This is a genomic window from Mesorhizobium loti R88b (genome assembly GCF_013170845.1).
Classification (GTDB): Bacteria; Pseudomonadota; Alphaproteobacteria; order Rhizobiales; family Rhizobiaceae; genus Mesorhizobium; species Mesorhizobium loti_B.
Genome location: NZ_CP033367.1, coordinates 5870678 through 5984667 on the forward strand (window position 1 = coordinate 5870678; position 113990 = coordinate 5984667).

A 113990-nucleotide genomic window follows, 5' to 3' on the forward strand; every position below is an offset into this window, starting at 1 on the left:
GGCCAGCATGGTGGAAGCACTCGGCATCGGCATGCCGGACAATGCCGCGATCCCGGCCGTGGATTCGCGGCGCGGCGTACTCGCCCAGATGGCTGGACGCCAGATCGTCGAGCTTGTCCGCAGGGACGTGAAAATTTCCGATATTCTCACCAGGCAAGCGTTCGAGAACGCCATCCGCGTCAATGGCGCGATCGGCGGCTCGACCAATGCGGTGCTGCATCTGATCGCCATTGCCAACCGGGTCGGAGTCGATCTCAGCCTCGATGACTGGGACCGCCTTGGCCGCGACATTCCGACCATTGTCGACCTTATGCCATCGGGCCGGTTCCTGATGGAAGATTTCTACTATGCCGGGGGGCTAGCTGCGGTCATGGCGTCGCTTGATGAAGTGGGGCTTCTTCATCGCGACGTCATGACCGTCAGCGACAAGACCATCGGGGAATTGATCGACGGCGCGCCGAACTACAACAGCGAGGTCATAAGGCCGATGAGCGAGCCGCTGACCGAGCAAGGTGGCATATCGATCCTGCGCGGCAATCTGGCGCCTGACGGTGCGGTCATCAAGCCGTCGGCGGCAACGCCCGAATTGATGCAGCACCGCGGCAAGGCGGTCGTGTTCGAAAACATCGAGCACTACTATGCCCGCATCGACGATCCGGAGCTGGATATCGACGCCTCCTCGGTGATGGTGCTGAAGAACTGCGGACCGCGCGGCTATCCAGGAATGGCCGAGGTCGGCAACATGCCGCTGCCGGCCAAGCTGCTCAAGCAAGGCGTCTCCGACATGGTGCGGATCTCGGACGCACGCATGAGCGGTACCGCCTACGGCACGGTGGTGTTGCATGTGGCACCGGAGGCCGCGGCTGGTGGTGCCCTGGCGCTGGTGCGCGATGGCGATCTCATCGAACTCGACGTCGCCGGCCGCCGGCTGGAGCTTCTGGTCTCGGACGAGGAACTGGCGATCCGCCGCCGCGACTGGAAGCCGCCTGCGGCACCGCAAGGCGGCTACCAGAGCCTCTATGTCGAGCGTGTGTTGCAGGCCGACAAGGGCTGCGACTTCGACTTCCTCGTCGGCCGGCGCGATGCCGGCATCCCCCGGCATTCCCACTAGAGAGGCGCGCGATGACGGATGAAATCGGCAGCTACGCGACCTATCCCAGCCTCAAGGGCCGCAGCGTCTTCATCACCGGCGGCGGCAGCGGCATCGGCGAGAGTCTGGTCCGCCATTTCTGCGCGCAGGGCAGCCGCGTCGCGTTCGTCGATCTGGCTGAGGAGCCCTCCCGGCAGCTGGTCGATGCGATTGCGGCTGAAGGACATCGCGCGCCGCTGTTCGTTCCCTGCGACCTGCGCAATGTCGAGGCGCTGCAGGCAGCAACGGTCCAGGCCATGCTGCACAACGGCCCGATCCAGGTTCTGTGCAACAACGCCGGCAATGACGACCGCCATCAGACCAAGGATGTGACGGTCGCCTACTGGGACGACCGCATGGCGGTCAATCTGCGCCATCAGTTCTTCGCAGCACAGGCAGTGCGGTCGCAGATGGGCTCGCTGGGCGGCGGCTCCATCATCAATTTCGGCTCCATCACCTGGATGGTCGGCGATCCCGATTGCCCGGCCTATGTCACCGCCAAGGCAGCCGTCTACGGCATGACGCGCGCGCTGGCCCGCGAGCTCGGTCCTGAACGCATTCGCGTTAACTGCATGGTGCCGGGCTGGGTGATGACCGAGCGCCAGATGCGGCTGTGGCTGAACCCGGCCGGTGAGCGCCAGATCGCGGAGAGACAGTGCCTGCCCGACCGGCTGCAGCCCTCCGACATCGCGCGCATGGCGCTGTTCCTCGCCGCCGACGACAGCCTGATGTGCACGAGCCAGCAGTTTATCGTCGACGCTGGCTGGGTGTGATCCGCACCGCTCCAAGGGAAGAAGGTTTTTCATGCGTCTTGTTCAGTACACAACGATCGATGGCAGCAGGCGGGTTGGCCGCGTCTCCGATGACGGCAATCACTTGCACCCACTCGACAAGACCAGCTCCGTGCTGGAACTCGCCGAAGCAGCGATCGCTGAGGGCACATCCATCGCAGCGCTGGTCGAGAAGCGGACCAGCAAAGCTACGGTCGACTACGACGAGTTGCTGCGCGATGGCCGTGTGCTCGCCCCCGTCGACCATCCGGAGCCGGCGCGTTTCCTGGTCACCGGCACCGGCCTCACCCACACTGGAAGTGCCTCTGCGCGCAACCAGATGCACTTGCTGACACATGGCGAGGAGGCCGAGGAATCGGATTCGCTGAAGATCTTCAAGATGGGCCTGGAAGGCGGCAAGCCCGGCGTCGGCAAGATCGGCATCCAGCCGGAATGGTTTTTCAAGGGCGTCGGCACATGCGTCGTGCCGCCGGGCGCCGATCTGCCGATGCCGGCATTCGCGAAAGCCGGGGCAGAGGAAGCCGAGATCGTCGGGCTTTATCTCAATGGGCCGGACGGCCATCCCTATCGCATTGGCTATGCGCTCGGAAACGAATATTCCGACCACGTGACGGAGGGCGAGAATTATCTCTATCTCGCCCATTCCAAGCTGCGCTCCTGCTCGATCGGCCCGGAGCTTTTGGTCGGCGACCTGCCCGAGGAAGTGCGCGGCCATTCCCGCATCCTGCGCGACGGTGCCGTTGTCTGGGAGCAGGAGTTCCTGTCGGGCGAGACGCACATGTCGCACTCGATCGCCAATCTCGAACACTTCCATTTCCGCTACCCGATGCACCGCAGGGCGGGCGATCTGCACGCCTATTTCTTTGGCGCGGCGGTGATGAGCTACGCCTCCGGCGTCAAGACGGCGCCCGGCGACGAGTATGAAATCCAGGCACAGACATTCGGCAAGCCGCTGCGCAACCGGATGGTGTCGGTGCCGGACGAGGGACTGGTCACCGTCACCCAGCTGTGATGGCAAAAGTCCGGAAATTACGGTCCACCAGAACGAAATGGGAGATTGAAAAATGGGACTGAAGAAAGCCTTTCTAAGACTAGCGACCATCGGGCTCGGCATCGGCCTGATGACGTCGGCGGCACTGGCCGCGAACCTTCGCGTGCTCGCCTGGGACGGCTATGCCGACCCGGACTGGGTCAAGGATTTCACCGCCGCCACCGGCATCGGCGTCGATGTCGTCTTCATCGGCAGCGACGACGAGATCTGGGCCAAGATCAAGGGCAGTGAAGGCCAGGATTTTGACGTCTTCGCTGTCAACACCGCCCAGCTGCAGCGCTACATCAAGGCCGACCTCGTGTCGCCGATCGACGTCAGCAAGCTGACCAACCAGAAGGACGTGCTGCCGCGTTTCCGCGATCTGTCGCAGGTCAGCGGCGACACCAAGGACGGCAAGGTCTACGGCATCCCGTTCTGCTTCGATTCCATCGGCCTGATCTACGACACCGACAAGGTCAAGCCGGCGCCGACCTCGATGTCGGTGCTGTGGGATCCGGCCTACAAGGGCAAGATCCTGGCCTACGACAATGGCGAGCATAATTTCTCGTTCACCGCGCTGACCCTCGGCTACAAGGATCCCTTCAACCTCAACGCCGAGCAGATGGCGGCGGTGAAGGCCAAGTTGGTCGAACTCAAGCGCAATGTGCTGAGCTTCTACACCACCGCCGACGAGGCGCAGCAGATCTACCAGAACAATGATGTTGCGCTGATCTGGGCCAATTACGGCCAGCAGCAGGTGAAGGCGCTGCAGAAGATCGGCGCCCATGTCGCCTACGTCAATCCAAGCGAAGGCGCGCTGGCCTGGCTCGACAATTGGGTGATCTCCAAGGGCGTCCGCGACAATGCGGCGGCCGAGAAATGGATTGACTTCATGCTGACCAAGAAGATCGGCGGCGAGCTTTCCGAGCGCACCGGCTTCGGCAACACAGTGGTCGAGTCGAGCAGCGCCGGCGGCAATGACAAGCTGGTCTGGCTCAACAATGTCGAAGACCCGCTCAAGCGTTCGGATCTGTGGAACGAGATCAAGGCGACGCCCTGATCCTTTCCGTATCTGACTTCGAAGGACCCGCCGGTCCGGACATTCCGGACCGCCGCAGCGTATGCGAGAATAGTCTATGAACCAGAACACCGACCTGCTGACGCTGCGGTCCGTCTCGAAATCCTACGGCACGGTTCCCGTGCTGCACGACATCGACCTGTCGATCAAGGACGGTGAGTTCCTGACCGTGCTTGGACCGTCGGGCTCCGGCAAGACCACGGTGTTGCGGCTGATCGGCGGGCTGGAGCCGCTGACAGCGGGCGACATCCGCCTGGACGGCCAGGACATCAGCCGCATGCCGATCAACAAGCGGCCGTTCAACACCGTCTTCCAGGACTATGCGCTGTTCCCGCACATGACTGTTTCCGGCAATGTCGGCTATGGGCTTTCGGTTCGCCATATCAAGCGCAAGGAGATCGCGCGCCGCGTCGCGGAAGCGCTGGAACTGGTGCAGCTCGGGCGTTTCACCGACCGCTTCCCGGCGCAGCTCTCCGGCGGCCAGCGCCAGCGCGTTGCGCTGGCGCGCGCGCTGATCTGCCAGCCGCGCCTGATCCTGCTCGACGAGCCGCTCGCCGCACTCGACCTGGAACTGCGCCGGCAGATGCAGGAGTTCCTGAAATCCATCCAGCGTGAAATCAAGACAACCTTCCTGTTCGTCACCCACGACCAGGAAGAAGCGATCGGCATGGCCGACCGGATCTGCGTCATGCAGGCCGGCCATATCCGCCAGCTCGGTACGCCGCACGACCTCTACTACAAGCCGAATTGCGAGTTCGTGGCGCGCTTCTTCGGCGAGAACAATCTGGTCGCCGGAAAGCTCGGCCCGATCCAGGGCGAACAGCGATCGATTGAGACCGCACTTGGGCGCCTGGTCTGCTCGATCAGCGACCAGCCGCATCTGAAGACCGCACCAGACGGCGCCAGCGCCTTCGCGGCGTTCCGTCCCGAGGCCTTGCATCTTGCGGATGCCAAAGACGACGGCAACCGCTTTTCCGGTACCATCGCCGATCTGGCCTTTGCAGGCTCGTCGACCGTTGCCACGATCACAGCGGGGGCGGACAATGCCGCGCAGCGGCTGCGGCTACGCATGCCGAGCCGTATCGACGGCAGTGCGCTCAAGTCAGGCGAAACGGTCTCGCTTTGCTTTGCACCGCATGAAGGCCATCTGGTGCTGGCATGAGCGCGGCCGGCTCGACCCATCCCGCGGAAAGGCGTTTGTCGCTGCTGGTCACGGTGCTGGCCTTCGCGCTGCCGGTGATCTTCGTCCTCGTGCCGCTGGCGATCTTCCTCGTCTACAGCTTCTTCAGCGTCGACCAGGGCACGATCATCTACGCGCCGACGCTCGGCAACTATGTCAGGTTCTTCACCGACCCGATCTTCCTGCCGGTGTTCTGGAATACCATCGTGCTGTGTGTGTCGGTGGCCGTCATCTGCATCCTGCTCGCCTATCCCGCCGCCTATTTCCTGACGACGCTGAAAGGGCGCTGGCGCTATGCTTTGCTGATGCTGCTGCTGGTGCCGCTGCTGATGAGCTATGTCATCAAGATCTACGCCATCCGCAGCATCCTCGGCCTCAACGGCTTCCTCAACAAGGCGCTGGTGGCGGTCGGCATCCTGGATCAGCCATCGACGCTTTTCGTCTTCAACATGAACGCCATCCTGTTGACGCTGAGCCTGCTTTTGATCCCCTTCGCCATCCTGCCGATCTTCCTGTCGCTGGAGCGCATCCCGCAAACCTTGCTGCGCGCTTCCGATGACCTTGGCGCCAGCGGCTGGCAGACCTTCTTGCGCATCACCTTGCCGCTCAGCCTGCCCGGCGTCGCCTCGGCCGCGAGCTTCGTCTTCGTGCTGGCGATCGGCGACTTCCTGACGCCGCAGATGGTCGGCGGTATCAGCGGCTTCACCTTCGGCCGCATCCTCTACAGCCAGTTCGGCACAGCCTATAACTGGCCATTCGGCGCCGCACTCTCGGTGGCGTTGGCGATCGTGGTGATCTGCGCCATCCTCATCGGCGAACGCTTCGGACGCAACCGGGGGACGTCGTTATGAGCGCCCTGCCCCGGCCCTCGACCATCTTCCTGGCCGCGATCACGACGCTGGTCGCGGTGCTGCTCTACAGCCCGCTGTTCGTGCCGATCGTGTCGTCGTTCTTCACCATCTCGCATGGCAATGTCGACTGGTCGTCACCGACGCTTTCGACCTATGTGGCGCTGGCCGAAAACCACGACATCCTGACCGCCTTGCGCACCACGCTGATCGTCGGCGTCTGCACAGTCGTCCTCTCCGTGGTCAGCGGAACGCTGCTGGCGCTCTACTATCACGGCCGCCGCTCCGGACGCTCGATCCTGCAGTTCATCATCTTCCTGCCATTCCTGATGCCGCCGATCATCAGCGGCCTGGCGCTGCTGATCTTCTTTCGCGAAATCCATCTTGAGCGCTCGCTGCTGACGGTCGTCATCGGCCACACTGTCTTCGTGCTGGCGATCGTTTATCGCACGGTGCTGATGCGGCTGCAGTCGATGAGCCGCACGCTGGTCGAAGCGTCCTACGATCTCGGCGCCACCGGCTGGCAGACCTTCTGGCGCATCATCCTGCCTAACCTGTCGAGCGCCATGGTCGGCGGCGCCATCCTGGCCTTCGCGCTGTCATTCGACGAAACCATGATCACCATCCTGGTCACCGGCACGCAAAGCACGCTGCCGGTCAGGTTGTGGGCGATGATGCGGCTTGGCTTCTCGCCCGACATCAATGCGCTGGTGGCGCTGATCCTGATGTTCACCGTGCTGCTCTGCGTGCTCGCCGCCCGTTTCCTGATCCCCAGGCAAATGGCGACGGAACGGACCTGAGCTCTCGAGCGCCCGTCATCGCGCGGGGGCCGTTGGATCGAGATCGAAGACCCGTCCGCGGTTGAGGATGTCCTTCGGGTCAAGCGCTGTCTTCAGCCGCCGCATCGTGGCGATTTCGGCGTCGCTGCGCACCAGGTGCAACCACTGCTTCTTGTCGAGGCCGATGCCATGTTCGGCCGACACGCCGCCGCCCGCCGCCGCGACACCGCGATAGACGATGCCGTAGGCCGCCGCCGGATCCGCGGACAGGACCTGGTAGTGCAGATTGCCGTCGCCGAGATGGCCGAAGACATAAATGTCGGCGCCGGGATCGACGGCGTGGATGGCTGCGTCCGCCTCTTGCAGGAACGCGCCCATGCGCGACAGCGGGATGCTGATGTCGACGCCGATCAGGCCTTTGATCGAAAACAGGACACGGTTGGCGTCCTCGCGCACGTCCCAAAGCGCGCGGAATTCGCGCGGTGATTGCGAGACGACGACATCGTCGACCACGCCGTCCTCGACCGCCTGCATCAGAACTTCGGCGAAGCGTTCGCTGTCGCGCTCGGGCTCACTGCCCTGGATTTCGGCTAAGACATAGACGGGCGAGCCGGCCGGCAACGGCGCCGGCATGGCCATGCTGCCAACCATGATGTCATAGAGCGGCGCGAAGTTGACCTCGTAGGCTGATAGCAATGGCCCGAGCTTTTGCCGCAGCAGCCCAAGCAGCGCGATCGCCGCATCGAGCGAAGCGAGCGCGCAAAAGGCGTTCACCTCGGACGCGGGCTTGGGATACAGCCTGAGCGCGGCGCGGGTGACGACGCCAAGGGTGCCTTCCGCGCCGATGAAGAGCTGGCTGAGGTCGTAGCCGGAATTGTCCTTGGGCAGGCCCCTCAGCGAGGACAGCACGCTGCCATCGGCAAGCACGGCCTCCAGCCCCAGCACCTGCGCCCGGTACATGCCGTAGCGCAGCACGCGGATGCCGCCGGCATTGGTGGCGATGTTGCCGCCGACCGTTGCCGAACCCCGCGCGCCGATATCGACACCGAACATCAGCCCGGCGCCGTCGGCGGCCTCCTGCACCGCCTGCAGCGTTGCACCCGCTTCGGCGACGATGCTGGCGGCCTGGCTATCCGGTGCGGCAAGGCCGGTCATGCGCTCCAGCGACAGCACGATCTCGCCCGGCTGGACGCGTGCGCCACCGGCCAGTCCGGTGCGTCCACCCTGGACGACGACCGGCTGGCCGAGAGCGTTGCACCCGGCGAGTGCTGCCGCGACACCAACAGTATCGCGCGGACGCAGCACCACTTCCGGCAGCACGCCAGGCTTGCCGTCAAGAGCATCGCGATAGCGCTGGTCGACATCGGCGCCGGCAAGCACGCCGCCCGCGCCCAGCCTATCGCCAAGAGCGGAGAGAAGTCGTTGCGTTTCGGGCGACATCGGGCTCAGACGCCTGCGTGGCGAGACGCGTCTGCGTCCAGCGACCGGACGGCCCGATGCGTATTCCTGTCCGACACGCGCGCCATCCTTCCATTGCAGCCGGTCGATCCTATTCGGGATCGCCTGCCGTGCAAGCGATATCGGCCTGCCTCAAGGCGATGCCGGCACCAATCGCGATGCGATGCGATCGATGCCGGACACACTGTGTCAGTCTACTGAAGCTTGGCCTGCAGCGCGTTGACGTCGTCGGTGGTCATTTCACCGTCGGTGGTCACCTTGCCGTCGACGATCTTCCACAGCCGGAACGGACCGGTGATGTCGCCATATTTGTCGAAGGCGACCGGGCCGATGACACCTTCATAGCGGATCGGCTTGCCGTCCTTGATCAGGCCGAGCGCCTTGGCGAACTCCTCCTTGCCGGCGAAGATCGGCGTGCCGGCCGGATCGACCGCCTTGTACATCGCGTCCTTGATCTTGGCCGGATCCTCGGAGCCGGCAATGGCGATGGCCAGACCAACGATGGCGCCGGCATCATAGGAACGGTCGGCCGCCGGATTGGACGGCTCGATGCCGGAGAATTCCTTGTAGTTCTTCATGAAATAGTCGGTCGAAGCCGTCGGGCTGGTGCCCGACGAGGTGCCATAGGCCTCCTTCAGATAATCGGCGCCGACAGACTCGATGAAATCAGGGCTGTTCATGCCGTCATTGAGCAGGAATTTCTGCACGCCGCCCTGCGAAATCCAGGTGCGGGCAACCGTTGCGCCGTCGACCGGCGTGCTGACGAGATAGAGCCCGTCCGGTTCGCCCGCCATCGCCGCCGTGACCTCGGAGGCATAGCTCGACTGTTTCTCATTGTAGGGCGTGTCGGAGACGATGGTGCCGCCGAGCGCTTTGTAGGCGCGTGAGAATTCGGCGACCATGTTGACGCCGAAGTCGTTGTTGACGTGGATGATCGACAGCTTCTTGAAGCCCTTGTCGATGGCGTATTTGGCGGCAGCCACGCCCTGCAGCGCATCCGACGTGATGGTGCGGAAGAAGATGCCGTTGGTCTTGCCGTCGCGGCCGAGCGCCGTCAGCGTCGGCGAGGAGGAAGCCGGCGACACCTGGACGATCTTGGCCGGTGCGGTCACCGAAGTCAGGATCGGGATCGAGACCGAAGAGATAATGCCGCCTATGATGACCGGCACCTTCTTGACCTGGACCAGCTGGGTGGCGGCATCGACCGCTATGTTGCCCTGGCTCTGGCTGTCGCGCGTGTCGGTCGCCAGATCGCAGCCACGCACGCCGCCGGCGGCGTTGATGTCGCGAAAAGCCATTTCGACCGACTTGGCGCCGGCCTGGCCGTATTCGCCGGCCGGACCGGTCAGTTCCATGACGAGGCCGACGGTGATCTTGCAGTCGGCAGCTTGTGCGGCACCCGCCATCGTGACGAGCGCGAGCGCGGTGGTGAGTTGGAGTATCGTCTTTGTCATTGTTGTTCCCCTTTCGTTACTCGACTCTAATTTGATCTCTGGAGCCTGTTCAGCGTTCCGGCACCCGCAGCCAGGTTTCATGCAGATGCCGCCATTCGACGCCGTTGGGCGCCGATGAACTGGTGGTAAAGACGGCGCTTGACTGGCGGCGGCTATGCTTGCCGCCGCGCAGCTGTGCCTCGACGTAGAAGACGACGATCGTGTCGGCGCTTTGCCAACCGGGGCGGATGTCCTCGATCGAGATGGTAAAGCTGTCATCGCAGGAGGCCCGGCTTGAGCGGACATGGTCGACGACCTCAGCCCGATCGAGCACAATGCCGTCCGGCGTGACCATGCCGAGGTCTTCGCCCATGACATGCTCGAAGCGGTCGAAATCCACCGTGTCGGCACGCGCAGGGACAAACCAGTCGACGAAGAAGCGATGCAGGTCGACGACCTCGGCGCTGGCACGCGAAAACAGGGAGGGTCTGCCGCTCATTTCTTCCCCGCATTGAGGTTGTAATGCATGATCGAACCATGGCGGCCATGGCGGTCGCGCTCCAGCGTGTAGACATCGCCGTCGAGCCCGGTCCCTTGCGCAATGACGGCGGCAATTCGCGACCGGTCGTCGGCGTCGAGTACGACATCCATGATTTTGGCATTGGCCAGCGCATGCGCCTGGTTGCGGGCACCGACGATGACCGCCGCCACTTGGCGCTGCTCCAGCACCCAGGCACTGGCGATGGTGGCGATGTCGACGCCATGCCGGTCGCCAACGGATTTCAAGGCCCGAAGCAATTGCTGGAACAGGTCCCAGCCGCCGAAATCATCGATGATCAGCTTGTATTTGACCAGCGAGCGGTTTTCGAGCGGCGTCGCGGGTTCGGCCACGCCAAGCCATTTGTCGCTGAGGAAGCCGCCGGCGACCGAACCATAGCAGAGGAAGCTGACGCCATTCTGCTTTGCAAGGTCAGCAAGGCTATTCGCGGGCCGCTGGTCGAGCACCGAATATTGCAGTTGCTGGCTGACCAGCGGAATGCCGGCGGCGAGGATTTCGGCGAGCCGCGGCGTGTCGAAATTGGTGGTGCCGAGATTGCGCACCTTGCCCTCCAGCCGAAGCTCGTTGAGCCAGCCCATCGCGTCGACGTAACGAGGCTGGTCATAATCCCACCAGTGGAACTGCACGAGATCGATCCGCTCGGTCTTAAGCCTGCGCAGCGACTGGTCGACGATGCCCCTGATGTAGTCGCGGCTGATGCCGGCCAGCCGTTCGAGGTCGGGCACCAGCTTGGTGTGCACCTTCATCCTGGCGGCGACATCGAGGCCGCGCTCGCTGGCCAGCCGCAGGCGCGCGGCGCCGATCAGCTCCTCGACGCCGGTATAGATGTCGGCGCAATCATAGGTCCAGATGCCAGCATCGAAGGTGGCGATCAGGTCGGCCACCGCTTGGCCGCGATCGATGGCGCCGTGCCCACCTGCGAGTTGCCAGCCGCCGCGAATGACGCGCGAGATGGTGTAGCCGGGACCGAGTTCGAAGGTCTTGGCGCTCATGTCTGGTCATTCTCCTTCGGCAGCGGCACGGCCGTGGTTTCGGCATGGCTGAACCGCCGCTTGGCCAGCCTGACGATGCGGAGCCGGCTGGCGCAATTGGGATCGGGACAGGCGATCTCGGCGTCCGAGGTCATCCAGTCATTCCTGTCGGTCGGGCGCTGCTTTGCCGCGAGAAACGGCAATACGGAGGCAAGCGAATAGATCGAAAAACTCTGCCCCGCCGGCATCGACAGCATCTCGCCCTTGAGTTCGAAATAGTCGCCTGATTTGGCGCCGCAATAGATGGGCTTGCCCTCGGGGATAACCGCCTCGACGCGAAGGTCGAAAAGATCGAAACTGTCGTCAGCCATTCGAGGCCTCCACCAGGCTGAAAGTCATGTCGCAGGCGCCGTTGCGGCGGATGATCCCGCATGCGGCGGCGAACTGGTCGCGCTGATCGGCCCGCACCTGCGCCACGACGCTACCGGCCAGCCAACCGATCGGGAACAGCAGGCGCGCCCCCTGCCCGTAATAGAGACCGATATCGAAGATGGCGGTGGGATTGCCGCCCCACATACGCGGCGGCACGTAGGACAGCACGATGTCACCCGGCTGCGGCGTCAATGTCGCGTTCTCCGCCGGCAAGGGCTTGGCATAGGCCTGGCCCTCGAGATCAGCCGATGGAACCGGACAAGAAATTTCCGGGCCTGTCCACATCGCATGAATGCCCGGAACGACGCGTGGCGTGGCGAGATACGCCTGGAGAAACGCCGCGTTTTCCGGCGCCTTCTCGGGCAGCAGCAGGGCTGTCACGGAAAGCTTCGAGCGTGGCTCGGTGATCCCAATGGAAATCATGTCTGATCTTTCGTGGCAGCCGATTGCAGCTTGTCGCGCAGGAAAGCAAAAGGCCGGCTGATATCGGCCACCAGCGCTTCGCGCGCCGCTTGCGCGTCCTGTTTGGCTAGAGCCGCGACGATGCTGCGGTGATAGTGCGCGGTGTCGACCTCGCCGGCTTCGGAAAAGGCGTAGATGGCGACGCGGATGCAAGGTCCCGATTGCAGCCACAGGCTCTCGATCATCGGGATCAGCACGGCCGACCCGCAGCAGCGGTAGATCTCGAAATGGAAGCTCTGGTTGAGCGTCGCTTCGCGGTCGATATCCTTCTTGTGCTTCAGCGCCCGCATCTCGTCCCACTCGCCCAGCATGGCTTCAATCGAAGCAATCTGGCGCGGGCTCATGCGCGTGGCGGCAAGCGCAATCGCTTCGCCTTCGATGAGGGAGCGGGCGCGCAGAAGGTCGTCGATGCGTTCCAGTGTGATCGGCGGCACGCGCACCGAGCGGTTGGGCAGCGCCTCCAGCGCCTTTTCCGTGATCAGCCGCCCCAGCGCTTCGCGCACCGGCATGGTCGAGGTGACCAGTGCATCGGCAAGGCCACGGATGGTCAGCACCTGGTTCGGTTCGAACAGGCCGCCGATCAAGGCCCGGCGCAACTCAGAATAGACGCGATCCTGCACGGTCTCGCGGCCGACCGGCGTAAGCTGGGCTGCGATCGTTTCATTGTTTCGCTCGATGGCAGCCTTTTGCATGGCAGTCCCGGTCTTGGCCCGTTTTCGGCTTGCGGATGAAATTAAAGCCGAATAGCGTGATCAAAGCAAGTGTGATCACAAATCAAAAATCAGGAGGCGGCGACGATCGTCTTCGGCCAGAGGGTTTGATGAGCGAGGCAGCGGAGCGCCAAGGGCAGGAGACCCGGGCACCGGTTCTGACGGCAAGCCATGTCGTCAGGCGGTTCGGCGGTCTTGTCGCCGTCAATGATGTCTCGTTCGATGTCAAAGCGGGCGAAATCCTCGGCCTGATCGGACCCAATGGCGCCGGCAAGACGACCATGTTCGACCTGCTCGCCGGCAGCATATTGCCAACAAGCGGCGATATCCTGCTCAACGGCACGCGCGTCTCCGGTGAAGCCGCGCATCTGCGCATCGGTCGGGGCCTCGGCCGCACCTTTCAGATCCCGCGCCCGCTACCGAACCTGACGCTGATCGAAAACATCATGCTGGCGGCACAGGGCCAGGCCGGCGAAAGACTGCTCGCCAATTTCGTCACGCCGTGGCGGGTGACAGCACAAGAAAGGGCAGCCAGGGCGAAGGCACTCGACCTTCTGGAACTCGTCACCCTCACCCACCTCGCGCAAGAGCCGGCGCGCGTGCTTTCCGGCGGCCAGCGCAAGCTGCTCGAACTCGCCCGCGTCATGATGGCGGACCCGGCGATTATCCTGCTCGACGAACCGGCGGCCGGCGTCAACGCGACGCTGCTTGAAGTCATCATCGACCGCATCCGCGACATCAACGCACGCGGCATCACCTTCCTTTTGATCGAGCACAATATCGACATGGTGACGCGGCTCTGCCATCGCGTGCTGGTCATGGCGAGCGGGCAGCTGCTCAGCGAAGGCACGGCGGAAGAAGTCGCCCGCGATCCGCGCGTCATCGAGGCCTATCTCGGAGGCACCGCATGAGCGAGACCGTCCTCGATGTCCGCGATCTCGAAGCCGGCTACGAACCAGGCGTACCGATTGTGCGCGGCGCCTCGATTACCGTGCGCAAGGGCGAGATAGTCGTCGTCCTCGGCCCCAACGGCGCCGGCAAGTCAAGCTTCATCAAGGCAATCGCCGGTCTCGTCCCGATCACCGGCGGCACGGTGTTTCTCGACGGCAAGGACATCACCGCCGCACCCGCCCACACCATGGTTCGGCTCGGCCTTGCCTTCGTGCCGCAGACGGAAAACATCTTTCCGCTGATGTCGGTCGAGGACAATCTCAAGGTTGCCTGCGGTATCCTCGAGCGGCGCGAGATCCCCGCCCGAATCGAGGAAATGTATGCCGCCTTCCCCGATCTCGTTCGCCAACGCCGCACCGCCGCCGGCAACCTGTCGGGTGGGCAGCGGCAGATGCTGGCTGTCGCACGCGCCCTGATTGTCCATCCCAAGGTGCTGGTGCTCGACGAACCGTCGGCCGGCCTGTCGCCAAAATTCGTCTCGATGGTGTTCGAGATGCTGGCCGGCATCCGCAAGTCCGGCGTCACCATCCTTCTGGTCGAACAGAACGCCAAGGCGGCACTGGCCATCGGAGACTGCGCCTATGTGCTGGTCGAGGGCAAGGACCGGCACGAGGGCGTTGCCTCCGAACTCTGGAACGACCCGGTGGTGGCCGAACTCTATCTCGGCCAGCGGCCGCTCAAGGCCGAAGGAGGTGCGGCATGAGCCTGCAATTTGTCGTCGACGGATTGCTGACCGGCTCCATGATCGGGCTTGGCGCCATCGGCGTGACGCTGACCTATTCGATCCTGCGCTTTTCCAACTTCGCCCATGGCGACTTCATGGCCTGGGGCACCTATGCGACGCTCGCCGTCGTCAGCGCCATTGGCGCGACATTCGGCAAGGTGGCGCCCATTGGTCCGCTGTCTTTTGGCTGGCCGCTGTTGGTTGCGCTGGTCGCCGGCATGGCCTTCACAGCCTTGCTGGCGTTGCTGCTTGACAGAGTGCTGTTTTCGCGGCTGCGCTCGCAGGGGCAAGCGATCATCGTGGTGATGGCGAGCTTCGGCGCCTCGATGGCGCTGCGCAGCCTGCTCGAATTCACCTTCACCTCGCGGCCGACCTATTTTAGCCGGGCGATCCAGATCGCCATGCCGGTCGGCTTCGGCATCCGCATCACCCCCGACCAGATCGCACTTCTGCTGCTGACCGCCGTGCTGGTGCTCGGCGTCCATCTGTTGATGACACGCACGCAGACCGGGCGCTCCATGCAGGCGCTGAGCCAGAATGCGGCACTGGCCCGCATTGTCGGCATCGACGTCGCCAGCGTGGTGCGCGTCACCTGGGTCATTGGCGGGGCGCTGGCCTGCGTCGCCGGCGTGATGATCGGCATTCTGGTGCAGATTCGCCCGTTCATGGGCTTCGACATGCTGCTGCCGATGTTTGCAGCCGCCATTCTCGGCGGCATCGGCAGCATTCCGGGCGCGGTGCTCGGCGGCCTGATCATCGGGCTCGCCGAAGCCGGCGCGGTGCAGCTGATCGGCGCCGAATGGCGCGCCGCCGTCTCCTTTATCATCCTGATGGCGGTGCTGTTCGTGCGGCCGATCGGCCTGTTTGGTGTGGGGGAACGCTGATGGACCTGCTCGGCTACGGCGCCTTCTTCCTGACTACAGCGCTGATCTTTTCACTGGTCACGCTGGGGCTCAATCTGCAGTGGGGGCTGACCGGCCTGTTCAATGTAGGCCTCGCCGGCTTCGTCGCCATCGGCGCCTATACGTCGGCGCTGCTGACCACGCCGGACGATGCGGCGCGGCTCGGTGGCTTCGGCCTGCCGATCCTGGTCGGCTGGCTGGGCGCCATGGTCGTCGGCGGCATCGCGGCAGCGCTGACCGGCATGGCAACGCTGCGGCTCAGGTCCGACTATCTCGCGATCACCACCTTCGGCGTCGCCGTGGTCGTGCAACTCGTCGCGCTCAATGCGCAGAAACTGACCGGCGGTCCGTTCGGCATTGGCTTCATCCCGCGCCCCTTCGGCAGCCTTGCCGAGACGCCGCTGCTGTTCAACCTGTCGAACCTTGCGGTCGTTTCGGGCGTCACGCTGATCGTCTATCTCGCGCTGGCGCATCTGTCGCGCAGCCCCTGGGGGCGCGTGTTGAAAGCTCTTCGCGAGGATGAGCGCGCGGCGATCTCACTCGGCAAGAGCGCGCGCTTCTACCGCGTCCAGGCTTTTGCCGTCGGTGGCGCCATCATGGCGCTGGCCGGGGCATTGCAGGCGCATTTCACCGGCTTCATCGCGCCCGACAATTACCTGCCGATCCTGACCTTCCAGATCTGGGTGATGCTGATCGTCGGTGGCTCGGGCAGCAATCTCGGTGCCGTCGTCGGCAGCATTCTGGTGTGGGGCATATGGGCCGGATCGGGCACGCTGACCAGTGTGCTGTTTGCGCCCGAGCAACAGGCACGCGCCGCCTCGCTGCAGATCGTCGCCATCGGCGTCATGCTCTGCGTCATCCTACTGATCAGGCCGAACGGATTGTTCGGCGACAGGGCACAGCGCCGCTTCGGCAAGCGGGCGAAGGCGGTCGTAACCAAGACCAGTTCCGGCTCATGACCGCTGCAATCCGCCAGGAGGCGCATAGCGCCTCACTCTGGCGCGCCGTCAGCCGCAACCGCCTCGACAGGCCGGCATTGCAAGGCCAGCTCGACGCAGACCTTGCGATTGTCGGCGGCGGCTTCTCCGGTCTTTCAACCGCCCTGCACGCGGCCGAGAGAGGGCTTCGCGTCGTCGTTCTCGAGGCGGAAATCGTCGCCTGGGGCGCGACCGGCAGGAATGCCGGATTCGTCGTGCCGAACTTTGCCAAGATGGACCCGGACAACATCTTTGCGCATCTCGGCCAAGAGCGCGGCGAGAGGCTGATCGATTTTGCCGCCGGCAGTGCCGATCTGGTCTTCGGCCTTATCGAACGGCACGGCATCGACTGCGACGCCGTGCAGAGCGGATGGATCCAGCCGGCGCATTCGCCTGCCGCTTTCGAGAAGGTCAAATCGCGAGCCGGACAATGGGCACGGCGCGGCCGGCCAGCCGTTGTTTTGGACCGGCAGGAAATCGAAATGTTGACGGGCATGCGCGGCTATGTCGGCGGCTGGATGGACCGTTCGGGTGGTGTGCTCAATCCGGTCGCCTACGCGAACGGACTGGCCAACGCAGCGGAGAAAGCCGGCGCTGGGATTTTCGAGCGCACACCGGTCACCTCCGTCGATCGCAAGGCTGATGGCTGGATGCTGAAAACGCCGTCGGGCTCGGTGCGTGCCGGTAAGGTGCTGATCGCCACCAACGCCTATGGCGGGTCGCTCAATCCCCTGCTGCAGCGGACCTATATCCCGCTGAAGGTTTTCCAGATGGCGACCGAGCCGCTGCCGCGCGAAGTGCGCATGCGGCTGCTCCCCGGCGGGCAAGGCGCTGGCGACACCAGGCGCAATCTCTTCACCTTCCGCTTCGACGCCGACAACCGGCTGATCAGCGGCGGCATGCATATTCTGGGTGCCGGTGCAGACACGCGCGTGCCGCAAACCATCTGGCGACGGCTTGGCCATCATCTCGATCTGCCTGACCTCCCGCGACTTGCCTACAGCTGGTCGGGAATGGCGGCGGTCGAACCGGATTTCCTGCCGCACCTTCTGGACCTCGGGCCGGGCCTCATCGCCGGCCGCGCCTGCAATGGGCGCGGCATTGCGATGACGACGGCGATGGGCAAGGTGTTGGCCGACTGGGCAAAGGGAATCGAGGCGCGTGATTTGCCGCTGCCCTTTGCGCCGCCGGCGCCGATCCCGTTCCACGCGCTGCTGCGGCACGCGCCCAACATGCTGCTGGTATGGAGCATGCTGCGCGACCGGCTGGACGAGGCCAGATAGGGCGGTCGCGTCTCGCCGCGCGGATCAGTCGGCCGTGCGGAGATTTTCGGAGAGAATCGCGGCTGCCACGGTGATGTCCTGTTCAAGGGAGGCCCGGACAGCAGGACCATTGCGCTGCTCCAGCGCGGCAACAATCCTGCGATGCGCGTCGTTGGACTGCGGAATGTAGCGATCAGCCCGCATCAAATGCTTGAGATAAGGACCGACCCGGCCCCAGAGATCGCGGATCATGTTCAAAACGATCGGTGCGCCGGCATGCTGGTAGATGGCGAAGTGGAAGGCTTCGTTCAGCGTGAGGTAGGCCCGGGCGTCGCCTGCCTCGACGGCGTGCTGCATGCCGACCAACATCGCCTGGATGTCGACCAGCCCGCTTTCGCTCATCCGCGATGCGGCCATCTCGCCAGCCAGCCCTTCGACGGCGATGCGTATATGGGTCAGCTCCTCGAAGGCGGCGGCCGACAGCAAGGGCACGATAACCGAGCGGTTGTTCTGCATCTCCAGCAGCCGCTCGGCGACCAGCCTTTGCAGCGCCTCGCGGATCGGTGTCGTCGAGATGCCGAATGTCTCGGCGAGCTTGCGGATGACCAGTGTCTGGCCCGGGCTGAAACCGCCTGAAATCAATTCCTGCTTGAGCGCGCCATAGGCGCGGTCGTTGAGGGTTTGATGTTCAAGCTTCAGCATGCGCGGCCCGCTCCGATCACCAGTTCGACAAAGCGCCATCAAGCGTCTCGGCCAGTTGCTCGGCATTGTCCCTGGCAAAGGGCAGCGGTGGCCTGATCTTGAGGACATTGCCGCGCGGACCGCAGGACGAGATCAGCACGCCATCCTCGCGCATGGCTTCGACAATCGCCGATGTTTTGGTGGCGGCCAAGCCGTCGTTGCCTTCCGCCGTCAGTTCGACGCCGAAATAGAGGCCGTTGTGCCTGACGTCACCGACCATGCCGTGCCGGCTCTGCAGCGCGTCCAAGAGTTCGCCCGTATAGACGCCGACATTGCGCGCGTTCTCGATCAGCCCTTCGCCTTCGATCACGTCGAGCACGGCGATGCCGACAGCGGCCGCGACCGGATTGCCGCCGAATGTGTTGAAGTAGCCGGTGTTCGAGCCGAAGGATGAAACAAGCTGCGGCCGCACGAGCACCGCCCCCATTGGATGCCCATCGCCGATCGGCTTGCCCATGGTGACGATGTCGGGCTCGATGCCATAATTGGCAAAACCCCACATGCCCTGGCCAAGCCGGCCGAAACCGGACTGGACCTCGTCGGCAATGACGATACCGCCAGCCTTCCTTACATGATCCGCCGCCTCGCGCATGACAGCCGCATCGGGGAAGAAAATGCCGTCGCTGGAAAAGGCCGAGTCGAGCAACAGCGCGGCGGGACGGATGTTTTGTGCGCGCATATCCTCGATGGCGGCGGCGACATTTCTGGCGAAATCCTGCGCGGCACGGCCATGGTCGCGGAACGTGTCCGGCGCTGCCACGGTCCGGTGGTGCGCGGGCACACCCTTGGCGCCAACTGCCGCCGGCGACAGCTGCGCCGTGGCGATCGTGGCGCCGTGATAGGCGAAGTCGGTGATGATGACGCCCGTGCCGCCGCTCGAATGCTGGGCGATGCGGATGGCGAGGTCGTTGGCCTCGCTGCCAGTGCAAGTGAACATGGCGTGGCCAAGATGGGCCGGAACGGTGCCGAGCAGTCTTTCCGCGTAGTCGAGGATGATCTCGCTCAAGTAGCGCGTGTGCGTGTTGAGCGAGGCGGCCTGCCCCGACAGGGCCTCGACGACGCGCGGATGGCAGTGCCCGACCGAAGCGACATTGTTGTAGGCGTCGAGGAATCTGCGTCCCTGCGCATCGTAGAGCCAGACGCCGCTGCCGCGCACCAGATGGATTGGGTTGCGGTAGAAGGCACGATAGGTCGGCCCAAGCAGCCGCGCACGGCGCTCGAGCAGGGCTTGCTCGGATGCCGTCGGGCCGGCATTTGCAGGATATGGCGAGGACTGGGACAAGAGCATCTACTCCGGATTGGAATGGTCGAGAAAATAGCGGCGGGCCTCATCGGACGAGAGCCCGTCCAGCCGTTGGAGCGAGACCCAGACCTCGGTGATGAGGCGCAGCACATAGTCGCGCTTGGCCGGAAACCGCTCGGCCTGCCAGCTGGCGATGTTGGCGATGAGCGCAAGGCGAGCACGGATCAGATCGAAAAGAATGCCGATCTCTTCGACCTCCAGAGGCTGCACTGATTGATAGGCAGCGACGAAGCGCGCGGCCGGGGCCAGCGGATGGCCTTGCGCCGGCCAGCGGTAGACGGCGCCGATGGCGAGATCGCAGATCAGCGGCGAATGGATCATGTCGCCGAAATCGAGGATGCCGGTCACGACTTCCGGCCGCGAGGCGTCCATCACCACATTGTAGGAATTCATGTCGTTGTGGACGATCTGGGCGCGCAGGGTCGGGATGACCGGCGCAGCATGCTGCTCGAAAGCGTCCATGACGCGTTCGACCATGGCCCGGTGGCCGGTGTCAGTGATGTCAGCCAGCATCGGCCGTGTCTTGGCGACCTTGCGGATGTCCCAGAGCAGGTCGCTGCCGGCGGCCGGATGGAAGAAGCCGCGCAGTGCCCGGCCAAGCCGGGCGAGGAAGATGCCGAGATTGCGATCCTGCGCTGCTGAGGTCGGAGATCGCGCAAGCAACTGGCCGGGCAGATAGGTGACCAGACGGATGATGCGCGGCGCCGATCCACCGACGCTGACCGCGAACTGCGCTTCGCCCGCAAGGCTCTTGCGTACCGAAGGGACCGGCAAGGTCGGGTCGATGGCGAGGATGTGGTCCAGCGCCTTGTTCTGGAAATCGGTAAAGCCGGCTTCTTCCGCCGGGTGGGAGACCTTCAGGACGAACTGGCCCTCGCCGTCGGTCTGGATGTGGAAATTGTGGTCGCGTTCGCCGGGTAACGGGCGCGCACTGCCGGTGAGGCCGTAGTGCCGGCGCAAGATGGCCAACGCGTCGGCGATCGAAACGTCAGGCGCGTCCTCGGCGAGCGTTTCTCCGAAGCCGTCAGTCACGGCTGCGTTCATGAGCTCATCTCCGGATCGGTGGGCTCAAGACCGCACCAGTCGGCGATGAACAGCGCAATGGTCTGGGTGACCTTGCGCACCGAATCGAGATCGACGGCCTCGTCATAACCATGCGGCATGCGGCAGATCGGGCCGTAGACGATTGCCGGCGTGTCGGCATAGAGGCCGAAGAAGCGTGCATCCGTCGTCGCCGAGGTGACATGCTCCTGCAGCGGCTCGCCCCACACGGCGGTATGGCTACGGCGCAGCACGGCTTCCATCTCGTCGGCACCCTCCAGCACATAGCCCTCGGCCATGAAGCCGTTGTAGCTCATTGTGGGCGGGCGATTGGCAAGGAACGGATCGGCGCGCGCCGCTTCGGCGATGCAGGCTTCTAGCTCGGCCCTGGCATCTTCGAGGCGTTGGCCGGGATAGGTGGCGACACGCATCTCGAAGACACAGCGTGCCGGAACGCTCGATGTCCACTCGCCACCCTCGATCTTGCCGAGGTTGAAGCGGATCGGGTGCGGGTGATTGCAAAAATGCGGATCATCGATCTTGCGCGCGTTCCAGACGATTTCGAGCTGCTTCAGGGCCTGGATGATGACGAAGGCTTTCTCGATGGCATTGGCGCCGGCCGAGAAAGCCCCTGACGCATGCTGCGGATCGCCGTCAACCTCGACCCTGAACCAGATCGGCCCGACCTGCGCGCGCATCAGCCTCGGTTCCAGCGGCTCGGGAATGAAGGCGGCATCGGCGCGGTAGCCGCGCTGCAGACAAGCGAGCGCGCCATTGCCGGTGCATTCCTCCTCGACCACCGACTGGAGGTAAACATTCGCGGCCGGCTGATAGCCAAGGCCGCGCAAGGCGGCCAGCGCGTAGAGACAGGCGGACAGGCCGGCCTTCATGTCGCCGGCGCCGCGGCCATGCATCCAGCCATCCTCGATCGCCGGATCGTAGGGATCACGCTCCCAGCGGTCGAGCGGTCCCGTCGGCACCACATCGATATGGCCGTTGAGGATCAGCGAGCGGCCGGTGGCTTTTCGCGGCGTGTGGGTGGCAACGACATTGAAAGCGTCATCGTAGGAAACCGCCACCGGCGAAAACCCCGGCAGGTCGCGGATCGCATCGACATCGACACGCCACATGTCGACCGCATAGCCATCGGCCTGGTAGGCAGCCGCCATGAAGGATTGCGCAGCGTGCTCCTCGCCACGCTGGGAGGGAAAGCGCACGAGGTCGGCCAGGAACGCGACTTGCCGCGCGAAGCCGTCATCGACCGCGCTTAGAATGGCTTCGTCGGCAATTCGCTCAGGCATGATATTCCGCTTTCCCGTGAATGGTGTATCATATCTCATATGCCATTTCCCGCGAATTCAAGAGACAGGTCGGGCCAAAATCATGGCCCAACCCGGGAAGCTCTTGGCAGGCGAGCACAGAGTTGGCATCAGCTTCCACCATGCCGGCAAAGCTGCGCGGCAGAGATCGAGGACAGATGCTGGTCACAGAAGGCCCATTGCCGGATGAAATCACCGATCTCACGTCCGGCTACCGGCGCGTGCCGGCCGGCAAGATCGTCAATGCGGTGACGTGGATGGAAGCGCGTGCCCCGGTGCCTGACCTCGCGCAACCGCTGGCAATGACCCGCATCACAAACCCCGACAGCGCCGCCTACCGCGCGATCTTCCTCGAGATCGGCGCTCCCTGGCTTTGGGATCGCGCCGCCGAAATGTCGGATGCCGAAATGTCAGCGCATTTTGCCGACCCTCGCCAGCATGTCTATTACGGCCATGATGAACGCGGCGACCATGTCGGCATGGTCGAATTCTCCGTGGCCGACGACACAGAGATAGAGATCACCTATTTCGGCCTGTTTCCCTCCTTGACCGGCCGGGGCCTTGGCAAAAGGCTGATGGCCGGCGCGCTCGACCAGGCATGGCGCCTCGGCCCCGGCCGCATCTGGCTGCACACCAGCAGCATCGATCATCACAGCGTCATCGGCTTCTACCGGGCTTGCGGGTTCGAGCCTTATGCGGCCGGTTTCGAAATCACCGAAGATCCCCGGATCAAGGGAACCCTGCCGCGCGACGCAGCCCCGCAAATCCCGTTGATCGAAACGGAATGGGTGCCCGGCGCCAGATGAGACCATCGTCGCAACCTGCCAGCCAGGCATCACCCCACCATCGCCGGTGGGTGCGGCGCGAGAGCATCCTGTCGAGGCTGGAGCGGCATGTCGACACACGCATCGTTTTGTTCGCCGCGCCTGCAGGCTTCGGCAAGTCGACGACGATGGCGCAGTGGGCCGCCGAAGTCGCGCGGCTCGGCCGGCTGACCGCATGGCTGTCCTGCGAGACGACAGACAATGACGAAGGCGCCTTCCTATCGCATCTGGTCGGCGCGCTGCGCCATCTCGTCCAGAACCCGGCCGAACTCGACCTTGCCTTCCAGTCGAGCCCGATCCCGCAGCTCGATGTGGTGCTCGCCGCACTTGTCGCGGGTCTTGCAGCGCGCGACGCCGACATCACGCTGTTCTTCGACGACTACCACGCCATCGAAGCGCCGGCGGTGAAGCGGTTCATGGAGCGCCTGACCCGGCAGGCGCCCGCCAACGTCGCCTTCGTCATTGGTTCGCGCAACCTGCCCGACCTGCAGCTCGGCAAGCTCAGGGTGCTCGGCGACGTTTTCGAGATCGGTCCGGACGATCTGCGTTTCGCCTCTTCCGAAGCCGAAGCCTTCTTCAACGACAAGCTGGGCCTTAGCGTCAGCAGCGGCACGGTGGAAACCTTGTGCTCGCGGACCGAAGGCTGGGCCGCCGGCCTGCAACTCGCCTCGCTGTCGCTCAGTGCCGCGCATGCTCCGGAAACCGTCATCGGCAATTTCACCGGCGCCAACCGCAACGTCGCCGATTTCCTGATGGGCGAAGTCTTTCTGGAGCTGCCGCCGGACCTGGCGAAATTCCTGCTCCACAGTTCGATCTTCGAGCGCTTCAGCGCCGAGGCCTGCCGGGCAGTCTTGCGCGCGGCTGACGCCGAGGCCGACATCACCGAGATCGAGACCCGTAATCTGTTCCTGGTGCCGCTCGACGAGGAGCGGCGCTGGTTCCGCTACCATCATCTGTTCCACGACTTCCTCAGCCGTGAACTGGAACGGCGCGAGCCGGAGATGATCGCCCCGCTGCATCTGGCCGCCGCCGAATGGTTCGGCGAACGCAAGATGCTGACCGAAGCCATCGGACACGCGCTCGCCGCCGGCGACCAGGCGCGTGCGGCGGTGTTCGTCGAAAACAACGCGCTCGAGCTCATCGCCCAGTGCCAGTTGCTCTATGTGCGCCAGTTGCTGGCACTGCTGCCGCGGAAACTGGTCGACCAGCGCATCCGGCTGCAGCTCGTGGTGCTGTGGCTGGCGGTGCACTCAAGCCAGCCCGAGATCGCACAGCAGACGCTGGCCAATGCGCGCAAGCTGGTCGAAACCGGGCCGACGGATAGCAATGATCCGGGCACGCTGACCGGCACCACGATCGAAGCCGAGATCGCTGTCCTCGATGCCGCCGTGCACAGCACGCTGGAGCGGTTCGAGGCCGCGCGCGATACCGCGCTGGCCGCCCTGCGCATCATCGCCCCCGATGCCTGGTTCATGGAGGGTGCCACCGCCAATGTCATCGGCTACAATCTCTACGCGCTGGGCGACCTCGAAGGCGCACGCGCGGCAGCAGACGCAGCACGCAAGGCGCATGAGCGGAGCGGCAGCCTGCTCGGCGTCACCATCGCCAATTGCTACATGGCCGTCATCGAACGCTCGGCCGGCCGCCTGCCCGCCGCAGAAAGGCTGCTGCGCAACACGATCATCGAGGCGAGGACGCGGATCGGCGCGAACTCCTATGCCGAGGCGCTGGCCGGGACGCTGCTGGCCGAACTTGCCTACGAGACCAACGCGTCCGGCGAGGCGCTGACGCTGGTCGAGAATCTGGGACCACTGATCGAGGGCGCGGCGGTCATCGTCTATCCCCTAGCCAGCGTGCCAACCTATGCCCGCGTGCTGCAGCTGACCGGTCGCGGCGACGCCGCACTCGACATGCTGGAGCGCGTCTACCAGCGCGTGCGCGGCTCGGTCTACCGTCGCCTCGCTTCGGTGCTGGTGCATGATCGCATCCGGCTGCTGCTGGACCAGAACCGCGTCACCGAGGCGCGCGCATTGCTGAGCGAGCATCGCCGCGAAAGCGCTGAGACCGCCCCTACTGTCGCCAACGAATTCGAGTTCTTCGCCGAGGGCAGGCTGCTGACGGCGGAGAAATCCTACGCGGCGGCGGCGACGATTTTCGACACGCTGCTGGAGCGAACGAAAAGCAGCGGGCGCATGCGCCGCCACATCCTGGCGCTGATCCTGCGCGCCAAGAATGCCGGCCATGACCCGCGCGAGGCCGACCGCCATCTCCTCGAAGCGCTGCGTCTTGCCCAGCCCTCCGGCTTCATCCGCTCCTTCGTCGACGAGGGCAGGCCTGTCGTCGACGGGTTGATGCGGCTGCGGGCGGCGCAGGCAAAGACCGATCCCGCCCTGTCGGCCTATGCAACGCGCATCATCGATGCCGCGCAGACCATGCCCATGGCGACGCGCAAGCCCGCCGCACCAGCCGAGAAGGAACAGCTCACCCAACGCGAATCCCAACTGCTGCACTGCCTGTCGGAGGGCATGTCCAACAAGGATATCGCGGTTGCGCTGTCGGTGAGCGAAACAACGGTGAAATGGCATTTGAAGAACATTTTCGGCAAGCTTTCGGTGTCGAACCGCGTGCAGGCCGTGCGCGCCGCGCAGGCCGCCGCAAACCTCCGTCCCCCTCCGAAAGGAGGGGCATAGATAACTGAACAGCCCTCCTTTCGGGGCGGGCCATGCGATTGTTAGCCTGCTAGCGTCGTCTGGATTTCAGGGGACGCTAGCTTATGGCGACAGGTTACGTTTTTCACGAACAGCTGATGTGGCATGACACCGGCTCCAGCGCCGACATGATGCCTCCCGGCCGTTTCGTGGAACCCGGACGGCACCTGGAATCACCTGGATCGAAGCGCCGGCTTAACAACCTCATCCAGGTCAGCGGCCTGTCACGCCATCTGGTGCCAATCATTCCCGAACCGGTTTCGGTGGAGGACCTGCTGCGTGTGCATACGCAGCGCCACGTCGACGACATCAGAATGCTCAGCGAGCGCGGCTCCGGTTTCGCCGGGCCGCAGGCGCCGATCGGCCTCAACAGTTTCGATATCGCGCTATTGTCCGCCGGCACCACCTATGCGGCGATGCGCGCGGTGCTCACCGGACGGGTCGACAACGCCTATGCGCTGGCGCGGCCGCCGGGGCACCATGCCGAGCCCGACCAGGCGATGGGCAACTGCCTGTTCTCCAACATCGGCGTCTCCGTGCGCCGGCTGCAGCATGAGGGCCTGCTCGGCCGCGCAGCGATCGTCGACTGGGACGTGCATCATGGCAACGGCACCGAGACGGTGTTTTATTCCGACCCATCAGTGCTGACCATTTCCCTGCACCAGGACAATCTCTATCCGACCGGACGCGGCGCGCTGGCCGACAATGGCAAGGGCGAAGGCGAAGGCTACAACATCAACATTCCGCTGCCGGCCGGCAGCGGCACCGGCGCCTATGAGGCAACCTTCGACCGCGTCGTCGCTCCTGCCTTGCGCGCCTACAGGCCGGACCTCGTCATCGTCGCGTCCGGCTTCGACGCCTCGGGCTTCGATCCGCTCGGCCGCATGATGCTGAACAGCGAATGCTTCCGGCGCCTTGCCGCCCGCATGGTGGCGCTGGCCGCCGAGACATCGAACGGGCGCCTGATGATGAGCCATGAAGGCGGCTATTCCGAGGGCTATGTGCCATTCTGCGGCCATGCCGTCATCGAGACGCTGGCCAATCACCGCACCGAAGTGATCGACCCGCTGTCGGACCATATCGACGAATGGGCCGGGCAGGACTTGCAGCCGCATCAGGCAGCGGTGATCGATGCCGCCGAGGGCCTGCTCGCCGGCCTGCGTCAACGCCTCGCCAGTGCTGCCTGACACGATGGATTTTCTGATCACCACGCTCCTCAATGCGCTGACGCTGATCAGCATCCTGATGCTGGTCGGGCTTGGGCTGGCGATCAGCTTCGGCCTGATGAACGTGACCAACCTGGCGCATGGCGAGTTCGTTACCGTCGGCGCCTTCGCGGTCTATTTCGTCCAGAGCATCGGCGGTTCGTTCTGGCTGGGACTCGCCGCCGCGCCCATCGCCGGCGCGGTGGTCGGCTGCATCCTGGAATTCGCCATCATCCGCCATCTCTATTCGCGGCCGGTATCGACCGTGCTTGCCACCTGGGGCGTCAGCCTGATCCTGCAGCAAGGGCTGGAACTGATCTTCGGCATCGGCGCCAAGCCGGTGACGCCACCAATCGAGGGCACGCTCGACCTTTTCTTCACCGTCTATCCCGCCTATCGGCTGATCCTGATCGCCATTGCCATGCTGACCTTGCTCGGCGTCGTCCTGCTAATCAGCCGGACATCGTTCGGGCTGGATATCCGCACAGTCATCCAGAACCGCGAGATGGCCGAGAGCGTCGGCATCAACACGCGGCGCACCTACGCCATCGCCTTCACCTTCGGCGCGGCCATCGCCGGGCTTGCCGGCGGGCTGGTCGCACCGCTGGCAATCGTGCTGCCGCAGATGGGCGTGAACTATCTCGCCAACGCGTTCTTTGTCGTCATCGTCGGCGGCGTCGGCTCGATCGGCGGGCTCGTCGCCGGCAGCGTCTTCGTCGGCGGGCTGACCAGCGTGCTCAACTACCAGATCTCGCCATCGCTGGCGCAGGCGATCGTGCTGCTCGCGGCCATCGTTGCCGTGCGGCTGCGGCCCAACGGCCTGTTCAACGGAGCGTCGCGATGATCGCCCGCGACCGCAACTGGCTGCTGATCTTCGCCGTCTGCGTGGTGCTCGCGGTTCTCTATCCGCTCTTCGCCGACGGCTACCAGCTGACTGTCATCCGCGACGCGCTGATCTTCGGCCTGTTCGCTGCCAGCCTCGATTTCTTCTGGGGCCGCACCGGCATCCTGTGTTTCGGCCACGCCGCCTTCTTCGGCATTGGTGGCTACATCATGGCGCTGGTCACGCTCAACGACGCCATCCCCTTCGGCAGCCAGCTCGGCATTTTGGGCGCGGTGACGGGGGCTGGCTTCGTCGCCGCCATCATCGGCTACTTCCTGTTCTTCGGCGGCATCCGTGGCAGCTACTTCACCATCGTCACGCTCGCCATGGGTGTTATCTGCCAGCAGGCCGCGGTCTCCTGGAGCTCGGTCACCGGCGGCGACAGCGGCCTGATCGGCATTCCGCCAATCGAGTTCGATATCGGCGGGACGCATGTCGATCTCAGCCAGGACATGCCCTCCTACATCTTCGTCGCCGCCATCGTCGCGGTGGTCGTGCTGGCACTGTGGTCGATCAGCCGTGGCCGCTGGGGCACGGTGCTGACCGCCATCCAGGACAATGAGGTTCGGGCAGCAGCGCTCGGCCACAACGCGCCGCTACGACTGCTCGTCACCTTCGTCCTGTCCGCCGCCATCGCCGGGCTTGCCGGCGCGCTCTATGTCTGCATGGCAGGGCTGGTGGCGCCCGACCTCTCCGGATTGCTTCTGTCGACGGAAGTCATCGTCTGGGTGGCCGTCGGCGGGCGCGGCACGCTGCTTGGCCCGGTGCTGGGCGCGATCGCCATCCAGCGCGCGCAGCAGACGATCTCAAGCTTCAACCCGAGCCTGTGGCCGCTGCTGCTCGGCTGCGTCTTCGTTATCATCGTCTTCGTCTTGCCGGACGGCATCCTGTCGATCTACGCGCGGCTAAAGAGTCTGTTCAAAGGCCGGAGGCGCGCGCTATGAGCGATGTCCTGCTCCAGGCCGAAAATGTCGGCATCCGCTTTGGCGGACTGCAAGCGCTGGAAGGGTTGAACCTGACCGTGCGCGACAAGGAACTCTGCTGCATCATCGGGCCGAACGGCGCCGGCAAGAGCACTTTCCTCAATGTGCTGACCGGCACGCTGCGCCCGACCAGCGGCAGCGTGCGCTTCCTCGGCCACGATATAGCCGGCCTGCCGCTGCACCGCATCGCCCGGCTCGGCATCGCGCGAAAATTCCAGATCCCGTCGATCTTCCCGAGCCTCTCGGTCGAGGACAATCTGAAGGTAGCGCGGTGGGGGGCGCCCTCGCCGGTTCGCCCGGCCCGTGAGTTGCTGGAACTGGTCGCGCTCGGCAGTCGTGCCGCCACGCTGGCCGGCGAACTCGCGCATGGCCAGAAGCAATTGCTGGAGATCGGCATGGCGCTGGCGATCGAGCCAAGGCTGCTGCTGCTCGACGAGCCCACCGCCGGCATGACGCCGCAGGAAACGCTGGCAACCGCCGAGATGCTGCTGCGGCTCAAGGGCGAATTCTCGATCGTCGCCGTCGAACACGACATCCGCTTCGTGCGGGCGCTGAACTGCGAGACGCTGGTGCTGCATCAGGGGCGCCGGCTGCGCAGCGGTCCTTTCCACGACATCGAGACCGACGAAATGGTCCGCGACGTCTATCTGGGGAGGCGCTGACCATGCTGCGGACACTTGCCGTCTCGGCCGGCTACGGCCTGCTCCCGGTGCTGAACGGCATCGACCTTAGCGTGGCATCAGGCGAAATTGTCGGCTTGCTCGGCCGCAACGGCGCCGGCAAGACGACGCTGCTGCGCGTCATCGCCGGCGGCCTGAAGGCGAGCGGTGGTGCAGTGGTTCTCGGCGATCAGGATCTTACCAACGCACCGGCCTTCCGCCGGGCGCGGGCGGGCATCGCGCATGTGCCGCAGGGGCGCGGCATCTTCAACCAGCTGACCGTGCGGCAAAACCTCGAAGTCGGCACCCGTGCCGCCCGGGATCGCGGCGACGGCGGCATTCCCGACGATATCTTCGGCTATTTCCCAATCCTGCGCGAACGCGAAGCGCAGGTCGCCGGCACACTTTCGGGCGGCCAGCAGCAGATGCTGGCGATCGGTCGCGCGCTGTGCGGCCTGCCCTCGGTGCTGCTGCTCGACGAGCCTTCGGAAGGCATCCAGCCGAACATCGTGCAGTCGATCGCCGAGCTGGTGCCGCGCATCGCCCGGGAGCGCGGCATCGCGATCGTTCTGGTCGAGCAGAATCTCGATCTCGTTCTCAAGGCGGCGGACCGCTGCCTGGTGATGGAAAAGGGCAGGATCGTACACGAGGGCACGCCGGAAGCATTCGCCGACGAGACCCTGCTGAAGGACCTGTTGGCCCTATAGGCGCGCCTGAAGCGCGCCTGGGAGCTTTTTGACTTGTAAGGCGTGCATGGGGCGCGCCTGGACTGGAAGGGAACATAACAATGATAAGCAGAAGAACGATCCTGAAATCCGGCGGCGCTGCCGCTGCCTTTGCCATGGTCGGCGCACCGTCGATCTTGCGCGCCGCCGACACCGTCAAGGTCGGCCTGTCGATCCCGATCACCGGGCTGCAGGCGATCCTCGGCGAGACGCTGCTCAATTGCTACAAGCTCGCCGCCGCCGAACTCAACGCTGCCAACGGCATTGGCGGGCGCCAGGTCGAATTGTTCATCGAAGACAACCAGACGACGACCAAGGGCGCCATCGACAAGGCGCGCAAGCTCATCAACGAAGACAAGGTCGACGTGGTCATGGGCACGATCATTTCGCCCGAACGAAGCGCGACATTGTCGGTGACCTCGAAGGCCAAGAAGCTTTTCTTCTACCCGACCAATTTCGAGGGCGGCGAATGCAACCGCTATTTTGTCGCCACCGGTCCGATCCCGATGCAGCAGGTCGACCCGATGATGCCGTGGGTGGCCGAGAACCTCGGCAAGACCATCTATGTCATGGCCTCCGACTATGCCTGGCCGCAGAAGATGACCGAGGCGATCACGGCAGCCTATGAGAAGGCCGGCGGCAAGATCATCGGCGCCGACTACTATCCGTTCGGCACCACCGATTTCGGCCCCGCCTTCCAGAAGATCAAGTCGCTGAAGCCCGACGTCGTCTGGTCGATGGTGGTCGGCAACGACGCCGTCACCCAGCTCAAGCAGTATCGTTCTTTCGACATCAAGCAGCCGCTGATCGCGCCGCTCGACGAAGTCTTCAACAAGGATGCGCTGCCGCCCGGCGTCGCCGCCGGCACCTACGCGCCGCAGCCCTACTGGATGGCCCTCGACAATCCGGTCAACAAGAAGTTCATCTCGAGCTTCCGCGAAAAATTCGGCCAGGAGAAGATGGTCAACGGCATTGGCGAGGCGGGCTATAACGGCCTGCATCTCTATGCGCTGGCTGCCGAGAAGGCCGGGTCGGTGAAGGACGACGATGTGCTCAAGGCGCTGCCGACGATCGAGTTCGACGCGCCGCAAGGCAAGATCCGCGTCGATGCCAGCAACAATCACACGCTCTGCCATTCCTATGTCGGCAAGGCGGCGGCGGACGGCATCAGCTACGAGATCGTCAAGGATTTCGGCACCATCGCGCCGGTCACGCCTTACTGCAAGGTGTAGGGTCTTACGCCCAAACGATCCTGACGGCGGCTTTGCCGCCGCCGTCAGGGCGTCCGCGGCGCCGGCAGCCGCTCGCGCAATTCGTCGACGAGCACCCTGGTGTTTTCGGAATAGTCGATGGGCACCACGACGAGATGCACGCCGCCGCCGGCAAAAGCCTGTTCCAGCGCCGGCCGCAAGTCGGCGATCTCCGCAACCCTGGTTCCCTTGGCGCCATAGGCCTCGGCGTATTTGACGAAATCGGGATTGCCAAAGGTCATGCCGAAATCCGGGAATTCGTCGACCGCCTGTTTCCAGCGGATCATGCCATAAGCGTGGTCTTCGAGCAGCAGCACGACAAGGTTGAGCTTGAGCCTGACGGCGGTCTCCAGTTCCTGGCTGTTCATCATGAAGCCGCCGTCGCCGCAAATGGCCATGACGCGGCGCTTGGGATAGAGCAGCGCCGCCATCATCGCCGACGGCAGGCCAGCGCCCATGGTGGCCAGCGCATTGTCGAGCAGCAGCGTGTTTGCCATCCGCGTGCGGTAGTTGCGCGCGAACCAGATCTTGTACATGCCGTTGTCGAGGGCGAGGATCCCATCCGCCGGCATGATGGCGCGCACGTCATGCACGATGCGCTGCGGCGTAAAGCGGTCTTCGGTGGCGCGCGCGGCGATCCGGCTCAAAATGCCTTCCCTGAGCGGCAGCAGGGTCTGCGCATTGGGAATCTTGCCCTCGATGCGGTCGGCCAGCAGCGCCAGCGAAGGGCCGAGGTCGCCGACGATCTCGGCCTGCGGGAAATAGACCTGCTCGACGTCAGCTGAGTGGTAACCGACATGGATGACCTTCGGCCCGTTGGCGCCCATGATGAAGGGCGGTTTCTCGACCGTGTCATGGCCGATGGTGATGATCAGATCGGCTTGCTCGATCGCCTCGTGCACATAGTCGCGCTCCGAAAGCGCCGCCGTTCCCATGTAGAGCTCGGTGCCGCCGGGCACGGTGCCCTTGCCCATCTGCGTGGTGAAATAGGGAATTTGGGTGCGCAGCACGAACTGCGCGACATCGGGGGTCACGCGCGGCCGCGACGCCGCCGCGCCGAACATCAGCAGCGGACGCTTGGCTTCCAGGATCATGCGGGCGGCGCGATCAAGCGCGCCTGGGCTCGCCAGCGGCAGCTCGACCGGGTGCGTCGGCACCAGTGCCACCGGTTCGCACTCCGCCGCCGCGATGTCTTCGGGCAGTTCCAAATGCACGGGGCCGGGACGCTCCTCCTGGGCAACGCGGAAGGCTTCGCGCACCAGCGAGGGGATCATCTTCGGCGAGACGATCTGGCGCGAAAGCTTGGTCAGCGGCTTCATCGCCGCGACGATATCGACGATCTGGAATCGCGCCTGCCGCGATGACAGGATGCCTTTCTGGCCGGTGATCATGATCATCGGCATCGCGCCGAGCAACGCATAGGCCGAGCCGGTGGTCAGATTGAGCGCGCCGGGGCCAAGCGTGGTGATGCACACGCCTGCCTTGCCGGTGAGCCTGCCATAGGTGGCGGCCATGAAGGCGGCCGCCTGCTCGTGGCGGGTCAGGATCAGCTGGATCGACGAGCGGCGGATCGATTCGACGATGTCGAGATTTTCCTCGCCCGGAATGCCGAAGATCCGGTCGACCCCCTCATTCTCCAGGGCCGCCACGAACAGATCCGAACCTTTGGTCATCAACCGTCTCTCCTGCAATGCGTACATTCCTTCGGCCACCTTCATATGGCACCGGAATGCGACACCTCAAAGAGGCAGTCTTCGACGCCAGGTCAAAGGCGCGTGTTGCAGCCCGCCGCCATGGGCGACGCAAAGAGCTGCGCCGGCGCCGACCACTGGCTGGCCGGGGCGCCGCGCGTGCCGGTGATCAGGCCATCAGTTTCGGCAAGGCTGCCGCCAGCGCGTCGACAGCCAGCCGCACCTTGCGCGGCAGATGCGGCGTTTGCAGCCAAAGCGCGTGACAGTCGTAGGGATAATGCGGCTGGCCCGGCAACAGCGCCACCAAGGCGCCGGCTTGAATGCGCTCGCGAACCAGCCACCAGGGCAGCCACGCCAGTCCCATGCCTTCGACCGCTGCGTCGGCGATGGCATCGAGATCGTCGAGCCGCAGCCGACCGCCGGGCATGATCTCCTGCGCTGGTTGCCCTTCACGCACGAACAGCCACGGCTGAACGATCTGGCCGAGCCGGCGATAGACGATGGCCTGATGGTCGGCGAGGTCTTCGGTCCGCCGGGGCTCGCCATGATTTTTGAGATAGGCAGGCGCGGCACAGACAATCATGTCCTGGCGCGCAACGCGGCGCGCGATCACGCCGGCCTTGTCGTCCAATTCACCGGTTCGGATGGCGAGGTCGAAGCCATCCTCGGCGAGATCGGCGAAACGGTCGCTGAGCGACAAATCGAGTTCCAGCATCGGATATTGCCGCGCGAGCTTTAGCAGCACGGGAGTAACGCAGTGGCGGCCGAAATGCGCCGGCATGGTGACGCGCAGTTTCCCGCGCGGTTCGGACAGCTGGTCGGCGGCGAGCGCATCGGCTGCCTCGGCCTCGGCCAGCACGACCCTGCAGCGTTCATAATAGGCACGGCCGAAATCGGTCAGGCTCTGGCGGCGCGTGGTGCGGTTGATGAGACGCACGCCCAGCCGCTCCTCGAGAAAGCGGACATGCTTGCCGACCATCGGCCCGGACAGATCGAGCGCGACCGCCGCGGCCGCGAACGAGCCAAGGTCGACCGCTTTGAGGAACACGGCCATGCTCTCGAGCCGATCCATTCGGAACTCCTGGTTTCTACTTCCTTGCCTATATAACCATTTATCCCTGCAAACCTTGGCTGCATAGCTCATTCGGTTCAGATAATTTGGAGTGTCCCGAATGTCCCGTATTGTCCGCTTCCACCAGCATGGTGGCCCCGAGGTTCTGCGCATCGAGGATGTAAACCTCCCCCCACCGGGTCCGGGCGAGGTGCAGATCCGCGTCAAGGCGCTCGGCCTCAATCGCGCCGAGGCGTTGTTGCGCGAGGGCATTTATATCGAGACGCCGACACTGCCGTCCGGGCTTGGCCTGGAAGCAGCGGGCATCGTCGAGGCGGTCGGTACAGGCGTGAAGGATTTCACGCCCGGCGACGCGGTCAGCATTATCCCGCCGCAATCGATGGTTCGCTGGCCAGCCTATGGCGAATTGATCACCTATCCCGCCGGACTCGTCGTCAAGCATCCGCAGTCGCTCGACTGGCAGACAGGGGCCGCCGTCTGGATGCAATATCTCACCGCCTACGGCGCGCTGATCGACATCGCAAAACTGGGCCGTGGAGATGTCGTCGTCATTACAGCGGCCTCAAGCAGTGTCGGGCTCGCGGCGATCCAGACCGCCGACAGCGTCGGCGCGACAGCGATCGCGGTGACACGGACATCGGCCAAAAAGCAGGCCCTGCTCGATGCCGGTGCGGCTGAAGTCGTGGTCCTCGCCGAAGAGAGTCTTGCCGTGCGGCTGAACGAGATCGCTGGACAGGACGGAGTGCGGGTCGTGCTCGATGCAATCGGCGGTCCGATCTTCGAGCCGCTGACGGCCGCGATGTCAAAGGGCGGCATTCTGATCGAATATGGCGGCCTCAGCAGCGAGCCGACGCCGTTCCCCCTGCCTGCCGTGTTGGGCAAGACGCTGACGTTACGTGGCTACCTCGTCCACGAGATCACCGGCGATCCGGTGAAGCTGGAGGCCGCCAAGGCATTCATCCTCGGAGGCCTGGAGACGGGCACGCTGAGGCCGATCATCGACCGGACCTTTGCCTTCGACCAGATTGTCGAAGCGCATCGCTATCTCGAATCGAACGAGCAGTTCGGCAAGATCGTAGTGACGATCTGAGATCGTGGTGACGATCTGAGCGACGCAACTCGAACAAATCATTGTTCGCGGCAATACTGCTCTTGAAGGCACGGCTCTGCATTCCTAACTGTCCGGTGCGGGCCGGGCCCCTCTGACGATCGCTTCTGGTGATTGTGATGTCGGACCGCTTTAACGGGCCCGTTTCCATTCTTTTTGGTCAGGCGGGCTCATTTCTTTCGGTTGGAGCCCCGTATGACATCTTCCCTGCTTGGCCTGGTTTGCCCCTCCTGCCGCGTCGCGCTCACAATGAGCGAACGCCAGGGTATCGAAATCGACTATTGTCCGCAGTGCCGCGGCGTCTGGCTTGATCGAGGCGAACTCGACAAGATCGTCGAGCGCTCCGGCAGGGAGGCGGCGCCTGCGGCGCAGCCACACCCGGCAGCGTTCTCGCAGCCGCAACACGGCCGCGACGACGATTATTCCCGCTCGCAGGGCCACCGCTATCCCAAACGGAAGAAATCATTCTTCGAAGAATTGTTCGATTGACCGCAGGACGCCAGGCGCCTGCCGAACATTTCTAAAAACCACATCGACAAAGGTTCATCTCCGATGATGTCTCGCACAAGCCGATTTGCAACCCTCTTTGCAGGACTGTTCCTGGCATTCTCCATGGTCGCGATCGATCATGCCGAGGCTCGGCGCGGCGGCAGTTTCGGCAGTCGCGGCACGCGCACGTTCCAGTCGGCACCGCCGACCAGGACCGCGCCAGCGCCGACCGCTCCGGTCGAGCGTTCGATGACGCCCAGCACCGGAGTGAACAATGCCGCCCGGCAGCCGCAGGCCGGCCCGCAGAGGCCAGGCTTCATGAGCGGCTTCGGTGGAACGATGATGCGCGGCCTGCTGATCGGCGGCCTGATCGGGCTGCTGCTGGGCCAAGGCTTCGGCGGCCTGGCCGGCATGTTCGGCTTCCTGCTTCAGGCCTTGCTCATCGGTGGCGCGATCATGCTGGCCATCCGTTTCTTCCGGTCGCAATCCGCGCGTGGCCCTGCCCCCGCGCTCGCCGGTGCCGGCAATGGCCAGGCTTCGCGGTTTGAGAACCGCGCGAGCGATGCGGACACCGCACGTCCGTTCACGATTCCCGGCTTTGGCGGCGGTTCGGCCGGGGGTTCTTCGGCCGTCGCCTCCGAGGAGATCACACTGGCCCAAACCGACCTCGACGCGTTCCAGCAATTGTTGACCGATGTGCAGGAAGCATTCGGGCGCGAAGACCATGCCGCGCTGCGCCGGGCGACAACGCCCGAAATGGTGTCCTATCTCTCGGAAGAGCTGGCCGACAATGCCCAGAAAGGCCTCAGGAACGAGGTCTCTGATATCACCTTGCTGCAGGCCGATGTCGCGGAAAGCTGGCGCGAGGATGACCGCGATTTCGCCACGGCCGCATTGCGCTACGAGTCCCGCGACGTGACGCGCGAGCGGGCCAGCGGCAAGGTCGTCGAGGGTGACGAGGATCATCCGACCGAGACGACCGAGCTGTGGACATTCACGCGTCAGAATGGCTCGAACTGGAAGCTCTCGGCAATCCAACAGGCTTGACACCAAGCGGTATCGACCCGCCGCTCTGACGACAATGATTGCCGGCAATCACTGTACGATCTTGACGCACATCGGCGTGCCAACCTCAATGGCCCGGCCGGTGTCGGTCAGCAGGCCGCTTGCCGCGTCGCGGGCGAAGATCGAGATGCGGTCGGCATTCTGGTTGGCGGAGAACAAATGGCCACCGGACGGCGTCAGCGCCAGATTTCGCGGCGTCGCACCGCCACATGGGATATGGCCGACAAGGCTCAAAGCACCAGTCTCCTGATCGACCGCCATGATGACGACGCTGTCGTGGCCCCGGTTGCCGCCGTAGACAAAACGACCGTCCGGGGAAATCTGGATATCGGAGCCGTGGTTGGTCTCGCGTGCCTCTTCCGGCACTGCCGGCTTGACATCGATGAGGGAAAGCCTGCCGGTGGCTTCATCGAGCGCCATCGACACAATTGTCGAATCCAGCTCGTTCATGACAAAGACGAAGCGTCCGTTTGGGTGCAGAGCGATATGACGCGGGCCCGCGCCAGGCGGCAGTGCGGATTCCGCCAATTTCGTCAGGCTGCCATCCCGCCCGATCCGATACGACACCAGCCGGTCGATGCCAAGGTCGGCGACGATTGCCATTCCGCCGGCAATGGTTTCGGTGACGCTGTGAGCATGCGAGCGCTCCTGCCGCGCCGCGTTAGGACCAGTGCCTTTGTGAGAGACGCTGGCCACAGGCGGCGACAGTGCGCCGTCCTTGTCAAAAACATAGACCGCAACGGCCCGATCCGGACCGCCCTCCCCGGCGCCGTAGTTGGCAACCAGAAGTTTTGTCCCGTCACGGGTGATGGTGTTGTGCGCGGTGATGCTGCCCAGCGATGGCTGCTTGTTCAGATAGCTTAGCCTGTTCGAGGCTCGATCGAAGCCGTAGGCGGAAACCGTTCCCTCCCGCCAGGTCGACACCTCCGAATTGGCATAGAGCCGCGACCCATCCGGGGTGACCGACAGAAAAGTCGGATTGTCGACGTCGTTGGTCTCGGCCAGCTTCTGGACGGTCAGCGTTCGTTCATCGAAACTGTAGACGCCAAGACCGACACCTCGGGCGCCCTGAAAATAAGGCGCCTCCCGGTTCACGCTGCCGACAAACACCAGACAAGCATTCCAGACGCTGCGCATGATTTCCTCCCCTGCCCGCCGGCGCTTCGGCGCCTGGATTGGGCCAAAATTTCACCTGTCCTCGCTTGCAACGCAACCCCATATGTGAAAATACTATTTACAAAAGAAGATTGACAGGAGGAGACATCGTGCAGTCAGGCGCTACGAGGCGTGTTCAGACGGCTGCCCGGAATATTCTGCGAGACTGCCGGAGCCAGCCATGAACGACTTCGCCCCCACTGTCGGCGTCGCCTCGACGTATCCCAAAAACATGCCCGAAGATCATGCCGCGTTGCCGGTGTGGAATGCCGAGAACTGGTTCTATGAGGACTGGCCGGTCGGCCAGAAAATCCGCTCGTTGCGGCGCACCATGGCAGAGGGCGATAGCCATCTGTTCAACACGCTGGTGCTGGACATTCACCCCTATGTGCAGGACCAGATGTTTGCCGAGAGCGAAGGCATTTTCGGTAAAAGGCTGATCGCCGGCGCGTTCGTCTTTTCGGCGGGGCTGGGGCTGGTCGCCACCAACTGCGTCAACGCGTTTTCCTATGGCTACGACAAGCTTCGCTTCATAAAGCCCGTCTTCATCGGCGACACGATCTATTCGATTCGCTCCAACCTCGACAAGAAGCCCCGCTACAAGGAGATGGGGCTGATCCGCGCCAGCTATGAGGTATTCAAGGGCGAAGGCGAGCTCGTTTTGTATTGCGAGCATCTGCAGACGGTGAAGTATCGCAACCCGGCCGATTACGTCGGCAAGACGGAGAAATGAGGATGCCGGCCGCAGCCGAATTGCCGCTTGCCGGCCTCACCGTCGTCGACATGAGCCAGTTCCTGTCCGGGCCCTATTGCTCGCTGAGACTGCTCGATCTCGGCGCCCGCGTCATCAAGATCGAGCGTCCGGACGGCGGCGACCTGTCGCGCCGGCTCTATCTCAGCGACACCGAGATCGGCGGCGATTCCACCATCTTTCACGCCATCAACCGGGCCAAGGAAAGTCTTGCCATCGACCTCAAGAACGACGCCGATCTCAAGGCTTTGCGCGGACTGCTGGCCAAGGCCGATGTGCTGATCCAGAATTTCCGGCCAGGTGTCATCGAGCGCCTCGGCCTCGACTATGAGGCGGTGCGCAAGATCAACCCACGCCTCGTCTATGCGTCGATCAGCGGCTACGGCGAAGAGGGCCCATGGGTCAAGCGGCCCGGCCAGGACCTTCTGGCGCAGTCGCGCTCGGGCGTGATGTGGCTGAATGGCGACGAGGACCAGGGGCCGGTGCCGTTCGGGCTGGCCATCGGCGACATGCTGGCGGGTGCGGCCTGCGCGCAAGGCATTCTGGCGGCGCTCGTGCGGCGCGGCATCACCGCCCAAGGCAGCCATATCGAGACCAGCCTTTTGGAAGCGCTGATCGATTTCCAGTTCGAGGTGCTGACGACGCATCTCAACGATGGCCGACGCTTGCCCAGGCGCTCCAGCTTCCGCAGCGCACATGCCTATCTCTCCGCGCCTTACGGCGTCTATCCGGCCAATGACGGCTATCTCGCCATCGCCATGACGCCGATCCCCAAACTCGCCGACCTGCTGTCGCTCAGCGAGCTGGCGCCTTATCGCGACAAACCGGCATCGTGGTTCACCGCGCGCGACGACATCAAGGCGATCATCGCGCAGAGGATTGCGACGAAAACCATCGACGAGTGGCTGGCCATTCTGGAGCCCGCCGACATCTGGTGCGCCAAGGTGCTGACCTGGCCGGAGATGCTGGCCAGCGAAGGCTTTCAGTCGCTCGACATGCTGCAGACGGTGACGCGGGAAGATGACGTCTCGATCCTCACCACGAGTTCGCCGCTGAGGGTCGATGGCATCAGAGCCAAGGTCGATCGGGCGGCACCGCGCATCGGCGAACACAGTGCCGCGATCCGCGCGGAGTTCGGCCTGTGACTACGCTCAAAGGCATGACCTGGACCCATCCGCGCGGCTACGATCCGATCGTCGCCTGCTCGTCCTTCTGGCAGCAGAAGACCGGCGTCGCCATCGAATGGGACAAGCGCTCGTTGCAGGATTTTGAATCCTTCCCGGTCGAGGAACTGGCGCGCGCCTACGACCTCATCGTCATCGACCATCCGCATGTCGGCCAGATCACGGCCGAACGTTGCCTCGCGCCGCTGGATGTTGCCGGCCGCGAGGCGGAGCGCGCAGCCCTTGCCTCGGGCAGCGTCGGCCAGTCCTATCCGAGCTATAACTGGCAAGGGCAGCAATGGGCTTTCCCGATCGATGCGGCCAGCCAAGTTTTGGCGTGGCGCCCAGATGCGCTAGAGACACCGCCGGCACGCTGGAGCGATGTGCTCGATCTCGCCCGCCAAGGGCGCGTGCTGTTGCCGTTGCTGCCGCCTCACTCGTTGATGGTGTTCTACACACTGGCCGGTAATTTTGGTCATCCCTGCGCCACCGATCCGTGCCGCGATCTCATCGATGCCGACGCCGGCAGAGGAGTCTTCGAGATGATGAGCGAGATCGCGGCATTGGTCGACCCGGCGTGTTTCGAGATGGACCCGATCGCGGTTTCGGAGCGTATGGCGGAGGCCAGTTCCCGGATCGTCTGCGCGCCGCTGATCTATGGCTATGTCTCCTATGCGATATCAGGATTTCGCGCGCACCGGCTGGCCTTCGCCGACATCCCGATCGCCGGCTCCAACGGCCCGATCGGTTCGGCGCTCGGTGGCACCGGCATAGCGGTGTCGGCCTTTTCCAAAGCCAGAGAAGCGGCGATCGATTTTGCCTACTGGGTCGCCAACGGCGATATCCAGCGCGGTCCTTATGCCGCCGCCGGCGGACAGCCCGGCCATGCGGCGGCCTGGGAAGACCAGGCGGTCAATGAAGCGACCGGCAATTTCTATCGCAACACGCGCGCGACGCTGGATGGCGCATGGGTGCGGCCGCGCCATGACGGCTACATGGCGTTCCAGCAGGCGGCGTCCGACCGCATAATTTCAGGCATGACCTCCGGGCATAAAGCCGCAGAGGTGGTTGCCGATCTCAATCACCTGTTCCAGGAGAGTTCTCCCACACAGGTGTCCGGCGCTGCCGGTGGAGGAGCCTGAACGAAACCGAATGGAGGAGAAACTTCCGCAGGCCACGCCGCGGCGAGACGCTGATGCAAATCCAACTATTTCAGCCGCCACAGCTTGCGGGCATTGCCAGACAACAAGCCCTCGCGCTCCTCTGCGCTACAGCCTGAAAGCAGCGCATGGGTCGCCGCCACCCAGGTCGAGAGGCCGCCGCCGAGCGTGCAGACCGGCCAGTCGCTGCCCCAGACGACACGGTCCCAGCCGAACGCAGCGATTGAGTGTTCGACATAGGGTCGTAGTGTCTCGACCGTCCAGTTGCCGGCATCGGCGTAAGCGACGACACCGGAAATCTTGGCGATCACATTTGGGCGCCGGGCGATCTCGCTCATGTGCTCGCGCCAAGGGTGTTCGTCATTGCCCTTAATGTCGGGCACGCCGCAATGGTCAAGGACGAACTGAACGTCGGGCGCCAGGTCTGCAAGCGCGATCGCCTTGGGGATCTGGTGCGGCAGCACGACGAGATCAAAGGTCAGGCCGGTGCCGCCGAGGCGCTTGATGTTGTCACGAAACAGCGCACTTTCCGAGAGATCGTCCGGCACAACGTGGAGCACGCGGCGGAAGCCTTTGACGAAAGGGTTGGTCTGTTGGCGTTCGAGATAGGCGGCGAAATCAGCCTCTTCCGGCCGGCAGGATGCGATCACACCAGCCAGCATGCTGCCGGGTTGCCGCGACAATCCTTCGACACGAGCTGTCTCGGCTTCGATGTCGGCAGGATCGACATCGACCTCCATATGCAGCACGCGCTCAACGCCGACACGCCGCGCCTCGGTGGCATATTCCTCATAGGAGAAATCGCGGTTGAGCGCTGGCACGCCGGTTAGCCAGGGATAGCGCAAGGCAGAGCGATCGATGAGATGTAGATGAGTGTCGATGATCATGGCGAGGCTCCTCCTCCGGCTTTTTCAAATCATCTCACGGAGGAATTCTTCATTCAAATAAGAATTTATGCCGATGAACCGACAGTCGAGCCTGCCAGGTGCGACAGCTTCTCGCACGTTGCCAGCAACAGCTCGATGGTCCGAGTTATGTCGGGTGCGGCAGGCGTGTTGATGACGGTGATGTAGGGGATCGACAGCGCGGCGATCGCCTTGCCATCGGAACTGCGCACCGGTGCCGAGAGATTGAAGACGCCGGCGGTCTGCATCGAGGCCATCATCTCATAGCCGCGGTCGCGGATCTGGTCGAGCCGGGTGAAGAACTCCGCCGACTGCGGCGTCTTGTCGGTGCTGCGGACGTATTCGGAAATCATCATCTGCCGCTCTTCCTGCGAGCGGAAGGCGAGCAGCACATGGCCAGATCCGGTGTCGAACAGGCTGATGTGCGAGCCGACCCGGATCGAGATTCCCCAATAGTCCGGCGCCTCCTGCTGGGCGATGACGACGGCGGAACCGCGATCAAAAACAACGAGTTGGTTGGCCTGCTGCGAGGTCTCGGCCAGTTCCCGCATCAGCGGCGTTGCATAGGAGACCAGCCGCCGCACCGGAGCGTGCAGTTGCGCAAGGCCGAACAGTTTCAGCGTCAGCGAGTAGCGGTCGCCGTCGAGCCGCGTGACATAGCCGCGTCGCACCAGCCGGTCGAGCATGCGGTAGAATTCATTGGGGCTGCGGTCGAGTTTCTTGGCGATTTCGGCCTGGGTAAGGCCACCGTCGACGCCCGCCAGTAGCTCAAGGATGTCGAGCCCCTTGTCGAGCGCCGGCGCGCGGTAGCGCTCGTCTTCGCTGTCATCCATGGGCCATCTCTCCAGTGAATTCTGCCCTTCATATACGCAGGAACGCAGCCGGCGGAAACAAATTTCGCCTTGACGTATCCATGAATGTTTTGTTTGTATATGAATGTAGCACTTCTTGTCATCAGACGAGTTGCGGTCGCCTGCCAAGGCGCACCAAGGGAGGATACCAATGAACAGACTGCTTTCCGGCGTGTCCGCCGGCGCATTGTTGCTTGCATTCGGTGCAGGCACGGCCCTTGCCGGCGACCTGCCCGGCAAGTTCGAAGGCGTGACCGTCGACGTGAAACTGATCGGCGGCCAACAATATGAAAAGCTCTACGAGCGCATTCCCGAATGGGAGAAGGCGACCGGCGCCAAGGTCAACATCCTGACCAAGAAAAATGGCTTCGACATCGACAAGGAGCTCAAGTCCGACATCGCTTCGGGCAGCACCAACTGGTGCGTCGGCTGGAACCATTCGTCGTTCGCGCCGCAATACACCGGCCTCTACACCGACCTCAGCAAATTGCTGCCCAAGGAAGAGATCGACGCCTTCGTGCCGTCGACGATCAAGGCCGCGACCATCGACGGCAAGCTGGAAATGCTGCCGCGCGCGCAGTTCGACGTCTCGGCGCTCTACTACCAGAAGAGCCTCTACGAGAACGCCGACAACAAGACCAAGTTCAAGGCGAAATACGGCTATGACCTGGTGCCGCCGGACACCTGGAAGGAAGTCACCGACCAGGCCGAGTTCTTCGCCAACCCACCCAATTTCTACGGAACGCAGTTCGCCGGCAAGGAAGAGGCGATCAACGGCCGTTTCTACGAAATGGTGGTCGCCGAGGGTGGCGAGTATCTCGACAAGGACGGCAAGCCCGTCTTCAACTCCGAGGCCGGCATCCGGGCACTCGACTGGTTCGTCAACCTCTACAAGGCCAAGGCCGTGCCGGCCGGAACCACCAATTACCTCTGGGACGATCTCGGCCAAGGCTTTGCTTCGGGGACCGTCGCCATAAACCTCGACTGGCCGGGCTGGGCCGGCTTCTTCAACGATCCGAAGTCGTCGAAGGTCGCGGGCAATGTCGGCGTGAAAGTCGCGCCGAAGGGTTCTTCCGGCAAGCGCACCGGCTGGTCCGGCTTCCACGGCTTCTCGGTGACCGAGAACTGCCCGAACAAGGAGGCTGCTGCTTCACTCGTCTGGTGGCTGACCAATGAGGACAGCCAGAAGCTCGAGGCCGCCGCGGGCCCGCTGCCGACCCGCACCGCGGTCTGGGATTGGGATCTGAAGCAGGCCGAAAACGATCCTTACAAGAAGGAGGTTCTCTCCGCCTTCCAGGAAGAAGCCAAGCACGCCTTCGCCGTGCCGCAGACGCCTGAATGGATCGAAATCTCGAACGCCGTCTATCCAGAACTGCAGGCGGCGATCCTTGGCGACAAGACCTCGAAGCAGGCACTGGACGAAGCCGCCGCCAAGGCGACGCAGATCCTCCAGGACGCCGGCAAGCTCTAACCAGCGCTCGCAAGGCTGCCTCCCCCATCATGATGGGGGAGGCGATCGCGGCTTGCCGGTGCGGACCCGAGCCTTACCCCAGCTAGGGCTCCACGAACGGGCGGCTGACACTTGGACGCAAACCCCAAAGGACTCTGATGAAGGGCTTCAAGCCATCGGCGCCGTTCCTGCTGCTGCTTCCGGCCTTCATCGTGCTGGCGGCGGTTGTCGTCGTGCCGCTGCTGCTCTCGCTCTATTCCAGCTTCACGCCCTTCCGTCTGACCAAGCCCGAGACATTCTATGTCGTCATCGGCTTCCGGAATTATCTGTCGATCCTGGCCAACACCGATTTCTGGTGGGCTTTCGGCCGCACGGTTCTGCTGCTGACCATCGCGCTCAATCTCGAAATGCTGCTTGGCCTTGGTCTTGCCATGCTGGTCGAGAAGGCAACGCGCGGCCAACGCATCCTGCGCACGCTGATGATGTTTCCGATGATGTTCTCGCCGATCCTCGTCGGCTTCCAGTTCAAGTTCATGTTCAACGACAATATCGGCCTGGTGAACAACGCGCTGCAGTCGCTAGGGCTCACGCAGGACGCCATTCCGTGGCTGATCGAGGGCCATCTCGCCTTCATCGCCATTTCGATCGCCGAGATCTGGTCGTCTACGGCGATCTTCGCCATCCTGATCCTCGCCGGCCTGCTCGCCATGCCCAAGGAGCCGATCGAGGCCGCACGCGTCGATGGCTGTACGCCGTGGCAGACATTCCGCTATGTGACGTGGCCGTTCGTCATGCCCTTCGCCTACATCGCCATGACCATCCGCTCGCTCGACGTCGCGCGCGCCTATGACATCGTCAAGATCATGACCGATGGCGGGCCGGCCGGGCGTACGGAGCTTCTGTGGACGCTGGTGGCGCGCACCGCCTACAGCGACGGACGTATGGGCATGGCCAACGCCATGGCCTATTTCTCGATCCTGCTGTCGATCGCCTTCACCGTCTATTTCTTCAACAAGCTCGCCGCGGCGCGCACGCAGATCGGTGCGGAGTGGTGATGGACGAGAATTCTTCCGCCCGCCTGAAGCGCCGGCTGCTCGGCATCGTCTATCGCATCGGCCTGTTCCTGGCGATGCTGACCATCTGCCTGCCGGGCCTGTGGATCGTCATTTCGTCACTGCGGCCGACCGTCGAGATCATGGCCAAGCCGCCGGTGTGGATCCCGCAGGAGATCTCGTTCGACGCCTATGTCTCGATGTTCTCAGGCATCGGCAAGGGCGGCATCCCGGTCATCGAATATTTCCGCAACTCGCTGATCATCTCGGTGACCTCGACGGTGATCGCGGTCGCCATCGGCATGGCCGGCGGTTATGCCTTCGCGCGCTATCGCTTCCGTGGCAAATCGAGCGTCTTCCTCGGCCTGATGCTGACGCGCACGGTGCCCGGCATAGCGCTGTCGCTGCCGCTGTTCTTCCTCTATGTGCGGCTCGGCATCATCGACACGCATTTCGGGCTGATCCTGGCCTATGTCGCGCTCAACGTGCCGTTCACCATCTGGCTGATCGACGGCTTCTTCCGTCAGGTGCCGAAAGACCTTGCCGAAGCCGCGCAGATCGACGGCTGCACGCGCTGGCAGGCGTTCTGGCAGGTCGAGTTCCCGCTTGCCGGGCCAGGCATCGCGTCGGCCGCGATCTTCGCCTTCCTGACCTGCTGGAACGAATTCGCGCTGGCCTCGCAACTGACGCGTTCGGTCAGCGCCAAGACGCTGCCGGTCGGCCTGCTCGACTACACCGCCGAATTCACCATCGACTGGCGCGGCATGTGTGCCCTGGCGGTGGTGATGATCATCCCGGCGCTGACCCTCACCTTCATTGTCCAGAAACACCTTGTCGGCGGCCTGACCTCCGGCGCGGTGAAAGGCTGATCCCATGGCAACGGTTTCCCTCAAAAAACTGACCAAACGCTATGGCAATATCGGGATCGTGCATGGCATCGATCTCGACATTGCCGACCGCGAATTCATCGCCCTGGTCGGCCCGTCGGGCTGCGGCAAGTCGACGACTTTGCGCATGATCGCCGGGCTGGAAGAGATCAGCGCCGGCTCGATCGAGATCGGCGGGCGCATCGTCAACGATCTGCCGCCGCGCTCGCGCAACATCTCGATGGTGTTCCAGTCCTACGCGCTTTATCCGCACATGACGGTACGCGAAAACCTCGGCTTCTCGTTGAAGATCGCCGGTGCCGCCAAGGAAGATATGGACCGCCGCGTCGCCGAAGCGTCGGCCATTCTGGGCCTCGACACGCTGCTCGACCGCCGCCCGTCGCAACTCTCCGGCGGCCAGCGCCAGCGCGTCGCCATGGGCCGCGCCATCGTGCGCGATCCCGACGTGTTCCTGTTCGATGAGCCGCTTTCGAATCTCGACGCCAAGCTCAGAACGCAGATGCGCACCGAGATTAAGAAGCTGCATGCCAAGGTGCAGTCGACGGTGATCTACGTCACCCACGACCAGGTCGAGGCGATGACGCTGGCAGACCGCATCGTCATCATGCGCGACGGCCACATCGAACAGGTCGGCACGCCCGACGAGGTTTTTCGGCGGCCGGCGACACGCTTCGTTGCCGGCTTCATCGGCTCGCCGCCGATGAATTTGCATGAGGCGACGATAGACGACGGCCAGATGGTCTTTTCCAGCGGCGAGAAATTGCCCCTGCCCGGGCAGTTCAAAGCCAATGTCGCGACCGGCGACAAGGTCGTGTTCGGGCTGCGGCCGGATGACATCTATCCGGCTGGCCACGGCATCAGTTCCGGCGGAGCGGCCGACGTCCATGAGATCGAGCTGCCGGTTACCGTCACCGAACCCCTCGGCAACGAGACGCTGGTGTTCGTCGAGTTCAACGGCACGGATTGGGTATCGCGCATGCTGAATCCACGACCGCTTAGATCGGGCGAGCGGGTCGCCATGAGCCTCGACATGTCGCAGGCGCATCTGTTTGCCACCGACACCGGAAAGACATTGCGGAGCTGACCGACATGGCCAAGATCGAAAAGATAGAACTGCGGATGGTGGACCTTGTGCCCAAGGTCAAGCGCACCGATGCCATCCAGAGTTTCGTCAGCCAGGAAACGCCGATCGTCACCATCACCGATTCCGACGGCGCGGTCGGCACCGGCTACAGCTACACGATCGGCACTGGCGGCTCGTCGGTCATGCGGCTTTTGTCGGACCATCTGGTGCCGCGCCTGATCGGCCGCGACCCCGACATGATCGAGGCGATCTGGCACGATCTCGAATTCGCCACGCATGCCACCACGATCGGTGCGATCACCGCCATCGCCATCGCCGCGATCGACACCGCACTTTGGGATCTCAGGGCGAAGAAGCAGAACCTGCCGCTGTGGAAACTGGCCGGCGGCGCCAAGGATCGCTGCCCGCTCTACACGACCGAGGGCGGCTGGCTGCATATCGAGACGCAGGCGCTGGTCGACGATGCGCTCGCGGCCAAGGCCGAGGGCTTTCGCGGCTCGAAGGTGAAGATCGGCAGGCCGCATGGGTCGGAGGATCTGGCGCGGCTGTCGGCGGTGCGCAAGGCTGTCGGTGACGGCTACGAGATCATGACCGACGCCAATCAGGGGTTTTCGGTCGACGAGGCGATCCGGCGCGCGGCAAGGCTGCGCGAGCTCGACCTCGCCTGGATCGAGGAGCCGCTGCCGGCCGACGACATCGACGGGCACATCAGGCTGTCCAACTCGACGCCGACGCCGATCGCCATCGGCGAGTCGCTCTATTCCATCCGCCATTTTCGCGAATACATGCAAAAAGGCGCCTGCTCGATCGTGCAGGTCGATGTCGGCCGCATCGGCGGCATCACGCCTTGGCTCAAGATCGCCCATGCGGCTGAGGCCTTCGACATTCCGGTCTGCCCGCATTTCCTGATGGAACTGCATGTCAGCCTGACCTGCGCTGTTCAGAACGGCCGATATGTCGAGTACATTCCGCAACTCGATGCGTTGACCGGCAAGCACATGCGCATCGAGGATGGGCATGCGCTTGCGCCAAACGAGCCCGGCCTCGGCATCGATTGGGACTGGGACGCGGTCAAGGCCATGAGCATCGCCGAATTCACCACGGCGATCACCAAACAGGGGAACTGATATGCAGCGGATGGGGATGATTCTCGGGCTGAAGCCTGAAAAGGTGGCGGAGTATGTCCGCCTCCATGCCGCCGTCTGGCCGGACGTGCTGACCATGATCTCGGCCTGCAACATCAAGAATTATTCGATCTATCTGAAGCGGCCCGAGAACCTGTTGTTTTCCACCTTCGAATACCACGGCACCGACTATGCGGCCGACATGGCCAAGATGGCTGCCGACCCCAGGACGCAGGAATGGTGGGCTGTCTGCATGCCATGCCAGGAGCCGCTGGCGACCCGCAAGGAGGGCGAATGGTGGGCTGACATGGACGAAGTCTTCCATCATGACTGAGGGCGGTTTCGACCCTAGCTCGCTCATCCAGTCCTGGCCCAGACCCTCGAAGCCTCGGCCGATCGTCACTTTCGGCGCCGGGTCGATCGTCGGCGACGCGCATTTCCCGGCCTACCGGAAGGCAGGGTTTCCGGTTGCCGGTCTCTATGATCCGGACGAGGCCAAGGCACGGACACTGGCCGAGACATGGGGCGTGACGGCATTCCGCTCGGTCGACGAAGCCACAGCCGTCAAGGATGCGATCTTCGATCTGGCGACGCCGCCGGGACGGCACGCCCAAATCCTGAGAGCCTTGCCCGATGGTTCGGTCGCACTGATCCAGAAACCGATGGGTAACTACCTCGGCGAGGCGACCGAGATCCTCGAAATCTGCCGCGCCAAAGAGCTCAAGGCGGCCGTGAATTTCCAGCTCCGCTTTGCGCCGATGATGCTGGCGCTCAAGGACGCCATCGCCAAGGGCTGGCTGGGCGAAGTTGTCGACTTCGACGCCTGGCTGGCGCTGGCGACGCCATGGGAGCTGTGGGAGTTCCTGCTCAAGGCACCGCGTGTCGAGATCGCCATGCACTCGATCCACTATATCGACCTCATCCGGCAGTTGCTTGGCGACCCCAAGGGCATCCACGCCAAGACGCTTGGCCATCCCAACCACAAGGTTGCGCAGACGCGCACCAGCGCCATTCTCGACTATGGCGACACGGTGCGCTGCGCGCTGTCGATCAACCACGACCACAAATTCGGCCGCCGGCACCAGGCCTGCGAGTTCCGCATCTGCGGCACAGAGGGTGCTGCCTATCTCAAGCTCGGCCTCAACCTTGACTATCCCCGGGGTGAGCCGGATATTCTGGAAATCTATCCGAAGGGCGGGACAGACTGGATTACCGTGCCGCTCGCGGGCGAATGGTTCCCTGACGCCTTCGTCGGGCGCATGGCGAATGTGCAGCGCTTTGCTTCGGGCGAAGACGATGCGTTGATCAGTTCGGTTGAGGACGCCTGGAGCACCATGGCGCTGGTCGAAGCAGCCTATCGTTCGAGTGCGGCACCAGCGACGCCGATCGCGGAAAGACCCTGATGGAACAGATCACCTATTTCGAGGATTACGAGATCGGCTCGTCGCGACTGACCAGCGGCCGCACCATCACCGAGACCGACTTTATCGTCCATGCCGGGCACACCGGCGACTTCTTTCCGCACCATATGGATGCCGAGTACATGAAGACGACGCCGTTCGGCCAGCGCATCGCGCATGGCACGCTGGTGTTCTCGGTCGGCATCGGGCTGACGGCAAGCATCGTCAACCCCGTCGCCTTTTCCTACGGCTACGATCGGCTGCGCTTCATCGCGCCGGTGTTCATCGGCGACACGATCCGCACGCGCACCACCATCACGGCCAAGGAGGACGATCCCAAGCGACCGGGTTCAGGACGGGTGATCGAGCGCTGCGAAGTCATCAATCAGCGCAATGAGGTGGTGCTGGCGGCCGACCACATCTACATCGTCGAACGCAAGCCGGCCTGAGGCAGTGTCTGCTACGCGCCGGTGGCGCGCTTGGTGATACGCTCCAGCCCAAGCAGCAGGACCAGCGTCGCCGCCACCAGCATCATGGTGAGTGCGGCGCCGGCAAAGATGTCGCCACGGTCGGTGAGGCTGAAGATCGACACCGGCAGCGTCACCCAGCCCGGTGGATAAACCATGACGGTGGCGCCGAGTTCGCCCATGGACAGCGCGAAGCTCAGGCCGAAAGCGGCGACCAGATAGGGTGCGAGCAGCGGCAGCGTGACGTGCCAGAGCCGGTAGGTGGGCCGCGCGCCGAGGCTCGACGCCACTTGCTCGAAGTCGGGCGACTGACGTGCCAGGCCAGCCGAGACATTGCCGAAGGTGAAGGCCGAAATCAGCACGAAATGCGCGATCATGACAATCGCGATCGTGCCGTTGAGTAGCAGCGGCGGATGGCTGAAGGCGACCAGCAAGCCGAGGCCGACAGACACCGAAGGCACCGCGCTGGGGATGAAGAACAGCAGGCCCAGCAGCCGCTTCAAGGCAGGCCCTTGAAGGCGCAGCGACAAGGCCGCCCAGGTGCCGCTGACCAGCGCCAGCGCGCTGGCCAGGAAGCCAGTGATCAGGCTCGACTTGACCGAGTTCCACGCCGCCCCGCGCACGACATCGGTGTAGTGCTCCGTCGTCAAACCATTGGGCAGCACGCCGTTCCACTGATCGGCAAGGCTGGACAACAGTATGACCGCCAGCGGCGCCAGGAACAGCACACCGAAGATCAGCGCGAACAGCACCCACAACGCGATGCGACCAGGGCGCGACCAGACCAGCATGGCTAGACTCCCAACCGGCCGGCGGCGAAACGGTAAAGGCCGAACAGGCCGAGCGACAGCGCGATGTTGACCACGGCGATGATGCAGGCGACCTGATAGGCCGATTCCTGGATCGCCTTGCCATAGATCAGCAGCGGCAGCGTGATGACGCCCTTGGCGCCGATGAACAGCACGATGCCGAATTCATTGACGGTCAAAAGCAGGCAGAGGCTGCCGCCGGCGATGAGTGCCGGAATTGCGGCGGGCAGGATGACCTGACGGACGATGCGGAACGGGCGCGCGCCAAGCACGCTTGCGGCTTCGATCTGGCCGCGATCGACCAGCGAAAACGCGGCAAGCAACGGCCGCAGGATGAAGGGCGTGTAGACGGTGACCTCGGCCAGCACCACACCCCAGGTCGAATAGAGGAAATCGACCGGCGGCAGCGGCAGCGAGAAGGTCTCCATCAAGCTGGCATTGAGCATGCCGGCCGAGCCGTAGAGGAAGGTGAAGGCGAGCGTCACCAGGAAGGTCGGCAACGCGATGAACGTGTCGATCAGCCGGGCGATGAAACCGCTGCCAGGGAACGGCACAAAGGCAAGGATGAGCGCCAGCACGAGGCCGACGATCAGGCATCCGGCCGTGGCGGAAACCGAGATCGTCACCGTGTTGATCAGCGCGTTGAGGAAGAAGCGCGAATGCAGGACGCGGATGATCTCGGCGGCATTGGCGACGCCGCTGTCGTCGAGGAAGGCCTGCCGGGCAATCAGCGCCAGCGGATAGAAGAACAGCAGCGCCAGCAGGGCCGCCGGCGGCACGATCCAGAATTTGCCGGGTTCCCGTCTGATCGCCGGCGCGCGAAGTGCGACCGCCTCAGACACCGGCGTCTTCCGGAAGCAGCGACGTGTCGGCGGGCGAGAAGAACAGCGGCACCTTGGTGCCAGGTTCTGGCAATTCGATCGGCAGTTTCGTTGCCGAGACGCGCACCGGCGTGCCATCGACGTCGAGCACGAGGTGGGTGAGCTCACCCTGCCAGTGCACTTCCCTCAACGTGCCGATGATGCGGTTGGTGTGCTCGCTGTCGGCCGTCAGGCTGAGATGCTGCGGCCTGATGCAGAGCAGGCTCTTGTCGCCGGCCTTTTCGTCACGACCGGCGCCTGTCAGCACCACATCACCATGCCTTGCCTTGGCAAAGCCCTTGGACCCGGCCGCCTCGGCAACGGTTACCGGCAGCAGGTTGGCACGGCCGAGGAATTCGGCGGTGAAGCGGTTTGGCGGGCGGCGGTAGAGTTCCGTCGTTGGTCCATGCGAACAGACCCTGCCGTCGCGCATGATGGCGATCTTGTCGGCGAGCGTGAGCGCTTCCGTCTGGTCGTGGGTGACATAGAGGATGGTCAGGCCCGGCAGGCTGCGGTGCAGGCGAGCGATCTCCTCGACCATGTTGCGGCGGATCTGCGCGTCGAGCGCCGACAGCGGCTCATCGAGCAGGAGCACGCGCGGCCGCACGGCCAGTGCCCTGGCGATCGCGACACGCTGCTGCTGGCCGCCCGAAAGCTCGCGTGGATAACGCCGGGCAAAAGTCGCCATGCCGACGGTGGCGAGCGCGTCCTTGACCCGCTCGGCGATCAGCGCCTTGTCGGCGCCTTGTGCCCTGAGGCCGAAGGCAACATTGTCTTCGACCCGCATATGTGGAAACAGCGCGTAATTCTGCACCACCATGCCGAGGCCACGCTCGTAGGGTGGCAGATCGGTCACGTCGGTGGCGCCGATGCGGATGCGGCCGCTTGCCGGCCGCACGAAGCCGGCCACGGCGCGCAGGGCTGTCGTCTTGCCGGAGCCGGACGGGCCGATCATCGCCAGGATTTCACCGGGCGCGATATCCAGGGTCAGCGGATGCAGGACGACATGGGAGCCGTAGGCGACGCTGACCTTGTCGAAGTGGACATTGGAACCGGCGCCGCGAATTTTCGCGGCGTCGATATCCATGACACTGGTACCAGTAAAGGCGACAGCCGACATGGCTTGGTCCTCCGGATTTCTGTCCTCGGGTGTCAGCTTCCGGTCGCCTCGTTCCACTTCTTGACGTAGTCGGGCAGCTTGCTCAGAGCCTCGTCCCAATTTGGCGACCAGATGGTCAGACCCTTCATGGCTTCCTGCAGCTTGGCGAAGTTGGCATCGGACGGTGTCACGTCCTTGCGGGCAGGTACGCCGATGGCAATGGAGCTTACGGTCGACTGAGCTTCCTTGGAGAGCAGGAAGTCGATCAGCTTCTTGCCGTTGTCGGCATTGGGCGCACCGGTGACCAAGCCGATTTCATAGGGCAGCGCGAAGGTGGAGCGCACGCCGTCCGGGCCGGCCGGCCAGAAAACCTTGATGTTCGGATTGCCGGCCATCTGCGACATGTTCATCTGCAGATCGCCATTGGCGACATGCAGTTCGCCCTTGTTGACCAGAGCGGTCAGCTTGCCGGTCGAGGCGGACGGGCCGACATTGTTGTCCTGCAGCTTCTTCATGAATGCGAAGCCGGCATCCTCGCCGCCGAAGGCATGGATGATCTGCAGCATGACGGCGGTGCCGTCACCGGCCTGGCCGGGGGTCGAATACTGGATCTTGCCCTTGAACTTGGGGTCCAGCAGATCGTCGTAGCTCTTCGGCGCTTCCGAAAGCACGGCGCTGTTGTAGATGAAGTTCATGTAGTTGTTGACGACAGGACGGTACTTGTCGGTGCCGCCATCGATCTGGTCAGCGCCTTCCGGCTTGTAGTCCTGCAGCAGGCCGTCAGCTGCGGCGCGCTGGACGAAGGGCGGCAAGGTCACCAGCACGTCGGCCTGCGGGTTGGACTTTTCCTTGGCGACGCGCTCGACGACGCCGCCCGAGCCTGCCTCGATATACTGCACGGTGATGCCGGTGGCCTTGGTGAAGGCGGCGAATTCGGTCTCGTACCAGCTGCCATTGCCGTCATGCAGGCCATCGGCGGAATAGATGGTCACGACGCCGTCGGCAAGCGCTGGTGCGACGAGGGCCGACGACGCCAGCAGCGACGCGGCGAAGGTCATGGCTATGGTTACATTTCGCGATTTCATGGATCAGTTCCCCTGTGATTGATGGCACATTCTGCGATGCACTAGGACCGACCGGCTTCGTGTCTCTGGCGGACGTTGAGCCGATTGGATGTCGTCGTTGTGACAACTCTGGGGATTGGCGATCGATAAGTAAAATCTATTTATTTTATGACAGAAAAGCTTCTGCTGATATTTGTCATGGAACTGTCGCATCCCTGTCGTGGGTGTTATTGCCGCTCCACGCAAGGCGTCTATCAATTTGAAAAATAAAGACTATCAGCTGAACATAACGCCAGCCGTCTGCACCCGCAAACGCGGGTCGTGCGAGCGAACGGTCACCGGCCGGCCGTCGAGGATCTCGAAACAGCGGGCGAGCGTGTCGTCCTCGAGCCGGCGCATCGCCTCATGCGTGAAGAAGGTGAGATGCGGAAACAGGATCACATTGTCGCGATCGAAAAGCGCACTCATCGGGTGGCCTGACCTGGCCAGTGGCTCGACCGAATAGACGTCGAGCCCGGCGCCGCCAATGCGCCCGGCAACGATCGCCTCGACAAGTGCCACCTCATCGATCAGCGCGCCGCGCGACACATTGACGATGATGGCGGAGGGCTTCAGGCAGGCGAGTTCCGCCTTGCCGATCAGGCCGCGGGTCTTGTCATTGAGCACGCAATGGAGGGAAACGAAGTCGCAGACACGCAGCATGGCCTGAAGATCGTCGACCTTCTCTATACCTGCGGTATCCATCGTTACGGCACCGACACCGGGATCGAAGCCGAGAACCCGGGCGCGAAACCCTTGGCCTGCCATGCGCGCCATGCTGCGGCCGATCTTGCCGCAGCCAACGAGGCCGAGCGTGGCGCCGGAAATGTCACGCCCCAGCCAGCGTTGCGCGGGCCAGATCCAGCCATCGCTCGACACCGCCGCCGTAATGGCCGGCAGCCGCTTGGCCAGCGCGATCATCAGGGCGAAAGCACCTTCGGCGACAGTCTCCTCGGCATATTCAGGCACGTTGACAACGGGAATGCCGCGCCGCATCGCGGCAGGGATGTCGATGGCATCGACGCCGACGCCATATTTGACGATGCCCTTCAATTTCGGCGCTGCGTCGATCATCCGCGCGGTGATCGGCGTGTAGCACATCAAAAGAAGATCGGCGTCGGCGACCGCGGCGATGAGATCGGCCTCGGGGATGCCATCCGGCAGCGTCAACAGTTCGACGCCTCTCGCCCGCAGACCGGCGTCGATCCCTGGACACTCGAGTTCCCTGTCGGTGCGGACGGCCTTCATGGTCAGGCCGCCAGCACGGCGGCCTCGACAATGTCGAGCGCGCGGTCGAGATCAGTCTTCGAAATGACCAGCGGCGGCGACAGCGTCAGCACATTGCCCTGGCTGATCTTGAAGCTCAGGCCTTGTTCAAGGCACGTGTAGAAGACGCGCTCGGCCAATTCGCGCGCTGGCTGACGCGTGGCGCGATCCTCGACGAGTTCGACGCCGACCATCAGCCCCCTGCCCCTGACATCGCCGACATGAGGCGAGCGCGCCATCAGGTCCTGCATGCGTCCGAGCATATGCCTGCCGAGTTCAGCCGCGCGTTCGACCAGCCCTTCCTCCAGGATGATGTCGATGGTGGTCAGGGCGGCGCGCGTCGTCACCGGGTTCTTCTCATGGGTGTAGTGACCAATGGCGAAGCCACCGGTGACGTCGAGGTCGCGGCGCGCGATGACGGCGGCGATCGGCAAAATGCCGCCGCCCAGCGACTTGCCAAGCACGACGATGTCTGGTGTCACGCCATCATGCTCATGGGCGAAGAACTTTCCGGTCTTGCCGAGACCGGTCGGGATCTCGTCGAAGATCAGCAGCGTGCCGTGCCGGTCGCAGGCCTCGCGCACCCGCTTCCAGAAGCCAGGCGGCGGTGGATTGGGCGTCGCCCGCATCGGCTCGGCGACGACCGCCGCGACATCCTGCTCGCGGCCCAGCACATAGGCTATCATATTGGCGCAAGCGAGCCCCGACGCTTCCAGGGAATCGTGGCCGTATGGACAGCGATAGCCGTCCCATGGCGCGACATGCTCGGTTCCGGTCATCATCGGGCCGGCAATATGTGAGCGGAAGGTCGCCTCGCCGCCGACGCTTGCGGCGCCGAAGCCGGCACCATGAAACGCATCCCAGAACGACACCGTCTTGAAGCGGCCGGTCGCGGCACGCGCGATCTTCAGCGCCACCTCGATGGCGTCAGAGCCGCCGGTGGTGAACAGCACCTTGCCGAGATCGCCGGGCGCCAGTGCCGCCAGCTTTTCCGCCAGTTCGACCGCCGGCTCGCAGGTGAAGCGGCGCGGCGCAAAGCAGAGGTCGTCGAGCTGCTTCTTGATCGCAGCGACCAGTCTGGGATGGCCGTAGCCGAGGTGGTGCACGCTGTTGCCATGGAAATCCATGAAGCGGCGCCCGGCGGTGTCCTCGATCCAGATGCCTTCAGCCTTGGCGATGGTCGAAAGACAGGGGCTGGACAGGCTCTGGTGCATGAAGGCCGCCGCGTCGCGGTCGAGCAGGCCTCGGATGTGGGGATCACTTTGGCCGGCGTCCCAGCGACTGCGTGCGGCCGTCGTGTTGGAATCGCCCTCGGTGTGCACAAGCTCAGATATCGCGGCCATCATGGTCTCCGAAACGCGAATGAGGGAGCGTCGAAACGCCCCCTCGGTTGGTCTGCCAGTTGGTTTGATCCTGTCAGGACCAGGGCAGCGAGAATGTCTTCACATTGGTATAGCTCTTCATCGCCTCGATGACGCCTTCCTTGTAGCCATTGCCCGAATCCTTGATGCCGCCGAAGGGCGACATCTCGATGCGGTAGCCCGGCACTTCCCAGATGTTGACCGTGCCGACCTGAAGGCCGGCAATGTATTTCTGCATGCGCGGAAACGAGTTGGTGCAGACGCCCGACGACAGGCCGAAGGCGGTCGAATTGGACAGTGCGATCAGCGCCTCGTCATCGTCCGGCGCACGCACGATCGGGATGATCGGCCCAAATGTCTCTTCCATCACCAGTTCGGAAGTATGCGGCACGCGGTCGACGACGATTGGCGGCAGCAGCGCACCCTGGCGGCCGGGATTGTAGAGGATGTCGGCGCCCTGCTCGGCGGCCATGTGAACGCGGGCTTCGAAGAGTGCTGCCGCCTTCTCGTGCACGACGGTGCCGAGGTCGGTCGAGCGGTCCATCGGATCACCGAAACGGATTTTTTTTGCCCGCTCCAGCACCATCGGCACGAAACGGTCGGCCACGCTTTCCTGGACAAGGATGCGCTTGACCGCGGTGCAGCGTTGGCCGGAGTTTTTCGTCGCTCCGGCCACTGCCAGGTCCGCCGCCTTCGCCAGATCGTCGTCCGACAAATCATTGAGGATGATCAGCGGATCGTTGCCGCCAAGTTCCAGCACCTGACGCTTGTAGCCGGCGGTGCGGGCGATCATCTTGCCGACCGGTACGCCGCCGGTGAAGGTGATCAGGTCGATATTCTCGTTGGTGATCATCTCGTTGCCGATATCGGCCGGCCAGCCCGTCACCACCGACAGCATTTCCGGCGGCAGGCCGGCTTCGTAGAGAATGTCGGCCAAAAGCAGCGCCGTCATCGGCGTCAGTTCGGTCGGCTTGACCACCACGCAATTGTTGGTGGCGATCGCCGGCGCCACCTTGTGCGAGACCATGTTGAGCGGATGGTTGAACGGGGTGATCGCCGAGATCGCCTTCAGTGGCTCGCGCGTGGTGAAGATCTTACGAGCCTTGCCGTGCGGGGTGAGATCGCAGGAAAATATCTGGCCGTCATCCTGGATGCACATCTGCGCCGACAGCGTGAACACATCATAGGCGCGGCCGACTTCATAGAGCGAGTCGGCCTTGGAGATGCCGAGTTCCAACGTGATGAGATCGGAGATTTCCTCGCGGCGCGACGCCAGTGCTTCAGCCGTGCGAAACAGGATCTGCTGGCGCTCGTAGCGCGTCAGCTTCGACTTGTAGCCGGCGGCGATCTCGAAGGCTTGGCGCGCATGCTCGGCGCGGCCGGCCGGAACGGTGCCGATAACAGTGTCGTTCCAGGGGTAGCGCACCTCGACGACGCCATCGGCATCGACTTTCCTGCCGGCAATGCGCATCGGCTCGTGGCGAACTTTGATGGCAGGGTCAAGCTTGGTCATGTGAGTCTTCCCGGTGCTCAGTGAGCCACATTGATCTTCTATCGGCTAGGCCATCGCGCCTCGGCAATGGCTTCCCCCACTTCTCCCCCTCCGGAGGGAGGAAAGGGAGCCAAGTCTGGCGAGCTCAGCGCCCTTCCTCTCCCCCCGTCGATCGGGGGAGAGGTGGCCCGAAGGGCCGGAGTGGGGGTCGACCAGTGCCATCAAGGACGGCTACCGCCACTCAACTCACCCATCACGCCAACGCCGCCGCCATCGTCGCGTAATAGAACGCGTCGAAATTGCGCAGCGTCGGTTCGTTGGGCAATTCCGGCAGCACGCGGTTGACGATGAACGGCACCTCCTGCTCGGTCAGCCCGCCATGCGAGCGCAGCGGCTCGTTGAGCGCTGCCAGATCATGGCGATGCTCCGAGGTGCCGATCGTCTTGTTCTCGGTCGAGATCAGCACGATGTCGCCGATGCGGTCGGCCGGCAGTTCGAAGCGCTCGCAGGCCGTCGGGCTGTCGACGACCAGCATGATGCCGTCGATCTTTGCCAACTGCGCCATGATGCCGGCCTGATCGGCACCATCAGGCAGATAGGCGGTGGCAAACGAGCCGAGCGCGCCGTGGTGAACGACATAAGGGTCGGTGATCGGCAGGATGACGCGCGCGGCGTCCTTGCCCAGCCACTCATCGAGCAGGTCCTGGACATAGACGACGTCAGGCGAACCGTCCGCCTTGTGTTTGGGCTTCATGCCATGGTCGGCGGTGACGACGATGGCCGCGCCCAGCGCATCGAGTTCGGTCAGGTACTTGTCGAACATTTCGTAGAAGGCGTTGGCCTGCGGCACGCCCGGCGCATATTTGTGCTGCACATAGTCGGTGGTGGTCAGATACATGATGTCGGGGCGAAATTCCTTGAGCAGTTGGACGCCGGCGGCAAAGACGAATTCCGACAGCTCGGCCGAATAGACCTCCGGCACTGGCAGGCCGAAGTGCTTCGAGGCATTGTCGATGCCGTGTTCTGCGACAGTGGTGGTGTCGGATTTTTCCGCCGAGAAGCACAGTGCACGGCCTTCATCGAAAGCGAGACCCTTGCCGAGCAGCGCGCGCAATTTGTCCTTGGCGGTCACCACGGCAACCTTGGCGCCGGCATCGTAGAAGGCCTGGAAAATGGTCGGCGCGCGCAGGAAGCGCGGGTCGTTCATCATCACTTCCTTGCCGGTCTCGCGCTCGTAGAGATAGTTGCCGCAAATGCCGTGCACTGACGGCGGACGGCCGGTGGCGATCGACAGATTGTTGGGGTTGGTGAAGCTCGGAATGACGGAGTGCGCAAAGCGCACCGTACCCTTCTGCTTGATCCTGACCAACGCCGGCATCAGCCCTGCTTTAATCGCTTCGTCGAGATAGGCCGGCTCGCAGCCGTCAAGGCAGATGGCTATGGCCGGCACGCGCGGCCAGGCGTAGGTGCGGCCGTTGACGGCGACGTTGATGGGAGACATCTGGTTCATCGAAAAATCCTCGAGATCGGCCGCTTCAGGCGGCGAGTTTGGCGCGCTCGGCGAGTGCGGCTGCGGGTGGAGCGGCGGTGTCGACGCCCATTTCATGAAGCGAGAAAGCCGCCGCCTCGACGACGCGGCGCATGACATGTTCGTCCATCTGGCCGATGCAGCCGACGCGGAAACTATCAACGGCGGTCAGTTTGCCAGGGTAGATGATGAAGCCCTTGTCCTTCATCAGCTCATAGAAGCGGTCGAAGGCGAAATTGGCATGGGCCGGGTTGAAGAAGGTGACGATGATCGGCGACAGCCAACGATCTCTCAGCAAGGTCTCGAAGCCGAGGTCGCGCATGCCGGCCACCATCACGTCGCGGTTCCTTGTATAGCGGGCGCCGCGGCCGGCGACGCCGCCTTCGGCCTCATGCTGGCGTAGCGCTTCGAGGAAGGCGGCAACAACATGTGTCGGCGGCGTGTAGCGCCACTGACCGGTCTTGTTCATGTGCGCCCATTGTGCATGGACATCGAGCGACAGCGAATGGCTGCGGCCCTTGGCGGCTTCGAGCTCGCTCTTGCGGGCGATGATGAAGCCGAAGCCAGGCACGCCCTCGATGCATTTGTTGGCGGAAGAAACCATCGCCTCGTAGCGGATCTCGTTGACGTCGAGCGCGACGGCGCCAAAGGCGCTCATCGAATCGACGAGCAGCTTGCGGCCCTTGGCGTGGACGGCCTCGGCAATCTCGGCGACCGGGTTGAGGATGCCCGAACTGGTCTCGCAATGGATGGCGATGACATGGGTGATAGCGGGGTCAGCCTCGAGGGCCGCCGCCACCTCGTCGCCACGCGGCGGCAGATAGTCGCCCTTGTCGATCAGCGTGTAGGCACGGCCGAGATACTGCATGGTCTGCGCGGCGCGCAGGCCATAGGCGCCGTTGGCCAGCACCAGAACCTTACCGTCCTTCGGGATGAACGAGCCGAGCATCGCTTCGACACAGAAGGAACCGCTGCCTTGCATCGGCACGCAGTCGAATTCGTCTTTCATGTCGCCCGTCAGCGCCAGCAGGCGGCGGCGCATGTCAGCGGTCATCCCGCGAAAATCGCCGTCCCATGATCCCCAGTCGCGCAGCATCGCCTGCTTGACAGAATAGGCCGTGGTCAGTGGACCCGGGGTCAGCAGATAGGGCTCGCCCAGCGCCGGCTTGTCCAATGGCTTTGCTAAGGCAAATTTCGTCTCGGCGAGCATGGTGTCCTCCGACAGATCGCTGCTTTTCGATGTTGGTTTACTCTCGGTCCGAACGACATATTTGTAAAATCGTTATTTCATATCGAAGTATCGATTTAGGCGATGAACAAGTTTGCCGGCTTCAGGAAGAAATTCCGCCTTGTCACGCCACGGCGGAAGCCATCTCGCCTGTCGCCTCAATGCCCCTTGCCAGCCGGCTTTCGAGCAGATCGCCGCTCTGCGTCAGCAGCGGATAGGCAACCGAGGCCATCAGCGAGTTGATTTCCTTCAATGCCCTCACCGCTTCCAAATGGATGTCGCTGGTGTCGATGCTTTGCGGCATTCCCGATTGCAGGCGCTTGAGATGGCGGTCATGGCTCATGCGTTCCAGCTTGCGCATCCGCTCCTTCTCGACGACGAGTTGCCGTGCCGACTCGAGATCGCTCGACACCAACACGTTGAGCGCAAGCTGCATGTTAGCCATGACACGGTTATGAAGCCCGGAGAGTTCGCTCCAGCCGTCGCGTGAAAAGCGCAGGTTTTTGTCACGCAATTCCTGGGTGAGCACGAGCAGGTTCTTGGCGACGATGTCGCCGGCGCGTTCGAGATTGATCGCGAAGTCGGTGAGTTCGATGCCGCGCTGGGCCTCGGCCGCGGTCATGCTGCCGCGATTGACCTCGGCAATGTAGAGTTTGATGTCGGTGTGGGCGCGGTTGACCTCGTCATCGAGCTTCCGCGCCCGTCGGATCTGCTCGGCGGTGCCGGCATCGAAGAAATCCATCACCGGGCGCAGCATCACTTCGACGACCTCGCCCATGCGCAACAACTCGCGCGTCGCGCTGGCCAAGGCGAGTCCCGGCGTGCGCATGACGCTGCGGTCGAGCGCGCTGGCGCGACGCGACATGAGGTCGGTGCCCTCCTCTGCCTTTGCCGGGGGCTTGTCGGCGATCAGCAAGGTGACCAGCCGCTCCATCAGTCCCGTGAAAGGCAGGCAGCAGACGACCAGTGCGAGATTGAAAGCGAGATGCAGATTGACCAGTTGCCGGCCTTCAGTTGCGCCGAACAGAGCCGTGGGAAATGCCACGGCCTGAAGCGCGAACAAGGCGGCGAGTGCCGCTGTGCCACGGAAGATCAGGTTGCCGAGCGGAACACGGCGCGCCTCGACAGCCTCGCCACGCGTCAGCCACACGGCAATCAGCGCGCCGCCGCAATTGGCGCCGAGGATGAAGAACAGGCCGACCTCTACGGGCAGGACACCTTGCGCAGCAAGTGTGACGAACAGCAGGATTGCTGCGACGCTGGAGTGGATCAGCCATGTGAACAGCGCGGCAGCCGCAAACGCCGTGAAATAGTCGGCGCGCAAATAGGAAATCACCAGGGGCAGCAAATTGCTCTGCCGCATCGGCGCGGTCGCCTCGCCGATCATGTGCAGCGACAACAGGACAAAGGCGATGCCCATCAGGATGCGCCCGCCTTGCTTGATGCCGCGTGCCTCGAACTTCAGGAACATCGCGCCGCCGACCAGGATCAGCAGCGGCACCAGCCAGCTGAGGTCGAACGATAGCACCTGTACGACCAGTGCTGAACCAAGGTCGGCGCCAAGCAGGATCGACAGCCCTGATGACACCGAAACCATGCCACTGGCGGCAAAGCCGGCCGCCAGGATGGCGACGGCGGTGGAGCTTTGCAGCAGCACGGCAAGCACGGTGCCGACGCCCGCCGAGCTGATCCGGGCGCCCCGGGCCTGTCTCAGCGCATCGCGCAGTGCGGGGCCGCAGGCGCGCTCCACTCCGGTGCGCACCATGCGCACCGCCCAGAGCAGCAGCATGACGGCACCCGCCAGATGCAGCAGGATGATGGAAAATTGCATGGCCACGCCTCCGATGCCAACGGCCGGCAGGGACGTCGACCCACCCTAAGGCTGATGGCCGATCGAACATAAGTCAAATCGTTCGTTTCTATCTTTTAGTTAGCACACCTTATGATAGACTGCGGACGATATCAGGATCTTGGAGGCACACAAGATGCGCTACGTTCAGCTGCGGGCCTTTCACCAGGTGGCCATCTCTGGCGGGTTTTCGCGGGCCGCCGAAGCGCTGTTCCTGACCCAACCGGCCATATCGGACCAGGTGCGCAAGCTTGAGGAAGAGTATGACGTGCTGCTGTTCAACCGGAACAAGAAGCAGGTCACGCTGACCCATTCCGGCCAGAAACTGCTCGAGATTACCCACCGCATGTTCGATACCGAGCAGCAAGCGCTCGAGCTTCTGACGGAGTCGCGCGCGCTGCGTTCCGGCACGCTGCGCATCGTCGCCGATGCCGCGCATCATCTGCTGCACATCCTCGGCAGTTTCCGGGCCCGCTATCCCGGTGTCCAGGTTTCGGTGCGCGCCGGCAACACCGAGACGGTGATCAGCAGCCTCTACAGCTACGATGCCGATATCGGCGTGCTGGGCGAGATACCGACCGGGCGTGATTTCGAGGTGCTGAAGTTGAACTCCACCCCGATCATCGCCTTCACCTCCATCGACCATCCGCTGTCGGGCAAGAAGTCGCTGACGCTTAAGCAGCTTGCGCAGGAATCGCTCGTCATGCGCGAGCGCGGCTCGAAGACACGCCAGAAGCTGGAGGACCTGGCCGCCGCTTCAAAGGTCGAACTGAGGCCGGTGATCGAGGCCGAGGGCCGCGAAGCGGTCCGCGAGATCGTCGCCTCGGGCGCCGGCATCGGCTTTGTCTCGGCGGCCGAGTTCGGCCAGGATTCGCGCCTGGTGCCGATCACCATCGACGCGCCTGAAACCTTGATGGACGAAGCGCTGATCTGCCTGCGCGAACGCAGCGGCGGCAAGCTGGTGCGTGCCTTCCTCGACATGGCAAGATCGATGTCCGTGGATTAGGCCGCCGCCCTCACCTCCACCACATCCGCCTTCACTCGCTCCGATTTCGGATCGTAGGGGCTGCGCAGATGCACTGTCGCGGCGTGGCGAACGCCGGCGAGGTCGATCTCGAAACGGCCGCCAGTGAGAAACGCCGCGTCAACACCAGCCTCGTTTTCGATCAGCCCGAGCGCCACCGAGCGGCCAAGCGTGTGGCCGTAGGCAGCCGAACGCACTTCGCCCACCGGCTTGCCGTCACGCAGGATCAGTTCTCCGCCCCACAGCATCGGTTCGGCATCGTCGAGCGTGAACAGCACGACGCGCTTTGCCGCCGCCGCCGATGGCTTTGCCTTGACCAGCGCATCGTGGCCGATGAAGCCGTCCGGCTTGTCCATGGCCACGGCAAAGCCAAGCCCGGCCTGCCAGGGGTCGATATCGGGCGTGAGCTCGCGGCCCCAGGCGCGAAAACCCTTTTCGATGCGCAAGGCATCGAGCGCGTAGTAGCCGGCGTCGGTCAGACCGAATTCACGGCCGGCGTCATGCAGCGCTTCGTAAACACCCACCGCGAATTCGGTCGGCACGATCAGCTCCCAGCCGAGCTCGCCGACATAGGTCATGCGGTTGGCATAGGCGGTTGCATAGCCGATATCGATCTCGCGGATGGTCGCGAAGGGGAAGCCGGCGTTGGAAAGATCCGCCGAGGACAGTTTGCCTAAGAGATCGCGCGAACGCGGCCCCATCAGAGCCAGAACCGCATAGGACGAGGTGACGTCGGTGAGGATGGCGTGGGCATCGGCCGGGATATTCTTCACGATCCAGTCGGCATCATGAACCGCTTGCGCGGAGCCGGTTACGATGAGGAATTTTTCCGCTCCAAGCCGCATCACGGTGAGATCGCTTTCATAGCCGCCACGCGGGTTGAGCACACCTGTGTAGACCGAGGTGCCGACCGGCACATCGACATTGCCCGCGCAGATCCGGTTGAGCACGGCGCAGGCGTCGCGGCCCTGGACAAGAAGTTTTGCGAAGGAGGTCTGGTCGAAGATGGCGACGGCTTCACGCGTCGCCTTCATTTCGCGCCTGACTGCCTCGTGCCAGTTCTGGCGGCCGAAGGCGTAGTCGTTCTCCGCCTTCTCGCCCGGTTCGGCAAACCAGTTGGCTCGCTCCCAGCCCATTTTTGAACCAGAGCAGGCACCCTTGGCGGCAAGCCGGTCGTAGAGCGGCGAGCGGCGGAACGGCCGTGCGGTATCCAGTTCGCGGTTCGGCCATGGCATGGCGTAGTGCAGGCCGAGCGTCTCTTTCACGCGATCATGCAGCCAGCGCGGATTGTTGTTGAAAGAGGCGAAACGCCTGATGTCGACCGGCCACAGATCCATGGTCGGCGCGCTGTTGACGATCCATTCGGCCAGCGCCCTGCCCGCGCCGCCGGCGCTGGCGATACCCATCGAGTTGAAGCCGGCGCCGACATAGAAATTCTTCAGCTCCGGCGCCTCGCCGAGGATGAAGTTGTTGTCCGGGGTGAAGCTCTCGGGACCATTGTAGAATTTCTTGACCTCGGCCTCAGCCAGCTGCGGCACGCGGACAAGCGCGTTCTCCATCAGGATCTCGAACTGATCCCAATCGTCGGGCAGCAGCGCGAATTCGAAATTCTCGGGAATGCCATTCATGCCCCACGGCTTGGCATGCGGCTCAAAGCCGCCCATGACCAGGCCACCGACCTCTTCCTTGAAATAGACGAAGCCGTCGGGGTCGCGCATGACGGGGAGGTCCGGATGCACGCCCTCGATCCTGCCGGTGACGATGTACATGTGCTCGGCCGAGTGCAGCGGCACCGACACGCCGCACATCAGTCCGACCTTGCGCGCCCACTGGCCGGCGCAGTTGACGACGATCTCGGCTGATATGTCGCCCCGGTCCGTCTCGACACCGCAGGCGACACCGTTTTTGACCGTGATGCCGGTGACCTTGACCCGCTCGAATATTTTCGCGCCGCCATTGCGCGCACCCTTGGCCAGAGATTGTGTGAGGTCGGTCGGATTGGCCTTGCCGTCACCCGGCAGCCAGACGGCGCCGACCAGATCGTCCGTCGCCATCACCGGCCACAGATCGCCGGCTTCCTTTGCCGAGATGACGTCGATCTCCACCCCTTGAGCACGCGCCGACGCAGCCGTGCGCTTCAGCACGGTCATGCGGTCTACGGCGCGCGCCACCGACAGCGAGCCGCAATTCTTCCAGCCCGTGGCAAGGCCGGTTTCGGCCTCCAACTCGCCGTAGAGCTGCGTCGAATATTTGATCAGGCTGGTCATGTTGGAATGGCTGCGCAGTTGCCCGACAAGGCCGGCGGCGTGCCAGGTGGTGCCGCCACTGAGCTGTCCCTGCTCGAGCAGCACGACATCGGTCCAACCGAGCTTGGTCAGGTGATAGGCGACCGAACAGCCGATGATGCCGCCGCCAACAATGACAACACGTGCTTGGGTGGGAAATTCATGTGCCATGAGTGGTCCGCCATGTTGAAGGGATGGCGAACACTACCACAGGAAAGCCAAATATCAACTCAAAAAGTCACAAAATATCACATCAAGGTTGCAACGATGAGTTCTGGCCCCTTTTGCGAAAGCGCCTGGACGAGGGCCGGTTCGGGACTGGCGTCGACGATCACGCCGGCAGCGCGTTCGAAATTCGGAACCCTGAGCGGCGTCAGCTTGCCGAACTTGCCGCTGTCGAGCACGAAATAGGCCTTGCCGGCGAGCGCAATCATCCGGCCGCGCTGCTCGGCGCCGGCGCGGGTGAAGTCGGTGACTTCGCCGCCCGGCGACAGGGCGCCGCCACCGAGAAAGGCGATGTCGACACGGAAGCGGGCCATGGCATCGAGCGTATCGATGCCGGAAGCCGCCTCCTCGCCCGGATCGATTTCGCCGCCCAGCATGTGCACGCGCATGCCGGGGACATGGCACAGATGAAGCGCAATCTTCAGGCTGGCAGTGCAGATGGTGAGATCGTGCAGTCCGGCCATGGCCTGCGCGACGGCCAAAGTGGTGGTGCCGGAATCGAGAAAGACCACCATGCCATCCCTGACTAGGCCGGCGGCCGCCTTGCCGATCGCCGCCTTGCCACCGGCATTTTCCTGGCTGCGCAGGCTCATCGCCGGTTCGCTCGGCTCGAAGCGGGCAGCACCGCCATGCACGATGCCCAGCCTGCCCTGGTCCGAAAGCAGCTTCAGGTCACGACGGATGGTTTCGCGCGAGATATCGAAGAACTCCGCCAGCTCGGCAACACTGACGGAGCCCTGGGCACTCAGCCGTCTCAGGATCTCATCATGGCGGCGCGGGGCAAGCGCGCGTGCCGGCAAGCGGCTGACGGGAGACATGGCGATCCCTCATGTCGAATTTTGATGTTGCAATATGTGGCAGTGATCCTGCGCACACGCAACCGTGCCTGATCTGGCAGATATCGATCAGCCTCAGCATCGCCTGTCGAGCCTAGGTGTTTCGCGCCAGGCCGCCGCACTCTACCGCATTGACGAGCGTGTCGCTGCCTTCGCGCAGATGCTGCCGCAGAACGCTGACGGCCTTCTTGCCCTCGCGCTGGCGGCAGGCGGCCAGCAGGTCGCGATGCTCGCTCTGCGAGCGGGTGCGATGGTCGAGATTCGACAAGAGGATGCGGACATAGCGATCGGCCGCGTTGTGATGCGCCTCGATCAGGCCGAGCAGACGGTGGTTGCCACAGGCATCGTAGAGCGAGAGATGAAAGACTTTGTTCAGGGCACCCCAGCGGCCGACATTGCGCTCGGCGTCGATCTGGTCGAGCACCTGTTCCGCCTCGTCGAGCTTGCCGCCGGACAGGGCAGGCACGGACAGCCGGAGCGCTTCGCATTCCAGCAATTCGCGCACCGCGTAGATTTCGCTGATTTCGGCGCCGTCCATCCGGGCAACATGCGCACCCTTGGTTGGGTGAATAGACACAACGCCCTCGGCTTCCAATTGGCGAAGCGCATCACGAATAGGCATGCGGCTGAAGCCGAACTGCTCGGCCAGTTCGTCCTGCCGCAGCGCGGTGCCCGCCTTCAGCGTTCCGCTCGCTATGGCCTCGCGCAGGACGTTGGCGACCTGCTCCGCCACCGTCTGCGGCCTCTCGATCAGGCTTTCCGCAAATCCGCGCAATCGATGCTCCCCTGTCACGCGGATCGAGCGTAGTGGAAAACCAATAGGGATATAAGTATCCTCGTGTACGAGCTTCGGTCCCCAGTCCCGCTGCAGACCAGCCAAAGTTAACAGCGGCATGCCCGAGCCGATATCTCCCTCTCAGATATGTTGGCAGTGCGCTGCCCCTCGGGCGCGCCGTCTATGCGGCCGTCGCGGGCTGATCCTTGAACAGGATCGGATCAGCAGATGTTGGCTCCGTATATCGCACGCGCAGGCGCAGAAATGGTGCTTCGATACAGGTGTAGCTGAGATAGCCGATCGGGATCGTCGCCAGAAAGCACAGCAAGGACCAGAGGCAGGAAATGTAGAAATTGCTGATGCTCATGACGTTCGTGTTGATGAACGCCGCAAGCTGCATGACGAAGAACAGGTGCAGAAGGTAGATCGAATAGCTGTAGGCCCCCGCCTTCTCCAGGATCTTGAACGGCAGGCCTTCTCGTTTCTTTGCGAAGCTGGTGTCGTAATAGGCGATCCCAAACGCATAGGCTGCCGCCTCCACGGTTGGCAGGATGATCCATATCCAATGCTGCGAGGGATAGTGCCCAAGCCGATAGAATCCGCCGGCGGCATCGAACCACCAGAAGAACGCCGAAAACGCAGTGAGAACGGCCAGTGCCAGCCAGTGCCGGCCCTTCGCATCGGCGCGGAGATGAAAGGCGAGAATGCCGGCCAGAAACTGATCGGCGTGACCGATGATGGTCCAGGCCGCCGCCGACTGCACCTCGCCGAGCTGCACATAGAGCGCCGACCTGAGCAAAATCGCTGCCGCGACGAACAGCAAGGGCGCGAACAGGAACCGTCTGGACGCCATCAGCAGGAACGGCAGCAGAATGTAGAAGTGGGCTTCCACCGTTATCGACCAACCGCCGTTCGGAAGGGTGGGAAAGATCACCCCCTTGCCGACGTCGGTGAAATACTCACCCAGAGGCTGGCCCGCCTCATATCTGCGGCAGGCTTCGATGGCTATCACGGCCAGCAGAAGAGGAAGCAGCCTCAGCGCCCGGTTGGCAAAGAAGGGCAGATAGCGGACCTGTTTTCCATCAAGAAGCTTGGCGAACAGGTAACCGGAGAGCGCCATGAACAGCGAAACGCCCGTGTTGCCTTCATCCAGAAGGCTGAAGACGGGCAAGGCTGGCACGAAATCATAGGGTACCGGACCCTGAGGCGACTGGTGGAGAAAATGCCAGGTGAAAACCAGGAAAGCTGCCAGGCCGCGAACATGGTCCAGCGCCGGATAGTGTTCTCCAGTCGAAGACTTCATGGTTCAGACCGAGTGCCCGCGTTTGGAATGGTTGCCACGCTGCGTTGCCCTTCACGCTCGCGCCAAGCACGGACACCCGAAACGGGATTTCCGCCTACCGTCCTCACCTTGTTCTCTTCTCGTTAATTTATGCTTCCGTTTGTTAGGAAAATTCAGTTCTGGAGCGATCTCGATCATCCCATCGAGAGCATGCCCAGACCTACCGCCATGCGGAGTTGCGGATTACCGAGCAGAAGTTGCCGCGGTGGAAATGCGGTTCCTTGTCGGCGATCACATCGGCCTTGACGTTGCCGAAGGTGGTGTCGGGCTTGCGCCTGATGCCGTCATAGAAGGCCTGGATGATGTCTTCCTTGAAGGCCGGCGTCCGCGGAAAGGCTTGCACCACCGTTTCGCGCTCCTCATCGGAATATTGCGCGTGGGTGAGCCCGAGCACGTCCATCTCGACGCCGGCCGTCACCAGCGCCACCACGGGATGCATGTGAACCGTAACGCCCGGCGTGGTGTGCAGCGCAATCGCGGTCCAGACCGTGTAGGCATCCTCTTCGGGAATGCCATGGCTGCGCAGGAAGTCGCGCGCGGCGTGAGCACCATCGACCTCGAAACGTTCATGCTGGCTTGAGTGGCTCGGCATCAGCCCGATATCGTGGAACATTGCGCCGGCATAGAGCAGTTCGCGATCGAATTTGAGCCCGCGATGCAGGCCGGCCAGCGCGCCAAAATGATAGACGCGGCTCGAATGGTTGAAGAGCAGTTCAGTTTCGGTATCGCGGATGAAGGCCGTGATGGAGCGCGCCAGCTTGCTGTCGGGAATGCCGGCGCCGGCAGGGATGGTGGCCATGATGTCGTCTCCTGTTGATCTGGCGTGACAAATAGGCTTTATCGGCTATGGCAGAAATCGTTTTGTTACGACTATTTCTGCCATAACACTGGCAAAGCGGACTTTGGCGCGGCGGATGGGAACTGACTGATGGCCTTGCGGATCGGCATCCTCGCCATGGACGGCGCGCAGTTGCTCGATGTTTCCGGGCCGCTCGATGTCTTTGCCGAAGCCAATCTAGGGGCGGGCCGGCAAGCCTATGCCCTATCGATCGTCGCAACAGCGGACGGCCCGGTAACCTGCTCCTCGGGGGCACGGCTGCTGCCTGATTTCATCATCGGGCAGGCCGGCATGCCGCGCTTCGACACGATGCTGGTGGCCGGCGCGCCGCATTTGGGGCTGAAGGCACACAGTGCGCCTGTGCTCGAGTGGCTGCGCGCCGTCAGCGCCACTGCCCGACGCTATGGCTCGGTGTGCACCGGCGCCTTCCTGCTGGCGGAAGCGGGCTTGCTCGATGGCCGCCACGCCACCACCCATTGGGCCGTGGCTGACCGGCTCGCCGAGCACTTTCCCGAGGTGATCCTCGATGTCGATGCCATCCACGTCCGCGACGGCAAGATCAGGACGGCTGCGGGAGTGACCGCAGGGCTCGATCTGGCGCTGGCACTGGTCGAGGAAGATCTCGGCGCCGAGATCGCGCGTCGCGTCGCGGCGCAACTCGTCATGTACTTCCGCCGCAGCGGCGGCCAGCTTCAGTATAGTCGCAGGGGCGCCGGCAGCCCGACCGGGCGCTCGGCGCTGCAGCAGGTGCAGCGCTGGGTGATCGCCAATCCGGGCGAAGAACATGGCGTTGACCAGCTTGCCGGCCGCGCCGGTATGAGCGCGCGCCATTTCGCCAGGCTGTTTCGCCAGGAGGTCGGCATCACGCCTTCGGCTTGGGTCGAAGCGATCCGGGTGGAGGCGGCGCAGCGCCTGTTGGAGGCAGGTGCGGCGCCAAAACTCGTCGCCGACCAGTGCGGCTTTTCGGACGTCGACACGTTTCGCCGCGCCTTCCAGCGCAAGATCGGCGTGACACCTGCCGCCTACCGGCGCGTTCAGGTCGATGAGTTGCAGGCTGTGCTTTGAAAGCGCGGCTTGCTTTCGTCTAACCTTCCACTTCGACGGCAACCACCGCCGCGCAGTCGCCGGCCTTGACCAGCCCCGGGAAATGGCGCGCCGCCAGCATGCCCGACATTTTTGCCCGGATCTCCTGCGGAGCGACGCCGGTGCGACCGATAGAATGAATGCGCGCCAGTACCGCGCCCTTCTCAACGGGATCACCGAGATCGACCATGGTTTCGATCATGCCGTCGTCCTCGGCGAAGGAGAAGCAATCGGCCGAGGGCATATCGAGCCATTGAGTTCTGCCCTTCTCGACCGCACCAGCAACAATGCCGGCGTGGCGCAGCACATTGAGAATGCCGCGCCGCGCGACGCGCACGGTTTGCGCGCGCGAGGTGCCGCCGCCGCCAAGTTCGGTGCTGACGAAGACCTTGCCCATTTCCTCGGCCGCCGTGTCGTACATGCCGACCGAGTCGATCTCGATCATGCGCATCGAGAACGGGGCGGAGAATGCGCCCACCGCGTCAAAGGCTTTCTGCTCCAGCGCCTTGTCGGGCAAAGTGTGCGCGGCACAGAATGGCACGAAGTCCAGCGTCCTGCCGCCGGAATGGAAGTCGAAGACGATGTCGGCGCGCGGCAGCAGCTCCCGTTGGAAATAGTCGGCGATTTTTTCGGTCACCGTGCCGTCGGGACGGCCGGGAAAGCTGCGATTCATGTTGCCCTTGTCGATCGGCGAGGTGCGGGTGCCGGCACGGAAGGCCGGATAGTTCATCGCCGGCACGATGATCACGGTGCCGCTGACGTCCTTCGGGTCGAGCGTGCGGGCAAGATCGTAGAGCGCCAGTGGGCCCTCATATTCGTCGCCATGGTTGCCGCCGGAGAGCAGCGCCGTCGGCCCCTTGCCATTGCGGAGGACGCAGATCGGGATCATCACCGAGCCCCAGGCGGAGTCGTCGCGGCTGTAGGGCAGGCGCAGGAAACCGTGCTGGACGCCGTCGCGGTCGAAATCGACAGTCGGCGCGATTGGTGATGGACGGAGGCTGGACATCGGGCTCAATTCTTCACCACCAGTTTGCGCGGTACATTGGCCAGGCACTCTACACCGGTTTCGGTGATGAGGATGGATTCGGTGATCTCCAGCCCCATCGTCTCCAGCCACAAGCCGGTCATGAAATGGAAAGTCATGCCGGGCTTGAGTTCGGTGCGGTCGCCGGGGCGCAGGCTCATCGTGCGTTCGCCCCAATCCGGCGGATAGGACAGACCGATCGAATAACCGGTGCGGTTGTCCTTGACGATGCCGTATTTCTTCAGAACGGCAAAGAAGCCGTTGGCGATGTCCTCACAAGCGTTGCCGGGTTTCGCCGCCGCAAGCCCCGCCTCCATGCCTTCCAGCGTCGCCTTTTCGGCATCGAGGAATTCCTGCGTCGGCTTGCCGAGGAAAACGGTACGCGAGAGCGGGCAATGGTACCTGTTATAGCAGCCGGCGATCTCGAAAAAGGTGCCCTCGCCTGACTTCATCGGCCGGTCGTCCCAGGTCAGGTGCGGCGCCGAGGCATCCACGCCCGACGGCAGCAGCGGCACGATGGCGGGGTAGTCGCCACCAATTTTCCCCTCTGGGCCGTCGACACCACGCGTGCCGGCATCGTAGATCTCGGCGACGAGATCGCATTTGCGCATGCCGATTTCTATCTTGTCGACGATGCGCTGGTGCATGGCTTCGACGATGCGGGCGGCCTTGCGCATATAGTCGATTTCGGTCGCACTCTTCACCGCGCGCTGCCAGTTGACCAGCGCGGTCGCATCGACAAAGCGGGCATTGGGCAGATGCTTCTGCAGCGAGGCGAAGGCAGCGGCGGAGAACCAGTAATTGTCCATCTCGACGCCGATGGTGAGCTTGCCCCAGCCGCGATCGGCAAGCACGCTGGACAAGAAATCCATCGGGTGGCGCTCGGTTGACTGCACGTAGTGATCGGCATAGCCGACGATGTTGTCATGCGCGAGATAGGCGGTGCGCTTGGCGCCGTTGGCGTCCTGGCCGCGGCCGTACCAGACCGGCTCACCCGATGGCGGCACGATGACGGCCTGGTGGACATAGAACGACCAGCCGTCATAGCCGGTCAGCCAGGCCATATTGGACGGATCGCTGACGATCAGGAGATCGATGCCTTTGGCTCCCATGGCTTTGCGGGTCTTGGCGAGGCGTTCTGCGAATTCGCCGCGCGAGAATTTCAGGTTTGGTTGCATTGTTCTTGATCCTCGTTTGTTGGGCCTGGCGGCCAGATGTCAGCTTTCGAAAATCGTCCCGGAACTGGCCGCTCGCGCCCGGTCGCGGGCGAGCGTCGCAATCGCCGTGTCCTGCACGCCGGTACCGGTGAGATCGGCGATGGTGATGTCGCTGGCCGAACGCCGACCATGCTTTGCGCCGGCGATGATCTGGCCAAGTTCGGTCACCTCTGCATCTCCAACCATCACGCCAGCCGCAATGGCATGATGCAGTTCACCCAGCCGCCGTGTCTGGCGGGCGCTGTCGGCGACATAGAGATCGGCCATGCGCAGGATGGCCGGTGCGATCTCGTTCTTATGCTCGGCATCCGAGCCCATCGCGGTGATGTGCTGGCCGGCGGAGACGAATCCCGCCTTGATCAGCGGCTCGGTCGACGGCGTGGTGGTGACAATGACGTCGGCGCCGGCAGCCGCCTCTGCCGCATCGGCTTCGGCGCGCACTTCGATACCAAGCTTCTCGCGCAAGGCGTCTGCCGTCAGCTCTGCCTTGGCGACATCGCGCGCCCAGATGCGCGCCTCAGTGATTGGCCGCACCAGCATAAGGGCTTCGAGCTGCAGCCCAGCCTGTACGCCGGCCCCGAAGATCGCGGCAACAGACGAATCCGGCCGCGACAGATGCTTGGCCGCGACCGCGCCTGCCGCGGCCGTGCGAATGTCGGTCAGATAGCCATTGTCGAGCAGCAGCGCCTCGACCAGCCCGGTCTTAGCCGACAACAGCACCATCATGCCGTTGACACTGGGCAGGCCGAGTTTCGGATTGTCGAAAAAGCCAGGGCTGATCTTGATGGCGAAGCCATCGATGCCCGGCACATAGGCGGTCTTCACATCGACCTCGCCGCGATGCTCGGGAATGTCGAGCCGCAGGATCGGCGGCATCGCGACGGGCAAAGTGGCCAGCGCGCGAAAAGCGTTTTCGACGCAGGCCACGGCATCGAGATCCAGCGTCACGATCTTGCGCAACTCGGCTTCGGTGAGGATCGTCATCCGGCTCATGCGGCGCGCTCCGCGATCGCCTCACCGCAGACGATCTTGCGGTGTGCGTTCATGTCGATGTTGCGGCCAGAGAGCAGCACAATCACAGGCCCGCTCGCCTTGACCTTGCCGGCGAGCAGCGCGGCGATGCCGACAGCGCCGGCGCCCTCGACGATCTCGCGCTCCTGCGCATAGGCATGGCGGATGCCGGCGGCGATCTCGTCCTCGCCGAGCAGGATGATATCGTCGAGCAGGTCGCGGCACATGGCGAAGGTCAGCTGATTGTCGAGGCCGATGCCGCCGCCGAGCGAATCCGCCAGCGTCGGCAGCTCTTCCACGAGCACTGGCTTGCCGGCATCGAGGCTCGCCTTCATAGCCGCGCCACGCGCCATCGAGACGCCGATGATCTTTGTGCCGGGGCTGACGCCCTTGACGGCGACGGCGATGCCGGAGGCCAGCCCGCCACCAGAGAGCTGGACCAGGACGAGAGCGGCATCCGGGACCTGCTCGATCATCTCCAGCCCGAGCGTGCCTTGCCCGGCGATGATGGCCGGATGATCGAAAGGCGGCAGCATCACCAGCCCCTCTTGCGTCACCAGGCGCTCGACCTCTTTCTGCGCGTCATCCTGGCTGTTGCCGACGATACGGATTTCGGCGCCAAGCCGGCGGATTTCATCGAGCTTGTTTTGAGGCACCAGCCGCGACATGCAGATCACCGCGCGCATGCCTTCGAGCTTCGCGGCATGCGCCAGCGCCCGGCCGTGATTGCCGGTCGATGCCGCGACCACGCCGCGTGTTTTCTCCTCGACACTCAGCGAAGCGACGGCATTCGAAGCACCGCGCAGCTTGAAGCTGCCTGTGGTCTGACGGTGCTCGAGCTTGAGATAAACTGGGATGCCGAAGCATTCTGACAGGCTATGGGACAAGACTGTTGGCGTCTGCAGGATCTTGCCGGCAATGCGCTCACGCGCGGCTTGGATATCGCTAAGAATGACGGTCGCCATGATCGTCAATCGCGCGGCAAAGGCAGCGTCATCAGCCGGCCGAACTCCGGATGAACTGTCTCGTCGCCACACAGGCGCAGGCAGTTCCAGGCGCTGGCCTGGTTGCTGGTCACGACCGGGCGATCGATCGCCTGTTCCATGCCGGTGACCGCAAGCGCACCACGCAGTGCCGTGCAGGACACGAACAGGGCGTCGGCCTGTACGTGCGTAGCCTCTCTTGCAAGATCGACAAGCGCCGCCGGCGGAATGCGCGCCATCTCCCGGTCGTCCTCGAAACCCAGACAAGTGAAGCTGGCGATCTCGAAGCCGCGTGCTGCGAAATAGGCCGCCATCGGCCTGGATGTCTCGACCGTGTAGGGCGTGAGGATGCTGATCTTCTTCGCGCCCAACGCTCTCAGCCCGCGCACGCCGGCCGCCGGCGGCGTGACCACGGTACTGCCGGGCTTGGCGGCCTGGATCGCCGCCTCGATCTCGGCATCGCCGATCACCACCGAGGCCGAGGTGCAGGAGTAGCAGATGGCATCGAGCTTCTCGTCGGGCAGGATCAAGGCAGCGCCCGCCGTCAGCGCAGGCTGCATCTTGCGCAGGTTCTCCGGCGTTGTCGGGTTGGCATAGGGAATGCGCGCGACATAGACGCCGATGCGCTCGCTCGCGACCATGCGGCGAAAGTCCGGCTCGCTGGTGTGGTCGGTGGCAAGGATGATCAGGCCTACGCGCCGCTCGAGCGGGCGATCATCGAGCGATGGCCGTTGCGGATGGACCTTGATCTCGGGCAAGGGTTTCATGAACTACCTCTCGATCTTGCCGTAGCGGCGTTCCAGCCAGCGCAGCAGCACGACCGAGCAAAGACTGATGACGAGGAAGAAAGCGCCGACCAGCGTGATTGGCTCGATATAGCGATAGTAGGTGTTGGCGACACTCTTCGCCTGGTTCATCAGCTCCAGAACGGTGATGGCCGACAGCAACGGCGTCTCCTTGAACATGGCGATGAAATAATTGGCCAGCGCCGGGATCATCGGCGGGATGGCCTGCGGAATGATGATGTGCGTCCAGGTCTGTCGGGCGGAGAGATTGCACGCCTTGGCGGCCTCCCACTGGCCGCGCGGCACATTGTCGATGCCGGCGCGGTAGACCTCCGCCGTGTAGGTGCCGTAGTGCAGTCCGAGCCCGATGACACCGGCGACCAGCGGCGGCAGCAGAATGCCGATGTCGGGCAGAACGTAGAAGATGAAATAGAGCTGCACCAGAAGCGGTGTGCCACGAATGAATTCGGCCGCCCAACCGACCGTGCGCGACAAAGCCTTGTTGGGCGAGCGGCGCGCCAACGCGATGCCGAGCCCGACGATCGCCGCCAGCACCGAGCCGAGCAGCGTCGCCAGAATGGTGATCTTCACCCCCTGGATCAACGTCGGCATGATCTGCCATACGAAATCCCAATCCCATTCCATCAGCAAACCCAATTCATCAGAAGGGCATTGGCCATCAGACGCGCACCCCATCAAGGCCACGCGCCATGCGGCGTTCCAGCGAGCGCACGCCCCATGAGATGAGCAGCGCCAGGATGAAATAGATGATCAGGATGGTGGTGAACGGCACCATGGTGTTGCCGGTCTGGGCGCGCACAACCTGCGCCTGGAAGGTCAGGTCGGCGAGCGAGATCAGCGAGACGACCGACGTCGCCTTGAGCAGTTCGATGGCGTTGTTGCCGAAGGTCGGCAGCATGACCAGGAAAGCCTGCGGCAGGATGACATGGCGCATGCCTTGCCAGCGGCCGAGATTGAGCGCGATGCAGGCCTCGTGCTGCTCGCGTCCGATCGATTGCACGGCGCCGCGCACCACTTCGGCGGCATAGGCGCCGACATTGAGGCCCAGCGCCAGCACGCCGGCTTGCAGGGGGGTCAATTCGAGGCCCACCAGCGGCAGCACGAAATAGGCGAAGAACAGCTGCACGAAGATCGATGTGCCACGGAAGAATTCGATGTAGGCGGTGGCGAGCGCGCGCAACGCAAAGAAGCGCGACAGCCGTCCCAGGCCGGCGAGAAAGGCCATGATCAGGGCAAGCACCGACCCCATCAGCGTCAGCTCGATAGTGACAAGCGCTCCCTGCAATATCAGGCCGAAATAGCCGGACCACTGGGTCATTGAATCGAAAACTTCCCACATTTGCGGTTGTGCGAGGCGGCGGCGAAAGCCTCCTTCTCCCCGTTTACGGGGAGAAGATGCCGGCAGGCAGATGAGGGGCAGCACTAACTTGGCAAAACCTGGCGCCGCCCCTCATCCGTCACTTCGTGACACCTTCTCCCCCTCCCCGTGAACGGGGAGAAGGCAAAAGCGCCTCACTTCGCCGAGCAGAGCTTGTCGCGTGTCGTCGACATCGCGGCCGCCGCCGAGAAACCGTAGGGCTCGATGATCTTGGCGAACTCGCCGGACTTCTTCATCTTGGCGAGTTCGACGTCGAAAGCATCACGCAGCGCCTCGTCGCCCTTCTTGAAGGCGGCGCCGTCGCAATAGACCGGCGCTCCCTGCACCGGGGCGATGACCTCGAGGGTCGGATCGGCGGCCTTCTTCATCAGGTCGTTGATCGACAGAACAGGCAGCGAGTAGGCGTCGATGCGGCCGTCCTGCACCATTTTCAGGCCGCTCTGGCCGTCTGGCACGACGATGACGCGTTCGCGCGGCACACCGGCATTGAGCGCCAGCTTCTCCTCGGTGCCGCCGCCGGGCGCGCCGATCGTGGCTGATGTGTCCTTGGCGACATCCTCGTAGCTCTTGAAGCCCTTCGGATTGCCCTTCTTCACCAGCATCGCCTCGGCGTCGCACAGCACGGGCTCGGAATAGGCGACAGCGGCGCAACGCTCCGGTTTCATGAACAGGCCGGCGGTGACGACGTCGAAACGACCGGCCTTCAGGCCGGGGATCATCGCGCCATACTCCGAAATCGAGGCGACGATGTCGGCGACGCCAAGCCGTTTGAAGATCTCGCGCGCCACGTCGGGTGCCGCACCCGACACCTTGCCGTCCGCTGCGACCGCCGTATAGGGAGGCTCGTTGGCAATCGCGACGCGGGCGAAACCTTGGGTCTTTAGCTGTTCGAGTTTTTTGTCGGCAGCCGAGCCTACGCTCGAGGTTGCGAGCACCGCCGTCAATGCAAGGCCGGCGACGCCAGCCAGAATGCCAAGTTTCTTCATTGTTCCCAACTCCTTGTTTCTTGTCTTGGTTTTGTTGATTCCGGTGTTGTCGAAAGGCGGCTGTCCGCCACCCTTTTCCACGGCGGTCAGACGCGATGCCCGGCCGCGATGATCTTCTTCAGGAAGCCTTGCGTGCGCTCCTGCTTGGGATTTCGGAAAATCTCGTCGGGCTTGCCTTCTTCGACGATCCTGCCGCGATCGAAGAACAGCACCCGGTCGGCGAAATCGTGGGCAAACCCCATCTCGTGGGTCACCAGCAGCATGGTCATGTCGGTCTCGGCGCAAAGCCGCCACAACACGTTGAGCACCTCCTCGACCAGTTCCGGGTCAAGCGCCGATGTCACCTCGTCGAACAGCATGATCTTCGGCTGCAAAGCGAGCGCGCGGGCGATCGCCACGCGCTGCTTCTGGCCGCCGGACAGTTGCGCCGGCATCGCCTTTGCCTTGTCGGCCATGCCGACCATGTCGAGCAGTTCCATCGCTCGCTTCTCGGCGGCGGCGCGCGGCGTGCCCTTGGTCAGCATCGGCGCCAGCGTCACATTGTCGATGACGCTCTTGTGCGGAAACAGGTTGAACAGCTGGAAGACCATGCCGATCTTCTGGCGCATCCGGGTCAGATGGCGCTCGTCGGCCGGCAGCAGCTGGCCGTTGCGTTCCATGTGGTAGAGTTGCTCGCCGTCGATCTGGATGTGGCCGCCATCAATCCGCTCTAGCGTCATTAGGATGCGCAGGATCGTCGTCTTGCCCGAACCGGACGGGCCGATCAGCGCCAGCTTTTCGCGCGGCATGACCTGCATCGACAGGCCGTCGAGCACCTTGAAGCTGCCGAAGCTTTTCGAGATGCCGTCGATCTTGATGATGGGCGCGGCGGTTGCGGACAAATGAATTTCCCCGTGCTGGAGAAGCCTGTGCCCTTAACGATGCGGAACGCGTCAAATCATGTCAATTGAGAAAATAATATCATGACAATTTTTCTGATTGCGCACTTTTCGAAGCATCGTCGGCCTAGATGGCGAGCAGCAAATGCTCCGGATCGCCAAGCAAGAGCTTGGTGACAACGCCGAGGCCGGCGCGCAGTTCCCCTTCGGTGGTCGACCCCAGCGAGATGCGCACGGCCGGATGCCAGGGCGCGTCGGAAATGCGGAAGGAGGTGCCTGGCGCGATCGCTACACCTTGCAGCCGGGCCTGGGCGACGAAGCTTTCCTCGGCTCGGTCGGCTGGCAGTTGCAGCCACACATGCAACCCGTCGCGCCGGGCGCGATAGTCGATCCCGGCCAACACCTCGGCGGCGATATCCTGCCGCCGCCGCAATGCCGCGCGCTGCCAGCGGACGAGTTCCATCGCGGTGCCGTCGGTCACCCATTTGGTGGCGATCTCGGCCACCAGCGGCGTTGCCATCCAGTTCGACACCAGGTGCCGGTTGGCAACGGCGGCGACATAGCGGTCAGGCGCGGCGAGGTAACCGATGCGCAGGCCGGGCACGGTGATCTTGGTGAAGGAAGTGACGTAGAGCGTGCGCTCCGGCGCGAAAGCCGCGACCGGCGGCGGCCGGTCCTCGACCAGCGGACCCAGCACGTCGTTCTCGATGATGGCGATGTCGTGCTTGCGTGCAACCGCCGCGATCTCGGCGCGGCGCCCGGCATCCATCAGCGTCGCCGTGGGGTTGATCACCGAAGGCTGCACGAAAACGGCGCGGATGTCGGAAAGCCGGCAGGCTTCGTCCAGCGCTTCGGGGATCAAGCCATTGCCGTCGATCGGCAGACCTTCGAGGTTGAAGCCGAGATAGCGAGCGAGCGGCACCAGCGTGTGGTGGCCGATCGCCTCGGTGGCAACGGTGGAGCCCGGCGGCGCAACGCTCATCAGCGCCACCGTCATGCCGGCGGTGGCGCCGTTGGTCAGGCTGATGTTCTGCGCTGAGACATCGAGCCCGCACAGTTTCAGCCATTCGACGGCGACGGTGCGGTGGCGCGGGAACACCATGTTGGGCCTGAAGGACAGTGCCGAACTCGACGGCAGGTTTTCGGCCAGCCAGCCCAAAGCCTGCTTGAGCCGCTCCAGATGCATCGGCTCGCACACCGGTTTCAGGATCGAGAGGTCGATGACCTCGCCGAGGCGTTCCGGCAGATAGGGCGGCTCCGGTTCACGGCGCTGCGTCTGGACAAAGCTGCCGCGACCGATCTCGCCTGAAATCAGGCCACGCCGGATCAATTCCTCATAAGCGCGGCTGACCGTCTGCACCGAGAGCTTGAGATCGTCCGCCAGCCGGCGATGCGTCGGCAGCCGCGCGCCATTGGCAAGGCGGCCATCATGGATGGCGCGCGCGAACTGGTCGGCAAGCGATTGATAGGCTGGCCGCCGGATGAGCGCAGGATCGGGTCGCCACAATGTCATGACTTATTAGAGATCGAAATCAGTGCAATTGACAATCGAAATATTGGGTAATCATGGTAGTCTGGACGAAAAAGTGGATACCATGACTGCTGCGAAACTCGACCCGATCGACCTGAAAATCCTCGACGTCATCCAGCGCGACGGGCGCATCACCAAGCTGGCGCTGGCCGAACAGGTCGGGCTGTCGCCGACACCGTGCTGGATGCGGCTGCGCAAGCTGGAGAAGGCCGGCATCATCTCGGGCTATCATGCCAGGATCGCCATGCGCGTCGTGGCGCCTATTGCCACCGTACTGATGGAAGTGACCCTGGCCAGCCATCGGCAGGCCGATTTCGACCGCTTCGAGCGCGTCATCCGTGACATCCCCGAAATCGTCGCCTGCTGGTCGGTGGGCGGTGGCGTCGACTATGTGCTGAAGGTCATGGCGCGCGACATCGACGCTTATCAGCGACTGGTCGACGGCCTGCTTGACCGCGAGATCGGCATCGACCGCTACTTCACCTACATCGTCACCAAGACAGTCAAGGAAGAGATCGCGCTGCCGATCGCCGACCTGCTGCCGGCGTCGGCCTGAGCCCGGAGAGATTGTCCGCCAGCGCGGCGCAATAGAGAGAATCTCTCTACATCAGGGCATCCAAACAGCCTCTCTGTCTGCGCGATACGGATAGTCTTCCCGCATAGTCCGAACCGGGAGGCCTCGACCATGTCCGCGCATTTCGCCCGCTCGCATCGCCATGAGGCGCTGGACCGCCTCGCCGACCGTCGGCTGCTGCGCGAACTCGCCTATGTCGATGGCCATTGGACGGCGAGCGAAGCGGCGGAGAGCTTCGAGGTCACCGATCCGGCGACAGGAGCCACCGTCGCTTTCGTCGCCGCGCTCGATGCGCGGCAGACGACAAAGGCGATCGATGCCGCCGCCCGCGCCTATCCGGCTTGGCGGTCGCTGTTGCCGCAGGAGCGCTTTAAAATCCTGCGAAAATGGTTCGAGTTGATTGTCGCCGCGAAAGACGATCTCGCTCTGATGATAACGCTGGAACAGGGCAAGCCGCTGCAGGAGTCGCTGGGCGAGATCGATTATGCAGCGTCCTTTGTCGAATGGTATGCGGAGGAAGCAAAACGGCTCAATGCGGAGAGCGTGACCAGTCATCTGCCGCATGCGGAAATGATGGTGCGGCGTGAACCGCTCGGTGTCGTCGGTGTCGTCACGCCATGGAATTTCCCATCGGCGATGCTGACCCGCAAAGCGGCCGCCGCGCTTGCAGCCGGCTGCACCATTGTTGCGCATCCGTCCTCCGAGACGCCGCTGTCGGCGCTGGCGCTGGCGGAACTTGGCGAGCGCGCCGGCATCCCCGCCGGTGTCTTCAACATCGTCACCGGCAAGGCCGCGACCATCGTCGGCCGGATGTGCGAGGACGCACGCGTACGTGCCATGAGTTTCACCGGCTCGACCGAGATCGGCAGGCTGATCGCAGCCCAAAGTGCGCCGACGATGAAGCGGCTGGTGATGGAGCTTGGCGGCCACGCGCCGCTGATCGTCTTTGCCGATGCCGACATCGACAAAGCGGTGAGCATCGCCATCGATGCCAAATTCGCCACATCGGGCCAGGACTGCCTCGCCGCCAACCGCATCTATGTCCAGCGCCCGCTCTACGAGCGCTTTTGCGCTGCCTTCGCCAAGCGCATCGAAGCGCTTCGAACCGGCAACGGCCTTGCCGGGGAAGTCGATATCGGGCCGCTGATGCATGAGCGCGCCGTGACGAAAGTCGAAGAACAGGTCGCCGATGCCATCGCACATGGCGCGCGTTGCCTCACCGGTGGCAGGCGTCATCAGGCCGGGCCGCTTTTCTACCAGCCGACGCTGCTCGCCGACGTCACTGACGAGGCGTTGATCATGCGCGAGGAGACGTTTGGTCCGGTCGCCGCCGTGACCCCGTTCGACAGCGAGGATGAAGTGATCGCCCGCGCCAACGCCACCGAATACGGCCTCGTCGCCTATGTCGTGACCGAGAACGGCGCGCGCCAGCAGCGCATGGGCCGCGCGCTCGACTATGGGATGGTAGCCATCAACCGCGTCAAGATCACCGGCGCGCCGATCCCCTTTGGCGGGGTCAAGCAATCCGGCATCGGCCGCGAAGGCTCGCGCCACGGGCTCGAAGCCTTCACCGATCTCAAATATCTCTGTCTGGACGTCGCGTAAGTCCGTGCGGCCACATCTCAAGGAGTAAAAAGAATGCTCGACCAGTCCAACGAACTCGCCGCCTGGGATCGCGACCACTTCTTCCATCCCTCGACCCATATGGGTACGCACGCGCGAGGCGAGAGCCCGACGCGCATCATGGCTGGCGGTGAAGGCGTCACCGTCTGGGACAACAATGGCAAGAAGAGCATCGATGCCTTTGCCGGCCTCTATTGCGTCAATGTCGGCTATGGCCGCCAGAAAATTGCTGATGCCATCGCGACCCAGGCGAAGAACCTTGCCTACTACCACGCCTATGTCGGGCATGGCACCGAGGCCTCGATCACGCTTGCCAAGATGATCATCGACCGCGCGCCCAGGGGCATGTCGAGGGTCTATTTCGGCCTCTCCGGCTCGGACGCCAACGAAACCAACATCAAGCTGATCTGGTATTACAACAATGTGCTGGGACGGCCGGAGAAGAAGAAGATCATCTCGCGCTGGCGCGGCTATCACGGCTCGGGCGTGATGACGGGATCGCTGACCGGGCTCGACCTGTTTCACAACGCCTTCGACCTGCCGCGTGCGCCGGTCCTGCACACCGAGGCGCCCTATTATTTTCGCCGCGCCGATCGCTCGATGAGCGAAGAGCAGTTCTCGCAGCACTGCGCCGACAAGCTCGAGGAGATGATCCTGGCTGAGGGTCCTGAAACCGTCGCCGCCTTCATCGGCGAACCGATCCTCGGCACCGGCGGTATCGTGCCGCCGCCGGCCGGCTACTGGGAGAAGATCCAGGCCGTACTGAAGAAGTATGACGTGCTGCTGGTCGCCGACGAAGTGGTGACGGGCTTCGGTCGGCTGGGCACCATGTTCGGCTCCGACCATTACGGCATCAAGCCGGACCTGATCACCATCGCCAAGGGGCTGACCTCTGCCTACGCGCCGCTGTCGGGCGTGATCGTCGCCGACAAGATATGGCAGGTGCTGGTGCAAGGTTCCGACAGGCTTGGCTCGCTCGGCCATGGCTGGACCTATTCGGCGCATCCGATCTGCGTTGCCGCCGGCGTCGCCAATCTCGAACTGATCGACGAGATGGACCTGGTGACGAATGCCCGCGAAACCGGCGCCTATTTCCGGGCTGAACTGGCCAAGGCGGTCGGCGGCCACGAGAATGTCGGCGACGTGCGCGGCGACGGCATGCTGGCGGCGGTCGAGTTCGTCGCCGATCGGGATGACCGGGTGTTCTTCGACGCTTCGCAGAAGATCGGCCCACAAGTGGCGACAGCCCTTGCCGCCAGCGGCGTCATCGGCCGCGCCATGCCGCAGGGCGACATCCTCGGCTTCGCTCCGCCGCTTTGCCTGACCCGCGAAGAAGCCGACATCGTCGTTTCGAAGACGGCGGACGCGGTGAGAAATGTGTTTGCCAATCTCTGAGATCGACCGATGAATGCGATGACCAAAACCCTTCCCGCAACCATGGCCGCCGTGCTGCTCACCGGGCACGGCGGGCCGGAAAAGCTCGTCTACGGCACCGATGTGAAAGTGCCCTCGCCCGCCCTAGGTGAAGTGCTGGTCAAGGTCACCGCCTGCGGCATGAACAACACCGATGTCTGGGTGCGCCAGGGCGCCTATGGCACCGAGGAGGATGCCGCCGCTGTGTCGAGCTGGCGGCGGCAAGGAAATACCCTGACCTTCCCCCGCATTCAAGGCGCCGACACGGTTGGCCACCTTGTTGCCGTTGGCGAAGGCGTGTCGCCGGACCGGATCGGCGAACGGGTGATGGTCGATTTCTCCATCTACAACCGCGACGATGATTCGCTCGCCGACATCGACTATATGGGCCACGGCCGTGACGGCGGTTATGCCGAATACCAGACGGTGCCGGCTGAAAATGCGCACGTCGTCGACACCGACATGAGCGACGTCGAGCTCGCCACCTTCTGCTGCGCCTACCTGACCGGCGAACAGATGCTGGAGCGCGCCGGTCTGAAGGCTGGCGAACGCGTGCTGGTCACCGGCGCCTCGGGCGGCGTCGGCTCGGGCATCGTGCAACTGGCACGCGCGCGCGGCGCCATTCCCTACGCGGTTGTCGGCAAGGGCAAGGAACAGGCGGTGCTCGACATTGGCGCCGAGGCCGTTATCACCCGTGGCGTCGCCGACCTACCGCAGGCTGTGACTGAAGCGACTGGCGGCAAGCCGATCGACGTGGTTGCCGATCTCGTCGGCGGCGCGATCTTCAACGACCTCTTGCGTGTCCTGAGGCCGGAGGGGCGCTATACCACCGCCGGTGCGATCGCCGGCCCGGTTGTCCAGCTCGATCTCAGGACCATGTATCTGAAGCAGCTTCAACTGCATGGCTCAAGCCAGGGCACCCGCGCCGATTTCCGCCGCATCGTTGGATACATCGAGACCAAAAAGATCCGGCCCCTGGTCGGCGGCGTCTACCGGCTCTCCGATTTCCACCACGCGCAGGCCGATTTCATCGCCAAGGATTTTGTCGGCAAGCTCGTGGTGGTGCCCGACGCCATCGCGGAGCGATCTGCATAGGTTCAGAAATCCGGCATCCTCGCCTCCGCCTGCCCTCTCGCCTCTGCCCCAATGGGAATGGCTTGCAGTCCGGCCAGCAAGCCGCCACAAACGGTGACGCCCGCCGCGCCGCTGGTCCGGGCCTCTGGTCACAGGATACAGGCGAGACATGACAGCCCGGATGATACTGCTCGACGCCAGGCCGCTCGGCGTGGCCGACGTCGCCGAGATCGCGCGCCGCAACGCCCGGCTCATGCTGGGTGAAGCGGCACTGAACCGCATCCGCGCAAGCCGCGCCCTCATCGAGCATCTGACTGGGCTTGGCAAGCCGATGTACGGCGTCACGACAGGCCTCGGCGCCTGTGTCGACACGCCGCTCGCGCAGGCCGACCTGATCGCTTTTCAGCACAGCGTGCCGCTCAGCCACAGCATGGGTATCGGACCGGCGCTGCCGACCGAGGCGGTGCGGGCGATGATGGTCGCGCGCATTTCAGGCATGGCCGCCGGCGGCACCGGCACTTCCGAGCGTGTCGTCATGGGCCTAGTGGCTGCGCTCAATGCCGGCGTCCATCCGGTGATCCCGACCTGGGGCTCGATCGGCGCGGCGGACCTTGCCCACCTTGGCCATATGGCAAGGTCGTTGCGCGGCGATGGCGAAGCAGAGTTCCAAGGCCGGGTCATGCCTTCCGCCGAGGCGCTGGCGCTCGCCGGGCTCGAGCCGCTCGACCTGCGCGAGAAGGACGGCCACGCCATCATCGTCGCCAACAGCCTTTCGACAGGAACCGCGTGCCTTTGCCTCGAAGACGTCGCCCATCTCATCGACTGGGCGCTGGCGGCTGTCGCTCTCAACTATGAGGCGTTCCGCTCGTCTCTCACCGCGATCGACGAGGATGCTCTTGCCGCGCGACCGGCCTTCGGCCAGCGCGAGATCGGCGCGCAGCTGCGCTCGGAGCTTGCCGGCAGCGGCCTGTGGAAGGACAGAGCGGCGCGGCGCCTGCAGGATCCGCTCAGCTATCGCTGCGTACCCCAGGCCTGGGGTGGCCTGCTGCACGCGTTCGAACAGGCAAAGCTGGCCACAGAGATCGAACTGACCCATTCAGGCGACAATCCCGTGATCCTGGCCGAGGGCGAACGGGTGATTTCGAACGGAAATTTCGACCTCACGGCGATGACGCTGGCCTTTGAACAGCTCGGCCAGGCGCTTGCCCATTGCGCCGTCGGCACCGCCAACCGCTGCATGAAGCTGATGTCACCTGTTATCGCCGACCTGCCGCGCTTCCTGTCGGCCAGGGGCGGCAGCCGCCAAGGCTATGCGGAGTTGCAGAAGCCGCTATCGGCGCTGGAAGCCGAAATCCGGCATCTGGCCAATCCGATGTCGCTCAGCCCGCTGGCTGTTTCCGACGGCATCGAGGACCAGTCGTCGATGGCGCCCAGGGTGGTGGCCAAGACCGCCGAGATCATCGAGCGCATGCGCTATCTCGTGGCCATGGAACTGATCTTCGCGGCCACCGGCGTGGAACTGCGCGGCGTCGTCGACAGCATGGGCGAAGGACCGCAGCGCACCTTTGCCGCTGTGCGCGCGCTCGTCAACCCGCTCGACGATGACCGCGAGATGAGCACGGACATGACGCGGATGGCGCGGATGGTGGCGGGACCGAGGGACTGAGCCAGCGCTCCTCCACCCGTACCCGTTTTCCACGGCAGGCCGATACTATTGGTACGGTCCCCTGAGATTCAGTTTCTCGGCTAACAGGCAGAAGCGGTCGATCAGCCGGACGAGTCCTTCGCCCTGCTCGGCGACGATCCTGCCGCGCTCGGTGGGCGACGTGTCCGACAGGGTTTTCCACAACCGGCTTTGCCGATCACAGACATCCGCCAGTTCGGAGCATTCGCCTGATGTCAATTTCAAAAGATGATCCGCCGTCACCGGCCCGATGCCGGGGGGCGTCGTTGCGCCCAGGGAAAGATAGCCCGGCGGCACGGTGCCTTTTGCGTTGGTCACCGATTTGCAACAGATGACATCGAACAGCTGGTCGACGGCCTGTTTGGCGCCGGCAACGCGCGAACGATGGTCCGTATCGGCGGCGGCATGCGGCAGAAGTTCGAGCCTGGCGCCATGGCGCTCGACAAGGTCGAGATAGGGCAGCATCGGCCCGGAAAGGCGCCCCGTCGAGGCGTCCCTGAACAGGTCGGCATCGATAGCTGCATGGCGCACCTGCCCTGTATCGAGGGCATCGCCAAGCGCCGCAACATCGACAAGTTCGCCACGATCGTAATTGATCAGCACTGCACCCTTGTTCATGCGGGACAGGACATCCGCGCCGACGAGCCCGGCATTGGCGTAGTGGCCGGTCTGTGCGTCCTGCTTGCCCAGGCCGACATGGACGCTGAGCACATCGGCGCCTTCAGCCGCTTCGACAAGGTCCGGCGCAAAGGCAAAGCCCTCGGCTTCTACCCAGTCGCGGTGCCGTGGCCGTGCATGGATCACCACGCGCATGCCGAAGGCGCGGGCAAGCTTGGCGACCTCGCGGCCGATATTGCCGTAGCCGATGATGGCCATCGTCTTGCCTTCGAGCTTTTCGGTCGGGAAATCACGCAGTTCCCTGCCGGTGTCGAAGGCGCCGGCCGCCACCCGCTCATGAAGCAAGTCGACCGGGAGATCCGGCAGCACCTTCAGGGTCGCCTTCATCACCATCTGCGCCGTGGCGCGGCTGTTGATGCCGGGCGTGTTCATCAGCACCGCTGTGCCGCCCTCGCCACTGCCGCCGCCCCATGAGCGCGAACCCATATTGCCGGTGCCGGCGCCAATTCGCACACCGGCCAGCGGAAAGACCGTTTCGGCGGGCAGGAAGGTCGCCGCGGCAATGACGGCGTCATAGCGCCCATCGGCAGCGGCCTCGATCAGCTCTTCCCGGGTGCTCAGGTCCGGCTGGTAGAAGAAATGCACCCGGCCACGTTCGAGACCCGCTTTGTCGCCAAGCTCTGACAGGTGAAAGCGGCCGCCCTTGGCTTCGATATGGGCGCGCACTTCGCTCGGGTCGGGCTTGCCATCGGGTCCGAAGCTCAGGCCGACTAGGTCGCAGATCAGCACGGCGTAGATCCTCTGCGGATTGATCGGCTCCGCGGCCAGTGTGCTTGTGTTCACGTCTTTTCCCCATGCAAGAACGGCAGGGCCCTGCTGCGCCAACCCTGAATAATCAGAACCTATCCGCCCGCAAGGGCGTCAGATCGACCGCCGGCGGCAAACCGGCGGCAAGTTGCGACACGATCGCGTCAGGCACAGTGCGATGCCGCCATTGGCCCCTTGAACGGCCAAGTCCGACACGCGTAACATCGCCCCATCAAAACTGAGTCTGCTTCATTCGTCCGGGCTAATGTCCGGATTGGACTGGATATTTCCTTGGCAACGGATGCAACCAGCAGCGCGGGCAAGCGCGGCAAATCATTTGCCCATGTGGCGGAAGCCTCCTGGGGCAAGGGCCTCAGCACCTTGCTGCGTATCGTGCGCATGACGCTGCGCCACCCCTGGCAGGTCGCCATCACCCTGGTGTCGACCTTCATCGCCGCGACGCTGCAGCTTTTCATCCCACGCTTGCTGGGACGCGCCATCGACCAGGCGCAAGGCGTGATGGCCGCGGGCGCCGGCACCGCGGCGGAGCAGGCGCTGTGGAATACCGCGCTGACGCTGCTCGTCGTCAGCATCCTGCGCGGCCTCTTCACCATGGCGCAGAACTATTATGGCGAGGCGGTCGGCCATCGCACCGGTTATGAACTGCGCCTGGCCTTCTACGAGAAGATCCAGCGCCTGAGCTTCGCCTACCACGACAAGGTCCATACCGGCGACCTGATCACGCTCGGGCTGCTCGATCTCGACGGCGTGCGCATGTTCTTTTCCACCGGCATATTGCGCGTGGTGCTGCTTGGCGTGCTGATCGGCGTTGGCGCGTATCTCCTGATCAGCACCGATCTCGTGCTCGGACTGTTGAGCCTCAGCTTCGTGCCGTTCGTCGCCTGGCGCTCCTCGGTGACGCAACTGGCACTGCGCAGCACCTGGCTGACACTGCAGGAGCGGCTGTCGGTGTTGAGCCGAGTGATGGACGAGAATCTCGGCGGCATCCGTGTCGTGCGCGCCTTCGCGGCGCAGCGCCACGAGTTGGCAAAATTCGACCGCGCCAAGCAGGATGCGCTGCAGCTGGCCAATGAACGTGTCGACATCCGCGTCTCCAACACCAGCGCCATGAATTTTTCGTTCCTGGCCGCCATGGGCCTGGTGCTGTGGTTTGGCGGCCAGAAAGTGATTGCGGGACAGATCAGCGTCGGCACGCTGGCGCAGTTCCTCACCTTCATGACCATCCTGCAGATGCCGGTCCGCCAGCTCGGCCTGATGGTCAACTCGTTCGCGCGCGCCTCGACCTGCGGCACGCGGCTGTTCGAACTGCTCGACACCGAACTCGACATCCAGGATGCACCCGATGCCAGGGATCTCGTCATCACCGAGGGCGTGTTGCGGTTCGACAATGTCGGTTTCCGCTATGCGGGCGCGGGTGGCCGGCCGACCCTGTCCGGCATTTCCTTCGAGGCGAGGCCTGGCGAGACAATCGGCATTGTCGGCCCGCCTGGCAGCGGCAAGTCGACCATCGCGCATTTGATCCCGCGCTTCTACGACGTCACGTCAGGCGCTATCACCATCGATGGACACGACATCAGCAAGGTCACGCTGGAATCGCTGCGCAAGGCGGTCGGCGTCGTGCAGCAGGACGCATTCTTGTTCACCACCTCGATCGAGAACAACATTGCCTATGGCAATCCCTGGGCGCGCGAAACCCGCATCGGGCAGGCCGCCGAATATGCGCAACTGCACAACTACATTATCGGGCTTCCGGCCGGCTACACCACGGTCGTCGGCGAACGCGGCGCCTCGCTCTCAGGCGGCCAGCGGCAGCGGCTGACCATCGCGCGCAGCCTGATGCTGCGGCCGTCGGTTCTGGTCTTCGACGATTCCACCGCGGCCATCGACGCCGGCACCGAGCAGCGGATCCGCGCGGCGATGAAACGCTTCGCCAAGGATCGTGTCACGCTCATCATCTCGCACCGGCTGAGCTCGCTGATGCATGCCGACCAGATCCTGTTCGTCGAGGGCGGCCGCATCGTCGAGCGCGGTACGCATGAGGAATTGCTGGCGCTCGGTGGACGCTATCGCGCGCTTTACGACCTGCAGCTGCGGCCGGACGACGATCGGCTCGAGGGAGCCGCATGATGTCGACGCAGCACGACGACGAGAAGGAAGACAAAAGCGGGCGGCCGACCAAGGCGGTTGTCGGCTCGCATCGCGACGAGGAAGAGGTTTTCGGCAAGGCCTATGATCCGCGCATCATCAGGCGCATCTGGAGCTTCGTCAGCCCTTATCAGGGCCGGATCTTCATCTCGGTCGCGGCGGTGCTGGTGTTCACGCTGACGCAGCTGGCGATTCCGCTGGTCATCCGCTACGCCATCGACCATGGCATGGCGGCGGGCAGGCTCGACCATTCGGTAATGATCTCCGCGATCATCGCTTTCACCGTCATCATCCTGATCAACTACGCCGCCAGCCATGTGCAAGAAAGCGTCGTCGGCAAGGTGGCCGAGAATGTGCTGTCAGACCTGCGCCGCGCCATGTTCAGCCATCTGCAGCGCGTGTCACTCAGCTTCATGGATAAGACTGAGGTCGGCCGGCTGATGTCGCGTCTGCAGGGCGACGTCAATTCGATGCAGGAATTCCTCGAGACCTCCGTCATGTCGGTGGGCGACATCGTGCTGCTGTTCGGCATCGTCACCGTGCTTTTGTGGCTCGACTTCCGGCTCGGGTTGCTGACGCTGTCGACCATGCCGGTGCTCTTCATCGTGCGCCTGTTCTGGCTGCCGCGCGCCAAGGTTGCCTTCATGGCCGCGCATGAAACCAACTCGATCGCCAATGGCGCGCTGGCCGAAGGTATCCACGGTGTGCGCACCGTGCAGAGCCTGGAACGACAGCACGTCAATTTCGACCTTTATGACGAGAAGGTGCTGGCCAATCTCAACGCCCATCTGCGGTCGGCCAGATACGCGCAGGTGATGGTGCCGATCGTCGATACGCTGACCGGCATCGCCATGGCGACGGTCATCGTCGTCGGCGGTTCGATGGTGCTGTCGCACAGCCTCGATGTCGGCGTCATGGTGGCGTTCCTGTTCTACATCCAGCGTTTCTTCGACCCGATCCGCTCACTCACCATGCAATACTCAGTCATGCAGCGCGCCATGGCTTCGGGCCAGCGCATCTCCGAAGTGCTCGACGTGCCGGTGGATGTCAGCGACAAGGACAACGCGGTGGCGCTGTCGCGCGACATGGATGGCTCGGTCGAATTCAGGAACGTCACTTTCGGCTACCGGCCGAACCAGCCGGTGCTGAAGAACATCTCCTTCCGCGTCAATCCGGGCGAGACCGTCGCCCTTGTCGGCCCGACCGGATCGGGCAAGTCGAGCTCGATGGCACTGGTGCACCGCTTCTACGATGTCTGGTCGGGCGAGGTCCTGGTCGGCGGGCACGATGTGCGCGACCTCACGCAGGATTCGCTTGGCGACCAGGTGGCCATGGTGCTGCAGGAGCCGTTCCTGTTCTCGGGCACGGTGCTGGAGAACATCCGCTACCACAAGACGTCAGCCAGCCGCGAGGAAGTGGTGCGCGCGGCACAGGCCGTCGGCGCGCATGACTTCATCGAGCAATTGTCCGATGGCTACGACACCGAGCTCGAACAGCGCGGCGGCAACCTCTCGCTCGGCCAGCGCCAGCTGATCAGTTTTGCGCGCGCATTGGTCGCCGACGCCAAGATCCTGGTGCTCGACGAGGCCACCGCCAGCATCGATTCCTACACCGAGATGCTGATCCAGAAGGCGCTGATCAAACTGCTGGAGGGCCGTACCGGTCTGGTCATCGCCCACCGGCTGGCCACCATCCGCGGCGCCGACCGCATCATCGTCTTGCAGAATGGCGAGATCGTCGAAAGCGGCAACCACGAACAACTGATGCAGAGGAAGGGCCTTTACGCCCGCCTCTACAACATGAACTACGCCTCTTTCGACGACATTTCGCAGGAAGAGATGGCAATGGACGCGGCGGTCGGCAAAGCGACGTGAATGGTGCCGTTCCAGCGAAGATCAGCGTATCGGCCGACAATTCAGCGGCGCGCGGAACGACTCGCTAACTGACTGTCGGAAGCGTACAAAGCAGGTGTCGCCAGCCTGTGAATGGGCGCTGGCGATTGAAAGAGTCGATCACGCTTTCGCCCTTTGACCACGGCAGAAGCGCTGCGTTCAGGATCAGCTATTCCTTCGGTGTCGAAGACAAAGATACTGGTCGACGCCCTGCAAGGTGACGAGCCTGTCAGGGCCAGGTTCCGATCGTGGGCGACTGTGCCGCACCAGACACGCCAGGCCAGTTGGTTGCTTGGTGAACCCCGGACATGTTTTCTGAAACCTTTCCAGCGGAGATGACAGGCCAGCGGTTCCTGGGTTGATCATGCCCGATAGGTCCATTGGAACAAGAATGCCATGCGAACGTTGGTGGATGTCACAGTCACAGGATCAATTCACGCCCTACAGGGCAAGAGCGACGAACGGTGAAAACCGCCGGGCGCGCTCATAGGAGGCGCACATGAGTATCACCACAATTCTGGTCATCGTTCTGATTGTTTTTCTGGTAGGCGGCGGCGGCTTCTACGGCCGTGGACGCTGGTACTAGGTCCGGTATGGATAGTCAGCACAACAGCTTCCTGGAGGTTCGCTGGCTTCTTGCCGTACCTCTGTGACTTGTTTTTGCGGTCTTTTGGCCAGCTTCGTCGTTGCCTGAACCGACGCAGTCAGTAAGTCATCCTTCGAGGCTTTCAGGAGCTTTCAAGAGTTGTGGGTTGGCAGTGCTGCCGCCCGATCGGAATCCCTGCTCCAAGGGCCCGCGTCCTCCGCCAGAGGCGCGGGCCTTTTCGTTTTATCCTCGAACAGACCTGATCTGCTCGGCCGATTGAAAGACGATCTTTTGGACCTGTAGGCACTGAGCACAGCGGCGGCGACCCAGCCAACTTAGCTGGCTCCTGCTTGACTGAATACAACCGTGCCATCGTCCTTGCGAACTTCCACCCCGACGATTCCGTCGTTCTGCTTTCGAGCAAGAAATGTCGCCAGCGCGTGATCTCTTGCGGCTCTCTCGGCATCGAAGGGCGTCTTCTCAACGATGCCCTCTTTCCCGTACCAAATCACCATATAGGCCACCGCTAGGACTCCCTCTGCAGGCGCTTCGAAGCTTTCCGGTTGTCTATCCAGTACAAATGCCTGACAAGCTGAAGGCGGCTCACACGGTCCGTACCGGGCGCGCGAAGCCGGAGAAGGCTACACAGCCGCTCGACCAGAAAATTGATCATAGCCCGGACCTTCGCCGGCTGCCATCGCGCCCGGGCAAACAGCGCATAGGCATGCATGAGGCTGGTAGGATGGGTCTAGCTCGAGGGCGACGAGCGCACCGCTGCGCAGATCATAGGACCTATTTGCGCAATCCCCGGACGTGACCGCTGACCTGCACGCCATCCTCAGCGCCCAGATACAAAAATCCGGGAATGGAGATCAGCGGGATGATCGCGGTCAACAGAAACACCTGGTGAAAACGTTCCGGCGTCACGGTGTGGGTTTCGCCTGCAACCAGGCCCAGCACCATGGCGGCGATCGAAACACCCAGCGACACGCTGAGCTGCTGCAGAACGCCGCCAAGGCTGGTGGCGCGGCTGAGTTTTTCGCCCGGCAGGTCGGCATACGACAAGGTGTTGGAGGTCATGAACTGCGCTGAACGGATGATGCCGAACAGAAAGACGTAAACACCGATCATCCAATGCGGTGTATCGGCCCCGATCAGGGCGAAACCCGCCACGGCGGCGGAGCCGACGATCGCGCTGCCGATCAGCACGACACTGAAGCCGAAGCGGCGCAGCAGCGGCGACAGCAGCGGCCGCATAAGCAAGGCGCCGAAGCTGCCGACGAATGTCAGCGAGCCTGATGTGACCGGGCTCATGCCGAAGCCGACCTGCAGCATCAGCGGCAGCAGGAACGGTACGCCGTTGAGACCGACACGGCAGAGACCACCGGCGAGCGTGCCGACCCAGAACGAGCGAAACCGAAACAGCGTCAGGTCGACGGCCGGCGCCACGACGCGGCGCGCATAGCGCCCGAAGGCGAGCAGCAGCAGGACGGAGGCGACCAGGACCAGCACCGTCGCGGAAACAGGAATAATCGGCCGGCCGATGCTTTCCAGTCCCAATTGCAGCAGCGCCACGCCGCATCCCACCATTAGAAATCCGGCGAAGTCGAAGCGCTGCACCGCTTCCTCGTGGAAATCGTCGACGAAGCGCAGCGCCGCCAGAATGCCAACGCAGCCGAACGGCACGTTGACATAGAATATCCACCGCCATGACGCGTAGGTGGTCAACAGGCCGCCGAGCAGCGGCCCGATGACCGGCCCCATGATGGCCGGCAAGGTCATGTAGGTCATGGCGGTGACCAGGCCGCTGCGTGGAAAGCTGCGCAGCAGGATCAGCCGCCCGACCGGCGTCATCATGGCACCGCCCAGCCCCTGCAGGGCGCGCATCGCCAGCAGCATGCCGAAACTGTTGGCCATGCCGCACAATGCGGAGCCCAGAGTGAAGGTGAAAAGCGCCAGCGCGAACACCCTGCGCGCGCCGAACCTGTCGGCAAACCAGCCGCTGACGGGAATGAAAACCGCGAGCGTCAGAATGTAGGTGGTGATCGCAAGGTTGAGCCGGACCGGCGTCGTGTCGAGGCTGTGCGCGATGGCCGGGATCGCGGTGGTGATGATGGTGGAATCGAGCTGCTCCATCAGAAAGGCGATGGCGACGATGATCGGGATGATCAGCCTCAGCCTCGGATCACGCTCGGTGGCAAATTGCGGCTGTTCCAATGCTTTGGCCAATTCCGTCATGCAGGCGGCTTAAATGCTCTGGCCAAAGTGGCGCATCCCGGTTCAAAGACAAGATTGCCTTACATGTGCCAGCCAGCGGGGGCCGGATCGCACGGCCCGTCTTATGGTCCGACAAATAGGTCAAGGGTAGTCATTTCCGCCTCGCTGGAAGTCAACAAATCTTGACCGGTGCCATGGGGGGACAGAGACATCGGCAAGGCAGGCCACCGCATCCCGATGTCATCTCGAGACACTGAGCTCAGCGAGCGCCCGTCCCGATTTCGTGAAGGAACGTGTCCAGTCAGGGGCCGCTTTCCTCCCCATATCTCTGGAGCGGAAAGGAGACATTCCCATGAAAAGGCAACTCGTATTCATCAGTTCTGTCGTGCTGGCCTTGGCCACGAGCGCGATCCCGTTTGCAACCGTCGCGGATGCCGCTGTCGTCAGGCACCATTTCGTCCACTACACCGCCGCCCATAGTGGTGGCGGCCATGCGCACGCCGCGCACGGCGGACACGCAAACGGTGGCAATTGGATCGACCGCGGTTGGACCGCCGACAATTCGACCGGGGATAATGGCTGGATGGACAGCTACTACAATGGCTATGGCAGTTACCGTGGCTACGTCGGCGACTCCTGCGGGACCATCGCCTGGACGCTCGACCTGTGCGGTCCCCATGGCCCCTGATGGCTGACCACGGCGCGCAGCTCTCCGTCCCGATTTCGTGAAGTAACGTGTGCAGCAAGGAGGCCGTTTTTCTCCCATGCGCAGTGTCGCAGAACAAAGTGGAGTAACGCTCATGAAACGGCAATTCGTATTCGCAAGCTCGGTGGTGCTGGCCTTGGCAGCAGGCATGACTTCATTCGCGACCACGGCCGACGCCGCCTTCGTCAGGCACAACAGCGGCGGCCATGCCATGGGCCATTTCCGCGGCGGCCAGTTCAGTGGCCGCAATTTCGGTGGTGGGCATAGATACGCCTTCCGCCGCAGTTATGGACATGGCCGCCATTGGGCTGGTGGCGGCTGGCGTGGCGGCTATTATGGCGGCTACTATGATGACTATTGCGGCCCAGTTCAGCTGGCGCTCGGGCTGTGTGCCCCATACCGCTCCTATTATGGTCCGTTTGGAATCCTCTGATCCCTATCCGGCCGTGGCACCCGCGTTCGGGTGCCACGGCTCCGTCGGGATTAGCAACGTTTGCGCGCCTGACCCTACGCCATTTCGGGACGTCTTGACGCCTCGCGGATCGCCTTGTGAACGCCGCGCTGCAAATCCATGAAGGCCGGGGTTTCCATGACCTCTTCCCGGCGCGGCCGCTCGATGTCGACGTTGAAGGTCTGCATGATGCGTCCCGGGCCGATGCCCATGACGACGATCCGGTCCGACAGATAGACCGCCTCCTCGACATCATGGGTGACGAACAGCACGGTCAGCCTGTGCTCTTCCCAGATCTGGGTCAGCAGTTCCTGCATCTGATGCCGGGTCAAGGCATCGAGCGCGCCAAAGGGCTCGTCCATCAGCAGCATCTTGGGCCGATAGGAAAGCGCGCGCGCGATGGCGACGCGCTGCTTCATGCCGCCCGACAGCTCAGACGGATAGCGGTCGGCGCTTTGCGACAGCTTGACGAGGTCAAGATGCTTCAGCGCGATCTCGCGACAGGCCGCGCGATCGTAGCCAGCGGCCTTGAGGGCAAACTCGATGTTCTGCCGCGCCGTCAGCCAGGGAAGCAACGTGTAGGACTGGAAGACGACGCCACGGTCGAGGCCCGGCTGCAGGATCGGCGCGCCATCGATGCTGAGATCGCCGGCATCGAAATCCTGCAGCCCGGCGACGATCGACAAGAGCGTGCTCTTGCCGCAGCCCGACGTGCCGACCAGCGAGACGAACTCATTGTCGGCAAGATCGAGGTTGATGTCGCGCAGCACCTCCGTGCGCCGCTCTCCTGCGCCGAAGCTCTTGTCGAGACCGGCGATGCGCAATTTGGGAACAGTCATCGGCGGTTCCTCATTGCGAATGGCCATCCTGCCGGAAGAGCACCTTTTCCAGAGCTTTCATGACCTGATCGGTGATCAGACCGAGCAGGCCCAAGAGCAGGATGTAGCCGATGATGGTGTTGGTCTGGAAATAGCGCTGCGACACGGTGATGCGATAGCCCAACCCGGACGTCGCCGCGACGAGTTCGGCCAGCACCAGCCAGGTCCATGCCCAGCCCAGGCTGATGCGCAGCGTATCCCAGATGCCCGGCAAGGCACTGGGCACGACGATGCGCGTCAGGATCTTGCGATCCGGCAGGCCCAGCGTGCGGCCAAGGCCGATGAAATCGGCGGGAACCCGTTTCACATTGTCCATGATCATCAGCACCTGCTGGAAGAAGGTGCCGATGAAAATGATCAGGAATTTCTGCGTATCGCCGGTACCGGCCCACAAGATGGACAGCGGCACGAAAGCGACAACTGGCATGTAGCGGATGAAATCCACCAGCGGCTCGATACCAGCCTCCCAGGAGCGGAAACTGCCGATCAGCACGCCAATCGGTATCGACAGCGCCGAGGCGATGAGGAAGCCGATGGAAATGCGGTACGCCGAGGCCGTGAGGTCCACCCACAGTGTGCCGTCCGTAGCGAGCTTGGCGATCTGGGTCGCGACGCTGCCGGGCGACGGCAGGAAGATCGGCTTCACCCATTCCAGCCCGGTCGCCGCCCACCAGGCAAGGCCAAGCCCGACAAAGACAGCCACCGCGATCATCAGGAAACGAGACCTGGGGATTGGCACGCCGATCCCGGAGGATCGGCGGCGCCTGGCCTGCTTGGTGGCCGCCTTTGGCGCGGGGCGCGCCAAGCCGGTTTTCGCGGGAGGCTCTGCGGACATCTGCGTCACCACCGCGATCCGGGCTTTGTCATTCGGCTGCCTTGACGAAGGACGGGTCGATCATCTGCTCGGGCGTCACATCGGCCTGCAGCAGCTTGGCGTTCTTGGCGGCGGCCTCGACATCGGCGAATGTCTTGGTGGTGAAATCGCCGGTGAGCGCCGTCTTGTTTTCGGCGAGCGAATAGTAGCGCACGCCGTCGAAAGCGGTGTTGAGGTCCTTGACGTCGGAACCGACGGCCTTGGCGATGATGGCGCGGCCACCAGGCGTGTCGGCATTGTAATCCTTGAGCGCTGCGTCCCAGCTCTTAATCATGGCCAGCACCTGGCCGGGCCGCGACTTGATCACCTCGTCACGCACCACCAGCACGTCGCTGATCAGGCCGGGATCCTCGCCGGCGGTGAACAGCAGCTTGACGTCCTTGTTTTGCGCCATGGCGACGGTGAGGTATGGCTCGTAGGTGACGGCGACCGGCACCTGGCCCGCGATCAGCGCGCCGCCGGCGTCGGACGCCGGCATCGGAACGGCTTTCACATCGTCGATCGACATGCCGTTCTTGGCGAGCGCGTATTTGAGCAGGATGTCGCTCGTCGTGCCTTCCTCGAAAGCAACCTGTTTGCCCTTGAGGTCCTTGATGGAGGTGACGTCCTTGCCGGCGATGATGGCATCGGCCGTCATCGAAACATCAAGCAGCAGCACGATCTTCACCGGCAGGCCGGCCGCCACCATGCCCATCGCTGTGTGGGTCGCGATGTTGGCCGCGTCGAGCTGGCCGCTGGCCAAAGCGGCGTTGATGTCCTTGTCCTCGGCGAAATTGACGATCTGAACATCCGACAGACCGTTTGCCTTGAACAGGCCCTTGGCGTCGGCGACATGCCACTGGCCATATCCAAGCCAAGGCTCGATGCCAATCTTGAACGATCCGGCCTCGGGCGTCGTGGGAATGGCCGCATCGGCGGCGTGGGCCGCTGGAGCGGCGGCGAGCCCGATGGCAGCGGCCATCATGAGCGCGCGAAATTGTCCTGCTAGGTTACGCATCATCGTGTTCCCCTTGATGATCAGACCGCTTTTTTACCCAGGCATCCGGTCCGGTGAGACTGCGGGTTTGCGCTCTTGCGGCACGGTGCCTCGGCGTCTTGCCCACCACTTCATGGTGAAGTGCAGAGATATTTCAGCGTCAGCGGGAGCGGATGTCAAGGCTGAAATACATACATGCATATACAAGTTGGGCTGGCACAAATTCCTGTCGATCCGACCCATCAGCGTCCCGCCATCCGCCACGCATTCGCCTGTTGCCGTCAGTTGGTTCTGGAGGGGGAATAGCGGCTGCCGAGCGAGTAACGGCTGCCGGCATAGGTCAGCTTGCTGATCGTCGCCACAACCGCGCCCGTCCATGTGCGACGGTGCAGAAACAGGCAGCAGCTGCCGACATCAATGTTCAGATGCCGTGCCGTCTCGGCGTCGGCCGGGATCGCGGAGATGATGTGCTCGACCTCGGTCACCGGGGTCTTCTGCATGAGGTAGTCATAGGTCGCCGTCGTCGAAAAATCCTGCTTGTCGTAGTCGGGGATCAGGCTCGGATTGACGAAGCGCTCCTCCAGTTGCACCGGCAAATCGTTCTCGAAATTGACGACGACGGAGTGGTAGATCGAGGCGCGCTTGGGGAACTCGAACGACAGCGCGAGCTCCTTCGTCGGCATGACGGTTTCGAGCACAAGGACTTCGGAACGATGCCTGTTGCCGCGCCCGATGATCTCGGCTGCGATGTTGTTGATCTCGATCAGCGTCGATTGCGGCCGGGGCGGCGCGATGAACGTGCCGACACCTTGCAGCCGGATCAGGAATCCCGCCGTGGTCAGTTCCCGCAAGGCCCGGTGAACCGTCATCCGCGACACACCCAGCGAAACCACCAGCTCATTCTCGGAGGGCAGCTTGCGATCCTTGCCCCACCGGCCCGATCCGATGTTGGTCAGGATGTAGTCCTTCACCTTCTCGTAGAGAGGGCTCGCCGTATCGGGCAAATCGATCATTTCAACAGTCCTTCCCGGCAATTTATCGGAAATCACGCCGGCTCAACAGGTTGCCGCATGCGGATGATTGTTTTCAAGCCGTCGCTCTCCCCCGCCAACAGCCGCTCATAGGCAACGGGAACCTCCCCGAGACCGATCTCGCGATCGATCAAGGCGAGCAGCGGTTCGCTCAGTTCCCCCAGCATCTCGATGGCATCGGGCAGTTCGTCGGCGAAGGCATGGCATCCCAGCAACGCGATCTCGCGTTCGACCAGGAGGTTGGGGTCGATGTCGAGACGGCCATGGAAGATGCCTACCATCGCCACCGCGCTGCCGGAATCGAGAACGCCGAGCAACTGAGTGAACGCCGCGATGCTGCCGGTCGCCTCGATAGCCGCCAGCAAAGGTGTATTGCCGGTTGCGGCGGCAATGGCATCGCGGTCGAGGTCGACAATTTTTGCGCCGGTTACCCGCGCCACGCGGGCAGAGCGCGCCTGGTTGCGGTCGGCGACAAGCACGGTACCGGCGAATGTTCTAGATAACAGCAACGCGGCAAGACCGCCGATCGGCCCGCAGCCGACGACCAGCACGGAGCCTGCCGTCTTCGGCAGACGCCGCACCGCGTGCAGCGCCACGGCAAGCGGTTCCGCCATTGCCGCGACACATTCGTCAATCGCCGCATCGATGACATGCAGCAGACGCGCGGGCAACACCGCCTGTTCGGCGAAGCCGCCGTCGCAGACTTCGCCGACGAAGCCCAGCGACGCGCAGAGATGGCGCCTGCCGGCACGGCATTGCGCGCACTCTCCGCACCAGAAGCGGGAATCCGCAACTACCCTGTCGCCGACGGCGACGGTGTCGACGCCCGCGCCGAGCGCGACCACGGTCCCGGTCAGCTCATGGCCGGCCGTCGAAGGCGACCGGCTTATCCATTGGCCGGTGCGGAAATTGTGCAGGTCCGAACCGCAAATGCCGGCGGCATCGACCCTGAGCTTCACCCAGCCGGCATCCGGCGCGCCCGGCGAAGCAATCTCCTCCACCCGCAGATCGCCTTGTCCATAAAGCCGTACCGCCTTCATCGCATTCGTCTCCGTTCAGCCGGCGAGGTAGTGGTCTCGGATTTCCGAGACCGCGTTCTCATGCGAGCTGAAGCCCTCGTAGCGGGCGAGCCTGCGGGCGTGCATCGCCAGTTCAGGATAGGCGGCCGAAGTGACATAGCCGACCGACGAGCGCTTGACGAAATCCGTCACCGAGAGCGGCCCATAGGTTCGCGCCCAGCGGCTGGTCGGCAGCACCGCATTAGGCCCGAGGACGAAGTTGGCCAGCGTCACCGGCGTGTGCGGGCCCATGAGGATTTCAGCCGCTTCTGTGATGTGCCCGAGATGCGCGAATGGCTCCTTCGACAGGATCTCCAGATGTTCGGGGGCATAGTCGTTGATGAAGCGGTAGCTGTCTTCCAGCGACGCGGTCAGCACGATGCCGCCTCGCTTGCCGGTCAGCACCGCGCGCGAGAACTCCACGCGCTGTTCGGTCATGCGCGACCAGTGTTCGGGAAGTGCGGCGAGTGCAGCTTCGGCAACCTTGCGGCTGTGCGTCACCAGATAGGCCGAGGAATCCGGCCCGTGCTCGGCTTCAATCAACAGGTCGAGCGCGGCAAGGCCGCCATCGACACTGTCATCGGCAAAGATGATGGCTTCCGACGGGCCGGCCGGAAGACCGGTGTTGATGATCGAGGACAGGACGCTCTTGGCCGCCACCACCCATGGACTACCGGGGCCGACGATCTTGAGCGCTGGCTTCACCGTCTCGGTGCCATACGCAACGGCGGCAACAGCCTGGGCGCCGCCGCATTTGTAGACGGTGTGCACGCCGGCAAGGCGAGCGGCAACCAGCGTCGCCGCATCCACCGAACCGTCCGATGTCGGTGGCGTCACGATGGCGATCTGCGGCACGCCGGCGATGACAGCCGGGACCGACGTCATCATCGTCACCGACGGAAAGGCGCCCTTGCCGCGCGGCACGTAAAGCGCGACGGAAGCGATCGGCGTGTATCGGTCGCCGGCATAGGCGCCCGGCCGGACTTCCTTGAGCCACATCGTCTCTGGCTTCTGCTCCTCATGGAAACGCCGGATGTTGTCGATGCCGAAGCCGATGCTTTCGACGACATCCTTTTCGACCTTGTCAAAGGCCGCATCGAACTCGGCTTCCGACACCTTCAGCCCGCCTTCGGCGACGTTGGCCTTGTCGAGTTCCCTGGCGAAACGGATCAGCGCGGCGTCGCCCTCGTCCCTGACGGCCTGAATGATCGGGCGGACCTTTTCGACGAAAACCGACAGATCACCCTCGGCGCGTTTCAGCAAATTGGCCCGCTGGGTGGCATCGAGGGAAGACAGATCGTGGAAGCTGATGTCGGACATGGGTATTCCTCTTTGTTGGAACGCAGCGTGCCGGCCGGTCATAGTGCGGAAGATTTTGATTTCGAACCTATGGCGGGCCGCCTCAAATCGATGCCAGGAAGCCGCCGTCCACCGGAATGGACTGGCCGGTTATGTAGGCTGCCGCATCCGAAGCAAGGAACACGGCGACACCGTGCAGGTCGCGGAGATCGCCGAAACGATGCTGCGGTATCTTCGCCAGCATCGACTGCTGCCATGCCTCGTTGCTGTAGAACACGTCAGTCATCGCCGTCCTGAAATAGCCCGGGGCGATGGCGTTGACCCTGATGCCGAGATCGGCCCACTCGGCCGCCAGCGCCCGCGTCATGCCGAGCAGGCCCGACTTCGACGAGCCATAAGGCACAGCGGTCGGAATGCCGACTTCGGAAGTCAGCGAGCATAAGTTGATGATGGCGCCTGATCGCCCGGCGTCCCGCATCTGCCGTGCCGCGGCCTGGGCGCAGAAGAAGGCTCCCTTGAGATTGGTGTCGACGATCCGGTCCCACAGCGCCTCATCGACATCGAGCGAAGGCCGGACCTCTTCCATCCCGGCATTGTTGACGAGGATGTCGAGACCGCCAAGCAGGCCGGCAGCCTCGGTGATGGCCGTCCGGCAGCGGCCGACATCGGTGACCTCGAGGGCAACGGCATGCGCCACCCCGCCGGCCGCGCGTATGGCCGCTGTCGTGTCATCGAGGGAGGCCAGGCTGCGCGCGGTGACCGCGACGTCGGCGCCGGCTGCGCTCAGCGCCTCGGCGATGCTGCGCCCAATGCCACGGCTGGCGCCGGTGACCAGCGCTTTCCTGCCGGAGAGGTCGAACAGAGAAGCGTTGCGCATGTGATCCTCCTTGGCCGCTTCGGCTCCGTTACGCCGAGACTATCAGACCGACTTACATATACAAGCATGTACAAACAACTTTGAGCGCGATGGTGGTGTCGTTTTATGAGCCTGTCGCAACTGTTGTGATTTCCCGAAAGCCGTGCTGAATTGCCTGGCACGCACCCGGCACGATATTGGACGGTCTGCCGTTCCCACATGGAGTTTCCCGCAGGTGGCGCTTCCCCTTTCGCCCGATGGCTTCAGCCCGGCCTTTCTGATTTGCATTGCTTTCGGTCGCAGCGACAATGCCCAACATGCTTGAAAGCAACCCGCCCAAAAGCCTCTACCGTGAAACGGCGGGCGCCACCGGCAGCTACCCCGCCCTTGCCGGCGCGCAGCGGGCAAGGGTCGCCATTGTCGGCGGCGGCTTCACCGGCCTTTCCACCGCCTTGCATCTGGCGGAAGCCGGCCACGACGTTGCCGTGCTCGAGGCCCGCCAGCCAGGCTGGGGTGCGTCGGGCAGGAATGGCGGCCAGGTCAATCCCGGCCTCAAATACGATCCCGACACGATCGAGGCGATGTTCGGCCCTGAGCTTGGGCCGCGGATGATCGATTTCTCCTATGGCGCGCCGGATTTCACTTTCGGTCTCATCAGGCGCCTGTCGATCGCCTGCGAGGCGCGGCAGAACGGCACCATACGCGCGGCGATCCGGCCAAAGCCAGAAGCCGCGGTGCGGACCACGGTCGAGCAATGCGAACGGCGGGGAATGCCGGTCAGCATGCTGGATGCACGGGCGATGGCGGCGCGAACCGGAGCCGACCGCTACATTTCAGGCATGTTCGACGCCCGCGGCGGCGACCTCCATCCCTTGAAATACACAATTGGCCTGGCCGCCGCCGCGCAGAGCGCCGGTGCGCGGATTTTTGGCGGCAGCGAAGTTCTCTCGCTGCGCAGGGATGCCGGACGATGGCTCCTCAAAACCGCGAGCGGCTCCGTCAGCGCCGAGAAGGTTCTTATCGCGACCAACGGCTACACCGGAGCCCTGTGGCCGGGCCTGGAGCAGTCCCTGGTTCCGGTGTTCAGCGCGATTGCCGCGACCGAACCGCTTGCGCCTACAGTAGCGGCCTCGATTCTCCCTCAAAGACCCGTCGTCTACGAATCCGGCTACATCACGGTGTACTACCGCATCGACGCCGAGAGGCGCCTGCTCATGGGTGGCCGCGGACCGATGAAACCCATCGAAAATGCTTCCGCCATCCGCTACCTCACCGACTATGCGCTGCGGCTCTGGCCAGCACTTGCGGGAACACGCTGGACACATGCCTGGAACGGCCGGGTTGCGATCACCAAGGATCATCTTCTGCACATTCACGAGCCGGAAGACGGCGTGCTGATCTGCCTTGGTTACAATGGCCGTGGCGTTGCCATGGCCTCGGCAATGGGCGCCGCCCTGGCGCAGCGCCTGCGCGGCGACGAGACGTCGCCATTTCCCATGCCGATATCGCCGCTGAAGCCAATCCGGTTTCACCGCTTCTGGCCAGTCGGGGTGAAGGCCGCGATCCTTTCCGGGCGGCTGAAGGACCGTTTCGGCCTCTGACGCCCAGAGCTGCCGTCCTGACGGGCCTTAAGCCTTCCTAACGATACTTCGGAAACGCGTCGCCGGCCGGTGCGTTGGCCCAGCTCTGCAAAGTCTGGCCGCCGTCGATCAGCCAGTCGACACCGGTGACGTGTCTTGCCTCATCCGAGGCGAGGAACGCCACCGCGGCGGCGACATCGTCCGGTTGGCCGATGCGGCGAAGCGGAATCCGGTCGGCGAAATGCTGGACACTGCTCTTGAAATCGCCGTCGCCGGACGCCGGCACGCCGAGCGTCGTCTCGATCACGCCGGGGCAGATGGCATTGACGCGGATGCCATAAGGCGCGGCATCGAGCGCCGCGACCCGCGTCAGGCCGACCACGCCATGTTTGGAGGCGACATAGCCGGCGCCGCCGGACAAGACATCCCAACCGGCCATGGACGAACCCATATTAACAATGGAGCCACCGGTCCCGGACTTGATCATCGCCCGAAGCGACGCCTGCAGGACGAGGAAGATGCCGCGCAGATTGATGCGGATGATGGTGTCCCAGTCCTCGACCGGCAGTTCGTGCACGGGAGCGACGACGCCGGAAATGCCGGCATTGTTGAACACCACATCCAGCCCGCCGAATGTCTCGACGGTGGTTGCGACTGCGTCGCCTACACTCTGCTCGTCGGTGACGTCGGCTTCGATGACGATGGTATCGTCGCCGAGAGCGCGCGCCAGTTCACGCGCGGCCGCGCCGTTGCGGTCGACAATGGCAACGCGCGCGCCTTCCTCGAGGAAACGCCGGACCGCGGCGCCGCCAATGGCGCCGGCGGCGCCGGTGACAAGGACCTTTTTCTGGTCGAACCTTTTCATCCCTCGGTCTCCGGCTTTGGATAGGAACGCCATGAATACTGTGGTTCGAAGCCGATCGTCTCGCGCGCATGGACCGTGTCGAGGACGGAGCCGAAACCGGCGATCGGCCGCGACAGGGCGACATCAGGATAGACCCGACGCACAAGCGCCTCGGTTTCCTCCTCCATGAAGGTATCGGCAGCGCTGAGCAGGACGCGCAGATGGCCGCCGCCTTTCCATTCGAGCGCCCGCAAGAAGCCCTGCCCGGCATCGCGCGCGTCGAGATAGGCCCAGAGGTCGCGGGCGCTGTCGGCGGTGGCGCGGCGCGGACCCACGCCCTCGAAGAAAGAGCCCGGCGTCTGGATCCATGGCATGCGGATGCTGACCGCCGAACAGGCGCCGCGGCGCACCGCTGCGTCGACGATTTCCTCGCCCAGCCATTTCGACAGGCCGTATGGATCCTGCGCGCCGACCGGATGCTCCATGTCGACCGGCAGATAGGGCGGAATGACCGCCTTCTCGAAGAAGGGATAGCCGAAGACGCTGAAGGACGAGGCATAGACGAAGCGCCTGGCGCCAGCCATGGCGGCGGCCTCGACGACATTGTAGGCGGTCGCGATATTGGTGCTGAACACCTCGCCGCCGGCCCGCCCGGTCGGTCGCGGAATGGCCGCGACATGCACGACGGCATCGCAGTCGCGCACCAGCTGCAGGGTTGACCCCAGATCGGTCAGATCGGCTGTGGCGTGCCGCCATGCACCGCTGACCGGCGCTACAGTATCGATGCCCAGCACGTCATGGCCGGCAGCAAGCAAAGCCTCGGCGACATGGCGGCCAAGAAGGCCACTGGCTCCGGTGACAATCGTCTTCATATCACGGCCCTCGGCTCGCAAGCACAGAGGCTTGGATATCATTGATGGTCATACAAATCGAGCACATGGTTGCCGACCCTTGTCAAGGCCATTTCGCGCTGGACAAATAGCGCATACGCTTGTGCGAGCGGCGTGCGCAAGGCCGACGGTCACAGCTTTGCGTCGAACGGGATTGACTTGGCATCCGCCAGGGTTTTTTGTATGAGCATCAACGATCGACCAAAGGAGATCGCCATGGCGGTGGACGTTTTTTCCTCACATCGGCACGACGACGCGGTGCGCCTTGATCCGCAACGCGCAGCCATTATCGTCATCGATATGGTCAACGAGTTCTGCAAACCCGGCGGGGCCATGGTCCTGCCTGGATATGAGACGCTGGTCGGCCCGCAACTGGCCGTCATTGAGGCGGCGCGCGCGCGCGGTGTCCCGGTGATCTGGGTTCACGATGCGCACCGGCCGGGCATGCGCCGCGAGCGCGAATGGGTCAAGCGCACGCCGCATTGCCTGGAAGGAAGCTGGGGACCTGAGATCATCGAGGATCTCGGCGCCCGCGATGACGAGATCCATGTCATCAAGCGTCGCTACTCGGCCTTCTTTCAGACCGACCTCGACCTGACGCTTAGGGATATGCAGGTCGACCAGTTGGTCATCTTCGGCGTGGTCACCAACATTTGCGTGCGCTCCACAGTCCACGACGCCTTTTTCCAGGGCTATGAGGTGGTGGTGCCGAGCGATTGCTGCGCCGCGACCGGACCGCGCGAGCAGGAAAGCTCGCTCTACGACATAGCGACGCATTTCGGCGTGGTGAGCAATTCGGCTGATGTGGTTGCTGCCCTTCGCGATGGAGCGTCACTGCAACCGACCGAGGTCGCGGCTTGAGCTATCCAGAGCCGGCGGCATCCGAGACAGGCAATAGGAGTCCGGTTTGACGACCGAAAAGAAATCAACGAAAAGCCCGGCACTGAAGCGCGGCAATGCAGAACCACTGAGCCGCGAGCAGGTGCTGGAGCGATACGCCGGGACCGGATACGCGTTGGACGAGCATCCTGCGCACGTCATCCGCAAGGCGCATCAGCGCGCGACGCTGCGTTTCCAGCAGGTCATGGCTGGCGAAGACCTTTCGCCGACCCAGTTCGCGGCCCTTGCCACGATCCTCAAACACGGCGAAGTCTCGCAGAACCATCTCGGCCGGCTGACGGCGATGGACCCGTCCACCATCAGCATCGTCATGCGCAAGCTGCTCAAGCACGGCCTGATCACGCGCAGCGCCTCCGACACAGACCAGCGCCTGTCGATGATCGCGCTGACCGAAAAAGGGACCGAGTACACGCTCGAGCGGCTCGAACGCAGCGTCGAGGTCGGACGGCGCTTCCTGTCGCCGCTGTCACCCAGCGAACAGGCGACGTTGCTGCGCCTGCTCAAGCGCATCAATGACGACGACCCATCGAATGGCTACGGCGGCAAGTAAGCCGCGTCCAGGCCCTTTTCCATACCAGTAGAGATGAGACCCAATGTCGTCCGACCCCAAGTCGTCTGCCAGCACGCTCGTCGTCCGCAATATCGGCCTCATGCTGAGCGGTGACCTCGGCCAACCGATCATCGATGCCGACACCATCGTCGTGACCGACGGGCGCATATCAGGCATTGGCAAGGCTGATGACGTCGACAGCGGCAACGCAGCAACAATCATCGATGCGATGGGCTGCGCGGTCGCACCGGGGCTTATCGACAACCATGCCCATCCGGTGGCTGGCGACTGGACGCCACGGCAGAACCAGATCGGCTGGATGGATTCGACCGTGCATGGCGGCGTCACCACGATCATCTCGGCGGGTGAGGTCCACACGCCGGGCCGCCCGCGCGACCTGGTCGGGCTGAAGGCACTGGCGATCGCGGCGCAGCGGACCTTCTCCAACTTCCGCCCCAACGGCATGAAGATCCTGGCCGGCGCGCCCATCCTGGAGCCCGGCCTCACCGAGGACGACTTCCGATACCTCGCCGAGGCCGGGGTGACGCTTATCGGCGAGGTTGGGCTTGGCGGCGTCAAGGATGGTCCAACCGGCCGGCAGATGATCGCCTGGGCGCGCAAATACGGCATGACCTCGATGACCCACACCGGCGGCCCGTCCCTGCCCGGCTCCGGCCGCATCGGTGCGGATGTCGTGCTGGAGGTCGATGCCGATATCGTTGCGCACGTCAACGGCGGACCGACGGCGCTCCCCGAAGCCGAGATCCGGCAGATCTGCGAAAACGGCTCGCGCGCGCTGGAAATCGTCCATAACGGCAATCTGCGCACCGGCCTGTTCGTGCTCGACCTGGCGAGGCAGCGCGGCGAACTTTCGCGCATCGTCCTCGGCACCGACAGCCCGGCAGGATCGGGCGTGCAGCCGCTCGGCATTTTGAGGACGCTGACCATGCTGGCCTCGCTGGGCGGTATCGCGCCGGAAGTGGCGTTCTGTCTTGCCGGCGGCAACACGGCGCGCGTGCGCGGGCTGGCTGACCGCGGCATCATCGAGGTCGGCCGCGCCGCCGACCTGATCTTCATCGATCAAGCGATCGGCGGCGCCGGTGACGGGCTGCTCGACAGCGTCGCGCTCGGCAATTTGCCGGGCATCGGCATGGTTGTCATCGACGGCGAGGTGCGGACCGGCCGCAGCCGCAACACTCCGCCGGCGATGCGGGTGCCGGAAGTTGTCCCGGGCTGACGACGTTTCAAGGTATGTTGAGGTTCAGGTCACGACGAGCCGTTATGCACGCGACGTTTTTGCTGCCTCGGCCAGTTCGGCCATTAGCTTGCTGGCGGAACGCAGTTTTTCTTTGCCCAAGCGACTGGACAGTTCCGCTTTAGCCAAATTCCACAACGGGAGCGCATCGACGATAAGCCTGCGCCCGGATATTGTCAGGCCAATCTGCTTTCCCAAGCGGCCGCGTCCGCCCTTTGAATGCACCAGACGTCGCCCTTCCAAGTTCTGAAGATTTCGGCTTAGGGTCGTCGGGTCGACTCCCGCGCTGTTCGCAAGGTCGACGAGTGTCGTTCCCTCAACCGCTCCGATGCCCACGAGAAGGCTGAACTGCTCGGCTGTCAGCCCGAGCGGTTTGAAGCAGGCGTTGTAGTAGCGCGTGACCGCACGCGCCGTCGCACGAGCCTGAAAGCCCGGACACTCCGCCGCGACGCCTTTCAACGTTTCCGGGTCAAAACCGCTCACGTCCGCCTTCTAGACAATTTCGCCCCTCAAGAATACTGTATATGCATTATTAGGAGAGTTCCATGCCGGCGTACGTGCATATCAATCTGCGTGTCATCGACGCCGCCAAACAGGCGGCTGTCGCTCCACGCTTTCAAGAGGCTCTGCAAGAGGCCGGCGGGCGCATTTTACATTTCGGCCTTGTTACGCAGGTTCTTGAGGGCGAGGACGAGCCGCTCCCGATGGCCGGCGTGTTTGAGTTTGCAACCCTCGCCCAAGCGCTAGCGTTCTACAATTCCGAGAGATACGCGCCAATCAAGGCCGAGCGCCGGGAAGCCCAAGAGGCGCGGATGTTCATAGTCGAAACCCGCTAAAAACGCCCTCAAGCTGCATCATTTCGAGCACCGGAAGCGCAGGGAACCACGGTTTGCAGGCGGCATCACCTGAATATCGGCGTCCCCCTAGCTGACGCCGTCCTCGCCGATAATCCTTTCCTTGGTGAGCCCGCCGACGCGCGGGTGCGGCCGGCCGGAATCGGTGACTGCGATGGCGACGACGATCTCGTCGGCACGCGGTGCATCGGCAACACGGACCTCCATGCCGTCGAAATGGCTGCGCACCCGCGCCGCGTCCTTGTGGCCGAGCGGTATGTCGAGCGGCACGCCGAGGCCGCCGCGCTTCTTCGATGAGGGAATGAGCGCGGCACCCTTGCCCAGCACATCGCGGAACGGGGCGCCGAGCTTGGGATGTAGGATGGCCGCGGCATGTTCAAGCTCACCGTCGGCGCCGACGGCGGCTGCCTTGCCGAAGCTCTCGACCTGATCGCCGGCAATGCCTAGCGCAGCGACGGCCCGCCTGGGCAAGATATCGCCCAACGCTTCGCCGATGGCGCTCAACGCCGACAGATCCTCGACGAATGTGCCGGCATAAGGGTTGCGGATCACCGCGATCGCCGCAGCTCGCCGCGTCGGCGGATCGACAGGGCGACCGCCTTCGATCCGGGTTTCCTCGACGATGGTGATGATGCGGCGGATGTCCATGCTCATCGCAATCCGTCCTCGCCCTTGATGTCGGCCGCCGCCAGGCCGCCGACCCGCGCGTGAACGCGCGCGCCGGTGGTCATCGCCAGGATGACCGCCATCTCGTCGCTGCGCGGCGCATCGCCAACGCCGATTTCGATCGCGTCGAAATGACTGCGCACATAGGAGGCGTTGATGTGGGTGATCGGAATGTCGATGCGTGTTCCGGGGCCGCCGACCTTCTTGGTCGAGGGGACGATCGCCTTGGCGTCGCCGAGAAGTTCGCGCATCGCGTAGCCGCCCGGATTGTGCCACAGTGCGCCATGTTCAAGCTCGCCGGCGGCACCGACGATGGCACCCTTGCCATAGCCTTCGACGGCGGCGACGCCGTCGCCCATGGCATCGATCAGGCGCCGCGCCATTTCGAGGCCGAGCGGCTTCAGATCCTCCATGAAGCCGGTGATCTCTTCGACGTAACGCCCGGCAAATGGGTTGGCGATGACGGCAACGATCGCGCCACGCTTGGGCGGGCGTGCCGCGGGCGGACCGCCCTCATGGAAGATCTCCTCGACCTGGACCAGAAATTTCCTGACCACCACAGCTGGCATTGCGCGTATCCTTCGACCCGTCGTTCGTGAAAACTCGTTAGAGTACCAACAATTATGGATCGTCGATATTTGTCAAGCGGCGCGGTGGAGGATGCGGAGGACGGGCCTAAGAAAACTCCATCGGAGGACGATTGACAGCCTGTTTAGCCGCTCCTAAACTCATATGACCATCAACGAACTCGCCGACATTCCGGCGACATATGGGGATGGTCAAGGCGTGGCTTCAAAAGCTGAAAAAAGCTGAAGGGGAATAACATGACAAGGGCGCTCAAGAGTTTATGTCTGGCCGGCACGATGCTTGCCATTTCGTTGGGATCGGCCGCCGCACAGACCAAGGTTTCCGTGGCCGCCATCTCGGGATATTTCGCGCAGGGTTTTGGCGTTTCTATCGTCAACGGCCTCAACAAGGCCAAGACCGATTTCGGCATCGACCTCAAACTGGTCGACACCGGCAATCGCGCTCTGGACTACCAGGAGCAGTTTGAAAACCTCGCCAAGGGCAAGCAGTACGACCTCATCTTCGTGATGGGCTGGGAGCTGGTGGATTCGCTGCAGAAGGTCAGCAAGGAATATCCTGACCAGCGCTTCGTCTTCATCGATGGCGTGCTCGACAATCCCAACATGATCTACGCCAACTTCGCTGAGGAACAGGGCTCCTTCGTCGCCGGCGCGCTGGCCAGCATGATCGAGGCCAAGGGCAGCGAATTTCCCAAGATCGGCGACGGCAAGGCAATCGGCTTCGTCGGCGGCCGCGATATTCCGGTGATCCGCAACTTCCTCGGCGGATACGAACAAGGCGCCAAATACGCTGCACCCGATGTGAAGGTGAACTCCGTCTTCGCCGGCACCTTCGACGATCCGGCCAAGGGCAGCGAGCTTGCCCAGGCGCTTTACGGCCAGGGTTCCGACATCGTCTACAACGTTGCCGGCCCGACCGGTGAAGGCGTCATGCAGGCCAGTGCCGCCGCCGACAAATATTCGATCGGCGTCGATATCGACATGTGCGGCACGGCGCCCGGAAACGTGCTCGGCAGCATGCTGAAGCGCGGCGACATCGCCGTCTACACGCTGATCAAGGACGAGGTCGGCGGCCACAAGGTCACCGCCGGCACCCGCACGTTCGACCTGGCATCGGGCGGCGTCGAGTTCAAGGTCTGCGACGACATCGCCTCCAAGATCCCGGCTGACGTGACCAGCAAGCTGGACGAGATCAAGAAGGGCATCCTCGACGGCAAGATCGTGATCGCCAAGGCGAAGTGAGCCAGCAACAGCGCATCCCTCCCAAGAAAGCGCTACACTGATCCGTTGCGGCACGCCGCGACGGATCAGTGTCCAATCTGGGAGAGCTCGCAATCTGCGAGAGCCCCAATCTGCGAGAGCAATCGTGTCGAACGCGCCGGGGTCCCCGACCCCCAACAACACTGCCGTGATGGCCGTCGAGTTGACGGCCATCACCAAGCGTTTTGGCGCTTTCATCGCCAATGACGACATCGACCTTGCCGTTCGCCGGGGCGAAATCCACGCCATCATCGGCGAGAACGGTGCCGGCAAGACGACGCTGATGAACATCCTGTTCGGCCTGCTGCAGCCGGACGAAGGCTCGATCAGGCTGAATGGCGAGGCAACGGTGGTGGCCGACCCGGCCGCCGCCATCAAGGCAGGGCTCGGCATGGTGCACCAGCATTTCAAGCTGGTGCCTTCGCTCTCGGTCGCCGACAATGTCTTTCTCGGCATGGAAATCCGCCGCCACGGGCTGATCGACCATGCCGCGCAGATCGCACGCACCAGCGAATTGTCGAAGCGCTTCGGACTGCATGTCGATCCGACCGAGCGCGTCGGGCTGCTCTCGGTCGGCATCGAGCAGCGCATCGAAATCCTGAAAGTTCTGGTGCGCGGCGCTCGCACCATCATCCTCGACGAGCCGACCGCGGTGCTCACCCCGCAGGAGAGCCGCGAACTGTTCCAGACGCTGCGCAGCTTCGTCGCCGAGGGCATGACGGTGATCTTCATCTCGCACCATCTGGAAGAGGTGATGGAGGTGTCCGACACGGTCACGGTGCTGCGCAACGGCAAGAAGGTTGCGACCCGCCC

108 protein-coding genes (2 of these 108 running past the window's edge) are annotated in these 113990 nt (G+C 63.5%); 52 read left to right on the forward strand and 56 right to left on the reverse strand.

Annotated features, from left to right (window positions below):
* The 7 genes from EB235_RS28750 to EB235_RS28780 all read left to right on the forward strand — a co-directional run.
* Window positions 1–1111, forward strand: the 3' portion of a protein-coding gene (locus tag EB235_RS28750; protein ID WP_027034016.1) for an IlvD/Edd family dehydratase. The gene continues 617 nt to the left of window position 1, outside the view; 1111 of the gene's 1728 nt are visible here — the last part of the coding sequence; its start codon lies beyond the left edge, outside the window; the stop codon is at window positions 1109–1111.
* Window positions 1112–1122: 11 nt separating this feature from the next.
* Entirely contained in the window at window positions 1123–1902 is a 780-nt protein-coding gene (locus EB235_RS28755) for an SDR family NAD(P)-dependent oxidoreductase (RefSeq protein WP_027034015.1), read from the forward strand.
* Window positions 1903–1933: 31 nt separating this feature from the next.
* Complete coding sequence (araD1, locus tag EB235_RS28760; protein ID WP_027034014.1) at window positions 1934–2932, forward strand: AraD1 family protein; 999 nt, start codon at window positions 1934–1936, stop codon at window positions 2930–2932.
* Window positions 2933–2984: 52 nt separating this feature from the next.
* Window positions 2985–4010 (forward strand): ABC transporter substrate-binding protein, encoded by a 1026-nt coding sequence (locus EB235_RS28765; RefSeq protein ID WP_027034013.1) that lies wholly within the window; start codon window positions 2985–2987, stop codon window positions 4008–4010.
* A 76-nt stretch (window positions 4011–4086) separates the two neighbouring features.
* Window positions 4087–5190, forward strand: coding sequence for an ABC transporter ATP-binding protein (locus tag EB235_RS28770; RefSeq protein WP_027034012.1), 1104 nt, complete (start codon window positions 4087–4089; stop codon window positions 5188–5190).
* On the forward strand, window positions 5187–6059 hold the full coding sequence (locus tag EB235_RS28775) for an ABC transporter permease (RefSeq protein WP_027034011.1): 873 nt from the start codon (window positions 5187–5189) through the stop codon (window positions 6057–6059). The genes EB235_RS28770 and EB235_RS28775 overlap by 4 nt, the downstream gene beginning before the upstream one ends.
* On the forward strand, window positions 6056–6856 hold the full coding sequence (locus EB235_RS28780) for an ABC transporter permease (RefSeq protein ID WP_027034010.1): 801 nt from the start codon (window positions 6056–6058) through the stop codon (window positions 6854–6856). The genes EB235_RS28775 and EB235_RS28780 overlap by 4 nt, the downstream gene beginning before the upstream one ends.
* Window positions 6857–6871: 15 nt before the next feature.
* On the opposite strand, the gene EB235_RS28785 is transcribed toward EB235_RS28780, so the two are convergent.
* The 7 genes from EB235_RS28785 to EB235_RS28815 form a co-directional block, all read right to left on the reverse strand.
* A complete protein-coding gene (locus tag EB235_RS28785) occupies window positions 6872–8275 on the reverse strand; it encodes an FAD-binding oxidoreductase (protein WP_027034009.1) in 1404 nt (467 codons plus the stop codon).
* Window positions 8276–8487: 212 nt separating this feature from the next.
* Window positions 8488–9747 carry an ABC transporter substrate-binding protein gene (locus EB235_RS28790; RefSeq protein ID WP_027034008.1) on the reverse strand — a complete coding sequence of 420 codons (1260 nt, stop codon included), beginning with the start codon at window positions 9745–9747 and terminating at the stop codon, window positions 8488–8490.
* A gap of 49 nt (window positions 9748–9796) precedes the next feature.
* A complete protein-coding gene (locus EB235_RS28795) occupies window positions 9797–10225 on the reverse strand; it encodes a DUF4440 domain-containing protein (protein WP_027034007.1) in 429 nt (142 codons plus the stop codon).
* The gene (locus EB235_RS28800) at window positions 10222–11277 is read right to left on the reverse strand and encodes an aldo/keto reductase (protein WP_027034006.1); all 1056 of its coding nucleotides are present in this window, start codon (window positions 11275–11277) and stop codon (window positions 10222–10224) included. The genes EB235_RS28795 and EB235_RS28800 overlap by 4 nt, the downstream gene beginning before the upstream one ends.
* On the reverse strand, window positions 11274–11627 hold the full coding sequence (locus EB235_RS28805; RefSeq protein ID WP_027034005.1) for a TIGR04076 family protein: 354 nt from the start codon (window positions 11625–11627) through the stop codon (window positions 11274–11276). Before EB235_RS28805 ends, EB235_RS28800 begins: the two co-directional genes overlap by 4 nt.
* Window positions 11620–12111 (reverse strand): DUF3830 family protein, encoded by a 492-nt coding sequence (locus EB235_RS28810; RefSeq protein ID WP_027034004.1) that lies wholly within the window; start codon window positions 12109–12111, stop codon window positions 11620–11622. Before EB235_RS28810 ends, EB235_RS28805 begins: the two co-directional genes overlap by 8 nt.
* On the reverse strand, window positions 12108–12842 hold the full coding sequence (locus EB235_RS28815) for a GntR family transcriptional regulator (protein WP_027034003.1): 735 nt from the start codon (window positions 12840–12842) through the stop codon (window positions 12108–12110). The genes EB235_RS28810 and EB235_RS28815 overlap by 4 nt, the downstream gene beginning before the upstream one ends.
* Before the next feature lie 128 nt (window positions 12843–12970).
* Between EB235_RS28815 and EB235_RS28820 the strand changes: the two genes are divergently transcribed.
* The 5 genes from EB235_RS28820 to EB235_RS28840 are packed head-to-tail and all read left to right on the forward strand — an operon-like array spanning window position 12971 to window position 17697.
* Entirely contained in the window at window positions 12971–13771 is an 801-nt protein-coding gene (locus EB235_RS28820; protein ID WP_027034002.1) for an ABC transporter ATP-binding protein, read from the forward strand.
* Window positions 13768–14514: a branched-chain amino acid ABC transporter ATP-binding protein gene (locus tag EB235_RS28825; protein ID WP_027034001.1), complete on the forward strand. Its 747-nt coding sequence runs from the start codon at window positions 13768–13770 to the stop codon at window positions 14512–14514. The genes EB235_RS28820 and EB235_RS28825 overlap by 4 nt, the downstream gene beginning before the upstream one ends.
* A complete protein-coding gene (locus tag EB235_RS28830) occupies window positions 14511–15419 on the forward strand; it encodes a branched-chain amino acid ABC transporter permease (RefSeq protein ID WP_027034000.1) in 909 nt (302 codons plus the stop codon). The genes EB235_RS28825 and EB235_RS28830 overlap by 4 nt, the downstream gene beginning before the upstream one ends.
* Window positions 15416–16396 carry a branched-chain amino acid ABC transporter permease gene (locus EB235_RS28835; RefSeq protein ID WP_027033999.1) on the forward strand — a complete coding sequence of 327 codons (981 nt, stop codon included), beginning with the start codon at window positions 15416–15418 and terminating at the stop codon, window positions 16394–16396. Before EB235_RS28830 ends, EB235_RS28835 begins: the two co-directional genes overlap by 4 nt.
* Entirely contained in the window at window positions 16393–17697 is a 1305-nt protein-coding gene (locus EB235_RS28840; RefSeq protein ID WP_027033998.1) for an NAD(P)/FAD-dependent oxidoreductase, read from the forward strand. The genes EB235_RS28835 and EB235_RS28840 overlap by 4 nt, the downstream gene beginning before the upstream one ends.
* Window positions 17698–17721: 24 nt before the next feature.
* Here EB235_RS28840 and EB235_RS28845 read toward each other — a convergent pair whose 3' ends face one another.
* From EB235_RS28845 to EB235_RS28860, 4 genes are read right to left on the reverse strand one after another with little or no spacing between them, the layout of a single operon-like run.
* The gene (locus tag EB235_RS28845; protein WP_027033997.1) at window positions 17722–18378 is read right to left on the reverse strand and encodes a GntR family transcriptional regulator; all 657 of its coding nucleotides are present in this window, start codon (window positions 18376–18378) and stop codon (window positions 17722–17724) included.
* 16 nt (window positions 18379–18394) lie between these two features.
* The gene (locus EB235_RS28850) at window positions 18395–19705 is read right to left on the reverse strand and encodes an aspartate aminotransferase family protein (RefSeq protein WP_027033996.1); all 1311 of its coding nucleotides are present in this window, start codon (window positions 19703–19705) and stop codon (window positions 18395–18397) included.
* Window positions 19706–20764: a phosphotransferase gene (locus EB235_RS28855; RefSeq protein ID WP_027033995.1), complete on the reverse strand. Its 1059-nt coding sequence runs from the start codon at window positions 20762–20764 to the stop codon at window positions 19706–19708.
* Window positions 20761–22062: an ArgE/DapE family deacylase gene (locus EB235_RS28860; RefSeq protein ID WP_027033994.1), complete on the reverse strand. Its 1302-nt coding sequence runs from the start codon at window positions 22060–22062 to the stop codon at window positions 20761–20763. Before EB235_RS28860 ends, EB235_RS28855 begins: the two co-directional genes overlap by 4 nt.
* Window positions 22063–22238: 176 nt before the next feature.
* On the opposite strand from EB235_RS28860, the gene EB235_RS28865 reads away from it, so the two are divergent.
* From EB235_RS28865 to EB235_RS28900, 8 genes are all read left to right on the forward strand, one after another.
* The gene (locus EB235_RS28865) at window positions 22239–22886 is read left to right on the forward strand and encodes a GNAT family N-acetyltransferase (protein WP_032926055.1); all 648 of its coding nucleotides are present in this window, start codon (window positions 22239–22241) and stop codon (window positions 22884–22886) included.
* Entirely contained in the window at window positions 22883–25594 is a 2712-nt protein-coding gene (locus EB235_RS28870; RefSeq protein WP_027033992.1) for a LuxR C-terminal-related transcriptional regulator, read from the forward strand. Before EB235_RS28865 ends, EB235_RS28870 begins: the two co-directional genes overlap by 4 nt.
* Window positions 25595–25677: 83 nt before the next feature.
* The gene (locus EB235_RS28875; RefSeq protein ID WP_027033991.1) at window positions 25678–26799 is read left to right on the forward strand and encodes a class II histone deacetylase; all 1122 of its coding nucleotides are present in this window, start codon (window positions 25678–25680) and stop codon (window positions 26797–26799) included.
* Between the two features lie 4 nt (window positions 26800–26803).
* Complete coding sequence (gene urtB, locus EB235_RS28880) at window positions 26804–27661, forward strand: urea ABC transporter permease subunit UrtB (RefSeq protein WP_027033990.1); 858 nt, start codon at window positions 26804–26806, stop codon at window positions 27659–27661.
* Window positions 27658–28644 carry a branched-chain amino acid ABC transporter permease gene (locus EB235_RS28885; protein WP_027033989.1) on the forward strand — a complete coding sequence of 329 codons (987 nt, stop codon included), beginning with the start codon at window positions 27658–27660 and terminating at the stop codon, window positions 28642–28644. Before urtB ends, EB235_RS28885 begins: the two co-directional genes overlap by 4 nt.
* Window positions 28641–29345 carry an ATP-binding cassette domain-containing protein gene (locus EB235_RS28890; RefSeq protein ID WP_027033988.1) on the forward strand — a complete coding sequence of 235 codons (705 nt, stop codon included), beginning with the start codon at window positions 28641–28643 and terminating at the stop codon, window positions 29343–29345. The genes EB235_RS28885 and EB235_RS28890 overlap by 4 nt, the downstream gene beginning before the upstream one ends.
* 2 nt (window positions 29346–29347) lie before the next feature.
* Window positions 29348–30049, forward strand: coding sequence for an ABC transporter ATP-binding protein (locus EB235_RS28895; RefSeq protein ID WP_027033987.1), 702 nt, complete (start codon window positions 29348–29350; stop codon window positions 30047–30049).
* 80 nt (window positions 30050–30129) lie between these two features.
* Window positions 30130–31299 carry a substrate-binding protein gene (locus EB235_RS28900; protein WP_027033986.1) on the forward strand — a complete coding sequence of 390 codons (1170 nt, stop codon included), beginning with the start codon at window positions 30130–30132 and terminating at the stop codon, window positions 31297–31299.
* Between the two features lie 44 nt (window positions 31300–31343).
* On the opposite strand, the gene EB235_RS28905 is transcribed toward EB235_RS28900, so the two are convergent.
* Complete coding sequence (locus tag EB235_RS28905; protein WP_027033985.1) at window positions 31344–32990, reverse strand: acetolactate synthase large subunit; 1647 nt, start codon at window positions 32988–32990, stop codon at window positions 31344–31346.
* Between the two features lie 187 nt (window positions 32991–33177).
* Window positions 33178–34080: a LysR family transcriptional regulator gene (locus EB235_RS28910; RefSeq protein WP_027033984.1), complete on the reverse strand. Its 903-nt coding sequence runs from the start codon at window positions 34078–34080 to the stop codon at window positions 33178–33180.
* 100 nt (window positions 34081–34180) lie between these two features.
* On the opposite strand from EB235_RS28910, the gene EB235_RS28915 reads away from it, so the two are divergent.
* The 3 genes from EB235_RS28915 (at window position 34181) to EB235_RS28925 (ending at window position 36724) form a co-directional block, all read left to right on the forward strand.
* A complete protein-coding gene (locus tag EB235_RS28915) occupies window positions 34181–35170 on the forward strand; it encodes a zinc-dependent alcohol dehydrogenase family protein (protein WP_027033983.1) in 990 nt (329 codons plus the stop codon).
* A gap of 213 nt (window positions 35171–35383) precedes the next feature.
* Window positions 35384–35677, forward strand: a complete 294-nt coding sequence (locus EB235_RS28920; RefSeq protein WP_027033982.1) for a zf-TFIIB domain-containing protein — start codon at window positions 35384–35386, stop codon at window positions 35675–35677.
* 63 nt (window positions 35678–35740) lie between these two features.
* A complete protein-coding gene (locus EB235_RS28925; RefSeq protein ID WP_027033981.1) occupies window positions 35741–36724 on the forward strand; it encodes a Tim44 domain-containing protein in 984 nt (327 codons plus the stop codon).
* Window positions 36725–36772: 48 nt separating this feature from the next.
* Here the strand turns inward: EB235_RS28925 and EB235_RS28930 are convergent, their stop codons facing one another.
* Window positions 36773–37879, reverse strand: coding sequence for a lactonase family protein (locus tag EB235_RS28930; protein WP_027033980.1), 1107 nt, complete (start codon window positions 37877–37879; stop codon window positions 36773–36775).
* A gap of 199 nt (window positions 37880–38078) precedes the next feature.
* On the opposite strand from EB235_RS28930, the gene EB235_RS28935 reads away from it, so the two are divergent.
* The 3 genes from EB235_RS28935 to EB235_RS28945 are packed head-to-tail and all read left to right on the forward strand — an operon-like array spanning window position 38079 to window position 40953.
* The gene (locus EB235_RS28935) at window positions 38079–38630 is read left to right on the forward strand and encodes a MaoC family dehydratase (RefSeq protein ID WP_027033979.1); all 552 of its coding nucleotides are present in this window, start codon (window positions 38079–38081) and stop codon (window positions 38628–38630) included.
* 2 nt (window positions 38631–38632) lie between these two features.
* Window positions 38633–39793 carry a CaiB/BaiF CoA transferase family protein gene (locus tag EB235_RS28940; RefSeq protein ID WP_027033978.1) on the forward strand — a complete coding sequence of 387 codons (1161 nt, stop codon included), beginning with the start codon at window positions 38633–38635 and terminating at the stop codon, window positions 39791–39793.
* Window positions 39794–39807: 14 nt separating this feature from the next.
* Window positions 39808–40953: an extracellular solute-binding protein gene (locus EB235_RS28945; RefSeq protein ID WP_032926054.1), complete on the forward strand. Its 1146-nt coding sequence runs from the start codon at window positions 39808–39810 to the stop codon at window positions 40951–40953.
* Between the two features lie 65 nt (window positions 40954–41018).
* Here EB235_RS28945 and EB235_RS28950 read toward each other — a convergent pair whose 3' ends face one another.
* Entirely contained in the window at window positions 41019–41858 is an 840-nt protein-coding gene (locus EB235_RS28950; RefSeq protein WP_027033976.1) for an amidohydrolase family protein, read from the reverse strand.
* 65 nt (window positions 41859–41923) lie between these two features.
* On the reverse strand, window positions 41924–42709 hold the full coding sequence (locus EB235_RS28955) for an IclR family transcriptional regulator (protein WP_027033975.1): 786 nt from the start codon (window positions 42707–42709) through the stop codon (window positions 41924–41926).
* Between the two features lie 169 nt (window positions 42710–42878).
* On the opposite strand from EB235_RS28955, the gene EB235_RS28960 reads away from it, so the two are divergent.
* The 8 genes from EB235_RS28960 to EB235_RS28995 all read left to right on the forward strand — a co-directional run bounded on the left by EB235_RS28960 (window position 42879) and on the right by EB235_RS28995 (window position 50173).
* On the forward strand, window positions 42879–44198 hold the full coding sequence (locus tag EB235_RS28960) for an ABC transporter substrate-binding protein (RefSeq protein WP_027033974.1): 1320 nt from the start codon (window positions 42879–42881) through the stop codon (window positions 44196–44198).
* Window positions 44199–44335: 137 nt separating this feature from the next.
* Window positions 44336–45232 (forward strand): carbohydrate ABC transporter permease, encoded by an 897-nt coding sequence (locus tag EB235_RS28965; protein ID WP_027033973.1) that lies wholly within the window; start codon window positions 44336–44338, stop codon window positions 45230–45232.
* Complete coding sequence (locus tag EB235_RS28970; RefSeq protein WP_027033972.1) at window positions 45232–46098, forward strand: carbohydrate ABC transporter permease; 867 nt, start codon at window positions 45232–45234, stop codon at window positions 46096–46098. The genes EB235_RS28965 and EB235_RS28970 overlap by 1 nt, the downstream gene beginning before the upstream one ends.
* Before the next feature lie 4 nt (window positions 46099–46102).
* Entirely contained in the window at window positions 46103–47200 is a 1098-nt protein-coding gene (locus tag EB235_RS28975) for an ABC transporter ATP-binding protein (RefSeq protein ID WP_027033971.1), read from the forward strand.
* A gap of 5 nt (window positions 47201–47205) precedes the next feature.
* On the forward strand, window positions 47206–48327 hold the full coding sequence (locus EB235_RS28980) for a mandelate racemase/muconate lactonizing enzyme family protein (RefSeq protein ID WP_027033970.1): 1122 nt from the start codon (window positions 47206–47208) through the stop codon (window positions 48325–48327).
* A gap of 1 nt (window position 48328) precedes the next feature.
* Window positions 48329–48658, forward strand: a complete 330-nt coding sequence (locus tag EB235_RS28985; RefSeq protein WP_027033969.1) for an L-rhamnose mutarotase — start codon at window positions 48329–48331, stop codon at window positions 48656–48658.
* On the forward strand, window positions 48651–49727 hold the full coding sequence (locus tag EB235_RS28990; RefSeq protein WP_027033968.1) for a Gfo/Idh/MocA family protein: 1077 nt from the start codon (window positions 48651–48653) through the stop codon (window positions 49725–49727). The genes EB235_RS28985 and EB235_RS28990 overlap by 8 nt, the downstream gene beginning before the upstream one ends.
* Window positions 49724–50173, forward strand: coding sequence for a MaoC/PaaZ C-terminal domain-containing protein (locus EB235_RS28995; RefSeq protein WP_027033967.1), 450 nt, complete (start codon window positions 49724–49726; stop codon window positions 50171–50173). Before EB235_RS28990 ends, EB235_RS28995 begins: the two co-directional genes overlap by 4 nt.
* A gap of 11 nt (window positions 50174–50184) precedes the next feature.
* On the opposite strand, the gene EB235_RS29000 is transcribed toward EB235_RS28995, so the two are convergent.
* From EB235_RS29000 to EB235_RS29045, 10 genes are all read right to left on the reverse strand, one after another.
* Entirely contained in the window at window positions 50185–50982 is a 798-nt protein-coding gene (locus tag EB235_RS29000) for an ABC transporter permease subunit (protein WP_027033966.1), read from the reverse strand.
* Between the two features lie 2 nt (window positions 50983–50984).
* Entirely contained in the window at window positions 50985–51905 is a 921-nt protein-coding gene (locus EB235_RS29005) for a 2-aminoethylphosphonate ABC transporter permease subunit (RefSeq protein ID WP_245268982.1), read from the reverse strand.
* Window positions 51835–52980 (reverse strand): ABC transporter ATP-binding protein, encoded by a 1146-nt coding sequence (locus EB235_RS29010; protein WP_155256483.1) that lies wholly within the window; start codon window positions 52978–52980, stop codon window positions 51835–51837. Before EB235_RS29010 ends, EB235_RS29005 begins: the two co-directional genes overlap by 71 nt.
* A 32-nt stretch (window positions 52981–53012) precedes the next feature.
* Window positions 53013–54044 (reverse strand): 2-aminoethylphosphonate ABC transporter substrate-binding protein, encoded by a 1032-nt coding sequence (locus tag EB235_RS29015; RefSeq protein WP_027033963.1) that lies wholly within the window; start codon window positions 54042–54044, stop codon window positions 53013–53015.
* 255 nt (window positions 54045–54299) lie between these two features.
* Window positions 54300–55310 carry a 2-hydroxyacid dehydrogenase gene (locus tag EB235_RS29020; RefSeq protein ID WP_027033962.1) on the reverse strand — a complete coding sequence of 337 codons (1011 nt, stop codon included), beginning with the start codon at window positions 55308–55310 and terminating at the stop codon, window positions 54300–54302.
* A 2-nt stretch (window positions 55311–55312) separates the two neighbouring features.
* On the reverse strand, window positions 55313–56671 hold the full coding sequence (pbfA, locus tag EB235_RS29025) for a (R)-1-hydroxy-2-aminoethylphosphonate ammonia-lyase (protein ID WP_027033961.1): 1359 nt from the start codon (window positions 56669–56671) through the stop codon (window positions 55313–55315).
* 73 nt (window positions 56672–56744) lie between these two features.
* A complete protein-coding gene (gene phnY, locus EB235_RS29030) occupies window positions 56745–58202 on the reverse strand; it encodes a phosphonoacetaldehyde dehydrogenase (RefSeq protein WP_027033960.1) in 1458 nt (485 codons plus the stop codon).
* A 232-nt stretch (window positions 58203–58434) separates the two neighbouring features.
* Window positions 58435–59691, reverse strand: a complete 1257-nt coding sequence (phnA, locus tag EB235_RS29035; RefSeq protein WP_027033959.1) for a phosphonoacetate hydrolase — start codon at window positions 59689–59691, stop codon at window positions 58435–58437.
* A 25-nt stretch (window positions 59692–59716) separates the two neighbouring features.
* Entirely contained in the window at window positions 59717–60919 is a 1203-nt protein-coding gene (locus EB235_RS29040) for a 2-aminoethylphosphonate--pyruvate transaminase (protein WP_027033958.1), read from the reverse strand.
* 142 nt (window positions 60920–61061) lie between these two features.
* Window positions 61062–62768, reverse strand: a complete 1707-nt coding sequence (locus EB235_RS29045) for a Na/Pi cotransporter family protein (RefSeq protein WP_032926053.1) — start codon at window positions 62766–62768, stop codon at window positions 61062–61064.
* 154 nt (window positions 62769–62922) lie between these two features.
* On the opposite strand from EB235_RS29045, the gene EB235_RS29050 reads away from it, so the two are divergent.
* Entirely contained in the window at window positions 62923–63792 is an 870-nt protein-coding gene (locus EB235_RS29050) for a LysR substrate-binding domain-containing protein (RefSeq protein ID WP_027033957.1), read from the forward strand.
* Here the strand turns inward: EB235_RS29050 and EB235_RS29055 are convergent.
* The 5 genes from EB235_RS29055 to EB235_RS29075 form a co-directional block, all read right to left on the reverse strand.
* On the reverse strand, window positions 63789–66266 hold the full coding sequence (locus EB235_RS29055) for a GcvT family protein (protein WP_027033956.1): 2478 nt from the start codon (window positions 66264–66266) through the stop codon (window positions 63789–63791). The two genes, EB235_RS29050 and EB235_RS29055, sit on opposite strands and share 4 nt — an antisense overlap.
* Before the next feature lie 77 nt (window positions 66267–66343).
* Entirely contained in the window at window positions 66344–67138 is a 795-nt protein-coding gene (locus tag EB235_RS29060; RefSeq protein WP_027033955.1) for a DeoR/GlpR family DNA-binding transcription regulator, read from the reverse strand.
* Window positions 67139–67250: 112 nt separating this feature from the next.
* Complete coding sequence (locus EB235_RS29065) at window positions 67251–67931, reverse strand: GntR family transcriptional regulator (protein WP_032926052.1); 681 nt, start codon at window positions 67929–67931, stop codon at window positions 67251–67253.
* A gap of 181 nt (window positions 67932–68112) precedes the next feature.
* A complete protein-coding gene (locus EB235_RS29070; protein WP_027033953.1) occupies window positions 68113–69234 on the reverse strand; it encodes an acyltransferase family protein in 1122 nt (373 codons plus the stop codon).
* 199 nt (window positions 69235–69433) lie between these two features.
* Window positions 69434–70072 (reverse strand): HD domain-containing protein, encoded by a 639-nt coding sequence (locus EB235_RS29075; RefSeq protein WP_027033952.1) that lies wholly within the window; start codon window positions 70070–70072, stop codon window positions 69434–69436.
* Window positions 70073–70201: 129 nt separating this feature from the next.
* Here EB235_RS29075 and EB235_RS29080 point away from each other — a divergent pair, with 129 nt between their 5' ends.
* The gene (locus tag EB235_RS29080; protein ID WP_027033951.1) at window positions 70202–71176 is read left to right on the forward strand and encodes a GlxA family transcriptional regulator; all 975 of its coding nucleotides are present in this window, start codon (window positions 70202–70204) and stop codon (window positions 71174–71176) included.
* 19 nt (window positions 71177–71195) lie between these two features.
* Here EB235_RS29080 and doeB read toward each other — a convergent pair whose 3' ends face one another.
* The 10 genes from doeB to EB235_RS29130 all read right to left on the reverse strand — a co-directional run bounded on the left by doeB (window position 71196) and on the right by EB235_RS29130 (window position 80990).
* On the reverse strand, window positions 71196–72200 hold the full coding sequence (gene doeB, locus EB235_RS29085) for a N(2)-acetyl-L-2,4-diaminobutanoate deacetylase DoeB (protein ID WP_027033950.1): 1005 nt from the start codon (window positions 72198–72200) through the stop codon (window positions 71196–71198).
* Between the two features lie 5 nt (window positions 72201–72205).
* Complete coding sequence (doeA, locus tag EB235_RS29090; protein WP_027033949.1) at window positions 72206–73396, reverse strand: ectoine hydrolase DoeA; 1191 nt, start codon at window positions 73394–73396, stop codon at window positions 72206–72208.
* A 39-nt stretch (window positions 73397–73435) separates the two neighbouring features.
* Complete coding sequence (gene eutC, locus EB235_RS29095; RefSeq protein WP_027033948.1) at window positions 73436–74428, reverse strand: ectoine utilization protein EutC; 993 nt, start codon at window positions 74426–74428, stop codon at window positions 73436–73438.
* The gene (gene eutB / locus EB235_RS29100) at window positions 74425–75411 is read right to left on the reverse strand and encodes a hydroxyectoine utilization dehydratase EutB (RefSeq protein ID WP_027033947.1); all 987 of its coding nucleotides are present in this window, start codon (window positions 75409–75411) and stop codon (window positions 74425–74427) included. Before eutB ends, eutC begins: the two co-directional genes overlap by 4 nt.
* Window positions 75412–75416: 5 nt before the next feature.
* On the reverse strand, window positions 75417–76196 hold the full coding sequence (eutA, locus tag EB235_RS29105) for an ectoine utilization protein EutA (RefSeq protein WP_027033946.1): 780 nt from the start codon (window positions 76194–76196) through the stop codon (window positions 75417–75419).
* 3 nt (window positions 76197–76199) lie between these two features.
* Complete coding sequence (ehuD, locus tag EB235_RS29110) at window positions 76200–76859, reverse strand: ectoine/hydroxyectoine ABC transporter permease subunit EhuD (RefSeq protein WP_027033945.1); 660 nt, start codon at window positions 76857–76859, stop codon at window positions 76200–76202.
* Window positions 76860–76893: 34 nt separating this feature from the next.
* Window positions 76894–77553 (reverse strand): ectoine/hydroxyectoine ABC transporter permease subunit EhuC, encoded by a 660-nt coding sequence (gene ehuC, locus EB235_RS29115; protein ID WP_027033944.1) that lies wholly within the window; start codon window positions 77551–77553, stop codon window positions 76894–76896.
* Window positions 77554–77747: 194 nt separating this feature from the next.
* Window positions 77748–78599: an ectoine/hydroxyectoine ABC transporter substrate-binding protein EhuB gene (gene ehuB / locus EB235_RS29120; RefSeq protein WP_027033943.1), complete on the reverse strand. Its 852-nt coding sequence runs from the start codon at window positions 78597–78599 to the stop codon at window positions 77748–77750.
* A gap of 86 nt (window positions 78600–78685) precedes the next feature.
* A complete protein-coding gene (gene ehuA, locus EB235_RS29125) occupies window positions 78686–79480 on the reverse strand; it encodes an ectoine/hydroxyectoine ABC transporter ATP-binding protein EhuA (protein ID WP_027033942.1) in 795 nt (264 codons plus the stop codon).
* 124 nt (window positions 79481–79604) lie between these two features.
* Window positions 79605–80990, reverse strand: a complete 1386-nt coding sequence (locus EB235_RS29130; RefSeq protein WP_027033941.1) for a PLP-dependent aminotransferase family protein — start codon at window positions 80988–80990, stop codon at window positions 79605–79607.
* Between the two features lie 82 nt (window positions 80991–81072).
* On the opposite strand from EB235_RS29130, the gene EB235_RS29135 reads away from it, so the two are divergent.
* From EB235_RS29135 to EB235_RS29155, 5 genes are all read left to right on the forward strand, one after another.
* Window positions 81073–81564 carry an Lrp/AsnC family transcriptional regulator gene (locus EB235_RS29135; protein ID WP_027033940.1) on the forward strand — a complete coding sequence of 164 codons (492 nt, stop codon included), beginning with the start codon at window positions 81073–81075 and terminating at the stop codon, window positions 81562–81564.
* Window positions 81565–81693: 129 nt separating this feature from the next.
* Complete coding sequence (locus EB235_RS29140) at window positions 81694–83187, forward strand: NAD-dependent succinate-semialdehyde dehydrogenase (protein ID WP_027033939.1); 1494 nt, start codon at window positions 81694–81696, stop codon at window positions 83185–83187.
* 33 nt (window positions 83188–83220) lie between these two features.
* The gene (locus EB235_RS29145; RefSeq protein ID WP_027033938.1) at window positions 83221–84600 is read left to right on the forward strand and encodes an aspartate aminotransferase family protein; all 1380 of its coding nucleotides are present in this window, start codon (window positions 83221–83223) and stop codon (window positions 84598–84600) included.
* A 9-nt stretch (window positions 84601–84609) separates the two neighbouring features.
* On the forward strand, window positions 84610–85713 hold the full coding sequence (locus EB235_RS29150) for an alcohol dehydrogenase family protein (RefSeq protein ID WP_027033937.1): 1104 nt from the start codon (window positions 84610–84612) through the stop codon (window positions 85711–85713).
* Between the two features lie 148 nt (window positions 85714–85861).
* Window positions 85862–87358, forward strand: coding sequence for an HAL/PAL/TAL family ammonia-lyase (locus EB235_RS29155; RefSeq protein ID WP_027033936.1), 1497 nt, complete (start codon window positions 85862–85864; stop codon window positions 87356–87358).
* Window positions 87359–87403: 45 nt separating this feature from the next.
* On the opposite strand, the gene EB235_RS29160 is transcribed toward EB235_RS29155, so the two are convergent.
* Window positions 87404–88837, reverse strand: coding sequence for an NAD(P)-dependent oxidoreductase (locus EB235_RS29160; protein WP_027033935.1), 1434 nt, complete (start codon window positions 88835–88837; stop codon window positions 87404–87406).
* Window positions 88838–89092: 255 nt separating this feature from the next.
* Between EB235_RS29160 and EB235_RS29165 the strand changes: the two genes are divergently transcribed.
* Together EB235_RS29165 and EB235_RS29170 are read left to right on the forward strand one after the other, a co-directional pair.
* Window positions 89093–90949 carry an ABC transporter ATP-binding protein gene (locus tag EB235_RS29165; protein ID WP_027033934.1) on the forward strand — a complete coding sequence of 619 codons (1857 nt, stop codon included), beginning with the start codon at window positions 89093–89095 and terminating at the stop codon, window positions 90947–90949.
* A complete protein-coding gene (locus tag EB235_RS29170) occupies window positions 90949–92841 on the forward strand; it encodes an ABC transporter ATP-binding protein (protein WP_080681092.1) in 1893 nt (630 codons plus the stop codon). Before EB235_RS29165 ends, EB235_RS29170 begins: the two co-directional genes overlap by 1 nt.
* A 939-nt stretch (window positions 92842–93780) precedes the next feature.
* On the opposite strand, the gene EB235_RS29175 is transcribed toward EB235_RS29170, so the two are convergent.
* Both EB235_RS29175 and EB235_RS29180 read right to left on the reverse strand, forming a co-directional pair.
* Window positions 93781–93969 carry a hypothetical protein gene (locus EB235_RS29175; protein WP_027033932.1) on the reverse strand — a complete coding sequence of 63 codons (189 nt, stop codon included), beginning with the start codon at window positions 93967–93969 and terminating at the stop codon, window positions 93781–93783.
* 268 nt (window positions 93970–94237) lie between these two features.
* Window positions 94238–95683: a DHA2 family efflux MFS transporter permease subunit gene (locus EB235_RS29180; RefSeq protein ID WP_027033930.1), complete on the reverse strand. Its 1446-nt coding sequence runs from the start codon at window positions 95681–95683 to the stop codon at window positions 94238–94240.
* Between the two features lie 331 nt (window positions 95684–96014).
* Between EB235_RS29180 and EB235_RS29185 the strand changes: the two genes are divergently transcribed.
* Window positions 96015–96350: a hypothetical protein gene (locus EB235_RS29185; RefSeq protein ID WP_027033929.1), complete on the forward strand. Its 336-nt coding sequence runs from the start codon at window positions 96015–96017 to the stop codon at window positions 96348–96350.
* A 112-nt stretch (window positions 96351–96462) separates the two neighbouring features.
* On the forward strand, window positions 96463–96801 hold the full coding sequence (locus EB235_RS29190; protein ID WP_032926047.1) for a hypothetical protein: 339 nt from the start codon (window positions 96463–96465) through the stop codon (window positions 96799–96801).
* 74 nt (window positions 96802–96875) lie between these two features.
* On the opposite strand, the gene EB235_RS29195 is transcribed toward EB235_RS29190, so the two are convergent.
* From EB235_RS29195 to EB235_RS29225, 7 genes are all read right to left on the reverse strand, one after another.
* Window positions 96876–97658, reverse strand: a complete 783-nt coding sequence (locus EB235_RS29195) for an ABC transporter ATP-binding protein (RefSeq protein ID WP_027033928.1) — start codon at window positions 97656–97658, stop codon at window positions 96876–96878.
* A gap of 10 nt (window positions 97659–97668) precedes the next feature.
* Entirely contained in the window at window positions 97669–98532 is an 864-nt protein-coding gene (locus tag EB235_RS29200) for an ABC transporter permease (RefSeq protein ID WP_027033927.1), read from the reverse strand.
* 28 nt (window positions 98533–98560) lie between these two features.
* Window positions 98561–99568 carry an ABC transporter substrate-binding protein gene (locus EB235_RS29205; protein WP_027033926.1) on the reverse strand — a complete coding sequence of 336 codons (1008 nt, stop codon included), beginning with the start codon at window positions 99566–99568 and terminating at the stop codon, window positions 98561–98563.
* 260 nt (window positions 99569–99828) lie between these two features.
* Window positions 99829–100560, reverse strand: a complete 732-nt coding sequence (hutC, locus tag EB235_RS29210; protein WP_027033925.1) for a histidine utilization repressor — start codon at window positions 100558–100560, stop codon at window positions 99829–99831.
* Between the two features lie 32 nt (window positions 100561–100592).
* Window positions 100593–101618: a zinc-dependent alcohol dehydrogenase gene (locus EB235_RS29215; protein WP_027033924.1), complete on the reverse strand. Its 1026-nt coding sequence runs from the start codon at window positions 101616–101618 to the stop codon at window positions 100593–100595.
* A 15-nt stretch (window positions 101619–101633) separates the two neighbouring features.
* Window positions 101634–102956, reverse strand: a complete 1323-nt coding sequence (hisD, locus tag EB235_RS29220; RefSeq protein WP_027033923.1) for a histidinol dehydrogenase — start codon at window positions 102954–102956, stop codon at window positions 101634–101636.
* 82 nt (window positions 102957–103038) lie between these two features.
* A complete protein-coding gene (locus EB235_RS29225) occupies window positions 103039–103812 on the reverse strand; it encodes an SDR family NAD(P)-dependent oxidoreductase (protein ID WP_027033922.1) in 774 nt (257 codons plus the stop codon).
* A 296-nt stretch (window positions 103813–104108) separates the two neighbouring features.
* Here EB235_RS29225 and EB235_RS29230 point away from each other — a divergent pair, with 296 nt between their 5' ends.
* Complete coding sequence (locus EB235_RS29230) at window positions 104109–105392, forward strand: NAD(P)/FAD-dependent oxidoreductase (RefSeq protein ID WP_027033921.1); 1284 nt, start codon at window positions 104109–104111, stop codon at window positions 105390–105392.
* A gap of 37 nt (window positions 105393–105429) precedes the next feature.
* Here EB235_RS29230 and EB235_RS29235 read toward each other — a convergent pair whose 3' ends face one another.
* Window positions 105430–106236 (reverse strand): SDR family NAD(P)-dependent oxidoreductase, encoded by an 807-nt coding sequence (locus EB235_RS29235; RefSeq protein WP_027033920.1) that lies wholly within the window; start codon window positions 106234–106236, stop codon window positions 105430–105432.
* A complete protein-coding gene (locus EB235_RS29240) occupies window positions 106233–107087 on the reverse strand; it encodes an NAD-dependent epimerase/dehydratase family protein (protein WP_027033919.1) in 855 nt (284 codons plus the stop codon). Before EB235_RS29240 ends, EB235_RS29235 begins: the two co-directional genes overlap by 4 nt.
* A 234-nt stretch (window positions 107088–107321) precedes the next feature.
* On the opposite strand from EB235_RS29240, the gene EB235_RS29245 reads away from it, so the two are divergent.
* The 3 genes from EB235_RS29245 to EB235_RS29255 are packed head-to-tail and all read left to right on the forward strand — an operon-like array spanning window position 107322 to window position 109792.
* Window positions 107322–107966 carry a cysteine hydrolase family protein gene (locus EB235_RS29245; RefSeq protein ID WP_027033918.1) on the forward strand — a complete coding sequence of 215 codons (645 nt, stop codon included), beginning with the start codon at window positions 107322–107324 and terminating at the stop codon, window positions 107964–107966.
* A gap of 46 nt (window positions 107967–108012) precedes the next feature.
* Window positions 108013–108555: a MarR family winged helix-turn-helix transcriptional regulator gene (locus EB235_RS29250; protein ID WP_027033917.1), complete on the forward strand. Its 543-nt coding sequence runs from the start codon at window positions 108013–108015 to the stop codon at window positions 108553–108555.
* 43 nt (window positions 108556–108598) lie between these two features.
* Complete coding sequence (locus EB235_RS29255; protein WP_027033916.1) at window positions 108599–109792, forward strand: amidohydrolase family protein; 1194 nt, start codon at window positions 108599–108601, stop codon at window positions 109790–109792.
* Window positions 109793–109834: 42 nt separating this feature from the next.
* On the opposite strand, the gene EB235_RS29260 is transcribed toward EB235_RS29255, so the two are convergent.
* Window positions 109835–110293, reverse strand: a complete 459-nt coding sequence (locus EB235_RS29260) for a MarR family winged helix-turn-helix transcriptional regulator (RefSeq protein ID WP_027033915.1) — start codon at window positions 110291–110293, stop codon at window positions 109835–109837.
* A 62-nt stretch (window positions 110294–110355) separates the two neighbouring features.
* Between EB235_RS29260 and EB235_RS29265 the strand changes: the two genes are divergently transcribed.
* Window positions 110356–110646, forward strand: a complete 291-nt coding sequence (locus EB235_RS29265; protein WP_027033914.1) for a DUF1330 domain-containing protein — start codon at window positions 110356–110358, stop codon at window positions 110644–110646.
* Window positions 110647–110733: 87 nt separating this feature from the next.
* Here EB235_RS29265 and EB235_RS29270 read toward each other — a convergent pair whose 3' ends face one another.
* Together EB235_RS29270 and EB235_RS29275 are read right to left on the reverse strand one after the other, a co-directional pair.
* On the reverse strand, window positions 110734–111318 hold the full coding sequence (locus EB235_RS29270; protein WP_027033913.1) for an amino acid synthesis family protein: 585 nt from the start codon (window positions 111316–111318) through the stop codon (window positions 110734–110736).
* Window positions 111315–111899, reverse strand: a complete 585-nt coding sequence (locus EB235_RS29275) for an amino acid synthesis family protein (protein ID WP_027033912.1) — start codon at window positions 111897–111899, stop codon at window positions 111315–111317. The genes EB235_RS29270 and EB235_RS29275 overlap by 4 nt, the downstream gene beginning before the upstream one ends.
* A 255-nt stretch (window positions 111900–112154) precedes the next feature.
* On the opposite strand from EB235_RS29275, the gene EB235_RS29280 reads away from it, so the two are divergent.
* Together EB235_RS29280 and EB235_RS29285 are read left to right on the forward strand one after the other, a co-directional pair.
* The gene (locus EB235_RS29280; RefSeq protein WP_027033911.1) at window positions 112155–113159 is read left to right on the forward strand and encodes a BMP family lipoprotein; all 1005 of its coding nucleotides are present in this window, start codon (window positions 112155–112157) and stop codon (window positions 113157–113159) included.
* A gap of 121 nt (window positions 113160–113280) precedes the next feature.
* Window positions 113281–113990, forward strand: partial view of an ABC transporter ATP-binding protein gene (locus tag EB235_RS29285; RefSeq protein ID WP_027033910.1) — the start only. It continues 856 nt past the right edge of the window; the window shows 710 of its 1566 coding nt (coding positions 1–710); it begins with the start codon at window positions 113281–113283; its stop codon lies off the right edge, out of view.

Excerpts from the sequence above, each read along its gene's own strand:
- EB235_RS28755 (WP_027034015.1), top strand. The coding sequence starts at position 1,123 with ATGACGGATGAAATCGGCAGCTACGCGACCTATCCCAGCCTCAAGGGC.
- araD1 (WP_027034014.1), top strand. The coding sequence starts at position 1,934 with ATGCGTCTTGTTCAGTACACAACGATCGATGGCAGCAGGCGGGTTGGC.
- EB235_RS28765 (WP_027034013.1), top strand. The coding sequence starts at position 2,985 with ATGGGACTGAAGAAAGCCTTTCTAAGACTAGCGACCATCGGGCTCGGC.
- EB235_RS28770 (WP_027034012.1), top strand. The coding sequence starts at position 4,087 with ATGAACCAGAACACCGACCTGCTGACGCTGCGGTCCGTCTCGAAATCC.
- EB235_RS28775 (WP_027034011.1), top strand. The coding sequence starts at position 5,187 with ATGAGCGCGGCCGGCTCGACCCATCCCGCGGAAAGGCGTTTGTCGCTG.
- EB235_RS28780 (WP_027034010.1), top strand. The coding sequence starts at position 6,056 with ATGAGCGCCCTGCCCCGGCCCTCGACCATCTTCCTGGCCGCGATCACG.
- EB235_RS28785 (WP_027034009.1), bottom strand. The coding sequence starts at position 8,275 with ATGTCGCCCGAAACGCAACGACTTCTCTCCGCTCTTGGCGATAGGCTG.
- EB235_RS28790 (WP_027034008.1), bottom strand. The coding sequence starts at position 9,747 with ATGACAAAGACGATACTCCAACTCACCACCGCGCTCGCGCTCGTCACG.
- EB235_RS28795 (WP_027034007.1), bottom strand. The coding sequence starts at position 10,225 with ATGAGCGGCAGACCCTCCCTGTTTTCGCGTGCCAGCGCCGAGGTCGTC.
- EB235_RS28800 (WP_027034006.1), bottom strand. The coding sequence starts at position 11,277 with ATGAGCGCCAAGACCTTCGAACTCGGTCCCGGCTACACCATCTCGCGC.
- EB235_RS28805 (WP_027034005.1), bottom strand. The coding sequence starts at position 11,627 with ATGGCTGACGACAGTTTCGATCTTTTCGACCTTCGCGTCGAGGCGGTT.
- EB235_RS28810 (WP_027034004.1), bottom strand. The coding sequence starts at position 12,111 with ATGATTTCCATTGGGATCACCGAGCCACGCTCGAAGCTTTCCGTGACA.
- EB235_RS28815 (WP_027034003.1), bottom strand. The coding sequence starts at position 12,842 with ATGCAAAAGGCTGCCATCGAGCGAAACAATGAAACGATCGCAGCCCAG.
- EB235_RS28820 (WP_027034002.1), top strand. The coding sequence starts at position 12,971 with ATGAGCGAGGCAGCGGAGCGCCAAGGGCAGGAGACCCGGGCACCGGTT.
- EB235_RS28825 (WP_027034001.1), top strand. The coding sequence starts at position 13,768 with ATGAGCGAGACCGTCCTCGATGTCCGCGATCTCGAAGCCGGCTACGAA.
- EB235_RS28830 (WP_027034000.1), top strand. The coding sequence starts at position 14,511 with ATGAGCCTGCAATTTGTCGTCGACGGATTGCTGACCGGCTCCATGATC.
- EB235_RS28840 (WP_027033998.1), top strand. The coding sequence starts at position 16,393 with ATGACCGCTGCAATCCGCCAGGAGGCGCATAGCGCCTCACTCTGGCGC.
- EB235_RS28845 (WP_027033997.1), bottom strand. The coding sequence starts at position 18,378 with ATGCTGAAGCTTGAACATCAAACCCTCAACGACCGCGCCTATGGCGCG.
- EB235_RS28850 (WP_027033996.1), bottom strand. The coding sequence starts at position 19,705 with ATGCTCTTGTCCCAGTCCTCGCCATATCCTGCAAATGCCGGCCCGACG.
- EB235_RS28855 (WP_027033995.1), bottom strand. The coding sequence starts at position 20,764 with ATGAACGCAGCCGTGACTGACGGCTTCGGAGAAACGCTCGCCGAGGAC.
- EB235_RS28860 (WP_027033994.1), bottom strand. The coding sequence starts at position 22,062 with ATGCCTGAGCGAATTGCCGACGAAGCCATTCTAAGCGCGGTCGATGAC.
- EB235_RS28865 (WP_032926055.1), top strand. The coding sequence starts at position 22,239 with ATGCTGGTCACAGAAGGCCCATTGCCGGATGAAATCACCGATCTCACG.
- EB235_RS28870 (WP_027033992.1), top strand. The coding sequence starts at position 22,883 with ATGAGACCATCGTCGCAACCTGCCAGCCAGGCATCACCCCACCATCGC.
- EB235_RS28875 (WP_027033991.1), top strand. The coding sequence starts at position 25,678 with ATGGCGACAGGTTACGTTTTTCACGAACAGCTGATGTGGCATGACACC.
- urtB (WP_027033990.1), top strand. The coding sequence starts at position 26,804 with ATGGATTTTCTGATCACCACGCTCCTCAATGCGCTGACGCTGATCAGC.
- EB235_RS28885 (WP_027033989.1), top strand. The coding sequence starts at position 27,658 with ATGATCGCCCGCGACCGCAACTGGCTGCTGATCTTCGCCGTCTGCGTG.
- EB235_RS28890 (WP_027033988.1), top strand. The coding sequence starts at position 28,641 with ATGAGCGATGTCCTGCTCCAGGCCGAAAATGTCGGCATCCGCTTTGGC.
- EB235_RS28895 (WP_027033987.1), top strand. The coding sequence starts at position 29,348 with ATGCTGCGGACACTTGCCGTCTCGGCCGGCTACGGCCTGCTCCCGGTG.
- EB235_RS28900 (WP_027033986.1), top strand. The coding sequence starts at position 30,130 with ATGATAAGCAGAAGAACGATCCTGAAATCCGGCGGCGCTGCCGCTGCC.
- EB235_RS28905 (WP_027033985.1), bottom strand. The coding sequence starts at position 32,990 with ATGACCAAAGGTTCGGATCTGTTCGTGGCGGCCCTGGAGAATGAGGGG.
- EB235_RS28910 (WP_027033984.1), bottom strand. The coding sequence starts at position 34,080 with ATGGATCGGCTCGAGAGCATGGCCGTGTTCCTCAAAGCGGTCGACCTT.
- EB235_RS28915 (WP_027033983.1), top strand. The coding sequence starts at position 34,181 with ATGTCCCGTATTGTCCGCTTCCACCAGCATGGTGGCCCCGAGGTTCTG.
- EB235_RS28920 (WP_027033982.1), top strand. The coding sequence starts at position 35,384 with ATGACATCTTCCCTGCTTGGCCTGGTTTGCCCCTCCTGCCGCGTCGCG.
- EB235_RS28925 (WP_027033981.1), top strand. The coding sequence starts at position 35,741 with ATGATGTCTCGCACAAGCCGATTTGCAACCCTCTTTGCAGGACTGTTC.
- EB235_RS28930 (WP_027033980.1), bottom strand. The coding sequence starts at position 37,879 with ATGCGCAGCGTCTGGAATGCTTGTCTGGTGTTTGTCGGCAGCGTGAAC.
- EB235_RS28935 (WP_027033979.1), top strand. The coding sequence starts at position 38,079 with ATGAACGACTTCGCCCCCACTGTCGGCGTCGCCTCGACGTATCCCAAA.
- EB235_RS28940 (WP_027033978.1), top strand. The coding sequence starts at position 38,633 with ATGCCGGCCGCAGCCGAATTGCCGCTTGCCGGCCTCACCGTCGTCGAC.
- EB235_RS28945 (WP_032926054.1), top strand. The coding sequence starts at position 39,808 with ATGACCTGGACCCATCCGCGCGGCTACGATCCGATCGTCGCCTGCTCG.
- EB235_RS28950 (WP_027033976.1), bottom strand. The coding sequence starts at position 41,858 with ATGATCATCGACACTCATCTACATCTCATCGATCGCTCTGCCTTGCGC.
- EB235_RS28955 (WP_027033975.1), bottom strand. The coding sequence starts at position 42,709 with ATGGATGACAGCGAAGACGAGCGCTACCGCGCGCCGGCGCTCGACAAG.
- EB235_RS28960 (WP_027033974.1), top strand. The coding sequence starts at position 42,879 with ATGAACAGACTGCTTTCCGGCGTGTCCGCCGGCGCATTGTTGCTTGCA.
- EB235_RS28965 (WP_027033973.1), top strand. The coding sequence starts at position 44,336 with ATGAAGGGCTTCAAGCCATCGGCGCCGTTCCTGCTGCTGCTTCCGGCC.
- EB235_RS28970 (WP_027033972.1), top strand. The coding sequence starts at position 45,232 with ATGGACGAGAATTCTTCCGCCCGCCTGAAGCGCCGGCTGCTCGGCATC.
- EB235_RS28975 (WP_027033971.1), top strand. The coding sequence starts at position 46,103 with ATGGCAACGGTTTCCCTCAAAAAACTGACCAAACGCTATGGCAATATC.
- EB235_RS28980 (WP_027033970.1), top strand. The coding sequence starts at position 47,206 with ATGGCCAAGATCGAAAAGATAGAACTGCGGATGGTGGACCTTGTGCCC.
- EB235_RS28985 (WP_027033969.1), top strand. The coding sequence starts at position 48,329 with ATGCAGCGGATGGGGATGATTCTCGGGCTGAAGCCTGAAAAGGTGGCG.
- EB235_RS28990 (WP_027033968.1), top strand. The coding sequence starts at position 48,651 with ATGACTGAGGGCGGTTTCGACCCTAGCTCGCTCATCCAGTCCTGGCCC.
- EB235_RS29000 (WP_027033966.1), bottom strand. The coding sequence starts at position 50,982 with ATGCTGGTCTGGTCGCGCCCTGGTCGCATCGCGTTGTGGGTGCTGTTC.
- EB235_RS29010 (WP_155256483.1), bottom strand. The coding sequence starts at position 52,980 with ATGTCGGCTGTCGCCTTTACTGGTACCAGTGTCATGGATATCGACGCC.
- EB235_RS29015 (WP_027033963.1), bottom strand. The coding sequence starts at position 54,044 with ATGAAATCGCGAAATGTAACCATAGCCATGACCTTCGCCGCGTCGCTG.
- EB235_RS29020 (WP_027033962.1), bottom strand. The coding sequence starts at position 55,310 with ATGAAGGCCGTCCGCACCGACAGGGAACTCGAGTGTCCAGGGATCGAC.
- pbfA (WP_027033961.1), bottom strand. The coding sequence starts at position 56,671 with ATGGCCGCGATATCTGAGCTTGTGCACACCGAGGGCGATTCCAACACG.
- phnY (WP_027033960.1), bottom strand. The coding sequence starts at position 58,202 with ATGACCAAGCTTGACCCTGCCATCAAAGTTCGCCACGAGCCGATGCGC.
- phnA (WP_027033959.1), bottom strand. The coding sequence starts at position 59,691 with ATGAACCAGATGTCTCCCATCAACGTCGCCGTCAACGGCCGCACCTAC.
- EB235_RS29040 (WP_027033958.1), bottom strand. The coding sequence starts at position 60,919 with ATGCTCGCCGAGACGAAATTTGCCTTAGCAAAGCCATTGGACAAGCCG.
- EB235_RS29045 (WP_032926053.1), bottom strand. The coding sequence starts at position 62,768 with ATGCAATTTTCCATCATCCTGCTGCATCTGGCGGGTGCCGTCATGCTG.
- EB235_RS29050 (WP_027033957.1), top strand. The coding sequence starts at position 62,923 with ATGCGCTACGTTCAGCTGCGGGCCTTTCACCAGGTGGCCATCTCTGGC.
- EB235_RS29055 (WP_027033956.1), bottom strand. The coding sequence starts at position 66,266 with ATGGCACATGAATTTCCCACCCAAGCACGTGTTGTCATTGTTGGCGGC.
- EB235_RS29060 (WP_027033955.1), bottom strand. The coding sequence starts at position 67,138 with ATGTCTCCCGTCAGCCGCTTGCCGGCACGCGCGCTTGCCCCGCGCCGC.
- EB235_RS29070 (WP_027033953.1), bottom strand. The coding sequence starts at position 69,234 with ATGAAGTCTTCGACTGGAGAACACTATCCGGCGCTGGACCATGTTCGC.
- EB235_RS29075 (WP_027033952.1), bottom strand. The coding sequence starts at position 70,072 with ATGGCCACCATCCCTGCCGGCGCCGGCATTCCCGACAGCAAGCTGGCG.
- EB235_RS29080 (WP_027033951.1), top strand. The coding sequence starts at position 70,202 with ATGGCCTTGCGGATCGGCATCCTCGCCATGGACGGCGCGCAGTTGCTC.
- doeB (WP_027033950.1), bottom strand. The coding sequence starts at position 72,200 with ATGTCCAGCCTCCGTCCATCACCAATCGCGCCGACTGTCGATTTCGAC.
- doeA (WP_027033949.1), bottom strand. The coding sequence starts at position 73,396 with ATGCAACCAAACCTGAAATTCTCGCGCGGCGAATTCGCAGAACGCCTC.
- eutC (WP_027033948.1), bottom strand. The coding sequence starts at position 74,428 with ATGAGCCGGATGACGATCCTCACCGAAGCCGAGTTGCGCAAGATCGTG.
- eutB (WP_027033947.1), bottom strand. The coding sequence starts at position 75,411 with ATGGCGACCGTCATTCTTAGCGATATCCAAGCCGCGCGTGAGCGCATT.
- eutA (WP_027033946.1), bottom strand. The coding sequence starts at position 76,196 with ATGAAACCCTTGCCCGAGATCAAGGTCCATCCGCAACGGCCATCGCTC.
- ehuD (WP_027033945.1), bottom strand. The coding sequence starts at position 76,859 with ATGGAATGGGATTGGGATTTCGTATGGCAGATCATGCCGACGTTGATC.
- ehuC (WP_027033944.1), bottom strand. The coding sequence starts at position 77,553 with ATGACCCAGTGGTCCGGCTATTTCGGCCTGATATTGCAGGGAGCGCTT.
- ehuB (WP_027033943.1), bottom strand. The coding sequence starts at position 78,599 with ATGAAGAAACTTGGCATTCTGGCTGGCGTCGCCGGCCTTGCATTGACG.
- EB235_RS29130 (WP_027033941.1), bottom strand. The coding sequence starts at position 80,990 with ATGACATTGTGGCGACCCGATCCTGCGCTCATCCGGCGGCCAGCCTAT.
- EB235_RS29135 (WP_027033940.1), top strand. The coding sequence starts at position 81,073 with ATGACTGCTGCGAAACTCGACCCGATCGACCTGAAAATCCTCGACGTC.
- EB235_RS29140 (WP_027033939.1), top strand. The coding sequence starts at position 81,694 with ATGTCCGCGCATTTCGCCCGCTCGCATCGCCATGAGGCGCTGGACCGC.
- EB235_RS29145 (WP_027033938.1), top strand. The coding sequence starts at position 83,221 with ATGCTCGACCAGTCCAACGAACTCGCCGCCTGGGATCGCGACCACTTC.
- EB235_RS29150 (WP_027033937.1), top strand. The coding sequence starts at position 84,610 with ATGAATGCGATGACCAAAACCCTTCCCGCAACCATGGCCGCCGTGCTG.
- EB235_RS29155 (WP_027033936.1), top strand. The coding sequence starts at position 85,862 with ATGACAGCCCGGATGATACTGCTCGACGCCAGGCCGCTCGGCGTGGCC.
- EB235_RS29170 (WP_080681092.1), top strand. The coding sequence starts at position 90,949 with ATGTCGACGCAGCACGACGACGAGAAGGAAGACAAAAGCGGGCGGCCG.
- EB235_RS29180 (WP_027033930.1), bottom strand. The coding sequence starts at position 95,683 with ATGACGGAATTGGCCAAAGCATTGGAACAGCCGCAATTTGCCACCGAG.
- EB235_RS29185 (WP_027033929.1), top strand. The coding sequence starts at position 96,015 with ATGAAAAGGCAACTCGTATTCATCAGTTCTGTCGTGCTGGCCTTGGCC.
- EB235_RS29190 (WP_032926047.1), top strand. The coding sequence starts at position 96,463 with ATGAAACGGCAATTCGTATTCGCAAGCTCGGTGGTGCTGGCCTTGGCA.
- EB235_RS29195 (WP_027033928.1), bottom strand. The coding sequence starts at position 97,658 with ATGACTGTTCCCAAATTGCGCATCGCCGGTCTCGACAAGAGCTTCGGC.
- EB235_RS29200 (WP_027033927.1), bottom strand. The coding sequence starts at position 98,532 with ATGTCCGCAGAGCCTCCCGCGAAAACCGGCTTGGCGCGCCCCGCGCCA.
- EB235_RS29205 (WP_027033926.1), bottom strand. The coding sequence starts at position 99,568 with ATGCGTAACCTAGCAGGACAATTTCGCGCGCTCATGATGGCCGCTGCC.
- hutC (WP_027033925.1), bottom strand. The coding sequence starts at position 100,560 with ATGATCGATTTGCCCGATACGGCGAGCCCTCTCTACGAGAAGGTGAAG.
- EB235_RS29215 (WP_027033924.1), bottom strand. The coding sequence starts at position 101,618 with ATGAAGGCGGTACGGCTTTATGGACAAGGCGATCTGCGGGTGGAGGAG.
- hisD (WP_027033923.1), bottom strand. The coding sequence starts at position 102,956 with ATGTCCGACATCAGCTTCCACGATCTGTCTTCCCTCGATGCCACCCAG.
- EB235_RS29225 (WP_027033922.1), bottom strand. The coding sequence starts at position 103,812 with ATGCGCAACGCTTCTCTGTTCGACCTCTCCGGCAGGAAAGCGCTGGTC.
- EB235_RS29230 (WP_027033921.1), top strand. The coding sequence starts at position 104,109 with ATGCTTGAAAGCAACCCGCCCAAAAGCCTCTACCGTGAAACGGCGGGC.
- EB235_RS29235 (WP_027033920.1), bottom strand. The coding sequence starts at position 106,236 with ATGAAAAGGTTCGACCAGAAAAAGGTCCTTGTCACCGGCGCCGCCGGC.
- EB235_RS29240 (WP_027033919.1), bottom strand. The coding sequence starts at position 107,087 with ATGAAGACGATTGTCACCGGAGCCAGTGGCCTTCTTGGCCGCCATGTC.
- EB235_RS29245 (WP_027033918.1), top strand. The coding sequence starts at position 107,322 with ATGGCGGTGGACGTTTTTTCCTCACATCGGCACGACGACGCGGTGCGC.
- EB235_RS29255 (WP_027033916.1), top strand. The coding sequence starts at position 108,599 with ATGTCGTCCGACCCCAAGTCGTCTGCCAGCACGCTCGTCGTCCGCAAT.
- EB235_RS29265 (WP_027033914.1), top strand. The coding sequence starts at position 110,356 with ATGCCGGCGTACGTGCATATCAATCTGCGTGTCATCGACGCCGCCAAA.
- EB235_RS29270 (WP_027033913.1), bottom strand. The coding sequence starts at position 111,318 with ATGAGCATGGACATCCGCCGCATCATCACCATCGTCGAGGAAACCCGG.
- EB235_RS29275 (WP_027033912.1), bottom strand. The coding sequence starts at position 111,899 with ATGCCAGCTGTGGTGGTCAGGAAATTTCTGGTCCAGGTCGAGGAGATC.
- EB235_RS29280 (WP_027033911.1), top strand. The coding sequence starts at position 112,155 with ATGACAAGGGCGCTCAAGAGTTTATGTCTGGCCGGCACGATGCTTGCC.